Annotated in this window: 107 protein-coding genes and 1 tRNA gene (2 of these 108 cut by a window edge); 55 read left to right on the forward strand and 53 right to left on the reverse strand. The window is 65.7% G+C overall.

Features of this window, described 5'->3' with window-relative positions; genetic code table 11:
• On the reverse strand, positions 1–1,974 hold the 5' portion of the coding sequence (locus NX862_RS12080) for a hypothetical protein (RefSeq protein ID WP_264494158.1). It extends 246 nt beyond the left edge of the window; only the first 1,974 of its 2,220 coding nucleotides appear in the window; its start codon is at positions 1,972–1,974; its stop codon lies beyond the left edge, outside the window.
• Positions 1,975–2,357: 383 nt separating this feature from the next.
• On the opposite strand from NX862_RS12080, the gene NX862_RS12085 reads away from it, so the two are divergent.
• The 5 genes from NX862_RS12085 (at position 2,358) to NX862_RS12105 (ending at position 8,049) form a co-directional block, all read left to right on the forward strand.
• The gene (locus NX862_RS12085; protein WP_264494159.1) at positions 2,358–4,400 is read left to right on the forward strand and encodes an ASKHA domain-containing protein; all 2,043 of its coding nucleotides are present in this window, start codon (positions 2,358–2,360) and stop codon (positions 4,398–4,400) included.
• Positions 4,401–4,952: 552 nt separating this feature from the next.
• Complete coding sequence (locus NX862_RS12090) at positions 4,953–5,489, forward strand: sigma-70 family RNA polymerase sigma factor (RefSeq protein ID WP_264494160.1); 537 nt, start codon at positions 4,953–4,955, stop codon at positions 5,487–5,489.
• Positions 5,486–6,121 (forward strand): anti-sigma factor, encoded by a 636-nt coding sequence (locus NX862_RS12095; protein WP_264494161.1) that lies wholly within the window; start codon positions 5,486–5,488, stop codon positions 6,119–6,121. The genes NX862_RS12090 and NX862_RS12095 overlap by 4 nt, the downstream gene beginning before the upstream one ends.
• A gap of 281 nt (positions 6,122–6,402) precedes the next feature.
• Entirely contained in the window at positions 6,403–6,954 is a 552-nt protein-coding gene (locus NX862_RS12100; RefSeq protein ID WP_413694569.1) for a fasciclin domain-containing protein, read from the forward strand.
• Positions 6,955–7,263: 309 nt separating this feature from the next.
• A complete protein-coding gene (locus tag NX862_RS12105) occupies positions 7,264–8,049 on the forward strand; it encodes a hypothetical protein (RefSeq protein WP_264494163.1) in 786 nt (261 codons plus the stop codon).
• Here NX862_RS12105 and NX862_RS12110 read toward each other — a convergent pair.
• From NX862_RS12110 to NX862_RS12120, 3 genes are all read right to left on the reverse strand, one after another.
• Complete coding sequence (locus NX862_RS12110; protein WP_264494164.1) at positions 8,046–8,618, reverse strand: retropepsin-like aspartic protease family protein; 573 nt, start codon at positions 8,616–8,618, stop codon at positions 8,046–8,048. The genes NX862_RS12105 and NX862_RS12110 overlap by 4 nt on opposite strands.
• A gap of 27 nt (positions 8,619–8,645) precedes the next feature.
• Positions 8,646–9,257 (reverse strand): MarC family protein, encoded by a 612-nt coding sequence (locus NX862_RS12115; RefSeq protein WP_264494165.1) that lies wholly within the window; start codon positions 9,255–9,257, stop codon positions 8,646–8,648.
• Positions 9,258–9,449: 192 nt separating this feature from the next.
• Positions 9,450–10,130: a helix-turn-helix transcriptional regulator gene (locus tag NX862_RS12120; protein ID WP_264494166.1), complete on the reverse strand. Its 681-nt coding sequence runs from the start codon at positions 10,128–10,130 to the stop codon at positions 9,450–9,452.
• A 163-nt stretch (positions 10,131–10,293) separates the two neighbouring features.
• Here NX862_RS12120 and NX862_RS12125 point away from each other — a divergent pair, with 163 nt between their 5' ends.
• From NX862_RS12125 to NX862_RS12140, 4 genes are read left to right on the forward strand one after another with little or no spacing between them, the layout of a single operon-like run.
• Positions 10,294–10,518: a twin-arginine translocase TatA/TatE family subunit gene (locus NX862_RS12125; RefSeq protein ID WP_264494167.1), complete on the forward strand. Its 225-nt coding sequence runs from the start codon at positions 10,294–10,296 to the stop codon at positions 10,516–10,518.
• Between the two features lie 7 nt (positions 10,519–10,525).
• Positions 10,526–11,434 carry a Sec-independent protein translocase subunit TatA/TatB gene (locus NX862_RS12130; RefSeq protein WP_264494168.1) on the forward strand — a complete coding sequence of 303 codons (909 nt, stop codon included), beginning with the start codon at positions 10,526–10,528 and terminating at the stop codon, positions 11,432–11,434.
• Positions 11,431–12,276, forward strand: a complete 846-nt coding sequence (gene tatC / locus NX862_RS12135) for a twin-arginine translocase subunit TatC (protein WP_264494169.1) — start codon at positions 11,431–11,433, stop codon at positions 12,274–12,276. Before NX862_RS12130 ends, tatC begins: the two co-directional genes overlap by 4 nt.
• On the forward strand, positions 12,273–13,109 hold the full coding sequence (locus tag NX862_RS12140; RefSeq protein WP_264494170.1) for an ATP-binding protein: 837 nt from the start codon (positions 12,273–12,275) through the stop codon (positions 13,107–13,109). Before tatC ends, NX862_RS12140 begins: the two co-directional genes overlap by 4 nt.
• 281 nt (positions 13,110–13,390) lie before the next feature.
• Here the strand turns inward: NX862_RS12140 and NX862_RS12145 are convergent, their stop codons facing one another.
• The 3 genes from NX862_RS12145 to surE are packed head-to-tail and all read right to left on the reverse strand — an operon-like array spanning position 13,391 to position 16,024.
• A complete protein-coding gene (locus tag NX862_RS12145; RefSeq protein ID WP_264494171.1) occupies positions 13,391–14,542 on the reverse strand; it encodes a peptidoglycan DD-metalloendopeptidase family protein in 1,152 nt (383 codons plus the stop codon).
• 13 nt (positions 14,543–14,555) lie between these two features.
• Positions 14,556–15,209 (reverse strand): protein-L-isoaspartate(D-aspartate) O-methyltransferase, encoded by a 654-nt coding sequence (locus tag NX862_RS12150; RefSeq protein WP_264494172.1) that lies wholly within the window; start codon positions 15,207–15,209, stop codon positions 14,556–14,558.
• Positions 15,209–16,024 carry a 5'/3'-nucleotidase SurE gene (gene surE / locus NX862_RS12155; RefSeq protein WP_264494173.1) on the reverse strand — a complete coding sequence of 272 codons (816 nt, stop codon included), beginning with the start codon at positions 16,022–16,024 and terminating at the stop codon, positions 15,209–15,211. Before surE ends, NX862_RS12150 begins: the two co-directional genes overlap by 1 nt.
• Before the next feature lie 149 nt (positions 16,025–16,173).
• Here surE and dusA point away from each other — a divergent pair, with 149 nt between their 5' ends.
• On the forward strand, positions 16,174–17,187 hold the full coding sequence (dusA, locus tag NX862_RS12160; RefSeq protein WP_264494319.1) for a tRNA dihydrouridine(20/20a) synthase DusA: 1,014 nt from the start codon (positions 16,174–16,176) through the stop codon (positions 17,185–17,187).
• 88 nt (positions 17,188–17,275) lie between these two features.
• Here the strand turns inward: dusA and NX862_RS12165 are convergent, their stop codons facing one another.
• Positions 17,276–18,352, reverse strand: coding sequence for an ABC transporter ATP-binding protein (locus NX862_RS12165; RefSeq protein WP_413694562.1), 1,077 nt, complete (start codon positions 18,350–18,352; stop codon positions 17,276–17,278).
• Positions 18,353–18,526: 174 nt separating this feature from the next.
• On the reverse strand, positions 18,527–19,849 hold the full coding sequence (locus NX862_RS12170) for an ATP-binding protein (protein WP_264494175.1): 1,323 nt from the start codon (positions 19,847–19,849) through the stop codon (positions 18,527–18,529).
• A gap of 479 nt (positions 19,850–20,328) precedes the next feature.
• Here NX862_RS12170 and NX862_RS12175 point away from each other — a divergent pair, with 479 nt between their 5' ends.
• Together NX862_RS12175 and NX862_RS12180 are read left to right on the forward strand one after the other, a co-directional pair.
• Entirely contained in the window at positions 20,329–21,321 is a 993-nt protein-coding gene (locus tag NX862_RS12175) for an MBL fold metallo-hydrolase (protein WP_264494176.1), read from the forward strand.
• A 103-nt stretch (positions 21,322–21,424) separates the two neighbouring features.
• Positions 21,425–21,499: transfer RNA gene (locus NX862_RS12180), tRNA-Asn, on the forward strand.
• Between the two features lie 349 nt (positions 21,500–21,848).
• Here NX862_RS12180 and dgoD read toward each other — a convergent pair.
• Together dgoD and NX862_RS12190 are read right to left on the reverse strand one after the other, a co-directional pair.
• Positions 21,849–22,997 carry a galactonate dehydratase gene (dgoD, locus tag NX862_RS12185; RefSeq protein WP_264494177.1) on the reverse strand — a complete coding sequence of 383 codons (1,149 nt, stop codon included), beginning with the start codon at positions 22,995–22,997 and terminating at the stop codon, positions 21,849–21,851.
• The gene (locus tag NX862_RS12190; RefSeq protein ID WP_264494178.1) at positions 22,994–23,728 is read right to left on the reverse strand and encodes a FadR/GntR family transcriptional regulator; all 735 of its coding nucleotides are present in this window, start codon (positions 23,726–23,728) and stop codon (positions 22,994–22,996) included. The genes dgoD and NX862_RS12190 overlap by 4 nt, the downstream gene beginning before the upstream one ends.
• 189 nt (positions 23,729–23,917) lie before the next feature.
• On the opposite strand from NX862_RS12190, the gene NX862_RS12195 reads away from it, so the two are divergent.
• From NX862_RS12195 to NX862_RS12215, 5 genes are read left to right on the forward strand one after another with little or no spacing between them, the layout of a single operon-like run.
• Complete coding sequence (locus tag NX862_RS12195; RefSeq protein ID WP_264494179.1) at positions 23,918–24,904, forward strand: arabinose ABC transporter substrate-binding protein; 987 nt, start codon at positions 23,918–23,920, stop codon at positions 24,902–24,904.
• A gap of 58 nt (positions 24,905–24,962) precedes the next feature.
• Positions 24,963–26,447 (forward strand): L-arabinose ABC transporter ATP-binding protein AraG, encoded by a 1,485-nt coding sequence (gene araG, locus NX862_RS12200; RefSeq protein ID WP_264494180.1) that lies wholly within the window; start codon positions 24,963–24,965, stop codon positions 26,445–26,447.
• 4 nt (positions 26,448–26,451) lie between these two features.
• Positions 26,452–27,402 carry an L-arabinose ABC transporter permease AraH gene (gene araH, locus NX862_RS12205; protein WP_264494181.1) on the forward strand — a complete coding sequence of 317 codons (951 nt, stop codon included), beginning with the start codon at positions 26,452–26,454 and terminating at the stop codon, positions 27,400–27,402.
• Entirely contained in the window at positions 27,403–28,191 is a 789-nt protein-coding gene (locus NX862_RS12210; protein WP_264494182.1) for an aldose 1-epimerase, read from the forward strand.
• Between the two features lie 3 nt (positions 28,192–28,194).
• Positions 28,195–28,968 carry an SDR family oxidoreductase gene (locus NX862_RS12215; RefSeq protein WP_264494183.1) on the forward strand — a complete coding sequence of 258 codons (774 nt, stop codon included), beginning with the start codon at positions 28,195–28,197 and terminating at the stop codon, positions 28,966–28,968.
• A gap of 112 nt (positions 28,969–29,080) precedes the next feature.
• Here NX862_RS12215 and NX862_RS12220 read toward each other — a convergent pair whose 3' ends face one another.
• From NX862_RS12220 to NX862_RS12240, 5 genes are all read right to left on the reverse strand, one after another.
• Positions 29,081–30,160, reverse strand: coding sequence for an ABC transporter ATP-binding protein (locus NX862_RS12220; RefSeq protein WP_264494320.1), 1,080 nt, complete (start codon positions 30,158–30,160; stop codon positions 29,081–29,083).
• A 14-nt stretch (positions 30,161–30,174) separates the two neighbouring features.
• Positions 30,175–30,981, reverse strand: a complete 807-nt coding sequence (locus NX862_RS12225) for an ABC transporter permease (RefSeq protein WP_264494184.1) — start codon at positions 30,979–30,981, stop codon at positions 30,175–30,177.
• Entirely contained in the window at positions 30,978–31,925 is a 948-nt protein-coding gene (locus NX862_RS12230; protein WP_264494185.1) for an ABC transporter permease, read from the reverse strand. Before NX862_RS12230 ends, NX862_RS12225 begins: the two co-directional genes overlap by 4 nt.
• 155 nt (positions 31,926–32,080) lie before the next feature.
• The gene (locus NX862_RS12235) at positions 32,081–32,329 is read right to left on the reverse strand and encodes a hypothetical protein (RefSeq protein ID WP_264494186.1); all 249 of its coding nucleotides are present in this window, start codon (positions 32,327–32,329) and stop codon (positions 32,081–32,083) included.
• Positions 32,330–32,480: 151 nt separating this feature from the next.
• Entirely contained in the window at positions 32,481–33,872 is a 1,392-nt protein-coding gene (locus NX862_RS12240) for an aminotransferase-like domain-containing protein (protein ID WP_264494187.1), read from the reverse strand.
• A 90-nt stretch (positions 33,873–33,962) separates the two neighbouring features.
• Here NX862_RS12240 and NX862_RS12245 point away from each other — a divergent pair, with 90 nt between their 5' ends.
• On the forward strand, positions 33,963–34,175 hold the full coding sequence (locus NX862_RS12245) for a DUF1127 domain-containing protein (protein ID WP_264494188.1): 213 nt from the start codon (positions 33,963–33,965) through the stop codon (positions 34,173–34,175).
• A 183-nt stretch (positions 34,176–34,358) separates the two neighbouring features.
• Here the strand turns inward: NX862_RS12245 and NX862_RS12250 are convergent, their stop codons facing one another.
• The 6 genes from NX862_RS12250 to NX862_RS12275 form a co-directional block, all read right to left on the reverse strand.
• Positions 34,359–35,126 (reverse strand): glycosyltransferase family protein, encoded by a 768-nt coding sequence (locus NX862_RS12250; RefSeq protein ID WP_264494189.1) that lies wholly within the window; start codon positions 35,124–35,126, stop codon positions 34,359–34,361.
• Positions 35,127–35,220: 94 nt separating this feature from the next.
• Positions 35,221–35,703, reverse strand: coding sequence for a 30S ribosomal protein S9 (gene rpsI / locus NX862_RS12255; protein WP_264494190.1), 483 nt, complete (start codon positions 35,701–35,703; stop codon positions 35,221–35,223).
• Between the two features lie 2 nt (positions 35,704–35,705).
• Positions 35,706–36,170: a 50S ribosomal protein L13 gene (gene rplM, locus NX862_RS12260; protein WP_264494191.1), complete on the reverse strand. Its 465-nt coding sequence runs from the start codon at positions 36,168–36,170 to the stop codon at positions 35,706–35,708.
• A gap of 154 nt (positions 36,171–36,324) precedes the next feature.
• The gene (locus NX862_RS12265; RefSeq protein WP_264494192.1) at positions 36,325–37,095 is read right to left on the reverse strand and encodes an SseB family protein; all 771 of its coding nucleotides are present in this window, start codon (positions 37,093–37,095) and stop codon (positions 36,325–36,327) included.
• A gap of 81 nt (positions 37,096–37,176) precedes the next feature.
• On the reverse strand, positions 37,177–37,629 hold the full coding sequence (locus NX862_RS12270; RefSeq protein WP_264494193.1) for a hypothetical protein: 453 nt from the start codon (positions 37,627–37,629) through the stop codon (positions 37,177–37,179).
• Positions 37,626–38,471, reverse strand: coding sequence for an AAA family ATPase (locus NX862_RS12275; protein ID WP_264494194.1), 846 nt, complete (start codon positions 38,469–38,471; stop codon positions 37,626–37,628). The genes NX862_RS12270 and NX862_RS12275 overlap by 4 nt, the downstream gene beginning before the upstream one ends.
• Positions 38,472–38,624: 153 nt before the next feature.
• Between NX862_RS12275 and dksA the strand changes: the two genes are divergently transcribed.
• The 7 genes from dksA (at position 38,625) to NX862_RS12310 (ending at position 44,516) form a co-directional block, all read left to right on the forward strand.
• The gene (gene dksA, locus NX862_RS12280) at positions 38,625–39,047 is read left to right on the forward strand and encodes an RNA polymerase-binding protein DksA (RefSeq protein WP_264494195.1); all 423 of its coding nucleotides are present in this window, start codon (positions 38,625–38,627) and stop codon (positions 39,045–39,047) included.
• 423 nt (positions 39,048–39,470) lie between these two features.
• The gene (locus NX862_RS12285) at positions 39,471–40,646 is read left to right on the forward strand and encodes an FAD-dependent monooxygenase (protein ID WP_264494196.1); all 1,176 of its coding nucleotides are present in this window, start codon (positions 39,471–39,473) and stop codon (positions 40,644–40,646) included.
• Between the two features lie 91 nt (positions 40,647–40,737).
• On the forward strand, positions 40,738–42,096 hold the full coding sequence (locus NX862_RS12290) for a DUF2927 domain-containing protein (protein ID WP_264494197.1): 1,359 nt from the start codon (positions 40,738–40,740) through the stop codon (positions 42,094–42,096).
• 21 nt (positions 42,097–42,117) lie between these two features.
• Positions 42,118–42,279, forward strand: coding sequence for a hypothetical protein (locus tag NX862_RS12295; protein ID WP_264494198.1), 162 nt, complete (start codon positions 42,118–42,120; stop codon positions 42,277–42,279).
• On the forward strand, positions 42,280–43,449 hold the full coding sequence (locus tag NX862_RS12300) for a vWA domain-containing protein (RefSeq protein ID WP_264494199.1): 1,170 nt from the start codon (positions 42,280–42,282) through the stop codon (positions 43,447–43,449). It begins immediately after the preceding gene.
• Positions 43,446–43,832: a hypothetical protein gene (locus NX862_RS12305; protein WP_264494200.1), complete on the forward strand. Its 387-nt coding sequence runs from the start codon at positions 43,446–43,448 to the stop codon at positions 43,830–43,832. The genes NX862_RS12300 and NX862_RS12305 overlap by 4 nt, the downstream gene beginning before the upstream one ends.
• A 78-nt stretch (positions 43,833–43,910) precedes the next feature.
• Complete coding sequence (locus NX862_RS12310; RefSeq protein ID WP_264494201.1) at positions 43,911–44,516, forward strand: DedA family protein; 606 nt, start codon at positions 43,911–43,913, stop codon at positions 44,514–44,516.
• A gap of 103 nt (positions 44,517–44,619) precedes the next feature.
• On the opposite strand, the gene NX862_RS12315 is transcribed toward NX862_RS12310, so the two are convergent.
• The 3 genes from NX862_RS12315 to NX862_RS12325 are packed head-to-tail and all read right to left on the reverse strand — an operon-like array spanning position 44,620 to position 47,117.
• Positions 44,620–45,162, reverse strand: coding sequence for an RSP_2648 family PIN domain-containing protein (locus NX862_RS12315; RefSeq protein WP_264494202.1), 543 nt, complete (start codon positions 45,160–45,162; stop codon positions 44,620–44,622).
• A gap of 15 nt (positions 45,163–45,177) precedes the next feature.
• On the reverse strand, positions 45,178–46,419 hold the full coding sequence (locus NX862_RS12320) for an RSP_2647 family RNA methyltransferase (protein ID WP_264494203.1): 1,242 nt from the start codon (positions 46,417–46,419) through the stop codon (positions 45,178–45,180).
• Positions 46,420–46,457: 38 nt separating this feature from the next.
• Positions 46,458–47,117 (reverse strand): DUF6778 family protein, encoded by a 660-nt coding sequence (locus NX862_RS12325; protein ID WP_264494204.1) that lies wholly within the window; start codon positions 47,115–47,117, stop codon positions 46,458–46,460.
• A gap of 292 nt (positions 47,118–47,409) precedes the next feature.
• Between NX862_RS12325 and edd the strand changes: the two genes are divergently transcribed.
• Both edd and eda read left to right on the forward strand, forming a co-directional pair.
• The gene (edd, locus tag NX862_RS12330) at positions 47,410–49,215 is read left to right on the forward strand and encodes a phosphogluconate dehydratase (protein ID WP_264494205.1); all 1,806 of its coding nucleotides are present in this window, start codon (positions 47,410–47,412) and stop codon (positions 49,213–49,215) included.
• Between the two features lie 271 nt (positions 49,216–49,486).
• The gene (gene eda, locus NX862_RS12335) at positions 49,487–50,125 is read left to right on the forward strand and encodes a bifunctional 4-hydroxy-2-oxoglutarate aldolase/2-dehydro-3-deoxy-phosphogluconate aldolase (protein ID WP_264494206.1); all 639 of its coding nucleotides are present in this window, start codon (positions 49,487–49,489) and stop codon (positions 50,123–50,125) included.
• 132 nt (positions 50,126–50,257) lie between these two features.
• On the opposite strand, the gene NX862_RS12340 is transcribed toward eda, so the two are convergent.
• Together NX862_RS12340 and NX862_RS12345 are read right to left on the reverse strand one after the other, a co-directional pair.
• Positions 50,258–50,755, reverse strand: a complete 498-nt coding sequence (locus NX862_RS12340; protein WP_264494207.1) for a DNA polymerase III subunit chi — start codon at positions 50,753–50,755, stop codon at positions 50,258–50,260.
• Between the two features lie 10 nt (positions 50,756–50,765).
• Entirely contained in the window at positions 50,766–52,232 is a 1,467-nt protein-coding gene (locus NX862_RS12345; protein ID WP_264494208.1) for a leucyl aminopeptidase, read from the reverse strand.
• Between the two features lie 156 nt (positions 52,233–52,388).
• On the opposite strand from NX862_RS12345, the gene lptF reads away from it, so the two are divergent.
• The 5 genes from lptF (at position 52,389) to pdxA (ending at position 59,128) form a co-directional block, all read left to right on the forward strand.
• Entirely contained in the window at positions 52,389–53,489 is a 1,101-nt protein-coding gene (lptF, locus tag NX862_RS12350) for an LPS export ABC transporter permease LptF (protein ID WP_264494209.1), read from the forward strand.
• Positions 53,489–54,583 (forward strand): LPS export ABC transporter permease LptG, encoded by a 1,095-nt coding sequence (lptG, locus tag NX862_RS12355; protein WP_264494210.1) that lies wholly within the window; start codon positions 53,489–53,491, stop codon positions 54,581–54,583. Before lptF ends, lptG begins: the two co-directional genes overlap by 1 nt.
• Complete coding sequence (locus NX862_RS12360) at positions 54,583–56,739, forward strand: LPS-assembly protein LptD (RefSeq protein ID WP_264494211.1); 2,157 nt, start codon at positions 54,583–54,585, stop codon at positions 56,737–56,739. Before lptG ends, NX862_RS12360 begins: the two co-directional genes overlap by 1 nt.
• A gap of 2 nt (positions 56,740–56,741) precedes the next feature.
• Positions 56,742–58,079: a peptidylprolyl isomerase gene (locus tag NX862_RS12365; RefSeq protein WP_264494212.1), complete on the forward strand. Its 1,338-nt coding sequence runs from the start codon at positions 56,742–56,744 to the stop codon at positions 58,077–58,079.
• An 80-nt stretch (positions 58,080–58,159) separates the two neighbouring features.
• Positions 58,160–59,128 (forward strand): 4-hydroxythreonine-4-phosphate dehydrogenase PdxA, encoded by a 969-nt coding sequence (pdxA, locus tag NX862_RS12370; protein WP_264494213.1) that lies wholly within the window; start codon positions 58,160–58,162, stop codon positions 59,126–59,128.
• Between the two features lie 123 nt (positions 59,129–59,251).
• Here pdxA and NX862_RS12375 read toward each other — a convergent pair whose 3' ends face one another.
• From NX862_RS12375 to NX862_RS12390, 4 genes are all read right to left on the reverse strand, one after another.
• Positions 59,252–59,629, reverse strand: coding sequence for a VOC family protein (locus tag NX862_RS12375; RefSeq protein ID WP_264494214.1), 378 nt, complete (start codon positions 59,627–59,629; stop codon positions 59,252–59,254).
• Positions 59,629–60,513, reverse strand: a complete 885-nt coding sequence (locus NX862_RS12380; protein WP_264494215.1) for an arginyltransferase — start codon at positions 60,511–60,513, stop codon at positions 59,629–59,631. The genes NX862_RS12375 and NX862_RS12380 overlap by 1 nt, the downstream gene beginning before the upstream one ends.
• Positions 60,514–60,580: 67 nt before the next feature.
• On the reverse strand, positions 60,581–61,072 hold the full coding sequence (locus NX862_RS12385) for an RDD family protein (RefSeq protein WP_264494216.1): 492 nt from the start codon (positions 61,070–61,072) through the stop codon (positions 60,581–60,583).
• A 91-nt stretch (positions 61,073–61,163) separates the two neighbouring features.
• Positions 61,164–61,634 (reverse strand): DUF2852 domain-containing protein, encoded by a 471-nt coding sequence (locus tag NX862_RS12390; RefSeq protein WP_413694563.1) that lies wholly within the window; start codon positions 61,632–61,634, stop codon positions 61,164–61,166.
• A gap of 419 nt (positions 61,635–62,053) precedes the next feature.
• Between NX862_RS12390 and NX862_RS12395 the strand changes: the two genes are divergently transcribed.
• The gene (locus NX862_RS12395; RefSeq protein WP_413694570.1) at positions 62,054–63,796 is read left to right on the forward strand and encodes an acetolactate synthase 3 large subunit; all 1,743 of its coding nucleotides are present in this window, start codon (positions 62,054–62,056) and stop codon (positions 63,794–63,796) included.
• A gap of 113 nt (positions 63,797–63,909) precedes the next feature.
• Complete coding sequence (gene ilvN / locus NX862_RS12400; protein WP_168774296.1) at positions 63,910–64,470, forward strand: acetolactate synthase small subunit; 561 nt, start codon at positions 63,910–63,912, stop codon at positions 64,468–64,470.
• 110 nt (positions 64,471–64,580) lie between these two features.
• Here the strand turns inward: ilvN and NX862_RS12405 are convergent, their stop codons facing one another.
• From NX862_RS12405 to NX862_RS12415, 3 genes are all read right to left on the reverse strand, one after another.
• Positions 64,581–65,315 (reverse strand): SDR family oxidoreductase, encoded by a 735-nt coding sequence (locus NX862_RS12405; RefSeq protein WP_264494218.1) that lies wholly within the window; start codon positions 65,313–65,315, stop codon positions 64,581–64,583.
• Positions 65,312–66,409, reverse strand: coding sequence for a mandelate racemase/muconate lactonizing enzyme family protein (locus NX862_RS12410; RefSeq protein WP_264494219.1), 1,098 nt, complete (start codon positions 66,407–66,409; stop codon positions 65,312–65,314). The genes NX862_RS12405 and NX862_RS12410 overlap by 4 nt, the downstream gene beginning before the upstream one ends.
• A 145-nt stretch (positions 66,410–66,554) precedes the next feature.
• On the reverse strand, positions 66,555–67,508 hold the full coding sequence (locus NX862_RS12415) for a magnesium transporter CorA family protein (RefSeq protein WP_264494220.1): 954 nt from the start codon (positions 67,506–67,508) through the stop codon (positions 66,555–66,557).
• A gap of 102 nt (positions 67,509–67,610) precedes the next feature.
• Between NX862_RS12415 and NX862_RS12420 the strand changes: the two genes are divergently transcribed.
• The 9 genes from NX862_RS12420 to NX862_RS12460 all read left to right on the forward strand — a co-directional run bounded on the left by NX862_RS12420 (position 67,611) and on the right by NX862_RS12460 (position 76,560).
• The gene (locus tag NX862_RS12420; protein WP_264494221.1) at positions 67,611–68,312 is read left to right on the forward strand and encodes an HAD family hydrolase; all 702 of its coding nucleotides are present in this window, start codon (positions 67,611–67,613) and stop codon (positions 68,310–68,312) included.
• Positions 68,312–69,271 (forward strand): sugar-binding transcriptional regulator, encoded by a 960-nt coding sequence (locus NX862_RS12425; RefSeq protein ID WP_264494222.1) that lies wholly within the window; start codon positions 68,312–68,314, stop codon positions 69,269–69,271. Before NX862_RS12420 ends, NX862_RS12425 begins: the two co-directional genes overlap by 1 nt.
• Positions 69,272–69,376: 105 nt before the next feature.
• Entirely contained in the window at positions 69,377–70,687 is a 1,311-nt protein-coding gene (locus tag NX862_RS12430) for an ABC transporter substrate-binding protein (protein ID WP_264494223.1), read from the forward strand.
• A 145-nt stretch (positions 70,688–70,832) separates the two neighbouring features.
• Positions 70,833–71,705 carry a carbohydrate ABC transporter permease gene (locus NX862_RS12435; protein ID WP_264494224.1) on the forward strand — a complete coding sequence of 291 codons (873 nt, stop codon included), beginning with the start codon at positions 70,833–70,835 and terminating at the stop codon, positions 71,703–71,705.
• 9 nt (positions 71,706–71,714) lie between these two features.
• Positions 71,715–72,545 (forward strand): carbohydrate ABC transporter permease, encoded by an 831-nt coding sequence (locus tag NX862_RS12440; protein ID WP_264494225.1) that lies wholly within the window; start codon positions 71,715–71,717, stop codon positions 72,543–72,545.
• Between the two features lie 7 nt (positions 72,546–72,552).
• Positions 72,553–73,548: an ABC transporter ATP-binding protein gene (locus NX862_RS12445; protein WP_264494226.1), complete on the forward strand. Its 996-nt coding sequence runs from the start codon at positions 72,553–72,555 to the stop codon at positions 73,546–73,548.
• On the forward strand, positions 73,545–74,309 hold the full coding sequence (locus NX862_RS12450) for an L-iditol 2-dehydrogenase (protein ID WP_264494227.1): 765 nt from the start codon (positions 73,545–73,547) through the stop codon (positions 74,307–74,309). The genes NX862_RS12445 and NX862_RS12450 overlap by 4 nt, the downstream gene beginning before the upstream one ends.
• A complete protein-coding gene (locus NX862_RS12455; protein WP_264494228.1) occupies positions 74,309–75,736 on the forward strand; it encodes a mannitol dehydrogenase family protein in 1,428 nt (475 codons plus the stop codon). Before NX862_RS12450 ends, NX862_RS12455 begins: the two co-directional genes overlap by 1 nt.
• A gap of 182 nt (positions 75,737–75,918) precedes the next feature.
• Positions 75,919–76,560, forward strand: a complete 642-nt coding sequence (locus NX862_RS12460) for a VPLPA-CTERM sorting domain-containing protein (protein ID WP_264494229.1) — start codon at positions 75,919–75,921, stop codon at positions 76,558–76,560.
• 81 nt (positions 76,561–76,641) lie between these two features.
• Here NX862_RS12460 and NX862_RS12465 read toward each other — a convergent pair whose 3' ends face one another.
• The 4 genes from NX862_RS12465 to guaB all read right to left on the reverse strand — a co-directional run bounded on the left by NX862_RS12465 (position 76,642) and on the right by guaB (position 82,713).
• Positions 76,642–78,873, reverse strand: coding sequence for a hybrid sensor histidine kinase/response regulator (locus tag NX862_RS12465; RefSeq protein WP_264494322.1), 2,232 nt, complete (start codon positions 78,871–78,873; stop codon positions 76,642–76,644).
• A 194-nt stretch (positions 78,874–79,067) separates the two neighbouring features.
• Complete coding sequence (locus NX862_RS12470) at positions 79,068–80,201, reverse strand: RsmB/NOP family class I SAM-dependent RNA methyltransferase (RefSeq protein WP_264494230.1); 1,134 nt, start codon at positions 80,199–80,201, stop codon at positions 79,068–79,070.
• 210 nt (positions 80,202–80,411) lie between these two features.
• Entirely contained in the window at positions 80,412–81,161 is a 750-nt protein-coding gene (locus tag NX862_RS12475; protein WP_264494231.1) for an SDR family NAD(P)-dependent oxidoreductase, read from the reverse strand.
• Positions 81,162–81,264: 103 nt separating this feature from the next.
• Entirely contained in the window at positions 81,265–82,713 is a 1,449-nt protein-coding gene (gene guaB / locus NX862_RS12480) for an IMP dehydrogenase (protein WP_264494232.1), read from the reverse strand.
• A 290-nt stretch (positions 82,714–83,003) separates the two neighbouring features.
• Between guaB and NX862_RS12485 the strand changes: the two genes are divergently transcribed.
• A complete protein-coding gene (locus NX862_RS12485) occupies positions 83,004–83,708 on the forward strand; it encodes a type 1 glutamine amidotransferase (RefSeq protein ID WP_264494233.1) in 705 nt (234 codons plus the stop codon).
• 22 nt (positions 83,709–83,730) lie between these two features.
• On the opposite strand, the gene NX862_RS12490 is transcribed toward NX862_RS12485, so the two are convergent.
• The 4 genes from NX862_RS12490 to NX862_RS12505 all read right to left on the reverse strand — a co-directional run bounded on the left by NX862_RS12490 (position 83,731) and on the right by NX862_RS12505 (position 88,434).
• Positions 83,731–84,720, reverse strand: coding sequence for an SLAC1 family transporter (locus NX862_RS12490; RefSeq protein ID WP_264494234.1), 990 nt, complete (start codon positions 84,718–84,720; stop codon positions 83,731–83,733).
• A 536-nt stretch (positions 84,721–85,256) separates the two neighbouring features.
• Positions 85,257–86,219 carry a glucokinase gene (locus tag NX862_RS12495; protein ID WP_264494235.1) on the reverse strand — a complete coding sequence of 321 codons (963 nt, stop codon included), beginning with the start codon at positions 86,217–86,219 and terminating at the stop codon, positions 85,257–85,259.
• Between the two features lie 63 nt (positions 86,220–86,282).
• Positions 86,283–87,311 carry a LacI family DNA-binding transcriptional regulator gene (locus NX862_RS12500; protein ID WP_264494236.1) on the reverse strand — a complete coding sequence of 343 codons (1,029 nt, stop codon included), beginning with the start codon at positions 87,309–87,311 and terminating at the stop codon, positions 86,283–86,285.
• A 211-nt stretch (positions 87,312–87,522) separates the two neighbouring features.
• Entirely contained in the window at positions 87,523–88,434 is a 912-nt protein-coding gene (locus NX862_RS12505) for a LysR family transcriptional regulator (RefSeq protein WP_264494237.1), read from the reverse strand.
• A 107-nt stretch (positions 88,435–88,541) separates the two neighbouring features.
• On the opposite strand from NX862_RS12505, the gene NX862_RS12510 reads away from it, so the two are divergent.
• The 4 genes from NX862_RS12510 (at position 88,542) to NX862_RS12525 (ending at position 93,561) form a co-directional block, all read left to right on the forward strand.
• Positions 88,542–89,324: a phytanoyl-CoA dioxygenase family protein gene (locus NX862_RS12510; RefSeq protein WP_264494238.1), complete on the forward strand. Its 783-nt coding sequence runs from the start codon at positions 88,542–88,544 to the stop codon at positions 89,322–89,324.
• Between the two features lie 374 nt (positions 89,325–89,698).
• The gene (gene cysS, locus NX862_RS12515) at positions 89,699–91,111 is read left to right on the forward strand and encodes a cysteine--tRNA ligase (protein ID WP_413694564.1); all 1,413 of its coding nucleotides are present in this window, start codon (positions 89,699–89,701) and stop codon (positions 91,109–91,111) included.
• 109 nt (positions 91,112–91,220) lie between these two features.
• Complete coding sequence (gene cimA / locus NX862_RS12520; protein WP_264494239.1) at positions 91,221–92,828, forward strand: citramalate synthase; 1,608 nt, start codon at positions 91,221–91,223, stop codon at positions 92,826–92,828.
• Positions 92,818–93,561: a squalene/phytoene synthase family protein gene (locus tag NX862_RS12525; RefSeq protein ID WP_264494240.1), complete on the forward strand. Its 744-nt coding sequence runs from the start codon at positions 92,818–92,820 to the stop codon at positions 93,559–93,561. Before cimA ends, NX862_RS12525 begins: the two co-directional genes overlap by 11 nt.
• A 196-nt stretch (positions 93,562–93,757) precedes the next feature.
• Here the strand turns inward: NX862_RS12525 and NX862_RS12530 are convergent, their stop codons facing one another.
• Both NX862_RS12530 and NX862_RS12535 read right to left on the reverse strand, forming a co-directional pair.
• Entirely contained in the window at positions 93,758–94,216 is a 459-nt protein-coding gene (locus NX862_RS12530; protein WP_264494241.1) for a GNAT family N-acetyltransferase, read from the reverse strand.
• A gap of 161 nt (positions 94,217–94,377) precedes the next feature.
• Positions 94,378–95,568, reverse strand: coding sequence for a phosphoglycerate kinase (locus NX862_RS12535; RefSeq protein ID WP_264494242.1), 1,191 nt, complete (start codon positions 95,566–95,568; stop codon positions 94,378–94,380).
• 138 nt (positions 95,569–95,706) lie between these two features.
• On the opposite strand from NX862_RS12535, the gene NX862_RS12540 reads away from it, so the two are divergent.
• Positions 95,707–96,216 carry a peptidylprolyl isomerase gene (locus NX862_RS12540; protein WP_264494243.1) on the forward strand — a complete coding sequence of 170 codons (510 nt, stop codon included), beginning with the start codon at positions 95,707–95,709 and terminating at the stop codon, positions 96,214–96,216.
• On the forward strand, positions 96,206–96,769 hold the full coding sequence (locus NX862_RS12545) for a peptidylprolyl isomerase (protein ID WP_264494244.1): 564 nt from the start codon (positions 96,206–96,208) through the stop codon (positions 96,767–96,769). The genes NX862_RS12540 and NX862_RS12545 overlap by 11 nt, the downstream gene beginning before the upstream one ends.
• Positions 96,770–96,964: 195 nt before the next feature.
• Here the strand turns inward: NX862_RS12545 and NX862_RS12550 are convergent, their stop codons facing one another.
• The 5 genes from NX862_RS12550 to sciP all read right to left on the reverse strand — a co-directional run bounded on the left by NX862_RS12550 (position 96,965) and on the right by sciP (position 102,967).
• Positions 96,965–97,093 (reverse strand): hypothetical protein, encoded by a 129-nt coding sequence (locus NX862_RS12550; protein WP_264494245.1) that lies wholly within the window; start codon positions 97,091–97,093, stop codon positions 96,965–96,967.
• 312 nt (positions 97,094–97,405) lie between these two features.
• On the reverse strand, positions 97,406–99,484 hold the full coding sequence (gene recG / locus NX862_RS12555) for an ATP-dependent DNA helicase RecG (protein ID WP_264494246.1): 2,079 nt from the start codon (positions 99,482–99,484) through the stop codon (positions 97,406–97,408).
• Positions 99,481–101,583 carry an NAD-dependent DNA ligase LigA gene (gene ligA / locus NX862_RS12560; RefSeq protein ID WP_264494247.1) on the reverse strand — a complete coding sequence of 701 codons (2,103 nt, stop codon included), beginning with the start codon at positions 101,581–101,583 and terminating at the stop codon, positions 99,481–99,483. The genes recG and ligA overlap by 4 nt, the downstream gene beginning before the upstream one ends.
• A gap of 305 nt (positions 101,584–101,888) precedes the next feature.
• On the reverse strand, positions 101,889–102,599 hold the full coding sequence (ctrA, locus tag NX862_RS12565) for a response regulator transcription factor CtrA (RefSeq protein WP_264494248.1): 711 nt from the start codon (positions 102,597–102,599) through the stop codon (positions 101,889–101,891).
• Between the two features lie 89 nt (positions 102,600–102,688).
• Positions 102,689–102,967, reverse strand: a complete 279-nt coding sequence (sciP, locus tag NX862_RS12570) for a CtrA inhibitor SciP (protein WP_264494249.1) — start codon at positions 102,965–102,967, stop codon at positions 102,689–102,691.
• A gap of 127 nt (positions 102,968–103,094) precedes the next feature.
• On the opposite strand from sciP, the gene mnmA reads away from it, so the two are divergent.
• On the forward strand, positions 103,095–104,225 hold the full coding sequence (mnmA, locus tag NX862_RS12575; RefSeq protein ID WP_264494324.1) for a tRNA 2-thiouridine(34) synthase MnmA: 1,131 nt from the start codon (positions 103,095–103,097) through the stop codon (positions 104,223–104,225).
• 33 nt (positions 104,226–104,258) lie between these two features.
• Here mnmA and NX862_RS12580 read toward each other — a convergent pair whose 3' ends face one another.
• Positions 104,259–104,780, reverse strand: coding sequence for a VPLPA-CTERM sorting domain-containing protein (locus NX862_RS12580; protein ID WP_264494250.1), 522 nt, complete (start codon positions 104,778–104,780; stop codon positions 104,259–104,261).
• Positions 104,781–104,876: 96 nt separating this feature from the next.
• Here NX862_RS12580 and NX862_RS12585 point away from each other — a divergent pair, with 96 nt between their 5' ends.
• From NX862_RS12585 to NX862_RS12595, 3 genes are read left to right on the forward strand one after another with little or no spacing between them, the layout of a single operon-like run.
• The gene (locus NX862_RS12585) at positions 104,877–106,475 is read left to right on the forward strand and encodes a peptide chain release factor 3 (RefSeq protein ID WP_264494251.1); all 1,599 of its coding nucleotides are present in this window, start codon (positions 104,877–104,879) and stop codon (positions 106,473–106,475) included.
• Positions 106,472–106,675 (forward strand): hypothetical protein, encoded by a 204-nt coding sequence (locus NX862_RS12590; RefSeq protein ID WP_264494252.1) that lies wholly within the window; start codon positions 106,472–106,474, stop codon positions 106,673–106,675. Before NX862_RS12585 ends, NX862_RS12590 begins: the two co-directional genes overlap by 4 nt.
• Before the next feature lie 2 nt (positions 106,676–106,677).
• Entirely contained in the window at positions 106,678–106,950 is a 273-nt protein-coding gene (locus NX862_RS12595; RefSeq protein ID WP_264494253.1) for a DUF6869 domain-containing protein, read from the forward strand.
• A 207-nt stretch (positions 106,951–107,157) separates the two neighbouring features.
• Here the strand turns inward: NX862_RS12595 and NX862_RS12600 are convergent, their stop codons facing one another.
• Entirely contained in the window at positions 107,158–108,873 is a 1,716-nt protein-coding gene (locus NX862_RS12600; protein WP_264494254.1) for a DEAD/DEAH box helicase, read from the reverse strand.
• Between the two features lie 176 nt (positions 108,874–109,049).
• Here NX862_RS12600 and NX862_RS12605 point away from each other — a divergent pair, with 176 nt between their 5' ends.
• Positions 109,050–109,556: a PepSY domain-containing protein gene (locus NX862_RS12605; RefSeq protein ID WP_264494255.1), complete on the forward strand. Its 507-nt coding sequence runs from the start codon at positions 109,050–109,052 to the stop codon at positions 109,554–109,556.
• A gap of 155 nt (positions 109,557–109,711) precedes the next feature.
• Here the strand turns inward: NX862_RS12605 and NX862_RS12610 are convergent, their stop codons facing one another.
• A complete protein-coding gene (locus NX862_RS12610) occupies positions 109,712–111,397 on the reverse strand; it encodes a ribonuclease J (RefSeq protein WP_264494256.1) in 1,686 nt (561 codons plus the stop codon).
• A protein-coding gene (locus NX862_RS12615) for a type III pantothenate kinase (RefSeq protein WP_264494257.1) crosses the window boundary here: on the reverse strand, positions 111,375–112,034 show its 3' portion. It continues 135 nt past the right edge of the window; only the last 660 of its 795 coding nucleotides appear in the window; its start codon lies off the right edge, out of view; it ends in the stop codon at positions 111,375–111,377. The genes NX862_RS12610 and NX862_RS12615 overlap by 23 nt, the downstream gene beginning before the upstream one ends.

Genomic DNA, 112,034 nt, shown 5'->3' on the forward strand with positions numbered 1-112,034 from the left:
CGCCTCCCACCCCTCGGGCAGCGCAAGGCGGGGGGCGGCAATGGCGTCGCGGCTTTGGATCATCGACCAGCGCAGATGAAAAAACGCGGCCTCGTCCGCCGTCACGTCGCCCTCGTCCGACAGGCGCTGCATCAGCGCGCAGCCCGGCGCCGGGATCGACAGGTTCTGCCGCGGCATGGGCGCAAGCTCTGGCAAGGTCCGCCCCGCCAGCCGCCCGATCCAGTCCCAAAGGTCGCAGGCGACATCCCCGCCCCTTAGCGCCTGGGGGGCAAAGATGCGCAGCCGCACCGCGCCGAACCGGTCACGCAGCCGCGCCACCATCGGCGCATGGGTCAGGTTGTGCAGCGGCACCGGGCGGCCAAAAGTCTTCAGCTCTTCCTGGAAATGCGAGGGGAACAGCGCAGGGTCAGGCCGCGCATAGGCCAGCACCTGAACCCGGGCGCCCTGTTCGGCGATCAGGTCCGACAGGCGCTGGCAGCCCGTGGCGGCATTGGCAAAGGCCAGGTGTTCGTCCGACAGGATCACCACACCGTCCGGGCCGTGGTTGCGGGCCTGGGCGATGGCGGCGACCACGGCGGATTCGATCCGGGCGGGCAAGGTCTCGGCCTCCCCCAGCGCGCCCAGGCGGCGGATCAGATGGGCTTCGCTTTCGGGCCGCATCGCCGCACGCCACAGCGCCCCCAGCGCCCAATGGCCCGGGATGCGGTCGCAGATCGGATCAGGGTCCAGCGCCGGATAGATCACGCCCCCCGCCGCGAGTTGCGCCCTTTGCCGCCCAAGCCCGGCCTGAACCGAGGACGACCCGGTCTTGGGCAGGCCCGCATGCAGGATGACCAGCGGCACGCTGGCCGCAACCAAAGGCGCCGCCAAGGGCACGGGGGTGGGCACAGGTTCCGCCAGCCGACGGATCAGCGCCACAAGACCCCTGCGGCCCTGGTCCGCCGCCCAATCCTCCAGCCGCCGCAGATAAGACGGGTCAGCCCCCGAGGCCACCCAGGCCTGGATCTCGGCGGCCGTGATCTCGTCCGCCTGGATCAAGTCCGGGCCAGGCACCTCGGGATAGGTCAACCGCGCCTTGACCTCGGGCGGATGGGCGCTTTGGGCCACCACCGCGTTCCAAGCCCGGCCACCCTTGGCAATGATCCGCGCCCGCCAGCCCTGAGGCAGGGTCAGGTTTGGGGCCGCCAGGGCCGGGACGCTGTCCATCATGGCGCTGCGCAGGGTGGCAAACTCGCCCTGGGTCACTTGCCCCCCCCGGCTCAGCTCTTGCAACAGCGCGCAGCCTGCCGCCGGGATCGACTGGTTGACCCGCGCCATGGGTGCCAGCGCCGGAAGCGGCCGCCCGGCGACCTCGGCCACCCAGGCCTGGAAATCGCTCACGACATCGCCGCCCACCCAAGCCTCGCGCGCGGCGATCCGCAGCCGCAGCCGCGTGCCGAACAGGGCGCGCAGTTCGGCAACCTTGGGCGCATGGGACCGGACGCGCTGGTCCAGGGCGCGGCCGAAGACCTTCAGGTGCTGCTGGACCAAAGAGGGGAACAGCTCGACGTCCGGCCTTGCATAGGCCAGCACCTGCAGATCGGCGCCCAGCTGTTCCAGCACCGCCGCAAGGCGCCGCAGCCCCAGGCCGTCGCGGGCATTGATCAGGTTCTCATCCGACAAAAGCACAAAGCCACCTGAGCCATGCGCCTTTGCGCGCGCCACCGCCTCGGCCAGGCGCGCACGCACGACCTGTTCCAGCTGTTCGGGCGGGCCCAGGTCCGACAGGCGGCGCAGCATGGGCGCATTTTCGCCCGGGTCCATCTCGGCCCGCCACAGGATGCCAAGCGCCCAATGGCCGGGAATACGGCTGACGCCGAAATCGGGGTAAAAGACGCCATGATCGGCCAGAAGGTCCCGTTGTGCCGCAAGCCCCGCCTGGATCGAGGACGAGCCCGTCTTGCCCAGGCCCGCATGAAGGATCACCAAAACCATCTGCCATCCCCCAGGTCCAAAGGCCGCCAAACCATGCCACCGCACGCAGACCCGGTCAACCAAGCGCCCCGGATGCGGCATTGGGGCGGTCCGCTGACGGAAAGACCGCACCCCGAACACAAGGTCAACCAGACACCCGAACGCGGGATTGGGGGTCTGGGGGAAAGGGCCCGCCGGCCCTTTCCCCCAGCTTTCCTGCCCAAGCAGGGAGGGGTCAGGGGAGGGGGGCACCCCCTCCCCTGCTTGCTCCAAAGGCGGGCAAGGGGCGCAAGCCCCGCGGACCTGCCGCAGGATATGCCGCTTGCCGACGCTTGAGAGGCGGTTTCCGACCTTGCCCCCGCGCCCCTTCCGGCTAAAACCGCCTTGAAGACGAGGAGAGCGCGATGAAAGACCTGGCCGAAGCAAAGACCCAAGATGCATTGGTGATTTTCACCCCCTCGGGCAAGAGGGGCCGTTTCGCCTTGGGAACGCCGATCCTGACCGCGGCGCGTCAGCTTGGCGTCGATCTCGACTCGGTCTGTGGCGGGCGGGGGATTTGCTCCAAGTGCCAGATCCAGCCCTCCTATGGCGAATTCCCGAAATTCGGCGTCACGGTCGAGGACGGCGCGCTGACCGAATGGAACGAGGTCGAGGCGCGGTATAAGCGCATCCGCGGCATGATCGACGGGCGGCGGCTGGGCTGCCAGGCCAAGGTTCAGGGCGATGTCATCGTCGATGTGCCGCCCGAATCCCAGGTCCACAAGCAGGTGATCCGCAAGGCGGCCTCGGACCGAGTGATCGAGATGGACCCCGCCACGCGGCTTTTGTTCATCGAGGTCGATGAGCCCGACATGCACGAACCCACCGGCGACTTTGAACGTGTCGTGCGCGCGCTGGCCGACCAATGGCAGGTTCAGGGCGTGACGGCCGACCTGCATCTTCTGCGCCGCCTGCAACCCGCCTTGCGCAAGGGCGAGTGGAAGATCACCGTCGCCCTGCACAAGGGCAACCACGACAGCGACCACCGCATCCTGGACCTGTGGCCGGGGTTCCATGAGGGCCCGATCCTGGGGCTGGCCATCGACCTTGGCTCGACCACCATCGCGGCGCATCTGTGCGACCTGACCGATGGGCGGGTGCTGAACTCTGCAGGGGTGATGAACCCGCAAATCCGCTTTGGCGAAGACCTGATGAGCCGGGTGTCCTATGCGATGATGAACCCCGGCGGCGATGTCGAGATGACCGCGGCGGTGCGCGCCGCCATCGACGCGCTGGCGCGGACGATCTGCGAAGAGGCCCAGGTGGCGACCGCGTCGATCTATGAGCTGGTCTTTGTCTGCAACCCGGTCATGCATCACCTGTTGATGGGGATTGACCCGGTCGAACTGGGACAGGCGCCCTTTGCCCTGGCCACCTCGGGGTCGATGGCCTTTCCGGCGCGTGACCTGGACCTGACGCAGGTCAATGCCTCGGCCCGGGTCTATGTGCTGCCCTGCATCGCGGGCCATGTGGGCGCCGATTGCGCCGCCGTGGCCCTGGCCGAAGAGCCGCAACATTCCGACGACATGGTCCTGATCGTCGATGTCGGCACCAATGCGGAAATCCTGCTGGGCAACAAGACCAAGGTGCTGGCCTGTTCGTCACCCACGGGTCCGGCGTTCGAGGGCGCGCAGATATCCAGCGGCCAACGCGCCGCACCCGGGGCCATCGAGCGGATCACCATCGACCCCGTGACCAAGGAACCCCGCTTCCGCGTGATCGGGTCCGACCTGTGGAGCGACGAACCAGGCTTTGCCGAGGCAGTGGGCGCCACCGGCGTCACGGGCATCTGCGGGTCGGGCATCATCGAGGCCGTGGCCGAAATGCGCATCGCGGGCCTTGTGGATCAAAGCGGGCTGATCGGCGGCCCGGACCAGACCGGCACGGCAAGATGTGAGGCCGAGGGCCGGACCCATGCCTATCTGATCCATGACGGCACAGCGACCGGCGGCCCGCGCATCACCGTGACGCAAGGCGACATCCGCGCAATCCAGCTGGCCAAGGCCGCGCTTTATGCCGGCGCAAGGCTGTTGATGGACGAGATGGGCGTGACGACGGTGGACCGCGTGGTGCTGGCCGGAGCCTTCGGCGCCCATATCTCGCCGCGTCATGCGATGGTGCTGGGGATGATCCCGGATTGTGACCTGCCCAAGGTGATCTCGGCCGGCAATGCGGCAGGCACCGGGGCGCGGATCGCCCTGTGCAACCGCGCCGCCCGCGACACGATCGAAGCGGTGGTCCACGAGATCCACAAGGTCGAAACCGCCATCGAGCCGCGTTTTCAGGAACATTTCGTCAATGCCTCGGCCATCCCCAACGCGGTCGATGCCTTCCCCCATCTGGATGCCCTGCCCGATGTGAGCTTCAACACCAATTCCGGAGGCGAAGGCCGCCGCCGCCGCAGGTAATCCCCCCAAGTCGGGGGGGGCGCCGGGGTGGTGGCGTCAGGTGGTGGCCCCGCTTGTTGGCGTCCAAAAAGCCGGGCTTGGGGGCATCGAGCCCCCGCGCCCGGCTGCTGCCGCAGGTCAGACCGACAGGACCTGCGCGCAAGTCACCGGCATCAGAAGCGTCCAGTCCCTTGGGACAAAGGTCGACCTGCCACAACCGCCCCCCCCTTCACACGCGCCCAACTACGCCCGCCAGAGGCTCTGGCCTGACCGCCCACCAAGCGCAGCCCAGCCCCAATCCCCCCTTTCATACTGACCCAAATATTCCCGCCGGAGGCTCCGACAGCCCCCACGAACCCTCCCCTCCCGGCCCCAACCCGCCCTGTCAGCTTGCCCCCAATATCCCCACCTTGGGCGCAGATCCGCCCGCAGAGCCTCCGGCGGGAATATTTGGGTCAGTATGAAACTGCAAAGCCCCGCACCGGGGCAGCCTTCGGGCTTGACCTGCCGGCCGGCCACGCTACCCTCGCCCTCAGAACACCGGAGTGCGCGTGCCCAAGACCCTGATCCCCCATGGCTGATGAGCTGACCGACCTCCTTTTGCGGGTGGCAGCGCAGGACCGCACCGCCTTTCGCGCGCTTTATTCTGCTTGCGCGCCGAAACTCATGGGGGTTCTGATCCGTATGCTGGGAAACAGGTCCCAGGCGGAGGATGCCTTGCAAGAGGTCTTTACACGGGTTTGGCTGCGCGCCGGACGCTTTGACCCCGAAAGGGGCGCGGCTCTTGGCTGGATGATCGCCATTGCGCGCAACCATGCCATCGACCGCATCCGCATGCGCCATGACACGACCTCGGATGACCTTGTGATGAACGCCCTGCCCGATCCCGCCCCGCGGGCCGAACACCGGCTTCAGGCCCAGGGCGAGGCGCGGCGCATCACCGATTGCTTTGACACGCTGGAGGCCGACCGCGCCCGGGCGATCCGCGGCGCCTATCTGGACGGCCTGTCCTATCAGGACCTGGCGCAGCGCCATGATGTCCCCCTGAACACGATGCGGACCTGGCTGCGGCGCGGTCTGATGGCGCTACGGGAGTGCATGGAGCAATGAGGCCCGAGGACGATCTTCTGGCGGCGGAATATGTGCTGGGCACGCTGTCCTTGCAGGAACGCGCCACGGCCGAGGCCCGCCTGCGCGAGCCCGATTTCGCGGCCATGGTCGCGGAATGGGAGACCCGGCTTTCCGGGCTGAATGCGGCATATGACACGGCGCCGGCCCCCGACCTGATGCCCCGCATCGAGGCGCGGCTTTTCCCGGCGCCGGTCAAGGCCTCGCGCTGGCAGGGTTTGCGGCTGTGGGGCGCCTCGGCGCTGGCGGCGGTGGCGGTGGTGGCTTACCTTGGCCTGTCGCCCTTGCCGCAGCTGTCGGCGCAGATCCTGGCCGAGGGCGGCGCGCTGGAATATGACGCGGCGCTGAGTGCCGGGCGCCTGACGGTGGCCTTGCGCAGCGGGACGCTGCCGGGGCCGGATCAGGCGCATGAGCTGTGGTTGATCCAGGGCGAGGCGCCGCCGGTGTCGCTGGGGCTTTTGGGCGAAACGACGGTCGTGACGCTGGCCGCGCTGAACCTGCAGGCCGTGCAGGAAGGCGCCGTGCTGGCCGTGTCGCTGGAGCCTGCGGGCGGCTCGCCCACCGGGCAGCCGACGGGGCCGGTCCTGGCGCTGGGCAAACTGGCCAAGGGCTAGGGCGCGGCTCTGTGCCGCTTGCCCTGGCGCTGCTTCTGATCCCCTGTTTCTGCGAGTGACCGGCCCGAAGCGCGCGGCCGGCCCTGGCGTTGTGCCTGACAAACGAGCCAGACCGTCAAACATCACCTTGGCCGATCAGATTTTTTCTCTCTGTATTTCAATACATTGCAACAAATTCATCCCGTCTTTCGAAAAATTCGCCCCCGGTCTGAAACTTATCCGCCCCCTGCCCCGTTTCCCTATCAGAGCGTCGGGACAGACCCGCCGCCGATGACATGGAGATGACGATGATGAAATCCCTTCTGGCCGCTTCGATCCTGGCTCTGACCGCTTCGGGCGCTTTTGCCGAAAACCCCATGGTGGGTGGCGCTGCGATGTATGACACCAAGAACATCGTTGAAAACGCGATCAACTCGGCCGACCACACCACGCTCGTCGCCGCCGTCAAGGCCGCGGGCCTGGTCGAGACCCTGCAAGGCGCCGGCCCCTTCACCGTCTTTGCGCCGACCAATGACGCCTTCGCCAAACTGCCCGCCGGCACCGTGGAAAACCTGCTGAAGCCGGAAAACAAGGACAGCCTGATCAAGGTCCTGACCTGCCATGTCGTGGGCGCCAAGGCCATGGCCGAGACCGTTCAGGGCATGATCCAGGCCGATGGCGGCAAGCATGTCATCGAGACCCTGGGCGGCTGCAAGATCACGGCCGAGAATGACATGGGCACCATCGTGCTGACCGATGAAAACGGCGGCAAGGCTCATGTGACCATCGCCGATGTCGTGCAGTCGAACGGCGTGATCCACGTCATCGACGCGGTGATCCTGCCGAAGATGTAAGACGGCGCGGGCTCCCGGGCCCAAGCCCTCGGGCGTGATGTGACGAGTGGTCCGGGCGGGGCAAAGGCCGCCCGGATGGTCTTGGGGGTTCCGCGGCAGCGGGGTCAGGCCCCCGGGGCTTTTGCGCAGGTCGGAGTTCCCGTCCCCCGGGCTCCGGCCTGTTTGCATTGGCGGCCTGTCGGGCGCTGCGGTTTCGGTGCGGCCAGTTGCCAGGGAAACCGGTTTGCATCCGGGGGGCGTTTGCCTTGCGGCTGCGGCGGCACTAGGTTCTCATCTGACCCGTCCGAAAGACCCACCCGATAGGCCCCCATGTCCGCTGATGCCATCTTCGACCCCGGTTGGCGCAAGACCGCCTCGCCCGCCATCGCCCTTTGGGCGCGCGCCGCACTGCCCCTGGCGATCCAGGCTTTGCAGGGCCAGCCGCGGCGCCATGGCGGAACCTGGGCCGTGGGGTTGGACCTTTTGCCCAATGACGAAACCGGCGCCATCGGTGCCCCCCTGCCGTGGGAGGACCTGGGCCTTGCCCCCCAGCCCCTGCACCGCGCGCAGCTTTCGGCGGTCTATCCGGGCTATCCCGGCCGCGACCCCGACGAAACCGACGCCGCCCACCGCTTTCGCCTGACCCGGGATGCGGCGCATCTGGACGGGCTTTTGCCGCTTGGCCCCGACAAGCGCCGCTTCATGAAAGAGCCCCATGCCTGGGTCCTGGGCCTGGCCTTGACCGAGGTCACAGCCGCCCCCCTGGTGGTCTGGGAGGGCTCGCATCTGATCCTGGCCCGCGCCCTGCATCAGGCCCTGGAGCCCCATCCGCCCGAAACCTGGGGCGACATTGACCTGACCGAGGCCTATGCCGCCGCGCGGCGCGCCTGTTTCGACCAATGTCGCCGCGTGGAGATTGCCCAATCCCCCGGCGAGGCGGTGATCTTGCACCGCATGATCCTGCATGGCGTCGCCCCTTGGGCGCAAAGCGCCAGTGCCCCCTGGACGCAAAGTGGAAATACCGCCTGGGCGACCCAAGCCCCGGCCCATGGCCGGATCAACGCCTATTTCCGCCCGCTTTTGCCCTCGGTCCGCGACTGGCTGACGCTGGCCTAACGGCGCAGCTCCATCCGCTCTCCGGTGATCGAGATGTCGAACAGCCCCAGGTAACTCATGCCCAGCAAAGAGATATCCATGGCGCCCGTCGTCACCGAGGCCGCGATCCGATCATCCGAAAACGGGCCAAAGCGCACGTCCTTCAGGCTGACCCGCGCGGTCTGCACCATGCCATTCGCCGTCATCGCCTGCCCCGTAAAGACCAGGCTGCCGCCGTCGACCCCCAGACGCGCCGCATCGGCCGGCGACAAGACGACCTCGGAGGCGCCGGTGTCGGCCATGAACTGCACCGGGACCCCGCCGATCTCCAGCGTGGCATAGTAATGCCCATCCGGCCCGCGCGGCAGGACAACCGCGGCCGCGCCCTCTTCTTGGCCCGGCCTGATGCCGCGGCGGATGTCGCCCCAAAGCCCATAGACCGCGATCAGCCCCAGAAAGATCATCCCCCAGGCCAGGGCCATCTTGCCCATCCGGCCCACGCCCTTGCGCATCTCGACCAAGGCCCAACCGGCCAGGGTGGCCAGCAAGAGGCCCACGTAAAGCGCCCGCATCCACAGATCGCCATCCATCCCAAAAGCCCCTTTCCAGCAGTCCGGTTACAACAGTCCGGAGCCCTTGACCCCGTCGATGACGAATTGCACCGAAAGGGCGGCCAGCAGCATCCCCAGAAGCCGCGTCACGACGATGGTTCCGGTGCGGCCCAACATGCGCTCGACCCGCGTGGCCGACAGAAAGAACACGAAGGTCGCCGCCATCATCCCCGCCATCAACGCCAGCACCCCGATCCGCGTCGGCCAATCCCCGGCCTGGCCCATCAACAGGATCATGGTGGCAATCGCGCCAGGCCCCGCGATCAAGGGCGTGGCCAGGGGAAAGACCGAAGGGTCATGGGCGGGCTCGGCCTGCGCGCCCTCGCGGCGCTGGGTGCGGCGTTCGAACAGCATGTCCAGCGCGGTCAGGAACAACAGGATGCCCCCCGCAATCCGAAAGGCCGACAGCGAGATCCCGACAAAGCCCAAAAGCGCATGGCCCAGAAGTCCAAAGGCCAGAAGGATGCAAAAGGCGATCACCACGGACCGCCGCGCCAGCCTTTGGCGATGGTCCTGATCCATCCCCCGCGTCAGCGCGATGAACAAAGTCACGAGGCCGATGGGGTCGATGACCACGAAAAGCGTCGCAAAGGCCGAGATGAAGAAAGCCGATCCCATGGGGTCCCCTTTTCGCCCAAGCTTAAAGCCGCGCCTCGCAGGCAACCAGCCCCAAAAGCGCCGCGGCTCCGACAGCCGCGAGAGAGAACCCGGGGGTCCCTGCGGCTTAACGCGCCCCACCCCTGCGCGCCCCACCCCTGCGCTCTGCTTCCCCAGCGTAGCCCGGGGTATACCCCGGGTCCCCGCCCGCCCTCATGTCTCGCCAAGCGCCCCCGCCCGCCACTTGCGCCAATCGGCCAGCCGACGCCCCGCCTCGCGGCCAAAGGTCACGCCGCGCGGCACGACATCCAGCACCTGATCCAGCCCCAAGGCCGCAAATCCTTGCCCCTCCACCCAGGCGGCCAGCACCCATGACCCCTCCAGCAACAGCGCCAGCGGCCTGATGTCACGCTCGCGCAGCTGCCCCCCCTCCAGCACCGCCACCGTCAGAACCTCGCGCAAGCGGATCGCCTTGCGGATCACCGGCAGCTGTGGCCCCCCCCTTTGCGACCGGGACGCGGCATCGGGGCGGGTGGCAAAGATGTCCTCGCCCTCATCCCGCGGCCCCGGCGCAAGGCCCGCAAGCTTTCCCGCCAGCGACCGCGCCGCCCCCGCCAGATCGCCCCCGCCCTCGGCCACCAACGCCAACCCCTCCCGCAGGGCCAGCATCTCCGAGGCCTGCAGCATCATCGGCGGCAAGGTGATCGGCTGGCGCAGGATATAGCCCACCCCGCGCTCGCCCTCGATGGACAGCCCCGAGGCCGACAGAACGCCCATGTCGCGCCAGATCGTGCGCACCGAAACCCCAAGCGCCGCCCCAAGATCGCCCGCCCGGTGCAAACGCCCGTCGCGCAACAGCTGGATCAGGTCGAACAGCCGATCAGACCGCGGCATTTTCCGGCACTCCTCTGGCAAAATCATGCCCTACTGACATAATAATGTCAGTTGCCCCGCCAAAAGCCAAGCCCCAAGCCGCGATCCCCCCTTGCGGCCCCTGGCGCTTTGCCGCCACCCTTGACCAAAGCCCGCACCTTTGCGGCCCCCAAAAGGAACAGACATGCACACTCCCGGCCCCCTTGGTCTTCTGCTGATCGCCGTCGTCGTCCTCGTGCTTTTCGGCCGTGGCAAGGTCTCTTCGCTGATGGGCGAAGTGGGCAAAGGCATCACCGCCTTCAAAAAGGGCATCAATGACGGCCAGGCCGAGGCCGCCAAAGAGGCCGAAGTGGCGCCTCCGCCGGTCGTGGCCAAGGATGTGACCCCCGCCGACGACAAGCAGGCGTGATCTGTAAATGTTCGGATTGAACTGGCCTGAACTGCTGATCATCTCGGTCGTGGCCCTGATCGTCATCGGCCCCGAGGACTTGCCGCAGATGTTTCGGCAGTTGGGCCGGTTCACCGGCAAACTGCGCCAGATGAGCCGGGAATTCTCCCGCGCGATGGAGCAGGCCGCCAAGGATACCGGCGTATCCGACGTGGCGCGCGACCTGAAGGCCGCGACCTCGGCCAAGTCGCTGGGCCTGGATGCCGTGACCGAAGCCGCCAACAAGTTCGAGAAATGGGACCCGCTGAAGAACGCGGCCAAGCCCACGATCTCGCCGGCCCGGCCGCTGACCCCGCCGCCGATGCCCGCAACCCCGATGCCCGCTGCTCCGGTGGCCTCTTCGTTGACCTCTGTGGCCGCCCGCGATGCCGCCAAGGCGGATGCGCCGGCTGAAAAAGGGGCCGAAGACCTGTCGGAAGACGATCTCGAAGCGCTGGAAGGCCTTGAGGATCTCGCCGATCTTGAGGCGCTGGATGGGGCAAGCCCTGCTGCTGCAAACACGCATGGCCCCAACACGCAAGCGTTGTATGACAAGGCCGCTTTGCGCGCCAAGGTCTTGGCCGAACAGACCGAAAAGCTGAAGGCGATCGAGGCCGGGACCTATGTGGAACCCGCACCGCAGGACACAGCCGTCCCGGGCTTGACCCAAGAGCTTGATGCCAAGGCGGCCAAACCGGGCCCGAAGGCCGCGGCTTCCGATCCGGCAACAGCGGCGCCCAAGCCCAAGAGGACCCGCGCCAAGGCCCCCGCGCCCGTTGATGGCGCCGAGAAATCTGCCGAACGATCTGCCGCCAAGGCTGGCGCGAAACCTTTGGCCAAGGCCGCTGCGTCGAAACCCAAAAAGCCCCGCAAGACCGCGGGCGAGGAGACGGCATGAGCCAGACCGAAGACCTTGACGGCTCGGCCGCCCCCCTGATCGAACACCTGAAAGAGCTGCGCAACCGCATCCTGATCTCGATGGGGACCTTTATTGCGGCCTTCATCCTGGCTTTCCTGATCAACAAGCAGATCTGGGATTTCATCAAGGCGCCGCTTTGCACCGTGATGAACGCACGTGGCGCCGACTGCACCTTTCAGGTCCTTGCGCCGCAGGACAGCTTTTTCGTCGCGATGAAACTGGCGATGTGGGGCGGCTTTGTCATGGCCTTTCCGATCATTGCCTTCCAGATGTGGCGCTTCGTGGCGCCGGGACTTTACAAGAACGAAAAGCGCGCCTTCCTGCCCTTTCTCGTGGCTTCGCCGGTCATGTTCGTTCTGGGCGGCGCGCTGGCCTATTTCCTGGTGATCCCCTCGGCGCTGCAATTCTTCCTGAGCTTTCAGGATTCGATGGGCGGCACCGTGGCCGATGCGACCGGAGCAGCTTCGACCATTCCCAAGGGGCTGGTCTTCCAGGGCTCGATTGACAAGATGTATTCGCTGGTGATGCAGTTCCTCTTGGCCTTTGGCCTGTGCTTCCAGCTTCCGGTCCTGCTGACGCTGATGGGCAAGGCCGGGCTGATCGGGTCGAGGGGGCTGAAGGCCACGCGGAAATATGCGGTTGTGGGCATCCTGATCCTGTCATCCATGATCGCGCCGCCCGATGTGACCTCGATGATGATCCTCTTTGCCGCGATCTATCCGCTGTATGAGGCCTCGATCTGGATCATTGTCTGGTTCGAACGCCAGGCCAAGGCGCAGGCCATGGCCGACGGCACATGGGACCCGGAAGACGAGGAATGAGGGCCATCGAACGCATCGCGGCGGCGCTGGAGCGTCTGGCGCCGCCGCCCGCCCCCGCCCCTGACTTCACCGCCGAGGCCTTTGCATGGGCGGTTTCGCCCGACCGGCTTGTCCCGGTGGCGCGGGTCAGCCGTGTTGATATGGGGCTTTTGGTCGGCATCGACCGGTCGCGCGACTCGCTTTTGGCCAACACGCGGCATTTCGCGGCGGGCTTGCCTGCCAACAACGCGCTGCTTTGGGGCGCGCGGGGGATGGGGAAATCCTCGCTGGTCAAGGCGATCCATGCGCAGGTCCGGGCGGAGGGCGCGGATCTGAAGATCGTGGAGCTGTCGCGTGAGGATCTGCCCTCGGTCGCGCGGTTGCTGGACCACCTGCGGGCGGCGCCGCATCGGTTCATCCTGTTTTGCGACGACCTCAGCTTTGCCGGCGATGATCAGCATTACAAGGCGCTGAAGGCGGTGCTGGATGGTGGCATCGCGGGGCGGCCAGAGAATGTGGTGCTGTATGCCACGTCGAACCGCCGCCACTTGATGCCGCGCGACATGATCGAAAACGAAAGCGCCACAGCCATCACGCCGGGCGAGGCGGTGGAGGAGAAAGTGTCCCTCTCGGACCGCTTTGGCCTGTGGCTGGGGTTTCACCCCTGCAGTCAGGACGATTACCTGGCGATGATCGCGGGCTATTGCGCGGCACATGGGGTCAAAGTGGCGGCGGATCGCCTGCGCGCCGAGGCGATCGAATGGCAGGCCACCCGCGGCAGCCGATCAGGGCGCGTGGCCTGGCAGTTCTTTTGCGACCTGGCCGCCCGTGAAGGCGTGGCGCTGGCGGGTTGAGGTCCGTGCTTGCGGCACGCCCGGGGAGGTTTCACACCTCCCCGGACCCCTCCGTGGGATATTTATGAAAAGATGAATGAGAGGGCCGCAGCCCGTGATGGCCAGGCCGCCGGGCGTGAAGACAGCTGGGCCTGAAAACAGAGGCCGAGCCCTGTGCCTCCCCAAAGCGGCGCCCCTCGGAGCGACCCTGCAATGGACCCTTCAAGACCAAAGTCCCGGGGGAGGTCTGGAGGGGGCCCGCGGCTCCCTCCAGCTTTTTGGCCAGCCCTTGTGGCCAGCCCTTACTGCAGATAGCTCAGCGGATCGACGGCTTGCTGGCCCTGGCGGACCTCGAAGTGCAGGGTTCCGGCCCGCAGCGTCCCCAAAGAGGCGCCGCGCTTGACGCTGGCGCCCTTGGCCACGGTGGCGCCGTCCAGCCCGGCATAGACCGTCAAAAGCCCGCCCTCATGCTTCAGGATCACGATGGTCGATCCCGACCCCGCGTCCTTGGTCACGACCGCCACCGTGCCCGCAGCGGCGGCCTTGACCGAGGTCCCGGCGGCGGCAGCGATGTCGATGCCCTGGTTGCCCTTGCCGTCATAGGGTTTGATGATCTTGCCCTGGACCGGCATGGCCATGGCCGCGGCCGAAGCATTGGTGCGGCTGGACCCCAAATCCGGCGCCGCCTGCCCGGTTTGCGCGGCCTGAGCCGCCGTCACCGTGGTTTCGTTCGGCAGGGGTTCCGAGGCCGAGGGCGGCATCGGCGTGGGCGAGCCCTGGCCCGGCATCGTTTCGGCCCCGCCTCGCGCCAGATCGGCGGCGGTCGGGATGATCAGATATTGCCCCTCACGGACGGAAAGGTCCGAGGGCAGACCGTTCCAATCGGCCAGGGCCTTGGCCGAGATGTTGAATTGCCGCGCGATGGTAAAGGCGGTCTCGCCGCGTTTCACCTGATAGCGCACCGGCACGGGGCCGGACCCCGTCGTGGAAAACGGCAGCTGTTGCGCGCTTTGGGCCGAGGTCACAGGCGCGCCGGTCCGGTCGATGGCCGATGAGGCGATGGCCTCGACGTCAATCCCCCCGGCGACCCCGCCCGTCGCCGGAGCCCCAAAAGCGGCGGGGCTTGCCGCCACCCGGACCGGAAGCGCCAGAATCTCGCCCTGACGCAGGCGGTCACTGGCGCCAAGTGCGTTGAACCGCGCCAGCTGATCGGGGGCCACGCCGACCCGCGCCGCGACCGAGGCCACGGTATCGCCCTGCCGCGCCACGGCCACCTGATAGCCGGGATACGAGATCACGCCATTCTGATCCGGCATTGGCCGCGCCGAGACCGCCTGCGCCGCCCCCGCCGTGCCGCCATTGGTGCGCAAATCCCAATCCAGCGCATTGGTGTTCACGCAACCCGAAACCACCAAGACCGACAGCAAAAGCCCGGCCGATCCACCCCTGATCATCTTCCCACCCCGTTCAATCTGCCGCCATCCCCTCGACCAGCGGCACAAAGCGCACCGGGCGAAGTTCCTCGTATTCATAACCCGACTGCAGCCGCGTCACCTTGATCAGGCTTTGCACCGTATCGGATTGGCCCACCGGAAGCACCATGATACCCCCGGTCTTCAGCTGCGCCAAGAGCGGTCCCGGAGGGTCCTCGGCCGCAGCGGTCACGATGATCTTGTCGAAAGGCGCCTGATCGGGCAGGCCATGGGACCCGTCGCCGGTCTGCGCCGTGATATTGACCAGACCCAGCTCACGAAAGACCGCTTCGGCCTCGCGCACCAGGGTGCGGTGGCGGTCGATCGTATAAACGCGGCGGCACAGGACCGACAGGATCGCCGCCTGATAGCCCGATCCCGTGCCGACCTCTAGCACCTTGTCGCGCGGTTGCAGGTCCAAAGCCTGCGTCATCAGACCCACGACCGAAGGCTGGCTGATCGTCTGGCCACAGGCGATGGGCAGCGGCACATCCTCATGGGCGCGCTGCGCGAATATGCCGCGCAGGAACAGGCTGCGGTCGATGCGCTCCATCGCGTCCAGCACCCGGGGCGCGGTGATGCCCTGAGAGCGCAGCGCAAACAGAAAGCGCATCTTGCGGGTGGCGATATCTTCCGGGCCGGGCTCCATCAGGCCAGGGCCCCCGGAAGCGTTTGGGTCCCCGAAAGCGCTTGGGCCAGATCGTTCAGCCGATCATGGGCCGTCAGGTCGGCGCGCAGGGGCGTGACCGAGATATAGCCCTCGACATTGGCCGTTACATCGGTGCCGGGAAGCGTCGGTCTTGCCTGCTCGCCGCCCTTGATCCACAGGAACTGCCGACCCGAGGGCGCGGTATGGGGCTCCATGCTGAACGAGGTGTAACGGCGGAAGCCCTGGGCCGCGACCCGGGTGCCCTTGACCCCCGCGGCCGGGGTGGCCGGGAAGTTGATGTTATAGAAAATCCGGTAGTCGGTCTGATCCCAGATGCCCTTGTCCAACAGCGCACGGATCAAGCCGGGGCCATGCACGGCCGCCGCCTCGAAGGGTTGGGCCAGACCGGCATTGCCGGGGCCAAAGAACTGCGACAGGGCGATAGAGGGCACGCCCTGCAAGGCGCCCTCGATGGCCGCCCCGATCGTGCCCGAGTAAAGCACGTTCTCGCCCGCGTTGTTGCCGCGGTTGACGCCCGACAGGATCAGGTCGGGCCGCGCGTCCTTCATCACATGATAAAGCCCCGCCAGCACGCAATCGGCCGGAGAGCCCTCGGCCGCGAAACGCCGCGGGCCCAGTTCGGCGATCATGGTTGGATGGGTATAGCTGATGCAGTGCCCCACGCCCGATTGTTCGAAGGCGGGCGCCACGGTCCAGACCTCGCCGCCCGGACCCGCGATCTCGGTGGCGATGGCGTGCAGCACCTCCAGTCCCGGGGCGTTGATACCGTCGTCATTGGTGATGAGAATGCGCATGGGGGTCTCCTTGCCCCCTGATAGACGAGGGGCCGGGGACGGGCAAGCGCGTAGGGCGGGTTTCAAGCCGCCCATTGCGGCGGGCGGTGGGAGGGCACACCCCTACCCCCTCGCCAGACGAAGCGCTTGCCGTTATAGAGCCGCCCATGATGCACGCCTCCCCCTCCCTGGCCCACCGTTTGTCCGTCGCCCCAATGATGGACTGGACCGACCGCCACTGCCGGTATTTTCACCGGCTGATGACGCGGCGCGCCATGCTTTACACCGAGATGGTGACGGCCCCCGCCGTGATCCATGGCCCAAAACCGCGGCTGTTGGATTACAGCGCCCTTGAACATCCGGTGGCGCTGCAACTGGGCGGCTCTGACCCTGCCGAACTGGCGCAGGCGGTGCGGATCGCGGGCCCCTGGGCTTACGCCGAAGTGAACCTGAACTGCGGCTGCCCCTCGGACCGGGTGCAGTCGGGCTGTTTCGGCGCGGTCCTGATGAAGACCCCCGACCTGGTCGCGCAATGTGTGCAGGCGATGCAGGGCGAAACCGATGCCCCCGTCACCGTGAAATGCCGCATCGGCGTCGATGACCAAGAGCCCGCCGACATCCTGCCGCGCTTTGTCGAGACCATGGCCAAGGCCGGCGTGCGCCACATCATCATCCATGCCCGCAAGGCCTGGCTGCAGGGCCTGAGCCCCAAGGAAAACCGCGAGATCCCGCCGCTGGATTACGCGGTGGTATTGGCCATGAAGGCGCGCTTCCCCGAGCTGACAATCTGCCTGAACGGCGGCGTGACGACCCTGGCACAGGTCCGCGACCTGTTGGCGCAGGGCCTGGATGGTGTGATGGTGGGCCGGGCCGCCTATCACGATCCCGCCGCCGTGCTGATCGGCGCCGATGCGCTGTGGGCGGGGGAAACGGCAGAGGCACCAGACGCAAACTCTGTGGCCGCCTGCCTTTCGGTGGCCCGCGCGATGGAGCCCTATATCGCCGATCACCTGGCCCAGGGCGGACGCCTGCACCAGATCACCCGCCACATGCTTGGCCTTTTCACCGGCCGCCCTGGCGCCCGCGGCTTCCGCAGGGTTCTGAGCGAAGGCGCCTCCCGCCCCGGCGCCGGGCTGGATCTCTATCACGAGGCCCTGGGGCAGATTGGCCAAGACCTCGGCTGATCCCTTTCATACTGACCTAAATAATCCCGCCGGAGGCTCCAGCGGTGCCAAAAGAGCCTCCGGCGGGAATATTTACCTCAGTATGAAATCACGCCGGAAAGACGAAACAGCGGTCGCGGCGGATCATCAGCCACAGCGCCGTGCCGGGTTTGGGCAGGAAGACGCCGGGCACCGCGGCGGTCAGGGTCGATCCGTCATGATCCATGCGGAATTCCACCAGCGACTCATGGCCCAGAAAGCGCGCCCGCGCGACGCTGCCTCGCGCGGCGGAGCCATCCTGGATCGTCGGCAAAGGCCCCTTGCCCGCGCGGTCGAAGTCGATCTTCAGATGCTGCGGCCGGATCACGATATCCACCGCCGCGCCATCCGCCTGGCCCGGCGTCAAAAAGGCGCCAAAGGGCGTCTGGGTCAGCGCGCCGTTGGACACGCCCTTGATCACGTTGATATCGCTGAAAAACGCCGCCGCCGCCCGGTCCACCGGCGCGTTGTAGACATTGTAAGGCGCGCCCTTTTGCACGATCACCCCATCGCGCATCAAGGCGATCTCGTCGGCCATCCGCATCGCCTCGCCCGGCTCATGCGTGACCAGGACGACCGCTGTGCCCTCTTCCTTCAACAGGTCCAGCGTCGCATCCCTGATCCCGTCGCGCAACCGGTTGTCCAGACCCGAAAAGGGCTCATCCATCAACATGACCCGCGGCTTTGGCGCCAAGGCCCGGGCCAAGGCCACGCGCTGCTGCTCGCCGCCCGACAGTTCATGCGGATGCTTGTCCTGAAAGCCGGAGAGGTTGACCCGCTCCAGAAGTGCGTCGATCCGCCGGCCTCGCCCTTCGGACCGGCGCAAGCCAAAGCCCACATTCTGCGCCACCGTCAGATGGGGAAACAGCGCAAAGTCCTGAAACATCAGACCCACGCCCCGCGCCTCGGGAGGCACAGTGCCGCGCGGGCCAAAGACCTCGACCCCGTCGATCAGGATGCGGCCCTGGTCCGGCACCTCGACCCCCGCCACCATGCGCAAAGTCGTCGATTTGCCGCAGCCCGAGGGCCCCAGAAGGCACGTCACCTGCCCCGCCTCGACCACAAGCGACAGGTCGCTGACCACCGCCCGCCCGCCAAAAGACCGGCTCACCGATTGCACGACCAGGCGCGGCGCAGAGGACTTCATGGGAAACCTTACCATTTCGCTTTGGTCTCTCCCTAGCAGCCCGCCCCCCAAGCCGCAACCGCCCCCCCTTTCACCCTGACCCAAATATCCCGCAAGGATCGGAGCGAAGGCCGCCCCCACCAATGGATCTCTTGCGAAGCTCCGCTGGATCAAGGCCCAACCCCGGCGCCCCCCTCAGCGCGCCAGCACCAGTTCGGCCCGCAAGCCCCCCAGCGCCTCACTCCGGCCAAGTCGCAGCTCGCCGCCATGGCTGCGCGCGATGTCGGCCGCGATCGACAGGCCCAGCCCCACACCGCCGCCGTGGTTCGGATCGCGCGCCGCATCCAGCCGGGCAAAGGGCTGCATCGCCTCATCGCGCCGCGCCTCGGGGATGCCGGGGCCATCATCCTCGACCACCAGCCGCAAGAACCTTTCGCTGACCAGGGACGAGACCACGACCCGCCGCCCATGGCGCAACCCATTGCCCACCAGGTTCTCCAGCGCCCGTTCCACCGCCTGCACCCGCAGCCGCAGCGGGCCCACCGCGGCCATATCCCCCAGGCTGACCGCCTGGCCGCGCCGTTCGGCCCGGGCCACCAAGTCGCCCAGCACCGCCGCGGGATCGACCACAACCGCCTCTTCCAGCGCGTCGCCGCGAGCGAAGGCCAGGAATTCATCCACCAGCCGCTCCATCGCCACCACATCGGCCTGCAGCGCCTCGGTCTCCTCATCCTCGGGCAACAGCGACAGGCCCAGCTTCAGCCGCGTGATCGGCCCGCGCAGGTCATGGCTGACGCCGGACAACAGCAGGGTGCGCTGCTCGATCTGCCGTTCGATCCGCGCCCGCATGTCCAGAAAGGCCTTGCCCGCCGCCCGCACCTCCAGCGCGCCGCGCGGCCGGTAAGGCAGGGTCTGGCCGCGGCCAAAGGCCTCTGCCGCCCGCGCCAGCCGGTTGATCGGCACCAGTTGATTGCGCAAGAACAGATAGGCCACCCCCGTCATCAGCACCGAGGCCAGCACCGAGATCACCAAAAGCTGATGCGGGTTTGACGCCGTCACCCGCGAGCGCGCCACATCGACCCGCATCATCCCCTGCGGCGTCTGCAACCACAGCTGCACCTGGCGCGTGTTGGTCAAAAGATCGACCGCCGCCAGCGCCGGCAGGCCCTCATGCAGCACCGTGCCGACCTCGCGCCCCGACAGGTCCCACCAGCGCCGCTGATCCCCGGTCGGAGGCGTGGCCACCACCGGCAGCGTGACCGACAGCGCCAGGCCGCTGGCCACATCCAGCGCCCGCGCCTGAGCCGCCTGCAGATCGGGGGCGGCTGCGATCTCGGACAAAAGCCACTCGACCTCGATCCGCATGGTCCGGCTCATCTGCCGCGTGACGCCGTCGAAATGGCGCTGGATGATGATGACAGAGACGACAAGTTGCAGCGTGACCACCGGCAGAACCAGGATCAAGAGGGCGCGACCGATCAGGCCCCGCGGCAACCAGGATTTCAGAAAGGATGTCATGGCTCAACAGGGCGGGAGGGAGGGAGTACAGGGTGGGAGGCAGGTGGGGCGGCGGAGCAGGGCGGAACTTGCGGAGGGCGGAGTGGAGCCGGCGGAGGGCTGGCGGGGGCGGTGCGAAAGGTGCGGCGGAACGGGCGAAGCGGGCGGGCGGCAGAGCGGGCGGGGGGAGGGCAGAGCGGTGCGAAAGGCGCGGGGAAAACAACAGAGGGCGGGATGGGCCGGGGGCCGAACGGCGGAATGGGGGACGGAGCGGGGGGCGGCGGAGCGGGGGGCGGAACTTGCGGAGGGCGGAGTTTGCAAGGCAGGGGTAGAGATTCGAGACGGATGGCGGTGCGGGGGGCAGCGATCCGACGTCGTGGCACGATGCTAGCGCAAGCAGCGCCTGGGCTCCAGCCCACCCTTGCCCAGCCCACTCTTGCCCAGCCCACCCTTCCACGCCCACCCTTGCATAGCCCCGCAAGCCCCGCCATCCTTGCCCCATGGAACCGATCCTTTGCGTGACCGCCCCCAATCCCGGCCCCTTTACCGGCCAGGGCACGAATTCCTGGCTTTTGGGCGCGGATGACCTGGTCCTGATCGACCCTGGCCCCGCCCTGCCCGCGCATGAGGCGGAGCTGGTGCGCGCCATCGCCGGGCGGCGGGTGCTTGCGGTGCTTGTGACCCATGCGCACCGCGACCATTGCGACCTGGCCTTGCCTCTGGCGCGGCGGCTGGGTGCGCCGGTTCATGCCGCGGCCGATGCCTTTGGCGGCCGCCCCCCGCATGGCCCCCCCGGGACCGAGGTCGATGCCACCTTCCGCCCCGACCATGCGCTGACCGATGGACAGATGCTGGAGTTCGGCGGCCTGCGCCTGCGGGCGCTGCACACGCCCGGCCACCTTGGCGGTCATTTCTGCTTTGCCTTTGGCGATGCGCTCTTTTCGGGCGATCATGTCATGGGCTGGTCGACGACCGTGGTCTTTCCGCCCGAGGGCGACATGGCGGCCTATCGCGCCAGCCTGGCGCGGCTGGCGCGCGGGGACTGGCGGCGCATCCTGCCCGGTCATGGACCCGAGATCGCCAACCCCATGGCGCGCCTGGCCGCGCTTGCCGCCCATCGCGACGCCCGCGAGGCGCAGGTGCTGACCGCGCTGGCCCGCGGCCCGGCCACAGCGCGCGACATCGCGGCGCAGGTCTATCCGGAGCTGAACCCGGACCTGATCAGTGCGGCGACCGCCAATGTCCTGGCCCATCTGGTGCAATTGCAGGCCGAGGGCCGGATTGCGCCCTTCTCCGCGGCGCTGGGGGACTTGATTGCGCCGCCCCGGGCCGCGGCAATGACCGCAGGGCAGCCCGGCGCCCAAGCCGCCCCCGCTGCGGCTGCGGCAAAGCCCCCTGGCCCAAAGGACCCCGAATTCACCCCGCTAACCCGCTTTGCCCTGACCCTTCCAGCGCCCCCCGCCCTGAAGACCCCGCCCCAAGCCCCTGTTTAGACGCGCCTTTCCCGGGTTTTCAAAAATTTTCACACGCGCCCCGGTTTTTTCACCTGCCCCCCCTTGCCCCCCCCGAAACCCGCCGCTATACACCCCCACATGTTCCGGCGTAGCTCAGCGGTAGAGCAGCTGACTGTTAATCAGCTGGTCGTTGGTTCGATCCCAACCGCCGGAGCCAAATCCCCCTTCGGGGGTGATTTGGAGGAAACCTTGGGTTTCCAACCCGCCCGCCCGATGGCAGGCACCCCGAATGGATCTGGAACAACTTGTTGACAGGCTTTGTGCGGCCTTTGCCGTTTGCCATTCCCCACCGGTGATGCCGTTTTGAGGCGTGGGATGCGCACATCCCCATACGACCCATTCTCAGACGCCCCCCTCAGAGCCCCTGACCCCGACGCCCACCCACCAGACGCCACACCAGACGCCCGCCCACACGCCCCTCATCGCAAACATGGACGGCCCCGGGGGTCAGGCTTCCCAGGCAGCCCCCCCCAAGTCCGCCCCAAGCCGCCCCCCCACACGCGCCCTCACCACTCGGCGAAAGAGCCGTCCTTGTGGCGCCAGATCGGGTTGCGCCAGCGGTGGCCGATCTTGGCCCGCTCGCGCACGTAATCCTCGTTGACCTCGACGCCCAGACCCGGACCATCGGGGATTGCCACCATGCCATCGGCATAGGCGAAGACATCCTTGTTCAGCGCGTAGTCCATCAGGTCATTGGCGCCGTTGTAATGGATGCCCAGACTCTGCTCCTGGATGAAGGCGTTGTAGCTGACCGCGTCCAGCTGCAAACAGGCGGCCAGCGCAATCGGACCCAGCGGGCAATGTGGCGCCACGGCGACGTCAAAGGCCTCGGCCATGGTGGCGATCTTGCGACATTCGGTGATGCCGCCGGCATGGGACAGGTCGGGCTGGATGATATCCACCACCGCCTCTTGCAGCACCGACTTGAAATCCCAGCGCGAATACAGCCTTTCCCCCAGCGCAATCGGCGCCGAGGACAGCGCTGCAATCTCGCGCAGCGCCTCACGGTTTTCGCTCAGAACCGGTTCCTCGATGAACATCAGCTTGTAGGGCTCCAGTTCCTTGACCATCGCGCGGGCCATGGGGCGGTGAACGCGGCCATGGAAATCGACGGCGATCCCGACCGAGGGGCCGACGGCGGCGCGAACCAGGGCCACGCGCTCTATCGCCGCGTCGATCTTGGCGTGGCTGTCGACGATCTGCAGCTCTTCGGTGCCGTTCATCTTCAGCGCGGTGAAGCCCTGGGCCACCATGTCGCGCGCGCCATCGGCCACATCGGAGGGCCTGTCGCCGCCGATCCAGGAATAGACCCTGATCCGATCACGACATTTGCCGCCCAAAAGCTCATGCACCGGAACCCCCAAGGCGCGGCCCTTGATGTCCCACAAAGCCTGGTCGATGCCGGCCAGGGCGCTCATATGCACCGCGCCGCCGCGGTAAAAGCCGCCACGATACAGGACCTGCCACAGATCCTCGATCCGGCGCGGGTCCTGGCCCACCAGGTAATCGGCCATCTCATGCACCGCGGCCTGAACGGTCAGGGCGCGGCCCTCGACGATGGGTTCGCCCCAGCCGCTGACCCCGGCGTCGGTCTCGATCTTCAGGAACAGCCAGCGCGGCGGGACAAGGAAGGTGGACAGTTTGGTGATCTTCATGACGGCTCCGCTTGGGTCATCGCTTTGGCCAGCTCCAGGTCACGGGCGGCAAGGTCCAGGATATCTTCGGCGGCCCGTCGCGCGGCAGGACCATCGCGCAGGCGCAGCGCCTCGACCAGGGCGCGGTGGACGCGGATCGCGGCGCTGCGTTCATCCGGTGACAGGGTCGATGTCGCGTTCATGGTGAAGGTCAGCGCCGCGTCGATCAGCCCGCCGATCTGGCGGTAAACCGGGTTGTGGCTGGCGGTATAGAGCACGCGGTGAAAGGTGATGTCATGGCGGGTAAAGGCCTGAACGTCGCCCCCCGCCGCCTGCATCCCCGCCCAGGCCTCTTCGATCTGCGCCAGTTCCGTCAGGCTGGCCCGTTTGGCGGCCAGTTCGGCCACCAGCGGCTCGATCCCCAGACGGGTTTCCAGGATCGCATCGAACAGCCGCTGATCCAAGGCGCCTTGCGGATGCCATTCGATGATCTGCGGGTCCAGGATGTTCCACAGCTCGGGGTCGGCCACCATGGTCCCCACCCGCGACCGCGTCACGATCAGCCCCTTGGCGTCCAGCTTTTTCAAGGCCTCGCGGATCACGGTGCGACTGACGCCATAAGCCGCGCACAGGTCAGGCTCACGCGGGAGCATCACGCCCGGGGCAAAGCGGCCCGACAGGATATCGCCCGCCAAGGCGCGCACCACATCGGGCATCACCCTTGGCCTGCGGGCCTTGGTCTCTTCTGTCATCGCATCCTCCCTGCGCGGCCTTTGTCGCGCAATCCGCCACCAAAGGCCACCGAAAGCCATCGGGACCTTCGGCCCCTCTCCCTTCGCATATGCCATTCATCATATCAAGCCTGTTGACTGGTATGATGAATGAGTCTAGCAAACACATCATGGCGGGTTTGGAGGCCCGCCCCACCCGGAGGAAACACCATGCGATTGCTGAAGACGGCGCTGTTGACCGGCGCTTTTGCGGCCTCGATGATGATGACGGCGGCGGTTGCCCAAGACATCAAGATCGGCTTCATCGTGAAGCAGCCCGAAGAACCCTGGTTCCAGGACGAATGGAAATTCGCCCAACAGGCCGCGGACGAAAAGGGCTTTACCCTGGTCAAGATCGGCGCCGAAGATGGCGAAAAGCTGATCGCGGCCATCGACAACCTGGGGGCGCAGGGCGCGCAGGGCTTCATCGTCTGCACGCCGGATGTCAAGCTGGGGCCGGCGCTGGTCGCCAAGGCCGAGGCCAATGGGCTAAAGATGATGACGGTCGATGACCGGCTGGTCGATGCCTCGGGCGCGGCGATTGAATCGGTGCCGCATATGGGGATTTCGGCGACCAAGATCGGCGAGGCCGTGGGTCAGGCGATCCTGGACGAGGCCAAGGCGCGCGGCTGGGCTCTGGCAGAGGTCGGCGCCATCCGCGTGTCCTATGACCAGTTGCCCACCGCCGTGGACCGGGTCGAGGGCGCGATTGCCACGCTGAAGGCCGGGGGCTTCCCCGAAGCGAATATCTTTGACGCCCCCCAGGCCAAGACCGACACCGAAGCCGCGCTGAACGCCGCGACCACGGTGCTGAACGCCCATCCCGAGATCAAGCATTGGGTGGCCTTTGGTCTGAACGACGAGGCGGCTTTGGGCGCGGTGCGCGCGACCGAAAGCGTCGGCATCACGGCCGATAACGTCATCGCGGTCGGCATCGGCGGCGCGGAATCCGCGATCAACGAGTTCAAAAAGCCCGATCCGACCGGCTTTGTCGGCACGATCATCATCTCGCCCAAGCGGCACGGCTATGAAACCGCGCTGAACATGTTCGACTGGGTCGCGAACGACAAGGCGCCCGAGGCCCTGATCCTGACGGCAGGCGCCCTGGCCACGCGGTCGACCTATGAAGCGGTCCGCAAGGATCTGGGCATCGAATAACGGCATCGCGTAACGGCTTGGGGCGGCCTTGGTCGCCCCAACACCTTGGGAGGGGATGATGTTTCTGGAATTCGACGGTCTGACAAAGACTTACCCCGGCGTGACGGCGCTGTCCGGCGTCAGTTTCGGCGTCGCAAAGGGCGCGGTCCATGGGCTGATGGGGGAAAACGGCGCGGGGAAATCCACGCTGATCAAGATCCTGTCGGGCGATGTGGCGGCCAATGCGGGCGGCCTGCGCATCGACGGCACCCAGCAGACCTATGCCACCACCCGCGATGCCTTTGACGCGGGCGTCATCGTCATCCACCAGGAATTGCAGCTTGTTCCAGAGCTGAGCGTGGCCGAAAACCTGACGCTTGGCCGCTTTCCTGCACAGGCTGGCGTGATCGCGCGCCGCCGGATGCAAGAGATGGTCGCCGCCCGCCTGCAGGCCGCGGGCATCGACATCGACCCGCGGGCCAAGGTCGCCACCCTGTCGATCGGCGAACGTCAGATGGTCGAAATCGCCAAGGCCGTCATGCTGGACGCCCGCGTCATCGCGCTGGACGAGCCGACCTCGTCGCTGTCCTCACGCGAAAGCGAGGTGCTGTTCGCGCTGATCGGCAGGCTAAGGGCCGAGGGCAAGGTGATCCTGTATGTCTCGCACCGGATGGACGAGATCTTCCGGCTGTGCGACGGGCTGACCGTGCTGCGCGATGGCAAATTGGCCGCCCATCACGCGACACTGGACGGCGTGACCCGCGACCAGGTCGTCTCCGAAATGGTCGGGCGCAAGATTTCCGACATCTGGGGTTACAGGCCCCGAACCCCCGGCGCTGTGCGGCTGCAGGCCCAGGGCATCACCAGCCCCGCCCTGCCCGAACCCGCCTCTTTCCAGGTCCGCGCCGGGGAAATCCTGGGCTTCTTCGGCCTGATCGGCGCGGGCCGGTCCGAACTGATGCGGGCGCTCTTTGGCGCCGACCCGCGCCGGGGCAGCCTGCGCATCGACGGGGCCGAGATCACCGCCCAGACCCCCCGCGCCATGATCCGCGCCGGTCTGGTCCTGTGTTCCGAGGACCGCAAACACGACGGCATCCTTCAGGGCCGGTCGATCGAGGAGAACATCGCGATCTCTTCGCGCCGCCACACATCCCGGTTCGGCATCCTGAACCGCCGCGCCGAGGCCGACACCGCCGACACCTATATCTCACGCCTGCGCATCCGCACCCCTTCGCGCGCGCAAGACATCCTGAACCTGTCGGGCGGCAATCAGCAAAAGGTGATCCTGGCCCGCTGGCTGTCCGAACAGGGCGTCAAGGTGATGATCGTCGACGAGCCGACGCGCGGCATCGACGTCGGCGCCAAGGCGGAAATCTATGACCTGCTGTTTGGCCTGGCCGAACAGGGCCTGGCCGTCATCGTCGTGTCCTCTGACCTGCCCGAGGTCATGGGCATCTGCGACCGCATCCATGTCATGTGCCAAGGCCGCATCCGCACCGACCTGCATCGTGCCGATTTCACCGAACACGCCATCCTTTCCGCCGCCCTTCCAGACCGGAGCTGACCCCATGCAAAACCACCTGAAAAAGCTGCTTCTGGGCGAACAGGGGCTTGTCGTGATCTTTGCTCTGGCCTTTGCGCTGGTGTCGGTGATGGTGCCGAACTTTCTGACCGAACGGAACATGCTGGGGCTGTTGCAATCGGTGGTCACGGTGGGGATCGTGGCCTGCACCATGATGTTTTGCCTGGCCGCGCGGGATTTCGACCTGTCGGTGGGGTCCATCGTGGCCTTTGCGGGGATGGTCGCGGTCATGGCCTCCAATGCCACGGGGTCCATCATTCTGGGGATCGCGGCGGCCTTGGTCTGCGGCGCGGTCGTGGGGTTCATCAACGGGGTTGTCATCGCGAAGTTCCGCATCAACGCGCTGATCACCACGCTGGCCACGATGCAGATCGTGCGGGGCCTGGCGCTGATCGCCTCGGACGGCAGGGCGGTGGGGATCAACGACCCGGCCTTCTTCAACATCGCGCTGTCCAAGACCTTTGGCATCCCCTCGCCGATCTGGGTGCTGGTGGCCTTGTTCGCGGTCTTTGGTTTCATCCTGAACCGCACGGTCTTTGGCAAGAACACCCTGGCCATCGGTGGCAACCCCGAGGCCTCTCGGCTGGCGGGGGTCGATGTGGGGGCCACGCGGATCGCCATCTTTGCGCTGCAGGGTCTGGTTTGCGCGGTGGCGGGGGTGCTTTTGGCCTCACGCATCACATCGGGGCAACCGAATTCCGCCATCGGGCTAGAGCTGTCGGTGATCTCGGCCTGCGTGCTGGGCGGGGTGTCGCTGGCGGGGGGGCGGGCGTCGATGGCGGGGGTGATCGTGGGGGTGATGATCATGGGGATCGCAGAGAATGCGATGAATCTGCTGAACATCCCGGCCTTTTACCAGTATATCGTGCGCGGCGTGATCCTTCTGCTGGCGGTGCTGCTGGACAACCTGCGCTCGCAGGCTTTGGGGCGGCGCTGAATGGTGCTGCGCCAGGGCGCGCTTACGGTAAATGTGGACCCCCAGGGCGCGGGGATCTGTGCCACCTGGGGCGGGGTTCCGGCGATAAGCCATTGTTTCCCCATGGTTCCGCTGGGCAACCGGGTGCAGGGGAACGCCTTCACCTATGACGGCCAGACGCACCGCTTCACCCCCAACACCGACGAGCCGCTGTATCTGCATGGCGACGGTTGGCTTGGGCTTTGGCAGGCGAGGGCGACCGAAACCACAGCCCACCTGACCTTTGACCACCCCGCGCCTGCGGCCTCGCCCCACCGCTACCGCGCAACGATGGACCTGGCGCTAGGCCCCGCAAGGCTGACCGTCACCCTGTCCGTCACCAACACCGGCCCCGCCTTGCCCTTTGGCCTGGGCCTGCATCCGTTCTTTCCCCGCCACCCCAAGACCCGCGTCACAGCCCAAGCTGGCGCCTTTTGGACCGAGGGTCCGGGCCACCTTCCCGGGTCGCCCGGCCCGATCCCGGGGACGATGACCCTGAACGGCCCGCTGCCCGACCACGGCCTGAACAACGCCTATCAGGATTGGTGCGGCCGGGCCCGCATCGACCAGCCCGACCTGCGCATCGACCTGAGCGCCGAACCGCTTTTTGCACATCTGATGGTCTATGCGCCAAAGGGCGGCGACCAGTTTTGCCTTGAACCCATGACCCATCTGCCCAATGCCTTGGCGCGCGGCCTGCCCATGGCTGTCCTTGACCCGGGCGAAAGCCTGTCGGGCAAGGTCGTGTTCGACTTTACGCAACCGGAGTGACCCATGGTTGACCAACCGACCCCAGGCCGCCTGACAGGCAAACGCATCTTCCTGACCGGCGCCGCGCAGGGCATTGGCCTTGCCATCGCCAAAGCCTGCCTGGCCGAGGGCGCAAGCCTTTTGGCCGTCGACCGCGACGGGGCGACGCTGGCCGGGGCGCTACCACAATCCGACCGGCTGGCCCTGGCGACGATCGACATCACCGACCGCGCCGGGATCGAGGCGGCCATGGCCGGATCGTCCATCGGCCCGATCAATGCGGTGATCAACAACGCCGGCATCAATGTCTTTGGGCCGCCGCTGCAGACCTCTGACGCCGATTGGGACCGCGCCTTCGATGTCAACGTCAAGGGCGCCTGGAATTGCATCCGCGCGGCGCTGCCCGGCATGATCGCGGCGGGCGGCGGTGCGGTGCTGAACATCGCCTCGACCCACAGCTTCACCGTGATCCCCGGCAGTTTCCCCTATCCGGTGGCCAAACATGCGCTTTTGGGCCTGACCAAATCCCTGGCGCTGGAATTTGCGCCGCAGGGCGTCAGGGTCAATGCCCTGGCCCCGGGCTATGTCCTGACGCAAAAGACGCTGGACTGGTGGGCGACCTTCCCCGACCCGCAAGCCGCCCGCGCCGCCACCATGGCCCTGCATCCCGGCGGCCGCATCGCCACGCCCGAAGAAATTGCCAAGGCCGCCGTCTTCCTGATCTCGGATGAGGTGCCCTTCATGACCGCCGCCTGCCTCGTGGTCGATGGCGGACTTGGCACCCTGCAACACGCCTGACCCCGCCCCAATCATCTTTTCATAAATATCCCGGGGGAGGTCTGGAGGGGGCTGGCCCCCTCCAGCGCGCTTCAAATAGACCAAGCGAAAGGGGCCCGAAGACCCCTTGCTGTCAGCGGAACATCACCATGGCCCCGGGGCTCCACCCCACACGACAGCGCGTGCCGATGTCCAGCACAGGCCGGCCAAAGACATTGCGCATCGACATGCGGATCGGATCGGCGCAGCCGTCCAGCGTCACGTCGTAATAGGTCATGTCGCCGTAATAGACGACCTCGGCCACGGTCCCCATGCTTTCGCGGTCCGCCGAGCCCTGACCGTCATACAGCATCGTCACCGTTTCGGGGCGAAAGCCGATCGTGGTCTTGCCGGTCGCGGGCGCCGAGGAGATCTGCTTTTCCACATCCACCTCCAGCCGACCCAGACCCGGAGCCTCGACCTCGGCGCGGCCCCCGGCCTCGGACAGGATCGTGGCGGGCAGGAAATTCATCGTGCCGATGAAATTCGCGACCTGCCGGGTCTTGGGCAGACGATACAGCGTCTCGGGGTCGTCCAGTTGGGCGATATTGCCCTCGAACATGACCGCGATCCGGTCCGACATCACAAGGGCCTCTTCCTGGTCATGGGTGACAAGGACAAAGGTGATGCCAACTTCGCGCTGCAGCTTGATCAGCTCCAGTTGCATCTGTTCGCGGATCTTCTTGTCCAAGGCCGACAGCGGTTCATCCAGCAGCAGAACCTTGGGCTTCAGGATCAGCGCGCGGGCCAGGGCCACCCGCTGACGTTGGCCCCCCGACAGCGCATGGGCCGAGCGCGCGCCATAACCGGCCAGCCCCACCATCTCCAGCGCCTGACCCACGGCGCGGGCCTTTTCCTCGCGCGAACGCGGGTCCTTGCGCAGGCCAAAGCCGACGTTTTGTTCCACGCTCAGATGGGGAAAGATCGCATAGGACTGAAACACCATATTCGTCGGCCGCTTGTTCGGCGGCACATTGGCCATGTCCTTGCCATCGACCAACACGACGCCCGAGGAAATCCCCTCGAACCCCGCAATGGTGCGCAGCAAGGTCGTCTTGCCACAGCCCGACGGGCCCAGCAGGGAAAAGAACTCACCGGCCTTGATCGTGGCATTGATGCCGCGCAGGGCGTGGTAGTCGCCGTAGTATTTCTGGACGTTGCGGAACTCGATCATATCGGGCTTGGTGGTCACAGGAAGCCTCCGGTATCCTTGGCGCCGGTGCGGGCAAGACCGCGGCGGCGGAAAAATTCGGCCGTAGCCAGAAGGGCGATCGAGACGCAGACAAGCACCGTCCCCAAGGCCATGATATTGGGCACATTCTTCGGAAAGCGCAGCTGGCCGAAGATATAGGTCGACAACAGTTTCTCACCCGAGCCCAGGAAGTTCGCGATGATGAATTCGTCGATGGCAATGGTGAAACAGATCAGCATGGCCGAGATGATCCCCGGCGCCACCAAGGGCAGGATGACCAGGTAAAAGGTCGAAAACGGCCCCTCGCCCAGGTCTTGCGCGGCCTCTTCCAGCGACTTGTCCAGCGACTGGAAGGCCGAGGTCAGGATGGCCACCGCAAAGGGCGTGCAGATCAGCACATCGCCGAGGATGATCGTGAACAGCGACAGCGGGATGCCCAGCGACAGCAGAACCACCAAGAGCGCCATGGCCATGATCATCTCGGGCAGGACCATGGGCAGCATGATCAGCCCCGACAAGGGCGCCTGGCCCTTGAAGCTGTAGCGCGTCGTGGCCCGCGCCGCGAGGATGCCCAGCAGCGTCGAGAAAAACGCCGTCGACCCCGCCACGATCAGCGAGTTCTTCAAGGCCTCACCCAGGGCGGGATCGGTAAAGACCCGGCCGAACCACTGGGTTGTGAAGCCCTTCAGCGGAAAGGCCGCCGTGGTCGAATTGTTGAAGGCAAAGATCGGCAGGATCAGGATGGGGATATACAGGAACAGCAAATACAGCACCGTATAGGTGCGCAGGACCGGGAATTTCATTTGTTCCCCTTCAGATAGCGGCGGTTCAGGAAAAGGAACAGCAGGCTGACCGCCCCCACGACCAACATCGCCGAGACCGCGATGGCCGACCCCAAGGCGCGGTTATCCGCCTTTAGCATCTGCTTTTCGATCATATTGGCGATCATCGGGATCTTGCCGCCGCCGATCAGGTTGGGCGTGATGTAATCGCCGATGGTCGGGATAAACACGATCAGGACGGCGGCAATCACGCCGCTCATCGACAGGGGCAGGGTCACGCGCAAGAAGGTGCGGAACCGCGTTTCGCCCAGGTCCTGCCCGGCCTCCAGCAAGGAACGGTCGATCTTTTCCAGCGCCACATAGATCGGCAGGATGGCAAAGGGCGCATAGGCATGCGCCAGCGTCACAACCATGGCCTGCAGCGTAAAGGCCATCTGCAACGGCTCGTCCACGATCCCCGACCCCACCAGCGCCGAGTTGATCACCCCGGTCCGGCTGATCATCACGTTCCACATGAAGACCCGAATGACATAGGACGTCCAGAACGGGATGGTGATCAAAAACAGCCACAGCGACTTTTTCGACGGCTCGACGTTGAAGGACACGAAATAGGCGACCGGATAGGCGAACAGCACGGTCGCCGCCGTCACCAGGATCGACACATACAGCGACCGCCACATCAGCGCCCGCACCACCGGGTCAGACCAGGCGCCCAGATAGGTCTCGGTCGGGACATATTGCCCCGTGGCCGCGTCCAGCTTCATCGAGGCACATTCGCCGATATAGTTGCACAGCTGAAACCGCGGGATGATTTCCAGATACCCATCGGTAAAGACGGAATACAGCAGCGTGGTCGCCAAGGGGGCGGCCAAAAGCAGAATGGCGAAGATCGCAGTTGGCGAGATCAGGAACAGGCCCGAAGCCCCCTCTGACCGCCAAAAGCCCCGCCCTTGCGGTTCAGACATCACACCCCCCGGTTTCGTTTTTGTAGTTTGATCAAATTAAGCAGGCCACGGCCCAGCGTGCAAGAGATTTGAGCAAGCAAGGCCCTCAGCCTGACCCGCAGCCTGAATTTTCAACAAAACCTTGGCGCTTTTCAAGGCGCTGCGGCGGGATAGGGTCAGAAAAGCCCGCCCTCGACCGCAATTGCCCGCTTTTTCAACTCGTCAAACAGCCGCGGCAGGACAAAGCGCGCGCCAACGGCGGCTTGCATCGCCTCGACCAGGGCCTGATCGGGCTGATGATCCAGCCGCAAGACGCGCCTTCCGCGGGCGTTTTCATGCACGATTTCGGTATGTCCGCTGCGGTCCAAACGCCAACCCAGAAAATCCGCGCCATGGGGCGCGTGAAACGTGGTCTGCAAACCCATAATATCTACCCCTTCGGGCGGTTTCTGCTCGAATTATATGCCCGTGAACACAGGCTGAACATCCGGGGGGCTTCCGTCAATCCCTTGGGCCCTGATCGCGCTTTGGTTGCGCCCTTCCGGTCACACCCCTCATGTTCAGAGGGCCACCCGTTCAGACGGCCATATCGGCAGGCGGGGCCGCCAAAAGCCCCGCAAGGTCGCGCAACCCGCCCTCCAGCCGCTTCAGGCTGACATCCCCCGCCAAGGCCATCCGCACCGCATTGGGCGCATGACCGTTCACCATCACATAATGATCCGAGGGGCGCAGCAGCATCCCGGCCTCTTCGGCGCGCCGGGCAAAGGTCGAACTGCGCCAGCCCTGCGGCAGGTTCAACCAGACAAAGGGCAGGCCGGGTTGCCAGGCGATGTCATGCGAGCCAAGGATATTGGCGGCCATCTGGGAACGCTTGGTGAAATCCTCCAGCACCCGGGCGCGGATTTCGGCGGCGGCGCCGGATTGGAACAGGTCCAGACACAGGGCCGCCACCGGTTGCGACAGCGCGAAATAGGCCTGTTGCGCGGCCAATTGCCCCGCGGGCCCCATGCCGCTGGGACACAGCACATAGCCAAAGCGCAAAGCCGCCGAGACGGTTTTCGACAGCGACCCCACATACCAGACCCGCCCCGGCGCCATGGCGCGCAAGGTGGGGACGTCGTGATCGCGCGGCGTGTAACATTCATCCTCGATGATTTGCAGATTGTATCGCTCTGCGATGGATACAATCTGACGCCGCCGCTCTTGCCCCATGCGCCCGGTCGTCGGGTTCTGCGCATCGGGCGTCAGGCACAGGACCTGAGGCATGTGGCGCCGACAGGCGGCCTCCAGAGCGTCGGGGCGGATGCCCTGTTCGTCCAGGGCGACGCCGTGAACCTCGGCCCGAGCCAGGCGGCCGGCATAGCGGAAGCCGGGGTAACACAGGTCCTCGATCAGCATGACAGGACGGTCGCCGCGCAGCACGCATTGCAAGATCAGCGTCACCGCCGATTGCCCGCCATGGGTCAGGACGACATCATGGGCCGAAACCGGCCCCAGCACCCGCGCCCCCAGCCAGTCGACGACCTGCGCCCGCAAGGCGGCCTCGCCGGATTGTGTCACATAGCCAAGCCATTGCGCGTCGACCTTCATGGAGACCCGGCGCAAACTGTCACCCAAGGCGGCGACCTGTCCGACCTCTGGCAACGAGGGCGAGCGCAGGTCCAGCCGCCCCGCCACGGGACGAAAGTCGGCCTCGGCCTCGGTCGGCGGCGGCGGACCAAGCCGCGGCGTGCGGGCGGCGACAAAGGTGCCACGGCCCACGGTGGCCTCTAGCAGACCCTCTTGCGTCAGGATGCGATAGGCGCGGGCCACGGTGCCCGGCGTCACCTTGGCCTCCCAGGCCAGATCGCGGACCGGGGGCAGCTGTGCGCCCTCGGCCAGATCACCGCGCGCAATGCGGTCGCGCAGGCCTTGCGCCAGGGCCAGGTATTTCGGACCATCCGCCTTGTCTGACAATATTGTATCCATGACAATTGTACCTCTGGTCAGTTCCGCGCGTCGATTGTATCGTTTGCCTATCCGAATAACCGGATTGTATCAATACAAATTGAGAGCATCATGACCTCCGCTGCCATCGCCTTCCAGTCCAGCCATCCCCTGCCCGCCTTTTCGCGCGCGCTGGTTGCGGTGACTGTGACCCTGGTGACGTGGCAGCTGCGACGCCGGACCCGGGCCGATCTGCGCGCCCTGCCCGACCACATGTTGCGCGACATCGGCATGACGCCGCAGGATGCCGCGGCCGAGGCGCAAAAGCCCTTCTGGCGGCCCTGAGCCCGCGGGACCTGACGCCGCAAACCTGACACCACAGAACCGGCGCGGCCTTGGCCCCCGGTTCCGCGACCGGAGGCGCTGCCGCTCCCCGGCCCCCCCTTCGGTCGCACCCATCGGAGCCTCATTTCCCCCGAGGACTCCTGACCTGGGGCCGCAACTGCGGCCCCCTTTTTCATGACAGGCCTAGCCGCGCTCTTGACGCAGCCGCGTGCTGGCAAAGCCGCCATGGCTGACCTGCCCGGGCGAGATGCAATAGCCCCTGACCACAGCTTGCGTCAGAACCCCTTGATTGCGATGGCGGCTTTCCAGCCAATGCCCCGTCAGATCACCAAGCGCGCCAACCGGCAGACCGTAAAACAGCATCCGCCAATCAACATGCGCCCGGCAGCCGTCGCGCATCACGGCGGCCAAAAGCTTGCGCGCGCCCTCGGCATGCAGCAGATAGCCAAAGGCGCCGGGCTGGGCGCGCTCCAGGTCGGGACTGCGAAACCGCGCCCAAAGCGCGGTCAGCGGCAGAACAGACGGCGCGGCCAAGGGAGCCTCACCGCGGAACGGGTCGCCGGCGGTATTGGCAAAGACCAGTTCGGCATCCAGCGGCAGATCCAGCCCCCAAAGCCAGGCGCTGTCGGTCATCAGGAAGTCGTCCTCGACGACAAGGGCCCAATCGCCGGTCTGGGCCACCGCCTCCCAGATCGCCATATGGCCCAGAAAGACCCCCAGCGTCGCGGCATTGCCCGGCGCCTCTGGCGTGCCCCGCAGCATGGCGCGCGCCGCTTGCGGCAGGTCGGCCGCCATCACGCCGGGGATGCGCCGCATTACCAGCCCCGGCAAATCCTCCAGCAGACGCTTGGCCCGGGCCAGCCGGTCGCGGTCGTGGTCAAGGTTCAGGACAAAGGTCGTCAGCGGCGCGGCAAGGCGCTGACATCGGGCGGCACGCAGGGCATCGGGCATGGGACTGACTTATCGGGGCCGAAGAATGACGCGGGATGACATGCAAAGAAAAGGGCCCGCAAGATGCGAGCCCTTTTCTGCGATGCAAAGCGGATTAGCGCTTGGAGAACTGGAAGGAACGACGGGCTTTGCGCTTACCGTATTTCTTGCGTTCGACAACACGCGAGTCGCGGGTCAGGAAGCCAGCGGCCTTCAGCGCGGGGCGCAAGGAGGGGTCGTAAAGCTGCAGCGCCTTGGACACGCCGTGCTTGACCGCACCGGCCTGGCCCGACAGACCGCCGCCGACCACGGTGGCCATGACGTCGAATTGACCTTCGACATTGGCGACGGTGAAGGCTTGCTTCAGGATCATCTGCAGCACGGGACGGGCGAAATAGGCCGCCAGTTCCTTGCCGTTGACGGTCACTTTGCCGGAACCCGGCTTGACCCAGACGCGGGCGACCGCGTTCTTGCGCTTGCCGGTGGCATAGGCGCGGCCCAGCTTGTCACGGACCGGAACCCGCACGATGGCGGCAGGCGACATGGGCGTCGAACCAACAGCCGACTTCAGATCGTCGAGAGATTTGATATCGGCCATGTTCACGCGCTCCGGGTGTTCTTCGGGTTCATCGCCTTGACGTCGATGACCGCGGGGGCTTGGGCTTCATGCGGATGCGCGGCGCCAGCATAGACACGCAGGTTCGTCATTTGCTGACGGCCCAGCTTGTTGCGCGAGATCATGCGCTCGACAGCTTTTTCCACGATGCGCTCGGGGTGGGCGCCGTCCAGGATCTGCTGCGCGGTGCGCTGCTTGATCCCGCCCGGGTGTCCGGTGTGCCAGTAATAGACTTTGTCCTGACGCTTTTTGCCGGTCATCTGCACCTTGTCGGCGTTGATGATGATGACATTGTCGCCCATATCCATGTGCGGCGTGTAGGACGGCTTGTTCTTGCCGCGCAAGATGGTCGCCGCGATCGAAGCCAAGCGGCCCAGAACGATGCCTTCGGCATCAATCAGGACCCACTTTTTCTCGATATCCGCAGGCGTTGCGGTGAAGGTTTTCATATCGGAACCCGTGGTTGGTGAAAGCGGAACCAGGGTCCCGCCGGGGATGGGGGCTTATCACCGCAAAGGGGGGCTCGGGTCAAGGGGCCGCAACAGGTTTAATAATGCGTCTATTCAATGCATTAAGTGTGGTGGTAAAATGTTACCCCAACTTTCAACGCAGCTTTGGCGGATTTTCCGGGTCCATTCCGGGCGCTGTGCTGCTCCGGGCCTGACCCGGAGCCTCGACCGGCGCGGGACCTGCGAATCCCTGGCCCGCCTCGGCCATCCGCCGCAGGATATCGGCATCGGCGGCCACGAAGAACACATCCAGGCTGGCGGCATCGAGGCCCGAGAAGGCCAGGACCTCGGTCACGGCGCGGGCAAAGCCCTCTTCGCGAGAGGGCTCAAGCCCGGCCACGGCCAGCGCATGACCCCGCGCGCCGGTGTCATATTCGACGGCCGCCAGCGCGGCCAGGCTGCCCGGCGGCAACAGCGTGGACAGCGTCCCCGCAAGCCCCTGACCCAACCGAGGGGCGGCCAGGGCCTTGATCCGGCCTTGGGCCTGTTGGGGTGCGGCCTGCGACAGCATGTCGGCCAGCCAATCGACCGAAGCGGGCGGCAGGATGGTCTCGGAGGCCGCCCCGGTCCCCAGGTTCAACCCCAGCCCCAGCCCCTGCCCGGCCAGCTGCGCCGCGATCACCCGCCCCGGTAGCGCCGCATAAGGCACCGGGGTATCGGACAGCGTCCCCAGCCGCTCTTCGCTGTCAAAGACCAGCAGCAGCGGGCCAGAGGACAGGTCAAAGGTCCGCGGCGTGATCGTCGCCCCGATGCCTTCCTCCTCCAGCACAAGGAACAGTTCCGCATCGGCAAAGGCACGCCAGAAGGCCAGCGCCTCGGCCTCGCCGCCGTTGTCCATCGCTTGGTGGGCTGCATCCAGGGTCATGGGAGGCTCCTTCTTTGCCCCTCTATTCAGGGTCAAAGTGCCGCAGGGCAAGGGGGAGACAAAGGTTTTTCGCCGAAAACTTCAGGATGCGTCGTTCGGGTTCAGGTCATGGCACCGCGCCAGGTCGGCGCCATGAACAAAGACGCGGTGACCCAGACCCGGCGGGTGATCCACAAAGACCGCAAGGCCCCGCAACTTTACAGCAAGGGCCAGGGCCCGAGCCTCTTTCTCGCTGGACCGAGTGGCCAAGAGGCGGCCGCAAATCCAGCGGTCGGCTGCGACGATCCGGCAAACCTCTTCGACCAGATCGGCCTCGGTCTCGTGGCGCGAGATGATGCTTTCCTGCCCGCGCTCGGTAAAGATCAGGTGCCAGGAATTGCCCACCTGGGCCAAGATGAACCCCTCGGCAATCGGCTCACCCGCAAAGGAATAGGCCCCCGGATCGCAGGAGGCCGCCTCCATCCACTGCCGCAGGTCCCGACGGGTCGCGGGAGGGGGAGGCGGCGCGATGCGGGGGCGAAAGTCGGGGGTCACCGCTCGCGCCTTGCCAGAAAGGCCAGCTTCTCGAACAATTGCACATCCTGTTCGTTCTTCAACAGCGCGCCGTGCAGGCGTGGCAGGTTGGTCCGCGCATCGCGCTTCAGGTCTTCGGGCGACAGGTCCTCGGCCAAAAGCAGCTTCAGCCAGTCCAGGACCTCTGACGTCGAGGGCTTTTTCTTCAGCCCAGGCGTCTCGCGGATGTCGAAGAACTGGGTCAGGGCGGCGGTCAACAGCGCCTCTTTGATGCCGGGGTAATGCATCCGGGTGATGGCGGCCAGATCCTCAGGCCCCGGAAAGCGGATGAAGTGGAAAAAGCAGCGGCGCAGGAAGGCGTCGGGCAGTTCCTTTTCGTTGTTCGAGGTGATGATGACCATGGGGCGATGCAGCGCGCGGATCGTCTCGCCGGTCTCGTAGACATGAAACTCCATCCGGTCGAGTTCTTGCAAAAGGTCATTGGGAAACTCCAGATCGGCCTTGTCGACCTCGTCGATCAGCAGCACGACACGGGCGGGCGCGGTAAAGGCCTGCCAGAGCTTCCCCGGCCGGATATAGTTGGACACGTCCCGCGCGCGGGCCTCGCCCAACTGCCCGTCCCGCAGCCGCCCCACCGCGTCATAGTCATAAAGCCCCTGCGCCGCCTTGGTCGTGGATTTGATGTGCCATTCCACCAGATCCATCCCCAACGACTCTGCCACCTGCCGCGCCAGTTCCGTCTTGCCGGTGCCCGGTTCGCCCTTGACCAGCAGGGGTTTGCCCAAAGTCAGGGCGGCATTGACAGCCAAGGCGAGTTCAGGCGCCGCCAGATAACCTGCGGTTGAACCAAATTTTCCTGCCATATCAATCCCCTGCCCTTTTGTGGTCCCGGATAGGTTAACCACGGGTGTATTTCTGCGCAACGGCTAGTGACATTCCTTGGCGCTTGGGCTAATCGGGCGGCAATCCGGCGGCGCTTGCCCAAGACGGGGCCGCCCGGGAGAAGGAGAGACGCGATGAAAGCCGAAATCTTCCTGCCAGAGGATTACCGCCCGGCCGAGGACGAGCCCTTCATGAACGACCGGCAGCTGGAGTATTTCCGCCGCAAGCTGGTCAACTGGAAGCAGGACCTCTTGGACCAAAGCGCCGAGACGATCGACAATCTGCAGGATTCGGCGCGCTCGGTTCCCGATCTGGCCGACCGGGCCTCCGAAGAGACCGACCGCGCGCTGGAGCTGCGCACCCGCGACCGTCAGCGCAAGCTGGTCAACAAGATCGACGCGGCCTTGCGCCGGATCGAGAATGGCGAATACGGCTATTGCGAGGTTTCGGGGGAACCCATCAGCCTGAAGCGTCTGGACGCAAGGCCGATTGCGACCATGACGCTGGAGGCACAGGAAAAGCACGAACGCCGCGAGAAAGTGCACCGCGACGAGTGACATTCGGATCGAACGCCGGGCCGCAGGGTCCGGCGTTTTCGTTTGGGGCTGGTCGGGTCATGCGTGGCAGGCGGATCATGGGAGTAGGGCGGGTTTCAACCTGCAGCTTGGGGGCGAGCTGCGTGCTGGTCCTTGGCAGGCCGGCCCGAAAGGTTTCACACCCTGACCGATCTCCTGGTGGACACCCTGGGAGGGTTTCACACCCTGACCGATCTTGTTGCGGACACCCCGGGAGGGTTTCACACCCTGACCGATCTTGTTGCGGACACCCTGGGAGGGTTTCACACCCCCCCCGATCTCCTGGCGGACACCCCGGGAGGGTTTCACACCCTCCCGGACCCTCCCGTGGGATATTTTTGAAAAGATGAAATCCAAGTGCGCGGAGCGGTCTGCGCGGTGCCGGATAGGTTGGGAGTGCGGAAGATGGGTCAGATTGCGGGGCGCAGGGTGACGGTGCTGGGCGCCGGGGTTGCGGGGCTTGCGGTGGCGCGGGCGCTGGCGCTGCGTGGGGCCATTGTGACCGTGCTGGAACAGGCCGAGGCGATCCGCGAGGTGGGGGCGGGTTTGCAGGTCTCGCCCAATGGGGCGGGGGTGCTGCAGGCGCTGGGGCTGGGGGCGGCCTTGAACGCCGTGACCTGCCGGGGCGCTGCGGTGGAGTTGTGGGATGGGCTGGCGGAGAGCCGCCTTGTGCGGATGCCGGTGGGCGATCTGGACCCTGCGCGCGGCTGGCATTTCCTGCACCGGGCCGACCTGATCGAGGTCTTGCGGGCGGGCGCCGTGGCCGCGGGGGTTCAGCTGCGGCTTTGGCACCGCGCGGCCTCGGTCAGTCTTGCGGGGGCGCGGCCCATGCTGATGCTGGATCAGGGCCATCAGGAGGCCGATATCCTGATCGGCGCCGATGGGCTTCATTCGGTGACGCGGGCGGCCTTGAACGGGCCGGTGGCGCCGTTTTTCACCCGGCAGGCGGCCTGGCGGGCGGTGATCCCGAATGACCCCGCCCGCGATGGCATCGACCGGGCCGAGGTTCATCTTGGCCCCGGGCGGCATCTGGTGAGCTATCCTCTGCGCGGCGGCACTTTGCGCAACATCGTGGCCGTCGAAGAGCGTGACCACTGGGTCGAGGAAAGCTGGTCCCTGCGCGCCGATCCTTTGGAGCTGCGCTTGGCCTTTGAGGACTTCGGTCCCCGGGTGCGGGCTTGGTTGGACCGGGTGGAGGAAACCCATCTGTGGGGCCTTTTCCGTCATCCCGTCGCACAGGTCTGGGCGCGGCAGATGCCCGAGGGCGCGGTGGCGATCCTGGGCGACGCCGCCCATCCGACGCTGCCCTTTCTGGCCCAGGGCGCCTGCATGGCGTTGGAGGATGCCTGGGTTCTGGCCGAGGCGCTGGACCGGGGCGACCTGCCCGCCTATCAGACCCTGCGTGAGGCGCGCTGCCGGCGCATCGTCGAGGCCGCCAACACCAATGCCCGGCTTTGGCACCTGCGGGGGGTGTCGCGGGCCGTGGCGCATCTGGGGCTGCGCGGGATTGGCGCCTTGGCACCGGGGGCGCTTTTGGGGCGGTTTGACTGGCTGTATAAGGCCGATGTCACGGATATCTAAAGCTTGACAAAGACTTGCCTTGATCCTGCCATGGCGGGGCGCTTGACTGGGTCTCTGTTGCAACCCCAGGCGGCGCCTGGGCGGAGGGTCCATGCGGTTTGCGCTTGTGTTTTTGGTGATGCTCTCGGCCTGTGCTGGGGGGAATGGCGTCAGCAAGGGCGCCAGCGATCCGGCGGGGCTTGACCTGTCCGGTCCCGTCTTGGCCTTTGCGCCTGCGCCCGCCCTGCCCGTCCTGCGCGCCAACCAAGAGCTTGCCCGCGACTTCCTGGACCTGGAATTCCGCCTGGAATCCGGCCTTGCCCTGCCCGCGCTGACCCGCTTTGACGGGCCGATCCTTGTGGCGACCGAAGGCCCCGTCCCCCCCACCGCCCGCCCCGAGACCGAGGCGCTGATGAACCGCCTGCGGAGCGAGGCCGGGATCGACATCGGTTGGGGCCAAAGCGATGGCGGCACTCCCGCCACAATCACCCTGTCCTTCCAGCCCATGTCCACCCTGCGGCGGCTAGAGCCTTCTGCCGCCTGTTTCGTCGTCCCCAATGTCACGGGCCTGGCCGATTGGCGCGCCCGGCGCGGGTCTGCCGATCTGGATTGGGCGCGGATGACGGGGCGCCGTTCCGCCACGCTGTTCCTGCCGCAAGATGCCGCCCCGCAAGAGCTGCGCGACTGCCTGCACGAAGAGATGGCACAGGCCCTGGGTCCGGTGAATGACCTTTACCGCCTGCCCGACAGCGTCTTCAACGATGACAACTTCCAATCCGTCCTGACCGAGTTCGACATGCTGATGCTGCGGCTGCATTACGCGCCCGAACTGGCCAATGGCATGGGGGCGCAGGCCGTGGCGGCGCAGGTTCCCGCGATCCTGGCCCGTGAAAACCCCAAGGGCGCCATCCGCAGCAGCGCCGATCCCGGCCCCACGCCGCGCCTGTGGACCGAGGCCGTGGCCCGCGCCATGCAGGCGGGCCCGGGCCGCGAAACCGCCGCCGCGACGGTCTTGTCGCTGGCGCTGGAGGCCGGCTGGCAGGACAACCGCGCCGGTTTCGCCTGGTTCCTGCGCGGCCGTGTGCTGGCCCCCACGGACCCCATCGCCGCCCATGACGCCTATGCCCAGGCCGCCCGGGCCTACCGTGCCCTGCCCGATGGTGGCGTCCATCTGGCCCATGCGCTGATGCAATTGGCCGCACTTGACCTGGCCCGTGGCGATCTGGCCCAGGCCGAGGCCCAGGCGGCCGAGGGTCTGCCCCTGGCCCGGCGCGCGCAAAATGCCGCGCTGATCACCACCTTTACCCTGATCCAGGCCGAGATCCTGCAGGCCCGCGGTCAGGCCCAGGCGGCCGCGGCCTTGCGTCTCGACACTCTGCCCGCCGCGCGCTATGGCTTCGGCTCAGGCGCGAAGATCCGCGCAAGGGAGGCCGAGATCGCCGCAATCGCGAGGCTTGCCCCGACGGGATAGCGGCGGAGGAATGGGCCCATGATGTGGTTGGTGATTGTGGGTGCGGTGCTGGCCGGCGTGCTTTATGCGCGCAAAAAAGGCGGGCGCGGCCTCGATATGGCGCAATATGGGGCGGTCTGGGGGATTGCGGCAACGCTGGTCTCGGTTCTGGTCACGATCATCGTCACCCGGATGGCGGGTTGAATGTTCCAGCCCTTTTTCCTGACGCTCAGGAAGATGGGGCTGCCGGTCGGGCTGGGCGATTACCTGGGGTTTCTGGGGGTCTTGCAGGCCGGGCTTGCGAGCAATGATCCGGATGCCTTCTATCATCTGGCGCGGATGAGCCTGGTCAAGGACGAGCGCCAGTTCGACCGCTTTGACCGTGCCTTTGCCGAGGCTTTCGCCGGGCTGGAGGCGCTGCCGGATGCCGCCGTCCTGCAGGCGCTGGACATCCCCCTTGATTGGCTGGAGGCCGCAATGGCGCGGCATTTCACGGCCGAGGAACGCGCGGCGGTTCAGGCCATGGGCGGGCTGGACGCCTTGATGCAGGCCCTGCGCGACAGGCTGGCCGAACAAAAGGGGCGCCACGCGGGCGGGTCGAAATGGGTGGGCACCGGGGGGACCTCGCCTTTCGGGCATGGCGGCTATAACCCCGAGGGCGTGCGGATCGGCGGTCCCGGGGGCCAGCGCCGCGCGGTCAAGGTCTGGGAGGCGCGCGCCTTCCGCGACCTTGACGCCGATGCGGACCTGGCGCCGCGCAACCTGAAACTTGCCCTGCGCAGTCTGCGGCGTTGGGCGCGCACCGGGCCTCAGGTTCTGGACCTGAAGGCCACGGTCGAGGCGACCGCGCGCCAAGGCTGGCTGGATGTCCGCGAAACCCGCGCCCGGCAAAACGCGGTCAACCTGCTGCTGTTTCTGGATATTGGCGGGTCGATGGATGACCATATCCACGCCACAAGCGCGCTTTTCGGGGCCGCAAGGTCCGAGTTCCACCGCCTGACGGTCTTTTACTTCCACAACTGCCTGTATGAGACGCTGTGGACCGATGCCCCCCGCAGCCAGTCCCAACCCACGCAAGACGTCCTGCGCCGCTTTGGCCCGCAGACCCGCGCGATCTTTGTCGGCGATGCAGCGATGAGCCCCTATGAGGTCGCAGCCAAGGGCGGCAGCGTCGAACATTGGAACCCCGAACCCGGAGAGGTCTGGCTTCGTCGTGCGCGCGCGGCCTGGCCGAGGTCCATGTGGATCAACCCCGCCCCGGAAAGCGGCTGGCGGTTTACGCAATCGACCGGCATGATCGGCGACATCTTCGACGGAAAGATGGTCCCCCTGACGTTGAACGGCCTGACCCGTGGCCTGAAAGAGATCACATGACCCGTGCCGACCTTGCCTTGCTTTGGCGCCGCCACCGTGCGGCGAGTGTGGTTTTTCTGCTGGCGTCCGCGGTGACGCTGTTCTTTCTGGCGCGCATCCTCGTTTCGGCGGTTTACTGGGCGAGCCACCACGAAGAGCCCATCGCGCCCTGGATGACCGTGGGTTACATCGGCCATTCCTGGGGCATCCCCCCGCGTGAGATCGACGAAAGGGCAGGCCTGCCCCTGCCAGTCGAGGGCCATCCCCTGACGCTGCAAGAGATCGCCACCGCCCGCGGGGTGCCCGTGTCAGAGATCGTGGTGCTGGTGGAAAAGACCCTGACCGAGTTGGAGGCCGAGTTGGAGGCCGAGCGAAAGGCCGGCAAGGATGCGGCGCATGACTGACGCCCGGGACGGAACCCCGGGTCATGCCCCGGGCTACGCAGATGGCACCAAAGCCCTGATGCGACAAAGGGGGCACTGATGACCAGTTGGCTTTTGGCCCTCGTGCCGACCTATGGCGTCTGGCTGATGGCCGCGGCGACCTTCCTGTCCTGCCTGGCCCTGCCGGTGCCCTGTTCGATCCTGATGCTGACGGCAGGGGGCTTTGCCGCGGCCGGAGACCTGGACCTTTACGCGCTTCTCGCCGGAGCCCTTGCGGGCGCGGTGGCGGGGGATCAGACCGGCTACCGTCTTGGCGCACTTGGTGGCCATCCCTTGCTGGCGCGGATCGGCAAAAGCCCCGCCCGCGCCGCGCTGATCGCCCGCGCCGTGGCGCAGATGGAGACACGCGGCGCCCTGGGCATTTTCTTGACCCGCTGGCTTTTCGCCCCCGTCGGCCCCTATGCGAACTTCGCGGCGGGCGCCTTGGGCTGGTCCTGGGCGCGCTTCACCCTCTGGGGCGTCGCCGGTGAGGCGGTCTGGGTCGGGCTCTACTGCGGTCTGGGCTATGGCTTTGCCGGTAATATCCAGGCCGCCACCGATTATGCCGGCTCGCTTCTGGGCATCCTGGCCGGGGGTGCCGCCATGGCCGCCGCCGCCTGGTGGCTGGTCAACAGCCTGAAACAGGACAAGGGCAAAGGCGCCTGACGGCTTTCATACTGACCCAAATAATCTCTGGGGGTCCGGGGGGCGAAGCGCCCCCGGCGTTCATCCCCCAGCGCCCAACCATCCAGCCTTCAACCCCCGCCGCTCAGCCGTCCAGAGCCTTGCCCAACCGCCAAAGCTGCGCCTTTTTCAACAGCCGCTTCAGCGGGATATCCTCGCCCGCCATCTGGCAAGCCTGCGCATGGACCGCCGCCACCACCGCGCCGACCTCGGCGGGGTGATGCGACCACAGCTCCCACAAAAACCCATCCGGGTCGCGGCGTTCCAGCCCGTGATCGGCCAGCACCGGGCGGGGGAAGTCCTTGGCGTTGAAGGTCACGATCGCATCGGCATGGCCGCCGATTGCCACGGCAAGGACATGGTCATCATCGGGATCGGGCAGCGCCAAACGCGCCTCGATATTGGGCTGTTCGCGGACCACGGCGCGGGGGAAAGCCGCCTTGACCATCAGCGCCTCCGCCTCGGCCAGGGCCTGTGCCGCGGGGCCGATCTTGGCCGTGGCCAAGGTCCATTCGCGCAAGATGCGGTCGGACACCACAGGCTCATAAAGCCCCCGTGCAGCGACCCCCAAAAGGATCTCGCGCAGCACGGAAGGATACAGCACGCAGGCATCCAGAACCGCCCTCATTTTTGGGGTCTCATCCTAGTCCAGCCGGAAGAACAGCGCCTTCAGATAGGCGCTTTCGGCCAGATGCGGCAGCATCGGATGATCGGGCCCCGCAAACCCGGTGTGGATCAACTGCGACCGACGCCCGGCCCGCCCGATCCCCCGCGACGAGGCATTGCGGAAGGCCGACAGATCCGCCGCATGGGAACAGGAACACAGCCCCAGATAGCCCCCCGGCGCCACCAAAGACGCCGCCGCCCGCGCCACGCGTTCATAGGCGCGCAACCCCGCCTCCAGTGCGGGTTTGGCGGGTGCAAAGGCGGGCGGGTCGCAGATCACCAGATCGTAAACAGCCCCCTCGGCGGCCAGCTTTTCCATCACATCAAAGGCATCGCCCTGCCGCGTGGAAAACCCGGCAAAGCCCGAGGCCCGGGCGCCCTCTTCGGCCAGCGCCAAAGCCGCCGCCGACCCATCGACCGCAAGCGCCGAAACCGCGCCACCGGCCAAGGCCGCAAGCCCAAAACCGCCAACATGAGAGAACATGTCCAGCACCCGCGCGCCTGCCGCCAGCCGCGCCGCAAAGGCATGGTTCGGGCGCTGGTCATAAAACAGCCCGGTCTTCTGCCCGCCCACCAAGTCGGCCATATAGATGGCACCATTCATCGGCACGGCGATGGGCGCCGTCACGCCACCTTGCAGGGTGACGACCTCTTCGGTCAGCCCCTCCAGCACGCGGCTCCGGCCCGAGCCGTTCTTGATCACCGTCGTCACGCCCGTGACCTGCACCAAAGCCGCCACCAAAGGCTCCAGCAGGCTTTCGGCCCAGGCGGCATTGGGCTGCACCACGGCGGCCTCGCCAAAGCGGTCGATGATGATGCCGGGCAGGCCATCGGCCTCGGCATGGATCAAGCGGTAATGCGGCGTGGCGTGCAGACGTTCGCGCAAGGCCAGCGCCCGAGCGATGCGCACCGCAAACCAGGCCTGGTCAATCGTCGCCAGCGGGTCACGGTCCAGCATCCGGGCGATGATCTTGGACTTGGTGTTGACAGTCACCAGGCCCAAAGCCCGGCGCTCGCCATCCTCCAGCACGGCCAGCGCACCGGGCACCAGGCCCTGCGTGCGGCGGTCGGTCACAAGCTCGTCGGCATAGACCCAGGGGAAGCCATGACGAATGGCCCGCGCATCCCCTTTGGGACGCAAGCGGACCACCGGACGGTCGCCATAAGGGCGGGCTTCGGGCTCATCGGGGGCGGGGATATCGTCGGAAGGGGCGCTCATACGCCCCCTTTAGTCGCATATCGCCCCCCGGGAAAGCCTTATTGCAACAGCCCAAGGTCAGAGGGCTGGAAGGCGTTGCGGCTGACCACAGGCGTGGGGGCAGCTGCGGGCCGCGTCGACAGTTCCCGCGCCAAAACACCCGAGACGTGATCGACGATGACCATGCGCTGCGTCAGACCCCGGGCCTCTTCGGCCATGGCGCGTTGCCCGCCCGCGGCCGGACAATCGGCCACCACCAGGCGCGGCCCGTCAACCACAGCCCCCGTCGCCGCATCCCGCACCGTCAGCAAAAGCCGCGTCGCAAAGTTGCCGCCAAAGGTATAGCGCGCCTTGGGCGTCAGGGCGTGAAACAGCGAGACCTCGACCTGGACCGTCACCTTTTGCCCCGAAGCCATGCCCGAGGTCCCGCGCTCTGCGGCCTCGGCCATGATCGACTGGACCTGAGCGTAACGGTCGCCCGTCGCATCGCCATGCCAGACAATGTCGGCCATGGGGACAAAGGTGTTCTCCTCTGAAACCTTCAGGTTGCGCGGCACCACAACGTCGATCCGCGTCACATCATAGGCGGCCGAGACCCGCTGACCGGCGGCCACAAGCCCCGTTCCGCCCAAACCATCCGCCGCACGCCCCACCATTTGCGGCCCCGCACAGGCCCCCAAAGCCAAAGCCGCCATCAGTGCCAGTGTTGCCTTAACCATCATATCCCATGCCCCCGGCATTTGCTTTGGCCCAGGGTGACGCGGGATTATGGCCAAATTGGGCAAAATACCGCACAAATTCGCGGTGTTTTGACGGGGGAACCGGGGCTGCCACCTTGCCTGAGGCCGCTTGGACGGGCAAACTGACACAAATACCGGCACTAAAATCGGGCACCAGGATCGGGGGCCAAAGATCGGGGCCCAAAATCAGGGGCTTCGACTTTCCCCGGAATTGGGTATTGTTAGCGCTAACGGCCCTTGCTATCATGGGCGGCGTAACCAAGAGGACATCATGGCGCTGCATCCGACCCTGGCCCGCGTGACCGACCGTATCCGCAAACGCTCTGAACGGCTGCGGGGCGATTACCTTGACCGGATGGGGGCGGCGCATCAAAAGGGCGCCGTGCGCGCGCATCTGTCGTGCGGCAACCAGGCCCATGCCTATGCCGCCATGACCCAGGACAAGGCGGCGCTGGCCGAGGGGCGCGCGACCAATATCGGGATCGTGACGGCCTATAACGATATGCTGTCGGCCCATCAGCCCTATGAACATTACCCCGAACTGATCCGCGCCACTGCCCGCAGGCTTGGCGCGACGGCGCAGGTGGCCGGTGGGGTTCCCGCGATGTGCGACGGCGTGACCCAGGGCCAACCGGGGATGGAGATGTCGCTTTTCTCCCGCGATGTGATCGCCATGGCCGCCGGCATCGCCATGAGCCACAACACCTTTGACACCTCGATGTATCTGGGCGTCTGCGACAAGATCGTGCCGGGGCTGATCATTGCCGCCGCCACCTTCGGCCATATCCCGGCGGTGTTTGTGCCCGCAGGCCCGATGTCCTCCGGCCTGCCCAACGACGAAAAGTCCCGGGTGCGCAACGCCTTCGCCCAAGGCGAGGTCGGGCGTGAGGCGCTGATGGCCGCCGAAATGGCCAGCTATCACGGCATCGGCACCTGCACCTTCTATGGCACGGCCAACACGAACCAGATGCTGATGGAGTTCATGGGGCTTCACCTGCCAGGGTCGTCTTTCGTGAACCCCGGCACCCCCCTGCGTGAGGCGCTGACGATTGCCGCCGTCGAACGGGCGACCGCGATCAGCGCTTTGGGGAACGACTACCGCCCGGCAGGCGAGATCCTGGACGAGCGCGCCTATGTGAACGGCCTCGTGGGTCTGATGGCCACGGGCGGGTCGACCAACCTGGTGCTGCACCTGCCCGCCATGGCGCGGGCCTCGGGCGTGGTGCTGGACCTTGAGGACTTCGAGGATATCAGCCAAGCCGTGCCGCTTCTGGCCAAGGTCTATCCGAACGGATTGGCCGATGTGAACCATTTCCACGCGGCGGGCGGCCTTGGGTTGCTGATGCGCGAGCTGATGGATGCGGGGCTCTTGCACGAAGACGCCAAGACCGTGATCGGCGAGGGGCTGCAGGCCTACCGCAAAGAGCCCAAGCTGGTGATGGGCCGCCTGACCTGGGAAGACGGCGCGACAGAGACGTTGAACGACAAGATCGTCCGCCCCGTGGCCACGCCTTTCGCGGCAACCGGAGGCCTGAAGCAACTGTCCGGCAACCTCGGCCGCGGCGTGATCAAGGTTTCGGCCGTGGCGCCGGAACGTCACGTGATCGAGGCCCCGGCCCGGGTCTTTCACACCCAGGACGCCGTGAAAGCCGCCTTCAAGGCCGGAGAGTTCACAAGTGACACAATCGTCGTCGTCCGCTTCCAGGGCCCCCAGGCGAATGGGATGCCCGAATTGCACTCCCTGACGCCGATGCTGTCGGTCCTGCAGGACAAGGGCTTCAAAGTGGCGCTGGTGACGGATGGCCGGATGTCTGGGGCAAGCGGAAAGGTCCCCGCCGCGATCCACGTGTCCCCCGAAGCCGCCGCCGGCGGCCCGCTGGCCCGCGTGCAAGACGGCGACATCCTCCGCCTGGACGCCGTAGCCGGAACGCTCAGCGTCCTGACCGAGGGCTTCGAGGCCCGGTCCCCCGTGGTGGCCGACCTGACCGCCAACCAACACGGCCTCGGCCGCGAACTTTTCGCCACCTTCCGCGCCCGCGTGGGCAATGCGACAGAGGGGGCCAGCTCCCTGTTCTGAACCGGGAACGCCGTTTGAAATCTGCGCCTCCGGCGGGAGATATTTTAATCAGTATGAAAGGAATCAGGGTTAATCATATTGCTACGGTACAGGCGGGAGCGCCGATGACCGTTCAGTGTGAAAGTGCCCCCTGCCTCCCCCGCGCCGTCTTTTCAAAGGTGGCCGGCCCGAGGCGGGGGGCCGATCCTTTCGATTTCATACTGACCCAAATATCTCCCGCCGGAGGCTCCAACCTCTCCGCCGCGATGGCGGCACAGAACCGGAGCCTGACATGACCCCCGCCGAACAATCCCTCAAAGCTGCCGAAATCTGCCGCCTCGCCCCCGTGGTCCCGGTGATCGTGGTCGAAGACCTCGCCCATGCAGCGCCCCTCGCCCGCGCCCTGGTGGCCGGCGGCCTTCCCGCGCTGGAGGTCACGTTGCGCACCCCCGCGGCGCTGGAGGCGATCCGCGCCATGGCCGATGTCGAAGGCGGCGTCGTGGGTGCCGGCACGCTTTTGACCCCCGCCGATGTGAAGGCCGCCAAGGCCGCGGGCGCCAAGTTCGGTGTCTCGCCCGGCGCCACTGACCGCCTTTTGGATGCTTGCGCCGAATATGACCTGCCGCTTCTGCCCGGCGCTGCAACCGCTTCCGAGATCATGGCGCTTCTGGAAAAGGGCTATACCGTCCAGAAGTTCTTCCCCGCCGAACAGGCCGGCGGCGCGCCCTATCTGAAGTCCATCGGCTCGCCCATCCCCCAAGTGAAATTCTGCCCCACCGGCGGCATCAGCCTGAAAAACGCGCGCGACTATCTCGGGCTTTCCAACATCCTCTGTGTTGGCGGCTCTTGGGTCGTCCCCAAGGATGCGCTCGCCCGCGGCGACTGGGCCGAGGTCACGCGGCTCGCAGCCGAGGCCCGCGCGCTGCGCTAACCCCCACAGCTTGCACCGAAGATCCGCGCGGGCGTCAGCCCGCGCCCCCGCCTTCCAGATTGGGGCCGCCGCGCGGGCCGAGCCCGCAGGGCGAGGCCACCCCCTCCGCGCACGACCAACGCACCGTGCAGATCACCCCGCCCGGGCCGCCTTTTCGGACTTCTTCGCCCAAGAGCCGCCTTCGTCGCTCCAATATTGCGCCGCAAGGCCCCAGCCGGTGAACATCACCCAGGCCTCCCGCGCCCTTGCCACCGCGGCAGGATCGGCGCCATCGAACAGCACCCAGACCCGCTCCAGCCCCGCCATCTCGGGCTCTGACGCCCCGGCGCCCGCCAGCAGCATCAGCCCGCGTGCGCCGTTGCCGATCGCGCCCACCCCCAACAGCACCGGCTGCAGCGCGTCATGCGCCCCGCCCGCCAGACCATGCGGCAAAAAGCCATCCTCGCGGCCCAGCCACAGCTGGCGGTCCAGATGCTCCAGAAACCCCAACTCCGGCGCGCGGACCATGACCTTCCAGCCCTGGCCCACCGCGCGGGTCAGGATCATGGCCAGGGTCTCTTCCAGGCCCGCGTGGATCATGTGGTAGAACACCGCCACCGCCGGTGGTGCCGCCTCGGGCCTGTCGGTCACTCTTGCCCCCTTACCGTTCCAGCAGATCGGCCACCAGCCGGTTCAAGGACCGCACCCCCCAGCCCGTCGCCCCCTTGGGCGCAAGCCCGGTGTCGCCCTTGCCCAGCGTCACGCCGGCAATGTCCAGATGGACCCAAGCCTGGCCCTCTTTGATGAAGCGCTTGATGAACTGCGCCGCGGTGATCGCCCCGCCCTCGCGCCCGCCCACGTTCATCATGTCCGCCAGGCGCGACTTCAGCTTTTCGTCATAGGCCGGCCCCATCGGCATCCGCCAGGCGCCCTCGCTTTCCGCCGCGGCCGCCTTCAGGAAAGCCCCGCACAGCGCGTCGTCATTGGAAAACACCCCGGCATGTTCCGACCCCAGCGCCACGATGATCGCCCCGGTCAGCGTGGCCAGGTTGATGATCCCCGTCGGCTTGAAGCGTTCTTGCGCATACCACAGCACATCGGCCAGCACGAGGCGCCCTTCGGCATCGGTGTTGATCACCTCGACCGTATCGCCCTTCATCGACCGGATGATATCGCCCGGACGGGTCGCCCGCCCGTCGGGCATGTTTTCCACCAGGCCCACCAGCCCCACGACATGCGCCTTGGCCTTGCGCAGGGCCAGGGTCTTCATCACCCCGGCCACAACCCCCGCGCCGCCCATGTCCATCGTCATCTCTTCCATGCCACCCGCGGGCTTGATCGAGATCCCCCCGGTGTCAAAGCAAACCCCCTTGCCCACCAGCGCAAAGGGCTCGGCATCGGACCCTTTCCAGGTCATCACCACAACCTTCGACGGACATTCCGACCCGACGCCCACCCCCAGCAGCAGCCGCATCCCCAGCCGCTCCAGCTCTTCTTCGTCCAGAACCTCGACATGAACGCCCAGATCGCGCAGACCCGTCAGCCGTTCGGCGAATTCCATCGTGGTCAGCACATTGGCGGGCTCGTTCACCAGGTCGCGGGTGAAGATCACGCCCTCGGCCACGGCGCGCGCGGCCTCCAGCGCCGCCTCACCCTCCGGGACCGAGACATTGACCGCGCCCTTCACCGTCTGCTCGCCGGTCTTGTAGGTCGTGAAGTCATAGGCCCGCAGCATCAGGCCCAGGAACAGGTCCTCCAGCCGCGCCACACCCTCGGCCAAGACCAGGATATCGGCCTTGCCCCGCGCCCGCGTGACCGAGGCGCCTGCCTTGCGCGTCTCGTCAGAGGTGGCTTTCTTGGGCAGGCGGATCAGCTGCACCGCTTCGGCCACAAGCCCCGGCAGATGGGCCAGCTCCAGCGCCTCGCCCGGCTTGACCTTGCCCCAGGCCTCTGACCCCATCGCCTTCGACAGCATCCCCCGGCTTAGTCGATCCAGCCGCCGCGCGGCCAGCGACCGCGGCACCTCGCCTTCGACGAACAGCGCGATGCGGCCCGGAACGGTCGCCAGGGTTTCCAGATCGAACGAGATCAGCGCAGGGGTCAGGGCGGCAGTCTGGATGGCGGTCATGGCAGGGCTCCGGTGCAAGGCGAGGGTGGGTTTCGGGCGCCAAGCTAGGCCCGCCCGCGGCAAATGGCCAGACGGCGTTTTTCCCCGCGCCCCGCGTCTTGGGCGGTTTTCCTTTTCCCCGCTTGCCGCTAAGGTCCGCGCAAAGGAGAAACCGCATTGCCACGGATCGACCGCTATATCTTGGGCCAGTTCCTGCAATATTTCGGCTTCTTTGCCCTGGTCATTGCCGGGGTCTATTGGGTCAACAAGGCCGTAAGCCTGTTTGACCAGCTGATCGGCGACAATCAATCGGTCTGGGTCTTTGTCCAGTTCTCGCTTTTGACCCTGCCCCAGGTGATCAAGCTGATTCTGCCGATCGCGGCCTTTATCGCCGCGGTCTATGCCACCAACCGGCTGATGGGCGATTCAGAGATGGTCGTGATGCAGGCCACCGGCTTTTCGCCCTTTCGGCTGGCGCGGCCCGTGATCTGGTTCGGCCTGATCGTCACGCTGATGGCCTCGATCCTGACGCATGTCCTGGTGCCGCAAAGCCGCAGCGCCCTGGCCGAGGCGCGTTCGGCCCTGTCGGAAAACCTGACGGCGCAGTTTCTGGAGGCGGGGACCTTCACCCATCCCGCCGCGGGGGTGACGCTGTATATCCGCGAGATTTCCGACCTTGGCGAGTTGCGCGACATCTTCTTGCAAGACGCCCGCGACACCGGGCGGCGGGCGACTTATACCGCGCCCTCGGCCCTGTTCGTGCGCGGCGAAAACGGGCCCAAGCTGATCATGCTGGGCGGTATGGCGCAGGTGATGGACGCCACGCGCCGCCTGTCGGTCACGCGCTTTGCCGATTTCACCTATGACCTGGGCGCCATGCTGGTGGGCGATGCCGCCCATGGCCGCAGCGATGACGAGCTGTCCACGCGTGAGCTTTTGTCGCCGACCGATGCGCTGATGGCCGAGACGGGGCAATCCGGCCCGGCGCTGGTCTTTACCGGCCATCAGCGTCTGGCCGAGCCGTTTTTGGGGCTTGCGGTGGCGCTGGTGGGCTTTGCGGCGCTGTTGGTGGGCGGGTTCAACCGCTTTGGCCTGTGGAAGCAGATTGCCATGGCGGTCATGGCCTTGGTCGTGGTCCAGGGCATTGCCACGACGGCGGCGGGGGTGGGTGCGCGGCTGGACAAGGGCTGGATGCTGGCCTATGTCGCGCCGCTGGTCGGGCTGGCGCTGGGGTTCGGGCTGTTGGCCTGGGCCGGGCGCAGCCGGAGGGTGGCGTGATGGTGCTGCATCTTTACATCGCGCGCCGCTTTCTGGTGCAGGTCCTGCAGATCTTTGCGGGGTTCTTTGCCCTGATGGTCGCGCTGGACATGGTCGAGGAACTGCGCCGCTTTGCAGATCAGGACATCACCCTGATGCGGGCCTTTGTGCTGGCCTTGATGAATGTCCCCGCGACCTTTTACAAACTGCTGCCGTTGATCGTGATCCTGTCGGCCATTGCGCTGTTCGTGGGCCTTGCGCGGTCCTCGGAACTGGTCGTCATGCGCGCCTCGGGGCGGTCGGGGCTGGTCATTCTGGTGGCGCCTGCCATCACGGCGTTTCTGTTGGGCGCGGTCTGTGTCTTTGTGCTGGACCCTTTGGCGGCGGCGACCTCGCGGCGCTATGACGTTCTAAGTCAGGGCCAGTCGCGCGGCGGGTCGGTCCTGTCGGTCACGGAGGCGGGGCTTTGGTTGCGTCAGGGCAGTGACGAGGGCCAGACCGTCGTATCCGCCGCCCGCGCCAATCTGGACGGGACAGAGCTTTACGACGCGACCTTCCTGACCTTTGGCCCTGATGGAACGCCGCTGGCCCGGGTCGAGGCGCAGACCGCGACCCTGATCGAGGGGGCCTGGGCCATGCAAGGCGCCAAGCGCTGGTCGCTGTTGCAGGACAATCCCGAACGCGTGGCGCAGATGTTGCAGCCCGGGGCGCTTTTGCCCACCGAACTGACGCGCGACCGCATCCGCGCCAGTTTCGGCACGCCGGGCGCCATCGGCTTTTGGGCCCTGCCCGATTATATCGCCGACCTGCACCGCGCGGGCTTTTCGGCGCTGGGTCACGAGGTCTGGTATCAGATGGAGCTGGCGCAACCGCTGCTGTTTGCCGCCATGGTGCTGATGGCGGGGGGCTTTACCATGGGTCATGGCCGGATGCGGCGCGGGGGGCTTTTGGTGCTGGGGGCGGTGCTGGCGGGGTTCACGGTGTTCTTTTTGCGCAACTTCGGTCAGGTGTTGGGGCAGAACGGGCAAATCCCGGTGCTTTTGGCGGCCTGGGCGCCCCCGCTTGCGGCCTTGTTGATGGCGCTTGGCCTGTTGCTGCATCTGGAGGATGGCTGATGGCCGGCCCGAAACCCCTGGCGACACTCTTGGCGCTTTGGCTGTGTCTGACTCTGGCCGGCCCCATCCTGCCTGCGCTTGCGCAGGATCAGGCGACGCTTGTGGCCGACAGCCTGACGCTGCAATCGCCCGACGTCATGGTCGCTGAAGGCCATGTCGAGGTGTTTTTCAAGGGCCAGCGCATCACCGCCACCCGCGTCGTCTATGACACCCCCGCCGACCGCCTGGTGATCGAAGGCCCGATCCTGATGACCGACGGGGATGGCAACGTGATCAGCGCCGACAGCGCCGACCTGTCCGCCGACCTGACCGAGGGCCTGATCCGCACCGCCCGCATCGTCATGGGCCAACAGCTGCAACTGGCCGCAGCCGAGATGTCGCGGCGCCCCGGCGTCACCGCCATGCGCGCCGTCGCGGCCTCCAGCTGCCGGGTCTGCGGCAATGGCCCCCCCCTGTGGGAGATCCGCGCCCGCGAGGTGGTCCATGACAGCGCCGCGCAGCAGATCTGGTTTTCGGGCGCCAGTCTGCGTTTTGTTGGCGTGCCGGTGGTTTACCTGCCCATGCTGCGCGTGCCGGACCCTTCGTTGCGCCGCGCCACGGGGTTCCTGTTCCCCAAGCTGCGCTCGTCGACCGCGCTTGGCAACGGGATCAGCCTGCCCTATTTCATCACGCTTGGGCGTTCGCGGGACCTGACCCTGACGCCCTTCCTGACCGACAGCGGCGGGCGGACCCTGTCCTGGCGCTATCGCCAAGCCTTCGGCGCAGGCACGCTGGAAATCGCCGGCGCCTTCAGCCGCGACAAGCTGATGGACGACCGGAGCCGCGGCTATCTGCGGGCCAATGCGGATTTCAACCTGGGCAATGACTGGCACCTGGGCTTCGACGGCACGGTCCTGTCCGACCCGGCCTATCTGCAGGACTATGCGATTTCCGACAGCGACCGGCTGGTGTCGTCGCTGCGCCTGACGCGGGTCGGGCGCGACAGCTATACATCGGCCGAGCTGACCTCGTTGCGCACCCTGCGCACGACGGAAAGCAATGCAACCCAGCCCTCCGCCCTGATCGCGACCGAGACGCGGCAGCGCTTTGTGCCGGGCGCCTTGGGGGGGATCGCGACCTTTTATGCCCAGACCTCGACCCAGCGCCGGGCCTCGACCTCGGGGGCGGATGCCGATGCCGACGGGATCGCCGATGGCCGCGACATGGGCCGGGCAAGCCTTGGGCTGACCTGGACGCGGCGCTGGGTGGGCGGCCAGGGCCTGGTGCTGGATGGCGGTTTGCAGGGCGGGGCCGACCTTTACGACATCGCCCAGGACGACATCTATGGCGGCGAGGCGGCGCGCAGCCTGATACGAGGCGCGGTCCGCCTGTCCTGGCCCTTGCTGCGCAACGATGACCGCGGCACGACCCTGGTGGAACCCGCGCTGCAGCTTGTGACCGCGCAAAGCCGCGCCACCGGCAAGGTCCCGAACGAAGACAGCCCCCTGGTCGAATTCGACGAGGCCAATCTTTATGCGCTGGACCGCTTTCCCGGCGCCGATGCGGTGGAAACCGGAGCGCGGCTGAACTTGGGCGTGACGGTGACGCGGGCGGCGGACTGGGGCGGCTATGGGCTGACCCTGGGCCGGGTTTTGCGCGCCGACGACCCGGGGCTTTTCACCGCGGCCACGGGGCTTTCGGGCAAGGCCTCGGATTGGCTGGTGGCGGGTCAGGTCTCGATGGGGATCGACGGGGGCACCCTGTCCTTCACCGGCCGCGCCCTGGTCGAAGACGACCTGTCGCTGTCGCGCTTTGAAAGCCAGTTCGCCCTGGCCCTGAACCGCAGCAGCTTTACGGGGGGCTATGAATTCGTCCAGGCCGATGCCGCCCAGGGCAGGACCCAGGACGTGCGCGAGATGGTGATCGCGGGCACGGCCAAGCTGGCGGGCAATTGGACCCTGTCGGCCTCGGACCGCTATGACCTGTCGACGCGCACGACGCGGGCCGCCTTTGGCCTGGGGTTCCGCAACGAATGTCTGGCCGTCGATCTTTCCGTCTCGCGCCGCTTCACAAGCTCGTCTATTGTCGAGCCAAGTTCGGATGTCGGCCTGACGGTCGAGCTTTTGGGACTGGGCGGGGCCTCGGATGGCCAGCCCGCCACGACTTGCCGGAGGTGAAGATGAAGGCCCTGACGACCCCCCTGCTGCGCGCGCCCCTCCTGCTGCGCGCGCTGGCCATCCTGACGCTGGTGATGGGCCCCCAAATGGGCTTTATGGCTGGCCCGGTCGCGGCCCAGGTCACGCTTGGCGGCAGCCTGGACCCGGCCCCGGTCGAAGCTGTGCCCGAGCCGGCTCCCGAGACCGGATCAGAGGCTTTCCCCACCGGTGCCGCCGATCCGATGGTTCCTGTGGCCCCCGATCCTGTCACAAGCGTGGCCCCGGTCGTCATCGTCAACGGCGCCGCGATTTCCGATTACGAGATCGACCAGCGCGCGGCTTTCCTGGCTGCGCTGCAGCAGTCTGGCGATGTGCGCAACCTGGCCTTCGACGCCCTGGTGCTGGAGCGCGCCCAATCGGTCGCGGCGGCGCAACTGGGCGTATCCGTGACACCCGAGCAGATCCGCGCCGGGATGGAGGAATTCGCCGCCCGCGCGCAGCTGACCCCCGAAGTCTTCGTGGCAGAGCTCGCCAAGGCCGGCGTCGCCCCCGAGACCTTCCGCGATTTCGTCAAGGCCGGGCTGATCTGGCGCGGCGCAACCCGCGCCAAATTTGCCGGCCGCGTCGCCGTCAGCGAAGCCGAGGTCGACCGCGCGCTTGGCATGGGCGCCTCGGCGGGCGAGGGGCGGCGGGTGCTGTTGTCCGAATTGGTGATCCCCAAGGACGAGGCCCGCGACGTCATGGCCCTGGCGCAAAGGGTGCGGCTGGCGGTCAAGACGCAAAAGGATTTCGCCCTGATGGCGCGGCAATTCTCACGCGCGGCGACGGCTTCGGGGGGCGGGGAACTGGGCTGGCTGGACGAAGACAAACTCCCGCCCGAAATCCGTGGCGCCCTGGCCGGGCTGCAGCCGGGCGAGATGACACAGGTCCTGGCGCTTGGCAGCGGCGCGGCGCTGTATTTCCTGCGCGACGAGGGAGCCGTGGCGGGCGACGCGACCTCGGGCGCCTCGGTGGTGGATTATGCGGTGCTGGCGGGGGGGACGGGCGATCTTGCGGCCCGGCTTCTGGGCTGCGACGGGCTTTATGCGCCGGCGCGCAAGGGCGGGGCGTTGGTGCGGGCCACGGCACCGGAGGCCGGCTTGCCCGCCGATCTGCGTGCCGCCGTGTCGGGGCTGGACAGCGGCGAGGCGCGGGTTCTGGCCGATGGCCGCATCCTGGTCCTGTGTTCGCGCATCCGCGCTTCGGGCTTGCCTGCGGCGCGCGATGCCGTGCGGACCGATATCTTGAACCGCAAGGTCGGGCTTTTGGCCGAGGCCTGGGCCGAAGAGCTGCGCTTCAACGCCTATATCGAGACGCCCTGAGGCGACAAGGAGGCCCCGGGTCAAGCCCGGGGCGGCTTTGCTCCCCCGGCGAAAGGCCCCCCTTACGAAAGGCCCGCATCATGACCGCCCCCATAGCCCTGACCTGCGGCGAACCGGCCGGGATCGGCGCGGAAATCGCCCCCCTGGCCCGCAAGGCCCTGCCCGACCTGCCCTTCTTCTGGATCGGCGACCCGCGCCACCTGGCCCCGGGGACCGCTTATCAGGTCATCACCTCTCCGGCCGAGGCGCTTGCAGTGCCCCCCCACCTGCTGCCGGTCCTGGCCCATGACTTCGACGGACCCGCGACGCCCGGGCTGGCGCGGGCGGAACATGCCCGCGATGTGATCGCGGTGATCGCCCGGGCCGTCGATCTGGTGACGCGCGGCGAGGCCGGGGCCATCTGCACCCTGCCGATCCACAAAAAGGCCCTGAAGGACGGTGCGGGCTTTGGCTTTCCGGGCCATACCGAATACCTGGCGCATCTGGCGGGCGATGTGCCGGTGGTCATGATGCTGGCCTCTGACACGCTGCGCGTCGTGCCCGCCACGATCCATGTGGCCCTGTCAGAGGTGCCCCGCCTGCTGACCGCGGACCTGCTGGAAGAGGTCATCCGCCTGACCCATGCCGGGCTGATCCGCGACTTCGGCATTGCGGCGCCGCGCATCGCGGTGGCCGGCCTGAACCCCCATGCCGGCGAGGGTGGCGCGATGGGCACCGAGGAACTGACCCTGATCGCCCCCCTTGTCACCCGCCTGCGCACAGAGGGCCTGAACCTGCGCGGTCCGCTTTCGGCCGACACGATGTTTCACGCCCGCGCCCGCGAGACCTTTGACGCAGCGATCTGCATGTATCACGACCAGGCGCTGATCCCGATCAAGACGCTGGCCTTCGACGAGGGCGTGAACGTGACGCTGGGGCTTCCGTTCATCCGCACCTCGCCCGACCATGGCACGGGGTTTGACATCGCGGGCAAGGGGATTGCGCGGCCTGACAGCACGGTGGCGGCCTTGGCGATGGCGGCGCGGATGGTGGCGGCGCGGGACAAGTAGGGGCGCTGCCCCTCGGCGCTTTGCGCCTCACCCCGGAGATATTTGGGTCAGTATGAAAGAGGAAGCGGCTCTTTCGATTTCATACTGACCCAAATATCTCCCGCCGGAGGCAAGCGCGCAGCGCTACTCTGCGGGTTGGATCAGGTCCCAGCGGTGGCCGAAAGGGTCGCGCCAGACGGCGACGGTGCCGTAAGGTTCATGGCGCGGGGATTCCTCGAAGAGGCCCCCCGCCTTGGTGATGCGGGCGGCGTCGCGGGCGAAATCCTCGGTCTGCAGGAAAAGCCAGACCCGGCCGCCCATCGGGGTTTGCAGGGCGGCAAGTTGTGCGGCGCCCTCGGCGCGGGCCAGGACCACGCGCAGGCCCGGGGCGGGCGCAATCGTCACCCAGCGTTTGCGGCCCTGATCCATGTCTTCCAGCAGGGGAAAGCCCAGGCCGTCGCAATAAAACGCGATGGCCGCGTCATAATCCGGCACCAGGATGGAAAAACCGGACAGCCGCATCAGGCGGGATCGCCCGGCACCACCGGCTTGCCGTCGATCTTGGTTTCGATCCTGGCGTCAGAGCGGCTTTCGGGCAGCGCGATGCGGGCGACCTGTTCGGCGATGGGCTCGACCGACAGGGGATGCAGTTCGGCCCGGTGCAATTCCGGATCACCGATGGGCGACCACTGGCCGCCCTTGTAGATCTCAAGCGCCGAGAACTTGGCCTTGTAGCCCATCTTGCGCGAGCCGGGCACCCAATAGCCCAGATAGACGTAAGGCAAGCCGGCCTCTCGCGCGATCTCGATATGGTCGAGGATGGCGAACGTGCCCAGGGACAGCGCCGTCAGGTCGGGATCGTAAAAGGAATAGACCATGCTGAGCCCGTCATCGAAGACATCGGTCAGCGACACGGCGGCCAGGGGGCGGCCGCGCTCTCCGGCGCGGGAGGGGCGGGTATATTCGATCACCCGACTTTTGATCGGGGTTTCCTCGACCATGGCGGCGAATTCGAAGACATCCATATCGGCCATGCCGCCATCGGCGTGACGCGCATCCAGATAGCGGCGAAACAGGGTAAACTGATCCTCGGTTGCCCAAGGCGAGGTCGCATTGCGCCGCAGGTGGGCGGCGCCCTTCAGGACCTTGCGCTGCGTGCGACTTGGCACGAAATCGGCCACCCTGATGCGGGCCGACAGGCAGGCGGAACATTCCGCGCAAGACGGCCGATACAGCACATTCTGTGACCGGCGAAAGCCCTGCTTGGACAGCGTGTCATTCAGCTTTTGCGCATGTTCGCCCTGCAGCGCGGTGAACAGCTTTCGTTCCATCCGGCCGTCCAGATAGGGACAGGCCTGCGGAGCCGTCACATAGAACTGCGGCGCGATGGGAAGAGTATGACGCATGGGGCCCCGAAAGCTTGCGCAGATAACGTAGCAAGGCCCAAGCCCCGCGCCAAGCCGAATTGCACGTTCATGACAACCAAAGGGCATCTTGGTTGACGGAAGCTGTGCCCAGCAAGATATCGGACAGCGAGCGATGTTCGCGCGTCAAGAGGATCAGCCCGATCGACAAAAGCTGCGGCAGAACGAAGGCCATCGAGACGGTATAGACCAGGGTATGCACGAAGGCCGTGTTGCGCTCGACGACCGTCATGGCCACGGTGTTGCCGCGGCTTTCGTGGCGGTTGACCAGCGTCAGCCCGACCACGCGCATGCCCCAGGTGGCCGAATGGCGCGACAACCCCACCCAGCGATAAAGGAAGCCGATCCCCAACCAGACGAAGCCCAGCACGAAAACCGCAAGGAACCCAGTCAGGATCACCACAAGCCCCGTCACGGCAAAGATGGCGATGCTGTCAATCGCCCAAGCCAGGAAGCGCCGCCCCGCCACTCCGGCGAAAAGACGATCCTCGCGGATCAGCGCATTGGGATAGGGATCGAGGAGGGGGGCGGGCTCGAACATCGGGGGCTCCGGTGACAGGAAAGGGGCTTTGGGTCAGCTGCGTAGCCCAGCCGGGTTGGGGCCGCCCCTCGGGGAGAGGGGCGGCTTGGCGTCAGGCTTCGGGGGCCTCAGTGGGCTTGGTGTCACGCGGGGTCTTGGCGCGATCTTCCATGAAGGCGTCGAACTCGGTCTTGTCCTTGGCATCGCGCAGGCGCTGCAGGAAGGATTGGAAGGCCTCTTGTTCGTCCATCAGGCGGCGGATCGTTTCTTCGCGGTAGGCGTCAAAGGCGCCGTTGCCCGAAGAGCGGAAGCCGCCCCCCATATTGGCGCCCCAGCCACCATGACGGTTGCCAAAGCGGTGGGAGTGGTCGTGATTGCGGCAGGAACGGCCGAACATGCGTTTGCTCCAGATCATGTATGCGAGGATGGCGAGGCCCAAGGGCCAGACAAAGATGAAACCAAGGACCATGGCGGCGATCCAGGCGCCCTTGCCGCGCTGGTCCAACCAGCCCTCGACATTGCGCGCCATGGTGGTGATGCCGCCCTTGGCCTTGGCGGCTTCGGGATAGGACTGGGTATACATTGCGTCTCCGTTTCGATGTGAATGTCTTTCACATCACCAAGATGGGCGCGGCGGGCTTTTCGCGCAAGAGGGCATGTTACGATTATTTACATTAGGCCGATTTCCGCGCATTTGCGGCTGCAGCGCCGGGGATTTCGCGGGATATTTTGCGGAAGTTGCGCCAGCGACCCGCGCACCGCAAGAAAACAACAAAAAATCCGCATCGCGCGACATTTTTCGTGTCGTTTTGCGGTTGACGCTGCAAAGCGGCGCCCATAGTGTCGCCTCCATCGGGAAAGGGAGGCCATAATGCGTCTTCTTGTAATCATCAGGGTGGGGCGCTTGGGCCGGTAGCGGCAGCCAGATATGGCATCCATGCGCCCTCGGGATCAGATCCCCGAGGGTTTTTTGTTGGGCTGGAAGGATAAGACATGGCGACGATGACCGGTGCGAAGATGGTGGTTCAGGCGCTGAAGGAACATGGCGTCGAGGTGGTCTTTGGCTATCCCGGCGGCGCGGTGCTGCCGATCTATGACGAGATCTTCCAGCAAAACGACATCCGCCACATTTTGGTGCGCCACGAACAGGGTGCGATCCATATGGCCGAGGGCTATGCCCGGTCCACCGGCAAGGTCGGCGTCGCTTTGGTGACGTCGGGTCCGGGGGCCACCAATGCGGTCACGGGTCTGACCGATGCGCTGCTGGATTCGATCCCGATCCTGGTGATCTCGGGCCAGGTGCCCACCTTCATGATCGGCACCGACGGCTTCCAAGAGGCCGATACGGTCGGCATCACGCGGCCTTGCACCAAGATGAACTGGCTGGTCAAGGACACGGCCAACCTGGCCGCCACGATCCACGAGGCCTTTCATGTCGCCTTTTCGGGCCGTCCGGGCCCGGTGCTGATCGACATCCCCAAGGATGTGCAGTTTGCCAATGCGACCTATGTGCCCAAGGCCGAGGCGCGGCCGTCCCATTATGCCCCCCGCGTGCGGGGCGATGCGGATCAGATCACCCGTCTGGTCGAGATGATCGAACAGGCCGAACGCCCGGTGTTTTACACCGGCGGCGGCGTGGTGAACTCCGGTCCGCGGGCCTCGGCGCTGTTGCGGGAACTGGTGGCCGAGACGGATTTCCCGATCACCTCGACGCTGATGGGGTTGGGGTCTTATCCGGCATCGGGCAAGAACTGGCTGGGCATGTTGGGGATGCATGGGCTTTATGAGGCCAACCTTGCCATGCATGGCTGCGACCTGATGATCAACGTCGGTGCGCGGTTCGATGACCGGATCACCGGGCGGATCAAGGATTTCTCGCCGGGGTCGAAAAAGGTCCATATCGACATTGATCCTTCGTCGATCAACAAGGTCATCCATGTTGACGTCGGCATCGTCGGTGACATCACCCTTGTTCTGGAAGAGGTCCTGAAACAGTGGCGCGCGCGGGGGTCCAAGACCGCAAAGCCGGCCTTGAAGACCTGGTGGGCGCAGGTCAACGCCTGGCGGGCGGTGAAATGCCTGACCTACAAGGGCTCGACCAAGACGATCAAGCCGCAGCACGCCTTGGAGCGGCTGGAGGCGCTGACGAAGGGCCACGACCGCTATATCACCACCGAAGTCGGCCAGCATCAGATGTGGGCGGCGCAGTTCCTGGGCTTCGAGGACCCGAACCGCTGGATGACCTCTGGCGGTCTGGGCACCATGGGTTACGGCTTGCCCGCCAGCATCGGCGTGCAGATCGCCCATCCCGACGCTTTGGTGATCAACGTCGCTGGCGAGGCCTCGTGGTTGATGAACATGCAGGAAATGGGCACGGCGATGCAGTTCCGCGCCCCGGTCAAGCAGTTCATCTTGAACAACGAGCGTCTGGGCATGGTGCGCCAGTGGCAAGAGCTGTTGCATGGCGAGCGCTATTCTCATTCCTGGAGCGAGAGCCTGCCGGATTTCGTCAAGCTGGCCGAGGCATTCGGCTGCAAGGGCATCCGGATCGACGACCCGGCCGACCTGGACGAAGCAATCCTGGAGATGATCCGCTATCCCGGCCCGGTGATCTTCGATTGCCGCGTGGAAAAGCACGAGAACTGCTTCCCGATGATCCCGAGCGGAAAGCCGCATAACGAGATGCTTTTGGGCGATGCGGATACCCAAGGGGTGATCGGGTCGAAGGGCGCGGTGCTGGTGTGAGACGTCGCAGCGGGGGTTTCACACCCCCGCACCCCCGTGGGATATTTGTGAAAAGATGAAATGGAGGGCGGTGCTTTTGCTGCCGGGACCTTCCAAGGGATGAGGCTAAAGACATGAACGCTTTGAACATCAAAAAGGGCTCGTCGAGCCATTCGGCCTATGAGCTGCGCGACCCCAATGGCGATCTGATCGAGAGCCATACCCTGGCCGTGCTGGTGGCCAACGAAAGCGGGGTTCTGGCGCGGGTCATCGGGCTGTTTTCCGGGCGCGGCTATAACATCGAAAGCCTGACGGTCGCGGAAGTCGACCATGAGGGGCACCGGTCGCGCATCACCGTCGTCACGCGCGGCGGCCCCGCGGTCATCGCCCAGATCAAGGCGCAGCTGGAGCGGATGGTGGTGGTCCATGAGGTCCATGACCTGACCGCCGAGGGTCCTGCGGTGCAGCGGGAACTGGCGCTGTTCAAGGTGCGGGGCAAGGGCGAAACCCGGGTCGAGGCGATGCAGCTGGCCGAGATTTTCCGCGCCAAGGTGGTGGATTCGACGCTGGAATCCTTCGTGTTCGAACTGACCGGCACGCCGGAAAAGATCGACGCCTTTGCCGATCTGATGCGGCCCCTGGGCCTGGCCGAGATCGCGCGCACCGGCGTGGCGGCCCTGTCGCGCGGCGTCTGAGGCGGGCCCCGGGGGTATACGAAAGCAGCTTGACCGGCAGCAGGGCTCTGCTTCACTTGGCGTAGCCCGGGGTATACCCCGGGTTTTGCCTTGCAAGCGGTCCGATCCTGTTAGCCCCGCCCGATATAGGGCATGTCGCGGGCCATGATCGTCATGAAGGGCACGTTCACATCCAAGGGCAGGCGCGCCATGGTCAGGACCGCTTCGGCCACATGGGTGACGTCCATCGTCGGCTCGATCCTGGTCTGGCCATCGGCCTGCGGGACCCCGGTCTGGAACTGCGCCGCCATCTGGGTCAGCGCGTTGCCGATGTCGATCTGGCCCACCGCGATGTCGAACTTGCGCCCGTCCAGACCCAGCGTCTTGGTCAGACCCGTCACCGCATGTTTCGTCGCCGTATAAGGCGCCGAGCCCGGGCGCGGCACATGGGCGGAAATCGAGCCGTTCTGGATGATCCGCCCGCCCTGGGGGCTTTGCCGCCGCATCTGGCCAAAGGCCGCGCGGGCGCAAAAGAACATGCCGTTCAGGTTCACGTTCACGACGTTCAGCCAGTCGTCGATGGAGATCTCGTCAATCGGCGCCGCCTTGGCGCCCTGGCCTGCGTTGTTGAAAAGGCAATCCAGCCGCCCCCATTCCGCAGCCGCCTTGTCGAAAGCCGCTTGCACCTGGGCGGGGTCCGTCACGTCACAGGGCAATATCAGGGCGTCGCTGTCGCCAGCCGTCTCGGCCAGGGCATCCCTGCGGCGGCCGATCAGGCCCACGCGCCAGCCCGCGGCAAGAAAGGTGTGCGCCGTGGCGCGGCCGATGCCAGAGCCCGCGCCGGTGATGAGAATGGTTTGGGTCAAAGGAGGCTTTCCCTGTGGGTGGATGTGGACAGGAACTCGGGGTTGATCTCGACACCCCAGCCGGGGAGGTCGGGGACCGTCATGCAACCGTCCCGGATGGCAAAGGGGTCGCCAAGGAAAAGCCCGTCCTGCCAAGGGTAGTAATCCAGGCCCTCGATGGAAAACTCAAGATATTTCCCGGCGTTGGGGATGGCGCGCAACAGATGCGCCGTGCAGATCGTCACCAATGACAGGTTGGCCGCATGGGGGGTGATGGGCAGGCCCGCCTTGGCGCCCATTTGACAGACCATCAACGTGCGGGTCATGCCACCCATATACATCACATCGGGTTGCAGGATATCGACGGACTTGCGGTCGATCATCAGGTGCCAACTGGACAGCTCGCAATCCTGTTCTCCGCCCGCGACATCCATCGTCAGCGCCGCGCGGACCTGCGCCGTCTGGTCGTATTCCCAATAGGGACAGGGTTCCTCGAAATGGCCGATGCCGTGGTCTTGGAGCCTATGCCCGACCTCGATCGCGGCCTTGGGGGCGTAGCAGGAATTGCCGTCAACCAGCTTGTCCACATCGCCCAAAGCGCGTGAGACGACTTCGATCACCTCGGGCGTGCGGCCGGGCCATTCGTCCTGACCGCGGCCACATTCGGCGCCGACGCGCCATTTGAAGGCGGTGAATCCGTCGCGATCCCGCAGGGCGCAAAGCCGGGCAGCCTCGTCCTTGGGCGTGATGTCGCGCTTCATCGACGAGGCATAGGCGCGGACTTTTCCGGGGCTTCCGCCAAGGAGTTCGGCCACCGACTTGCCCTGAGCGCGCCCCCGGTGGTCCCAGACGGCGGTGTCAAACCCGGTCTGAGCGCGGCGCAGGTAACTTCCGGGGAACTTGTGTTCCTTTTCATAGATCCTTTGCAGCGTGTCTTCCATCGCGTCAATGTCGGTGCCCAGCACATGAGGCGCGACCTGCCGGTGGAAGATTTCCGCCGTGATATCCGCGTTATAGGTCGAAAGCTGCCCCCAACCCGTCGCGCCATCCTCGGTCGTCACCCGGGTGAAGGTCACGAAAGGATTGCCGAAGGTTTCAAGCCTGGTGATCTTCATGGATGGGTTCCTTTGAGAGGAAGGCTGGGGGACGCTCGCGCCCCGCCCAAATGCATGGCTCGAGCCCCCCGTGAGTATTTGCGTCAGTATGAAAGGGGCAAGGCGGGGTTTCTGTGACTTTCGCGACCGGGTCGTGTCGCGGGCGTTACAGCCACTTCTTCCATTTGAAGAACCCCAGCGTGATCAGCGCCGAGGCCAGCATCATGACCAAGGCCATGGGATAGCCGAACCACAGGTCCAGTTCGGGCATCAGGCGGAAGTTCATGCCATAGACCGAGGCGATCAGCGTCGGCGGCATGAACAGCACCGCCACGACCGAAACGATCCGCACCGTCGTGTTCTGCGCCAGATTGATCATCCCCAGGGTCGCATCGGTGGCCTGGGCCACGCGGGCGGTCAGGTAATCGCCATGCACCTCCAGCGCCTGAACATCGCGCGACAGGCCGATGATCGTGGATTTATAGGGCTCGGCCTGGGCGCGGTCCTCTAGCCCAAGACGAAAGAACCCCAGCGCGCGGTCAAGGGTCAACAGCGACAGGCGGCAGTTGGCGACCATGTCGGATTGGCGGCCAGCGACCTCTAGCGCGTCTTCCAGCTGGGCGGGGGAATGGGCGGTGTTGGGGGCGAAAAGGCTGCGGGTGATCTTGTCCAGCTCGCGCCCTGCCCCCTCCAGCAGGTCAGCGATGCGGCCGATGATCTCCTCGCACAGACCCAGAAAGATGCGCTCGGGTGTTTCGCAGCCAAGGCCGGTCTTGCCCGCGCGGGCCGGATAGGTCTCGAAGGGGCGCGGCGTGTGATAGCGCACCGTCACCAGCTTGCCGCGGCCCAAAAGGAAGGCCACCGGCCCGTTGATCGGCGTGATCATGTCATCGCGCGACAGGCCCGGCACCAGGATCGTCATGATGTCGAAACCGTCCTCGCGATACAGCCGGGCAGAGATCTCGATTTCCTCAAGATCGGCCAGCGTCGGCACTTCGGGGACAAAGGGGGCGACAAGGGCGGCCTCGGTCGGCTCGGGCTTGGCCAGGTCGATCCACAGCGCCTGATCGGGGGTGCAGGGTCCAAGGTTGTCGGCTGTGGGGTGGAAGGCGAAAAGCATGAGCGGTCCTTTGGCGGTCCTTTCGTGGTCCCTATCGGTCGCACAAGCCAAGGCTGGACAAAAGCCCCCAAAAGAGGGGAAACCGGTGGCATGGGGGTGGCGATGTTCGACCTGGTGATTTTCGATTGCGATGGGGTGTTGATCGACAGCGAGATCATCAGCGCCCGGATGCTGGTGGACGCGCTGGCGGGCCTTGGGGTCACGATCGACATGGACTATGTGGCGCGTCATTTCCTGGGGCGCAGTTATCCGACCGTGATGAAGGTGATCCGCGCCGAATTCGGGCTGACGCTGACGGCAGAGTTCGAAGAGCAATACCGCGCGCGCCTGCTGGCCGCCTTCGAGACCGAGTTGCGGGTGATGCCGGGGGTGCGCGCCGTGCTGGAGCGCCTGACCCCGCCTCCCGTGGTTGGGCCTCCCTCTTTTGCCCCCTCCCCCACTCCTGTCCCCTGGTGCGTGGCGACCTCGTCGTCTCCGCGCCGGGCCGAGCGCAGTTTGCAGATTGCGGGCCTGTCGGATCTGACCGCGGGACGGGTCTTTACCGCGTCAATGGTGGCGCGGGGCAAACCTGCGCCGGACCTGTTCTTGCATGTGGCCGCGCATTACGGGGCGCGGCATTGCCTGGTGATCGAGGACAGTTTGAACGGCGTGCGGGCCGGGCTTGCGGCGGGGATGGAGGTCTGGCGCTTTACCGGCGGCAGCCATCTTGTGGCGCCCCTGCCCGAGGCGCCCGAAGATGCCCGCGCCCATCTGGAATTCACTGATTTTGCGGAGTTTTCCGCCCTTTTGGCCCGGAGGGCATGATGGCTAAATCGCCGCTGATGGATGAACCTTCGCTGCATGACGAGGCGGCCCGGGCGGGCTGGCTTTACTACCTTGGCGGCATGACCCAGGACCAGATTGCGGCCGAACTTGGGGTCTCGCGGCAAAGGGCGCAACGGCTGGTCAGCCGCGCGGTGGCCGAGGGGCTGATCCAGGTCCGCCTGTCGCATCGCATCGGCGCCTGTCTGGACCTGGAGGCCGCCTTGACCGACCGCTTTGGCCTGGCCCGCGCCCGGGTTGCGCCCTTTGCGGGGCCGGGGGTCGATCCGGTGCGCGCCACCTCTCCGGCGGCGGCGGCAGAGCTGGAACGGGTGCTGCGCATGGCCGAGGGCAAGGTGATCGCGCTGGGAACGGGGCGCAGTCTGCGCGGCATGGTCGATGCCATGGACGAAATTGCCGCAGCGCAGCATCGGCTGGTTTCGCTGATCGGCAACATCGCCCCAGATGGCTCTGCCAGCTTTTTCGATGTCGTCATGCGGCTGGCCGACAAGGTCCGCGCGCCGCATTACCCGATGCCCGTGCCGGTGATCTCCACGACCGAGGCCGAAAACGACGCCTTTCACGCGCTGGCCCCGGTGCAGCGCGTGGTGGAACTTGCCCGCAAGGCCGATGTGATCTTTGTCGGCGTCGGCCAGATGTCGGATGACGCGCCGCTGTTGAAGGACGGCTTTGTCACCCGCGACGAGTTGGACGCGATGCAGGCCGCCGATGCCTGCGGCGAGGTCGCGGGCTGGGTCTATGATTCGTCGGGTCAATACCTGGATCTTGGGACGAATCGCCGCACCGGAGGGGTGCGGGTCGAGCCCAATCTCCCCCGTCCGGCCATCGGAATAGCCGCCGGCGCACAAAAGACCGCGGCCATTGCTGCAGCGCTGAAAGCCCGAATTCTCAACGGTTTGGTGACAGATGAGCCCACCGCAGAGGCACTTTTGAAACTCTGACCTTCGCAGATGCAGCATGGGATGGGGCTTGACCCGTCACACCCAGGTATGAGTAATTGCCCAACAAGCGATGAAATGCTCAGATCGCTTTTTGGGAGGACTGCTATGAACATGACTTTGCGTGCCCTATTGGGCGCGACGGCCTTGCTTGCCCTGACCGGGGTGGCCATGGCCGAAACCGAGATCACCGTGGCGACCGTGAACAACGGCGACATGGTGCGGATGCAGGGGCTGATGGACGACTTCTATGCCAAGCACCCCGACATCAAAGTCAACTGGGTGACGCTGGAAGAAAACGTCCTGCGCCAGAACGTGACCACCGATATCGCCACCGGCGGCGGCCAATATGACGTGCTGACCATCGGCACCTATGAGGTTCCGATCTGGGGCAAGCAGGGCTGGCTGGCCTCGCTGGACGACCTGCCCGCAGACTATGACGTCAACGACCTGCTGCCCGCAATCCGCGGCGGCCTGACCGTCGACGGCAAGCTGATGGCCTCGCCCTTCTATGGCGAATCCTCCATGGTCATGTATCGCAAGGACCTGATGGAGGCCGCGGGCCTGACCATGCCCGACGCGCCGACCTGGGCCGATATCGAAAAGGCCGCCGCGGCCATGACCAACCGCGACGCCGAAATCAACGGCATCTGCCTGCGCGGCAAGGCCGGCTGGGGCGAAAACATGGCCTTCCTGACCGCCATGTCGAACTCTTTCGGCGCGCGCTGGTTCGATGAGACCTGGAAGCCCCAGTTCGATCAGCCCGAGTGGAAGGCGACGCTGGACTTCTATCTGAACCTGATGACGCAATACGGTCCCGCTGGCGCCAGCAACAACGGCTTCAACGAGAACCTGACCCTGTTCCAACAGGGCAAGTGCGGCATGTGGATCGACGCGACCGTTGCGGCGTCCTTCGTGACCGGCAAGGATTCGACCGTCGCCGACAAGGTCGGTTTCGCTCTGGCGCCGGACAATGGTCTGGGCAAGCGCGGCAACTGGCTCTGGGCCTGGTCGCTGGCCATCCCGGCGTCGTCGACCAAGCAGGATGCGGCCAAGACCTTCATCAACTGGGCGACCAACAAGGACTATCTGGCGCTTGTCGCGTCGAAAGAAGGCTGGGCCAACGTTCCTCCGGGCACGCGCACCTCGCTGTATTCGAACGAAGAATACGCCAAGGTCCCCTTCGCCAAGATGACCATCGACTCGATCAACGCGGCTGACCCGAACGCTCCGACCGTCAAGCCGGTGCCTTATGTCGGCGTCCAGTTCGTCGCCATCCCCGAGTTTCAGGGTCTGGGCACCTCGGTGGGCGAGATCTTCTCGGCCGCTCTGGCGGGCCAGCAAACCTCGGATGAGGCCCTGGCTGCGGCGCAAACCGTCGTCACCGACGAAATGACCGCTGCAGGCTACATCAAGTAAGACCGAACGAGGGGGGGCGGACTCCCTCCGGTTCCCCCCTCGCCTCCCAAGCCTGCGGACGTCCGCGTCCGCAGGACCCCTTATCGCCCCCAAAGGCCCGACCCGCTGCGGTCGAAGCCCACCTGCCAGAACCCCGGAGCCGCCCATGTCGACGCAATCCACCCGGTTCGCCGCGCGCCTGATGGTCGCGCCCTCGGTCTTCGTCCTGTTCATCTGGATGATCGTGCCCCTGGCGATGACGCTGTATTTCTCGTTCCGCTTTTACCGGCTTTTGTCGCCCGAACGCGCGGGCTGGACGGGCCTGACCAATTACACCTGGTTCTTCAAGGCCCCCGATTTCTGGCTGGCCATGGGCAATACCCTGCTTTTGGTCGGCGGCGTTCTGGTGATCACGGTGGTTCTGGGCACGCTGATCGCGCTGCTGATCGACCAGCCGGTCTATGGCCAGGGCCCCTTGCGCATCCTGGTGATCGCGCCCTTCTTCGTCATGCCCCCGGTCGCCGCCTCGATCTGGGAGAACCTGTTCATGCATCCGCAGAACGGCCTTTTCGCCGCCGTGGCGCGGGGCTTGGGTGGGCAACCGATCCTGTTTCTGGAAAGCTATCCCATGGCTTCGGTCATCGGGATCGTGTCCTGGGAATGGCTGCCCTTTGCCACGCTGATCCTGCTGACCGCGCTGCAATCGCTGTCGTCCGAACAGCTGGAGGCCGCGGAAATGGACGGGGCCAGCGGGCTGAACCGGTTCCGCTATATCATCTTGCCGCATATGACCCGCGCCATCACGGTCGTCGTGCTGATCCAGACCATCTTCCTGCTGGGCATTTTCGGCGAGATCTTTACCACGACCCAGGGCGGGCCCGGGTCGGCGTCCAACACCCTGCCCTACATGATCTTCAAACAAGCCATCGTCGCCAAGGACATCGGACGCGCCGCCGCCGGTGGCATCATCGCGGTGATCCTGGCCAATATCGTCGCCTACTTCCTGATGCGCGGCATCGGCAAGAACCTGGACGCGTAAGGAGCCCCCATGGCACGTGCAACGACACCCCGCCGCAAGGCCCTGACCACATTGGCCGCCTGGTCGGTCGCCCTGATCATCTTCTTCCCGGTGCTGTGGATGATCCTGACCTCGTTCAAGACCGAGGCCTCCGCCGTGGCCTCGCCGCCCGAGTTCCTAGGAGCAAGCTGGACGCTGGAGAACTACGCCGAGGTCTGGTCGCGGTCGGACTATCCGCGGTTCTTCTGGAACTCGGTGGTGATCTCGGTCGGCTCGACCCTGTTGGGTCTGGTCATCGCCATCCCCGCCGCCTGGTCGATGGCCTTTGTGCCGGGCAAAAAGACCAAAGACCTGCTGATGTGGATGCTGTCGACCAAGATGATGCCCGCCGTAGCCGTCATGATCCCGATTTACCTGCTGTTCCAATGGCTTGGCATCTATGATAGCAAGATCGGCCTGGTCATCGCGCTGATGCTGATGAACCTGCCGATCATCGTCTGGATGCTTTACACCTATTTCAAGGAAATCCCGGGCGAAATCCTGGAGGCCGCGCGCATGGATGGCGCGGGCCTGTGGAACGAGGTCGTCTATGTGCTGGCGCCCATGGCCGTGCCCGGCATCGCCTCGACCGTGCTGTTGAACGTGATCCTGGCCTGGAACGAGGCCTTTTGGACCATCACGCTGACCACGACCAAGGCGGCACCGCTTTCGGCCTTTATCGCCAGCTTTTCGGCGCCTCAGGGCCTGTTTTACGCGAAACTCTCGGCGGCCTCGACCATGGCCATTGCGCCGATCCTGATACTCGGCTGGTTCAGCCAAAAGCAACTCGTCCGCGGCCTGACCTTTGGCGCGGTGAAGTGAGGACAAAATGGGTAAAATCGTTCTGAAATCTGTCCGCAAGAGCTTTGGCGAAGTCGATGTCATTCCGGGCATCGACCTGACCATCGAGGACGGCGAATTCGTGGTCTTTGTCGGGCCTTCGGGCTGCGGCAAATCCACCCTTCTGCGCCTGATCGCGGGGCTGGAGGATGTGACCGCCGGGACCATGGCCATCGACGGGCGCGACGTGACGGCGGCGGCGCCCTCGGAACGCGGGCTGGCGATGGTGTTTCAGAGCTATGCCTTGTATCCCCATATGACGGTGCGCAAGAACATCGCCTTTCCGCTGAAGATGGCGGGCCTGTCGCAGGCGGATCAGGACGCCAAGGTGACGGCGGCGGCCAAGGTCTTGAACCTGACCAACTACCTGGAGCGTCGCCCGGGCCAGCTTTCGGGCGGTCAGCGGCAGCGGGTGGCCATCGGTCGGGCGATTGTGCGCGAACCCTCGGCCTTTTTGTTCGACGAGCCGCTGTCGAACCTGGATGCCGCGCTTCGCGTCACCATGCGTCAGGAAATCACCGAACTGCACCAGTCGCTGAAGACCACGATGATCTATGTGACCCATGATCAGGTCGAGGCGATGACCATGGCCGACAAGATCGTGGTGCTGAACGCGGGCCATATCGAACAGGTGGGCTCTCCGCTGGAATTGTATAACACCCCGGCCAATACCTTTGTCGCGGGCTTCATCGGCTCGCCCAAGATGAACCTGATCGAGGGGCCCTTGGCCGCCGAACAGGGCGCCCATGCCATCGGCGTGCGGCCCGAACATATGGGCATCGTGTCCGAGGGCGGTTGGGAGGGCAAAGTGCTGCTTTCCGAACATCTGGGGTCGGATACGTTCCTGAAGGTGCAAACGGTGAACGCCGGCACCCTGACGGTGCGGGCGGGCGGCGAGGTGCGGCTGTCCCATGGCGACACGGTGCGGCTGGCGCCCCTGCCCGGCAAGACCCATCGCTTCGGGTCAAACGGGCTGGCGCTATGAGGCTGAAGGGCAAATCCGCGCTGATCACCGGGGCCGCCCGCGGCATCGGGCGGGCCTTTGCCGCCGCCTATGTGGCCGAGGGCGCAAGGGTGGCGGTGGCCGACATCGACAAAGCCGCGGCTGAGGCGACCGCGGCAGAGATCGGCGGCTATGCGGTGCATCTGGATGTGACCTCGCAGGCCTCCATTGACGCCGCCGTCGCGCGGGTCGTCGATGTCGCGGGCGGCATCGACATTCTGCTGAACAACGCCGCAAGCTTTGACCTGGCGCCGATTGTCGACATCACCCGCGCCAGTTACCAAAAGCTGATGGATATCAACGTCGCCGGCACGCTTTTCCCCCTGCAAGCCGTGGCGCGGCAGATGATCGCGCAGGGCCGCGGCGGGCGGATCATCAACATGGCCTCTCAGGCCGGGCGGCGCGGCGAGGCGCTTGTGGGCGTCTATTGCGCCAGCAAGGCCGCGGTGATTTCCCTGACGCAATCGGCGGGGATGGACCTGATCAAGCACGGGATCAAGGTCAACGCCATCGCCCCCGGTGTCGTCGACACGCCCATGTGGGACCAGGTCGATGCGCTGTTCGCGAAATACGAAAACCTTCCCCTTGGCGAGAAAAAGCGTCAAGTGGGTCTGGCCGTGCCCTATGGCCGCATGGGCCGCCCCGAGGATCTGACCGGGATGGCCGTCTTCCTTGCCTCTGACGAGGCCGATTACATCGTCGCCCAGACGTTCAACGTCGACGGCGGGAACTGGATGAGCTGATGACCTACGCGACCCCCGCCTATGACCGCAAAGCCCTGACGCCCGGCATCGTCCATATCGGGCTTGGCAACTTTCACCGCGCCCATATGGCGGTCTATCTGGACGACCTTTTCGCCTTGGGTGAGGGTCACGATTGGGCCATCATCGGCGCGGGCGTCCGGGCCCCCGATGCGCGGATGCGCGATGCGATGCTGGGCCAGGATTGCCTGTCCACGGTGATCGAGCTGGACCCCTCGGGCCGGCGCGCGCGGCGTGTGGGGTCGATGATCGACTTTCTGCCGGTGCAGCCCGACAATGCCGCGCTGATCACGGCGATGACGCAGCCCGAAATCCGCATCGTGTCGCTGACCGTGACCGAGGGCGGCTATTTCATGGACTCCGCCGGCCGTTTCGATGCCTCGGCGCCTGACATCGTCGCAGATGCGCCGCGTCCGCATATGACGGCCTTTGGTGCGATCATCGCGGCGCTGCGGGCGCGGCGAGAGGCTGGCGTGGCGCCCTTTACCGTCATGTCCTGCGACAACCTGCCCGGCAATGGCCATGTAACGCGGGCGACCGTCTGCGGGCTCGCGCAGGTGTCGGACCCCGATTTCGCCGCTTGGATCGAGAAAAACGTGGCCTTCCCCAACGGCATGGTCGACCGCATCACCCCCGCGACCGGTGAGCGCGAGCGCGCCATGGCGGCGGACTTTGGCCTGGGCGATGATCCGGTCCCGGTCACGTGCGAGCCCTTCCGGCAATGGGTGCTGGAGGATCACTTCCCCCTTGGCCGTCCGGCGTTTGAAAAGGTCGGCGTGACCTTCACCGATCACGTCCATGAATTCGAGACGATGAAGATCCGCATCCTGAACGGCGGCCATGCGATCATCGCCTATCCCGGCGGCCTGCGCGGCATCCATTACGTCCACGAGGCGATGGCCGATCCGACGATCCGCGGTTTCCTTGATGCGGTCGAAACCCGCGAGATCCTTCCGATCGTGCCTCCGGTGCCGGGCGTTGCTTTGGAGGACTACAAGTCCCTGATCATCCAGCGCTTTTCCAACCCCGAGGTCGCCGATACCGAACGCCGCCTCTGCCTTGACGGGTCCAACCGCCAGCCGAAGTTCATCGTCCTGTCGATCCGCGACAACCTTGCGCGCGGGGTCATGCCCCTGGGTCTGATCCTGGAATCCGCGCTGTGGTGCCGCTATTGCTTTGGCGTCGACGAGGCCGGCGCGGTGATCGAGGCCAATGATCCGAACTGGGACATGCTGCAAAAAGCGGCGCAGGCGGCGAAGTCTGACCCCGCCGCCTGGATTGCGCTGGAGTCGATCTATGGCGACCTGGCGCAAAACAAGGCCTTTGTCGCGGCCTTTGGCGACGCGCTGAACGCGGTCTGGACCAAGGGCGCCTTTGGGGCGATGCAGGATTATATCACCCGGGCCTGAGAAAAGAGGCGGCGGCAGGCTTCCTCCTCGATCCTGTCCCGCGTCTTGGCGGTGCGCTGCGGTGCACCGCCTTTTTCATGGGCGTTGTTGCGAAAACATCATGTTTGCAAAGCGGAATCCTGGTTGACGCATGGTGAATACCAGCGCACTGACAAGGGACAAGCGTTTTCATGGAGAGTGAAATGATAAAATTGATTTCTGCTGCAGCCCTGAGCTTGGGACTCGCCGTCTCGGCCCAGGCTGCCACCGTCGATTTCGAAGGCGGGGCGACGCCCGTGATCGTCGGCGGCCTGTCTACGCCCACCGAGGGCTATTCGGCCCGCGGGTTTGGCGCGACCTTTCTGCGCAGCTCCAACGCGCTGCAGCTGACGTTCGTGAATTTCGCCGCAAGCGCGGTGTCGATTGCCTTTGACCTGGCGATCATCGACTCCTGGGACGGGATCGGTGGCAGCCCTGGCCCTGACCAGCTGCATGTGTCGGTCAATGGGACCGAGGTGCTGAGCCCGGTTTTCGCCAATGCTTCGGGCATCGACCAGATCTCGGCGGCGGATGCCGGCAAGATCACCGAAACCTTCGGCGCGGCGAACATCGGTTTCAGCTTCTGGAATGACCGCTCTTTCCATGTCAACCTTGGCACGCTGAGCCATGTGGCCGGGACTGACCTGGTGATTTTCTTCTCCCTTCCGGGTGCCCAGGGGCTGACGGACGAAAGCTTTGCCGTCGACAATATCACGCTGAACGTTCCGGCCGTGCCGGTTCCGGCCAGCCTGCCGCTGCTGCTCGCCGGTTTTGGCGCGCTGGGGATGCTGCGTCGCCGCCGCTAAGGCTTTTGTCACCACGACCCTTGCTGCAAAAGGCCCCCGACCATCGTCGGGGGCCTTTTCGTATCAGTCATCGCCAAGGGTCTATTGCAACTGCAACTGGCCCTGCACCGTCGCCGTCAGATCGCCCAACGAGAAAGGTTTGGGCAAAAAGACCGAATTCGGAATGCGCGCCTGGGTTTCGGACAGCGCATCTTCGGCATAGCCGGACACAAAGATCACCTTCACATTTGGCCGCTCTTCCAAGGCCTGGCGCACCCAGCTTGGCCCGTCCATCCCCGGCATGACCACATCGGTCACAAAGATATCGACGTTCAGCGAAGGGTCCTCCAGCGTCTTCAGCGCCTCTTCGGCGTTTTCCGCCTCCAGCACGGTATAGCCGCGCATCCGCAGGGCGCGGCTGGCAAAGGCGCGCACCGGCGCCTCGTCCTCGACCAGAAGAACCACGCCTTCGCCTTGTTTCAGCACGACTTTCTTCTTTTCCTCGACCAATTCGGCCGGCCCCGAATGGATCGGGAAATACAGCGAGAAGGTCGAGCCCCGGCCCACATCGCTGTCCACAAAGATAAAGCCGCCCGACTGTTTGACGATGCCATAAGCCGTCGACAGGCCAAGCCCCGTGCCCTCGCCCACTTTTTTGGTCGTATAGAAGGGTTCGAAAATCTTCTGCAACCGATCCTCGGGGATGCCGCAGCCGGAATCCTGCACCGTGATCACCGCATACTCGCCCGCAGGCACCGTGGCGCGGTCGCGCGTCATGGGTTCGTGCAGCGAAATCGCCTCGGTATCGACCCGGATCACCCCGCCTTGCGGCATGGCATCGCGGGCATTGACGACCAGGTTCATGAGAACCTGCTCCAGCTGGCGCTTGTCGGCCCGGATCGCCCCCAGCTTCTGACCATGGTTCAGCTGCAGCCGCACCCTTTCGCCCACCAGCCGGTTCAAAAGATGCGCCAGGTCCGAAAGCACATCCTCAAGATCCAGACGTTCGGGCTTCAGGGTCTGCTTGCGGCTATAGGCCAGAAGCTGACTGACCAGCGATGCCGCGCGATTGGCGTTCTGATGGATCTGCACCAGGTCGCCGTAATCAGGGTCCTCGCGTTCGTGGCGCATCAGCAAAAGGTCGCAATGCCCCGAAATCGCGGTCAGCAAGTTGTTGAAATCATGCGCAATCCCGCCCGCAAGCTGACCGATGGCCTGCATCTTCTGGCTTTGGACGAACTGCGCCTCCAGCGTCTTGAAGGCGGTGGCGTCCTGCAGCACGGCCAGAACCTCGGGCCGGCCATGTTCGACGATGCGCCGCAGCATGACCTGCAAAAACACCTCGCCATCGACCAGCCGCGCCCGCAGCATTTCCGACCGCGCAGGCGCCCGTTCTGAGACGATGTCATCCAGCCAATCCGAGACCGGACGCCCCAAGCCCTCTAGCAGGTCATGGGCCATGATCCCCGGCTCGCCGGTCAGGTTCAAGATCGCGCGGGCCGCCGCATTGGCCACGATCAGCGCGCCGTTGGCGGCGAATTTGGCCAAGGGCACCGGCACATGTTCGAAATCGGCCATCGCCGAGGGCAAGGGCGTCCCCTCGGGCACCGGCAGAAGATAGATTTCGCGCCGCTCTCCGGGGCCCTCAAGCTCGGCCAGGATGGCGCGGGTCGGGCCATCGACGCCCTGAACCTCGACCTCTTCGCCGGAGTGAAGGATCGGCGTGTTGAAAATCCGGTCCAGACGTTTGGGCCGTCCGCCGACCAACCGCCGCATCGCCTCGTTTGAATAAAGGATCACGCCGGCCTTGTTCGAGGTCAGCATCGGCAGGGACAGCGCATCCGCCCCTCCGCGCCCACCGCCGCGATCCTGAAACTCTTCCAGCCGCCACATGAAGCGGTCATCGCCCATCTTGGCCACCGAGAGCCGGATGTGACCGCGCCGCGTCACCACGTCCTCGCGCCCCGAACCGCCATGCAAGGCCCTGTTCTGCAAGCGAAACAGCACCGACGAGGGCGAGGCGAACTGTTCAGACATGGCGGCCACCAAAGTGGCCCCCATCCTGGACTGGAACCGCGTTTCGGCGGCGGTATTCTGATAGCGGATCTCGCCCAGGCGGTCGGTCATGAAACAGGGCGTCGCGTCCTGCCCGACCAGTTCCGTCAGTTGCCGCACCCGCGCGCGTGTGGACCGACCGGCCATAAGCCCGCGCAGTTGCAGACCCACCGCAAGAAACACCAAGCTCAGTGCGACCAGCGCGCCGCCCAGCCGCATTGTCTGTGACGGCGCCATCCAGGCGGCCACCCCGGCCGCCAAGGCCGCGGCCACCGCCATAAGCGGCACGCCCTTTTTGAAATCCGTCCTGTCACCCACTGAACCCAAGCCCCCGGCCACCCGATTCCCACCCGATTCTCTCGGGGAACCCTAAAGGCTCATCGGGGGCCAGAAGGGTTAATCACCGATTAACAACCGATGCCAACAGGGCCAATGCTTGCAAAATTCTTGCACAAATACAACTGGCAGTTGCCTCAAAGCCTATTCATTCGGGCCACGAAGAAGCCATCCCCCCCCGAAAGCGGCAGGAATTGATGCTGATCCAGCAGGCGCAGCCCCAGCAGGTCGCAGGCCGCAGCCACCTGCGCGCCGTTCTCGCAACTCAGGATCGAGCAGGTCGCATAGGCCAGCACCCCGCCCGGCGCCAGCATCGCCACCGCCCGGTCCAGGATCGCGCGCTGCACCTCCAGCGTCGCGGCCAGGCGTTCGGGCGTCAGCGCCCATTTCCCCATCGGATCGCGCCGCCAGCTGCCAGAGCCCGAACAGGGCACATCGGTCAGGATCAGGTCAAAGGGCGCGAGGGCCTCGGGCGTGTCGGTCGTGGCAATCCGGGCGCCCGCGCGGGTGGCGCGCGGCCCCAGGTCCGACATGCGGCGCGGGTTGGCGTCATGGGCGGTCACTTGCGCGCCAAGCGCTGCCAAGGCGAGCGCTTTGCCACCGCCTCCCGCGCAAAGATCCAGCACTTTCAGGCCTTTGACCGGACCCAAGGCCGCAATCACCGCCTGACTGGACAGGTCTTGCAGTTCCACCAGGCCTTGCCCATAGGCCTGGGCCGCCTGGATCTTGCGCGCGCCCTGCGTGACCTCCAGCGCGGTCGGCACCTCGCGCGGGAGGGTCAGGATGCCTTCCTCTTGCAGCGAAAGTGCGGCCGCATCCCGCGTGGCCCGCGCCAGGTTGACGCGCAAAAAGACCGGGGCGCGGCTTTGCATCGCTTGCGCCACGGCGTCAAATTCCACCCCCAACGAGGCCTGCAGTTCGGGCATCAACCAGTCGGGCAGGTCCAGCGCCTCGGCCTGGGTGGCCTGACGCGGCGGGGTCTGATCCGGGCCCGGCGCATGGGGCGCGTCGGTAAAGATCGCCTCGACCACACCCGCCTCACGTGCCCAGCCCAGCATCAGGCCCCGCCCGGTCATGGCGCCCCCCAAAGCCGCCCAGGAGGACCGCCGCCGCAGGGCGTCAAAGACATGGTCGCGGATCGCATGACGGTCGCCAGAGCCCGCAAAGCGATGGCCGCGGCCCCAATTGGTCAGCGCGGGTTCGGGCGCCTCGCCGGACAGGATGCGGTCAAGGATCTCGATGGCGGCAGAGATGCGGGCGGCAGGGGTCATGGGGGCCTCGGGTCATGGGATGGCGCCGTCTAACACCAAGGACCGGGCTTGGACAGGGTGCGCCATGGGGTGCCGGCGGTGCAGTCGGCAGGGCGACGCCGATCATCGGGCGCGGCGGTGCAGTCGGCAGGGCGACGCCGATCATCGGGCGCGGCGGTGCAGTCGGCAGGGCCCGGCCCGCCAAAGCCCGGCCCCCCCAAGCGCGTCAGACTAGCCCTTCTTCTCCTGCAGCGAATTGCCGCCATCGACCACCAGCACCGCGCCATTGACATAGGACGCCGCCTCGGATGCCAGAAAGCCCACGCAGGCCGCCACTTCCTCGGGCCGCCCTGCCCGCCCCATCGGAGACCGCTTGGCCGCAGCGAACTCACCGGCTTGGGTGGCCTCGGTCCCGATCCAGCCCGGCGCCACGGCATTGACCGTCACGCCCTTTCTGGCCACCTCCAGCGCAAGCGCATGGGTCAGACCCACCATCGCCGCCTTGGCCGCCGAATAGGCCGAGGACCCGGCAATCGACACGACCGGCCCCGTCACCGAGGCCATCATCACCACCCGGCCAAAGCCCCGCGCCAGCATCCCGGGCAAAAGCGCCCGCGTCACCAGAACCGCCGTGGTCAGCGACAAATCCATCTCGCGCCGCCAGCGGGTCATGTCGTCGCGGGCAAAGGGCGTCAGCCCGCCGGGCTCGGCCTGACTGCCCATGCCGGCGTTGTTCACAAGGATATCGACCGGCCCAAGCGCCGCAAGCCGGGCCACCACATCGGGCTCGGTCAGGTCGCCTTGATGGGCCGTGACCTCGAACCCCTCGGCCAACAGCTCTGCCGCCCGCGCATGGATGCGCCCCGAAGCGCCCGCGATCACCAAGCGGTGCCCCACCGCCCCCAGCGCCCGCGCGCAGGCCATGCCGATGCCGCCAGAGGCCCCGGCGCCGGTGATCAAGGCCATGCGTCGTGATGTCATGCGGGCCTCCCGGCCTCAGTAAAGGTCAAAACCCTGGCCCCGGCAAGCGGCCCGAAGCAAAACGGCCCCGAGGTTTCCCCCGGGGCCGCATCCACGACAAGCCTTAGCCCACGCGGTAATTCGGGCTTTCGCGGGTGATCTGCACGTCATGGACATGGCTTTCCTTCAGCCCCGCCCCGGTGATGCGGACGAACTGGCAATTGGCGCGCATGTCGGCCACGGTGCGGTTGCCGGTATAGCCCATGGCCGCGCGCAGGCCCCCCACCATCTGATGCAGGACGGTCGCCACGGTGCCCTTGTAGGCCACCTGACCCTCGATCCCCTCGGGCACCAGCTTGTCCGAAGCCGCGTCCTTTTGGAAATACCGATCAGCCGAGCCGCGCGCCATCGCCCCCAAGGACCCCATGCCACGATAAGCCTTGTAGGACCGCCCGTTCCACAAGATCACCTCGCCCGGGCTCTCGTCCGTGCCTGCAATGGCCGAACCGACCATGGCGCAAGAGGCCCCCGCCGCAATCGCCTTGGCGAAATCGCCGCTGAACTTGATGCCGCCATCCGCGATCACCGGCACATCGCCAGCAGCCCGGGCCGAATCCATGATCGCCGTCAACTGAGGCACACCGACCCCCGCCACGATCCGCGTCGTGCAGATGGACCCCGGACCGATCCCCACCTTGACCGCATCGGCCCCGGCGCCGATCAGCGCGCGGGTGGCCTCACCCGTCGCCACATTGCCCGCCACGACCTGCACGGCATTGGACAGCGCCTTGATGCGTTCGACCGCGCGGGCCACCCCTTCGGAGTGCCCATGCGCCGTGTCGATCACGACCATATCCACGCCCGCCTCGATCAAAGCCATCGAGCGTTCGAACCCCGCATCCCCGACGGTCGAGGCCGCAGCGACGCGCAGGCGCCCCATCTCGTCCTTGCAGGCATGGGGGTTCAGCACGGATTTCTCGGTGTCCTTCAGGGTCAGAAGACCCGTCAGATGCCCCGCCCCATCGGTGACAAGAAGCTTTTCGATCCGGCGCTGTTTCATCAAGCCGATGGCTGCGGCGCGGTCGATGGGCTCACGCAGGACGGCCAGGTTGTCGCGCGTCATCATGGCGGAAACCGGGGTCTTGTCATCGGAGGCAAAGCGCATGTCGCGGTTGGTCACGATGCCAAGAACCCGGCCCGCCTCGTCCACGACCGGAAAGCCGGTGATGTTATAGCGCTCCATCAGTTCCTTGGCGTCGGCCATGGTCTGTTCGGGGCGCAAGGTTATGGGCGCATAGACAACGCCGGATTCAAAACGCTTGACGCGGCGAACCTCGCGGGCCTGGGCCTCGATGTCCAGGTTGCGGTGGATCACCCCGATGCCGCCGGCCTGCGCCATGGCAATCGCCATGCGGCCTTCTGTCACCGTATCCATGGCGCTGGACAAAAGCGGGATCTGCATCCGGATGGACTTGGTCACGAAAGTGGACGTGTCCGCGTCCGAGGGCAACACATTGCTGGCTGCGGGAACAAGCAGGACGTCATCGAAGGTCAAAGCCTCGCGAATCTCCATGGGTCTCTCCATCGGCATGATCGGTTGGCGATTTCCCATTGCAGGATTGGGGGGAAAGGGCAAGGGCGAAACGGTTCGCGCGCGGGGCAAGGGAAGAGCCTCCGGCGGGAATATTTGGGTCAGTATGAAAGGGGGGGGGGCGGGAGGTGCGTATGTGGGCAAGTATGAAAGACGCAAGGGCGCCTGACGGCCTGCCCTGTGGCGATCCGGGCTGCGGGGAGGCGCAGCGCCCCTGTTCTGCCTTGCCCAAAGCGCTGCAAGATGATGCAAAGGGCGCAAAGAGAGGTCCCATGCGCATCGCCATCGTCGAGAACACCGAAGTCACCCATCACGGCCAATTGGGCGTGGCGTTGCACGAGGCGGCGGCGGTGATCGACCTGTATAAGCCCTTCAGGGATGGCGGCCTGCCCCGGCCCGGGTCGTTTGATGCGCTGGTGGTCTTTGGTGGCGAACAATCGGCGCTGGATGATGCGACCCATCCGCATCTGGCGCCTTTGGCCGGGTTGATGGCCGAGACCGCGGCGCAGGGCACCGCGGTGCTGGGGATCTGCCTGGGGGCGCAGCTTTTTGCCCGCGGGCTTGGGGCGGAAAACCGGCTTGGGGTTGCGCCGGAATTCGGTTGGGTGCAGGTGGAGCGGCTGGCATCCGATCCGGTGCTGGCCCCCGATCCGGTGCTTAAGGCCGCGCCCGAGGTCTTCCCGATCTTTCAGTGGCACTCTGACACGTTTTCGCTGCCGCCGGGTGCCCTGCATCTGGCGCGGTCACAGGGCGCCGCGATCCAGGCCTTTCGCTTTGGGCGGGCGGGCTATGGCACCCAGTTCCACTTCGAGGCCTCATGCGCCGTGGCCCGCGATTGGCTGCGGCGTTTTCCCGAGGCCTGCGACGCCATGTCGCCCGGCTGGTCCGGGCAGATCGAGGCTGAGGCCGCGGCGGTTGGACGGGCTGCGGATGAACATGGCCTGGCGCTGGCCCGGGCTTGGGTCGCGCTGATCTGAGGCGGAGGGCGGAGGCGTCGCCCTAGGCTTGGGCCGCGTGGCTGCGGGCCGCAAGCTTGCCCCCCGGCCACAGCTTCAGCACTGACCAGGCAATCGTCGGGATCACGCCCAGGGCCAAAGCGGTCACGCCCATGCCTGCCCCGGGCTCGATCGCCAAAGTCGCCAGTGCCAGCGCCGCAATCGGGAAGGTCAGCGCCCCCCACAACGCCGAAAAGCCCGCAGCCAACATCCAACGCCCAGCGGCCACCAGAGCCAGGGCCAGAACCACCGCCAGCGCCAGGAACAGGCGCTGTGTCCACGCCTCTCCTAGCGCGCCAAAGGACAGCGACATCAGCGCCGCCGGGGCAAGGTGGATCGCCAAAAGCGGGCGCAGGGGCGCGGGGGGCACCTCTTGCCACAGCTGGCGGGCCGACAGCGCCCAGATCGCCACCGCGCAGGCCAGGGCCAGGGCGGTGACGCCCCAGGCCAGACCCGTCCACCCAAGCGAGGCCAGCGGCGCGGCTGCGACGATGATCCCGGTAAAGCTGAGATGCCAGGTCGGGTTGGGCACCCGACCCTCGGCCCCCTGTCCGCGCATGACGCCCAGAACCAGCCCGGCCAGAACCAGATGCGCCCCCAGCGCAACCAGGATCAGAGCCAGCGCCAGACCCGGCGCATAGGGCGCCAGGACCGCGCCCATGGCCATGGCGCTCATGCTGGCGGCCGCAAGGCCCGCACGCCCGGGCAGCGGCCGCAGATCCTCCGCCAGGACCGCGGCCCGGCGCCAAACCTTGACCAAGAGCGCCACGACCGCAAGGCCCCACAGCCCGACCACCAGGCCCAAGGCCAGCTCGGCCAGTCCCGCGCCAAAGCCCAGCACCGCAGAGGCCTGCCGCAGCGCAAGACCCAGGCCGATCAGCCCCAGGATCGGCGGAAAGATGGCCGGCGGCGTGGTGGCGAACAGCGCCACCTTGGGCGGCGGGAACTGAGGCGGGGGAAAGCGCGGCGGGCGGGGCTCGGATGGGGCTGACATGGTTCACCTCTTTCACAGGCGCCGGATTTTGTGGGGCCTGGTCTTTGTGGGGGCCGGGCTTGGTGGGGGCCGGGTTCTGGAGGCCCGGTCTTAGTGGGGCCGCCCCGGATTATATGGGGCCCGGTTTATGTGCGGCCCGGTCTATTTTGGGCCCGGTCTACGTGGGGCCCAGGCTCCAGAGGGCCGAAGCTTCAGACTGCCTAGCTTCAGGGGCCTCGGACTTGGTGCGCCCCCTGCTTCCTGAAACCCCAAGCTTCCTGAAACCCAAGCTTCCTGAAACCCAGTCTTCCCGAAACCCCAAAGCGTCCAGGGGCCCGGCCGTCAAGCATCCCAAGCATTGCCCCTAAAAAACGGCACAGCCAAGGGCCGTCACACCAAAGGCCCTGAAGCCTGCCCTGCCCCCTGCCGCCAAACCGACCCTACCCCCGCCCCCGCCCAGGACCAAGCCGCCAGAAGGTCGCACCGCCAACGGGGCCCCATCCCTCGGATGGGGAGCATCTCTTGCGCCGCAGGCGCTCCGCTGGATCAGGGACGGGTCAGCCGATGCCGCCATTGGCCAGATAGGACGCGCAGCCGGTCAGGGCGGCGAAATCGTCCTCGACCACCCAGACCGGGAAAGCCGTCAGGAAGTCATGGAACCGCCCCTTGTCGCACAACGCGGCCTTCAGCCCGAATTCCCCCATCCAGGGCGTCAGGGCCCGCGCCATGCCGCCAATCAGGAAAATCCCGCCATAGGGCAGATGGGTCAGCGCCAGATCCCCCAGCGTCGCGCCCAGGATGTGAACATAAAGCCGCGCCGCCTCGCGCGCCATGGGATCGCCCGCGCTCAGCGCCGCCATGATCTCGGCCGAGCTGCGCGCTTGCGGCGCCCCCGCCTCGGCGGTCACGAAAGCATGGACATGTTCAAAGCCGCGCCCCGCCAAGGCATCCTCGACCCCGGCAAAGCCATGGGCGTGATCGCCATAGCCGTTGATGAACTGCGCCAGGGCCAGATCCCGCGCATCGCGCACCGGCATCGAGGTATGACCACATTCCGAGGGCGGCACGACCCGGCCCCAAGGCGTGTTATGCACCGGCGCCGCATTGACCCCGGTCCCAAGCCCCACCACCAGCATCGAGGCATTGGGCACTGCCTTACCCTCGACCACCGGACGCAGGAACTCGGGCGCGATATGCCCCAGGGCCTGACCCTGAGCCTGCAGATCGTTCAGGATCGCGACCTTGCTGGCCCCGGTCGCCCGGTTCAACAGCGCGCGGTCGATCACCCAGCGCAGGTTGGTCATCTCGGCCACGCCATTCATCACCGGACCCGCCGCCGCGACACAGGCGCCCTCGACCGCGGTCAAGCCCGCCTCGGCCATATAGCGCGCCAGGATCGGCTCCAGCCCATCGAACTCGGCGTTCGAATATTTCGCGATGCTGTCGGGCCTCACCTGACGGCCATCCGCCAGCGCCACGCGGGTGTTCGTGCCACCGATATCGGCAAGGATCGCGGTCATGGGGCTTTCTCCAGTTTCTTCCGGGGCCCTGCCCCTTTCGTTTCTCATCCGTTGGCCAAAGGCCTATGCCGGCACCGGCCCGGTGGATTGGCCAAGGATCAACTCGGCCTCCAGCATCCGGTGTTGCGGCGCCATATCGGGCTGGCTGATGACATTCAACAGCATCTCTGCCGCAAGCCGCCCGGCCTCTTTGACCGAAGACCTTGTGGCGGTAAAGATCGGCACATCCTCGCCGTTCCTCAGGTAACTCAGGTCGTCGTCAAAGATGATGACGCTGACATCGCGCCCCATCTTCAGCCCCCGGCCTTCGATCGCGCGGCGCACGCCCATGCCCTGCAGCATCGAGGCGCATAGAAAGGCCGTCGCAGGCTCGGCCCGCGACAGGCCCTCTTCGGCGGCGCGGTGGCCATGGGTCTCGGACATTTCCTGCGTCGCAAACATCAGCGACAGGTCGGGCACCAGCCCCCTGGCCGCCAAGGCATCGGTCAGCCCTGCCCGGCGGCGCACGGCGAAATCCATGACCTCATTGCCATTCACCAGCGCGATGCGGCGATGGCCCAGATCCAACAGGAACTCGGCCGCGCGCTGAAAGGCGCGGCGGTTGTTCACATCGACCCAGTTGTAATCCAGCTCTGCCCCCGTAGAGCGGCCATGGACGACAAAGGGCAGCCCCATATCCTTCAGCGCCCGGATGCGCGGATCATTCACCTTGGGCGCATGGACGATCACCCCATCGACGGACCCGCGCGACATCAGATCGCGATAGGTCTGTTCCTCGGCCTCGTCGGGCACGATGGACAAGATCATGTCATAGCCGTTGCGCATATAGGTCTCACCGGACCCGGTGATGAAATCGGCAAAGATCGGGTTCATCATCTCGGACCGGTGGTTCAGCGGGATGACATGGCCCACCGCCAGCGCGCGCCCGGTGGCCAGACGGATGGCGCGGGCATTGGGGCGGTAGTTGTGGCGCCTTGCGGCCGCGATGACGCGCTCGCGGGTGGCCTCGTTGACCTCCGGATAGCCGTTCAGCGCCCGGCTGACCGTGGTGGGCGAAAGCCCCAGTTTGGCGGCGAGTTCCTTGAGGTTCATCGGTCGGGCTTCGCAGTCAGCTTTTTGCGGTCAGATTTGGGGTGGGCAGATTGGGATGGTCAGGTTTGGGCGCATTTCGGGGGCTAAGGCTTGACCGCGGGGCCAGCCAAAGCATCGCCTATGTCCGTAAACGATTTAGAAATGGATGAATAGCCGTTTTTTCATGCTGCTTTGCGGCATGAAAGCGGTTTGGAGGGGGGCAAATCGCCCCTCAAAGCGCTTTGGTCCCAATCAGCCCTCCCGAACCCGCCATCAGGGCCAAGTGATCGGTCAGGAATCGCAGCACCTCTGGCAGGTCGGTGCCGCCCGGTTCGGCGCGCATCCCCGGCGCCAGGGCCAGGACCACGGCTTCGCGCGGGGCGTCGCGGATCTCGCGCAGGACAAGGGGGCGGCCGTCATGGCTTTGGCTTGGCGCGGGCTGGGTCCACGATAGCCCCACCCCCAGCCCATTGGCGGCAAAGGACCGCATCAGGTCGAGGCTCGCGCAGCGATGGGCGATGCGCGGCGCCAGACCCGCGGCGTGAAACAGGCTTTGCACATGGGCAATCGACAGGTCCTGATCGGTCAGAACCAGGGGATGCGCCGCGATCTGGGCCAGGGTCAGGGTCAGGGTCGCGTGCCCGGCCAAGGGGTGATCCGGCGCCAGAACCGCACGCGGCGCGATCCGGGCCAGAAGGTGCCGCGGCCCCGGCGGCAGGCCCAAAGCCCAAGACAGCGCCGCGTCGATCTCGCCGCCCTCCAACGCCAGGGCCAGCGCGGCAAAGCCCATCGGCCGCGGCGCCAGATCGGGAAAGCGCGCGATCAAGGGCGCAAGGATGGCCGGCGCCAGATCCTCAAATATCCCCAGCCGCAGGGGCGCGCGGACCTCGCCCCGCATCAGGGCGCCCAAGCCCGCCACATGGGTTTGCGCCCGGGCCAGCCAGGCCGCGCCAAAGGCCGTGGGGGTCAAGGGCCCACCGGGGCGGCGCAGGAACAAAGGCTGGCCCAAACGCGCCTCCAACTGCGCCAAGGCCACCGAAAGCGCGGGCTGGCTGACATGCAGGGCCAAGGCCGCCGCCGTCAGCCCGCGATGCTCGGCCACGGCCAGGGCATATTCCAGTTGGCGCAGGGTAAGAGATAACATGGGGCTATGACCTTTATATAAAGTCATTATTGGAACGGAAGCCCCGGCTCTGGCAAGTAGGCTCTGGCAAGCAGGGTTTGGCAAGCGGGACAAAACAGGAAAGCGCGATGATAACGGATCAGATGGTCGAAGACTTCCAGCGCGATGGCGTCGTGCTGGTCAAGGGCCTGTGGAAAGACTGGGTCCCCCAACTGCAAGCGGGGATCGCGCGCAACATGGCCGAACCCGGGCCGCACGCCGCCGAAAACCTGAAGCCCGGCGAGCCCGGCCGGTTCTTCGACGACTATTGCAACTGGGAGCGCATCCCCGAGTTCCGCGACGTGATCTTCAACTCGGGCGTTGCCGAGGCGGCCGCGCGGTTGATGCAGAGCCCCCGGGTGCAGATGTTCCATGATCATGTGCTGGTCAAAGAGCCCGGGACCTCGAAGCCGACGCCCTGGCATCAGGACGGGCCCTATTACTTCGTCAAGGGCCGCCAGACCGTGTCGTTCTGGTCGCCTTTGGACCCGGTGCGCGAGGCAAGCCTGCGCTGCGTCGCCGGAAGCCATCTGTGGCCGAAAGAGGTCCTGCCGAAACGCTGGCTGGCCGATACGTCCTTTTACCCCGATCCCGAGCGCTACATGCCCGTCCCCGACCCCGACGCCGAAGGGATGCGGGTCATGGAATGGGAGATGGAGCCGGGCGACGCCGTGGCCTTTGATTACCTGACGCTGCACGGCGCGCGCGGCAACGAGGCGGCCACCCGGCGCCGGGCCTTCAGCTTGCGGCTGGTGGGCGAGGATGCCCGCGTGATCGACCGCCCCGGCCGGACCTCGCCACCCTATGAGGGGCATGGGATGCAACCGGGCGAAAGGCTGCGGGAAGACTGGTTCCCGGTGCTGAAAGGGTAATCCTTGCGGCAGGCGCTGGAGGGGTTTCACCCCCCCAACTGTTCATAAATATCCCACCTGCGCCGATCATCGCGCCATTGGTCCGAGCGATGATCGGCGCGGCGGTCCGGGAGGGTGTGAAACCCTCTCGGGGGTTGAGCAAAGCGCAAGCTTGGAGGGGCAGAGTTCTCTTTGTCCCGCTTGGCCCCGGCGGAAAACGCAAACCCGGTCAAGATTTCCCTTGGGCTTTGCGTCACGCGCTGCTAAAAGCCGCGCCATGAAGGCGATGCGCATCATCAACGGCTGCTGCATTACCGGCTGACACAAGGTCAGGCGGCCCGTCCTTCGTATCCCATCGAAACCGGACCGCCTGGAGATCAGGCATTGGAGGGATCATGGGGATCAGGCTGCACAATTCGGCGACGCGGGCGAAAGAGGATTTCGCGCCGATCGACCCTTTGAATGTCCGGATGTATGTCTGTGGCCCCACGGTCTATGACCGCGCCCATATCGGCAATGCGCGGCCTGTGGTGGTGTTTGACACGCTTTACCGCCTGCTCCGCCATGTCTATGGGCCCGATCACGTCACCTATGTCCGCAACTTTACCGATGTGGATGACAAGATCAACGCCACCGCCCAGGCCCGCAAGGCCGCAGGCGATGCGCGCCCCTTGGAGGCGCTGATCCGCGAGCGGACCGAAGAGACCATCGGCTGGTATCACGCCGATATGGACGCGCTTGGCGCCTTGCGGCCTGATGTCGAGCCGCGCGCCACGGATTACATCGGCCAGATGGTCGCGATGATTGCCGGCCTGATCGCGGGCGGCCATGCCTATGAAAAGGAAGGCCATGTGCTGTTCCGCGTGCGGTCTTATGCCGAATATGGCCGGCTTTCGGGGCGGTCGGTTGATGACATGATCGCGGGGGCGCGGGTCGAGGTCGCGCCCTTCAAGGAAGACCCGATGGATTTCGTGTTGTGGAAGCCCTCGGACGCAGATCTTCCGGGCTGGGTCTCGCCCTGGGGCCGGGGGCGGCCGGGCTGGCATATCGAATGTTCAGCCATGGCGCATGAATTGCTGGGGGCAGAGTTCGATATTCACGGCGGCGGGCTGGACCTGCAATTCCCCCATCATGAGAACGAAATCGCCCAAAGCGCCTGCTGCGGCCATGGCTTTGCGCGTTTCTGGCTGCACAACGAGATGCTGCAGGTCGAGGGCAAGAAGATGTCCAAGTCCTTGGGCAATTTCTTTACCGTGCGGGATTTGCTGGATCAAGGGGTGCCGGGGGAAGTGATCCGGATGGTCTTCCTCGGCACGCATTACGGCAAGCCGATGGACTGGACGGCGGAGAAGGCTGTTGAAGCGGAAATGAGACTCCACGGCTTCCTTGAACTGATCGGGCTTTATGGGGATCTGCAGCAGGCGAAAACCCTTGCCCCAGAACCGGCGGTGATCGACGCCTTGAGCGATGATCTCAACACCCATGCCGCGTTAATGGTCTTGCAGAAGTTGAATGGGGCCGATCAAGCCAATGCCTTGGCGCGCAACCTTGAATTCTTGGGCATCTACTCTTGGGAGACCCTAGAAACGAAGGTTGCCAATTTCCGCGGTTCACAGATACGCTTGCAGGAAATTGCGGCAGTCCTGCTCCAAGTCCGCGAGGTTGCTAAGGCCCAGAAGAACTTCACTGCCTTCGATGCTTTGAAGCAGCGGATCACCACAGCGAACATAGCGGTGATGATTGGCAAGGACGGCATCACGCTGCGCCCCGAGATCGACATGGACCTGACCAAGCTGGCGGACCTTTAAATGTGCGATCCTCTTGCGAGCCTGCTGGTTGTCGAAATCCGCGACATCTTGAATGGAAACAACTGCGGGGATTGCCTTTCCCTGCAAAACTCTGACTTTTGGGGCTAAAATGGAACGGCTCTACCTTTTCGACACCACCCTGCGCGATGGCCAGCAGACCCAGGGCGTCCAGTTCTCCACCGCCGAGAAAATCCGCATCGCGCGGGCTTTGGACGACCTGGGCGTCGATTATATCGAGGGCGGCTGGCCGGGGGCGAACCCCACCGACAGCCTCTTCTTTGCCGAAGCGCCGCAGACCCGCGCCACGATGACCGCCTTTGGCATGACCAAACGTGTCGGCCGCTCGGCCGCCAATGACGACGTTCTGGCCGCCGTGCTGGACGCGGGCACGCCTGCGGTGTGCCTGGTCGGCAAGTCCCATGAGTTCCATGTGACCACCGCGCTTGGCGTCAGCCTGGAGGAAAACCGCGCCGCCATCGCCGAGAGTTTCGCCCATGTCACCGCCAAGGGCCGCGAAGCCTTGTTTGACGCGGAACACTTCTTTGACGGCTACAAGGCCAATCCGGCCTATGCCATCAGCTGCCTGCAGGCGGCTTTGGACGCTGGCGCCCGCTGGCTGGTTCTGTGTGACACCAATGGCGGCACGCTTCCGGCCGAGGTCCACCGCATCGTGACCGAGGTCATCGCCCAAGGCATCCCCGGCGACCGTCTGGGCATCCATTGCCATGACGACACCGGGCACGCGGTGGCGAATTCGCTGGCTGCGGTCGATGCGGGGGTGCGCCAGATCCAGGGCACTCTGAACGGGTTGGGAGAGCGCTGCGGCAATGCCAACCTGACCACGATCATCCCGACGCTGCTGCTGAAGGACCCCTACCGCTCGCGCTACCTTACCGGGGTGACGGCCGAAGGCCTGCGGGGCCTCTTGCGCGACAGCCGGATGCTGGACGACATCCTGAACCGCGTGCCCGCGCGCCAGGCGGCCTATGTGGGCGCCAGCGCCTTTGCCCACAAGGCGGGGTTGCATGCCAGCGCGATCCTGAAGAACCCCACGACCTATGAACATGTCGACCCCGCCTTGGTGGGCAACGAACGTGTCATCCCGATGTCGAACCAGGCGGGCCAGTCCAACCTGCGCACAAGGCTTGCGCAAGCCGGGATCGAGGTCCCCCCGGGCGATCCGCGCCTTGGCAGCATCCTGGATCTGGTCAAAGAGCGCGAGGATCAGGGCTATGCCTATGACGGCGCCCAGGCCTCGTTTGAACTGCTGGCAAGGCGGGAACTTGGCCAACTGCCGGCGTTCTTTGAGGTGCTGCGCTACCGCGTCACCGTCGAGCGGCGCAAGTCGGCCTCCCATGGGACGGTGACGATCTCGGAGGCCGTGGTGGTGGTCAAGATCGGCGATCAGGTGATGATGTCGGTCAGCGACAGCGCCTCGGAGACCAAGGACGACAACGGCCCGGTGAACGCTTTGTCCAAGGCCCTGGCCAAGGACCTCGGCCCCTATCAGGGCGTGATCGACGACATGAACCTGGTGGATTTCAAGGTCCGCATCACCGGGGATGGCACGGATGCGGTGACGCGCGTGATCATCGACTCTGAGGACGGCGAGGGTCGGCGCTGGTCCACCGTCGGGGTCAGCGCGAATATCGTCGATGCCAGCTTTGAGGCGCTGCTGGATGCGATCACCTGGAAACTGGTGCGCGATGCTGCCTGAGATCGTGCAGCGCGGCGACCCGGACCGCTTTGCCGCGACCCTGGCCCTGCCTTCGGGCCTGCAAGGCAGGCTCTGGCCGCTTTGGGCCTTCAACCTGGAGGTGGCGCGGGCGCCTTGGGTGTCCTCGAACCCGCTGATCGCCGAGATGCGCTTGCAGTTCTGGGCCGATGTCGTCGAGGAAGCGGCGCCCCGCGCCCATGAGGTGGCAGGGCCGCTGCATGGGCTGTTGACGCAGGCCCCGGCGCTGCGGGCGGTTCTGGCGCAGCTGATCGAGGCGCGGCGGCAAGACATCGCACGAGAGCGGTTTTCCGACAGCGGGTTGGACGCCTATCTGGAGGCGACCTCGGCTGGGCTGTTATGGGCCGCGGCTTTGGCCTGTGAGGCGCCTCCCGAGGCCGAGACGGCGTTCCGGGCGCTGGGTTGGGCCTTGGGGCTGGCCAATTTCCTGCGCGCCCTGCCAGAGTTGCAGGCCCGCGGCTGGCAGGCGCTGGACACGGACCCTGCCGCCCTGCGCCTGAAGGCCGCAGAGGGGCTGAACCACCTGGCGATCGCCCGGGCGCAGAAAGGTGCGATGGGGCGGGCGGCCCCTGTGGCCGTCTATGGCTGGCAGGCGGGGGGATTGCTGCGCCTGGCCCATGACAACCCGCTGCGGGTGGGCGAGGGGAAACTCGCGCTGTCAGAATTCCGCAGACGCGGCGGGCTGATCTGGACGGCTTTCACCGGGCGGTTTTGATGCCCTGGGCGCGCTGCCCCCATGCCATTGGCTTCTTGAACAAAAGGCGAAACCAACGGCATACCCCGGGAAATTTGGGCCAAATTGAAAGCCGGAGAGGTTGGGGCCTGGATCAGAAGGGCCCATGGGCGCCAGTCTCTGGCACACAGTGCCAAGGTGGACTGGGAAAAGCAGCGCCAAGGAGAGGCCTGAGCCTTTAGACGTTCTTCAGGAACCGTCGCGCCGGGTTGGGGATCGGCGCATAGCCCCGGGATTGATAGAACTCATGGGCCACGACATTTTCGGCAGCCGTGCCGATGATGACATAAGAACAGCCCATCGCGCGGCCCATCTCCTCGCTGGCCGCAAGCAGAGCCCGACCCATGCCGCGGCCCCTAGCCGCTTCAGTCACGTAAAGGTGGTGCAGGTCAAGGCCCCGCTCGCCATGCTGCAACCGCGCCAAGGGCAAAAGTGCCGCATAGGCCAAAAGCGCGCCCGCCTCTTCGACGACCAGCACATGAAACCAGGGCACCGGCCCGAACAGATCACCGGCCAAGGTTTCAGGCGTCATCCGCGGCACGTCCCCATGATGCCGAGCCAACCCCTCGACCATGGGCAAAAGCCCCGCCAGATCGCCCGGATCGGCCCGCCGGATGCGCCATCCCTGCTCTTTCATACTGATCCAAATACTCCCTTGCGCCGCTTCCCGTCCTTGGCTTTCGATTTGGCCCAAATACGCGAACCGTTCTACGGCTTTCATACTGGCCCCAATATCCCCGCCGGAGGCTTCTCTTCGCAAAAGCAATGAGGCGGGCGCTTGCCCGCCTCTCCGCTGGATCACTGGTTCAGGGCAGCCACGCCGGGCAGGTCCTTGCCCTCCATCCATTCCAGGAAAGCGCCCCCGGCGGTCGAGATGAAGGTGAAATCCTCTGCCACGCCCGCATGATGCAAGGCCGCGACCGTATCGCCGCCACCGGCCACCGAGACAAGTTTCCCCGCCCGGGTCAGCGCCGCAGCCGCCCGCGCCGCAGCCACCGTGGCCGCATCGAAAGGCGTCAGCTCAAAAGCCCCCAGCGGCCCGTTCCAGATCAGCGTCTTGCAGGCGGCAAAGACCGCCTCGATCGCCTTCACCGTGGCAGGACCCGCATCCAGGATCATCTGATCAGCAGGGCAATCGCCAACTGCCACGACCTTGTTCGCGGCATTGGCCTTGAACTCACCCGCCACGACCACATCCACCGGCAGGTGGATCGTGCAGCCCGCGGCTTTGGCCTTGGCGATGATCTCCAGCGCGGTCGGCGCCATGTCGCGCTCGGCCAGGCTCTTGCCGACCTCGATCCCCTGGGCCACCAGGAAGGTGTTCGCCATCCCCCCGCCGATCACCAGATGATCGACCTTTGTGACCAGATTGCCCAGCAAATCCAGCTTGGTCGAGACCTTGGCCCCGCCCACAACCGCCACAACCGGACGCACCGGAGCGCCAAGGGCGGCCTCCAGCGCCTTCAACTCGGCCTCCATCAGACGGCCCGCGGCACAGGGCAGCAAGCGCGCCAGGCCCTCGGTCGAGGCATGGGCGCGGTGGGCGGCCGAGAAGGCGTCGTTCACAAACACATCGCCCAGGGCCGCGAATTCGGCGGCCAGGGCGGGGTCGTTCTTTTCCTCGCCGGGGTGAAAGCGGGTGTTTTCCAACAGGACCACATCGCCTTGGCCGGCCGCGGCAATCGCCTCACGCGCGGGCGCACCCACACTGTCGGTCCCAAAGACCACCTTGCGGCCCAAAGAAGCGGCCACGGCGGCTTGCAGACGGCCAAGGCTCATCTCGGGGACGACCTTACCCTTGGGGCGGTCGAAATGGGCCAGCAGCACCACCTTGGCGCCAAGCGCGATCAGGTCCTCGACCGTGGGCTTGATCTTGTCGATCCGGGTCGTGTCGGTGACACGGTCCCCCTCCATCGGCACGTTGATATCCACGCGGACCAGCACCGTCTTGCCCGCCAGCGCCAAGTCGTCAATCGTCTTCCAGGCCATCACGCCCTCCTGAACCGGGAATTCTGTCGCACCCTCTTTCCGCGCATATCACCCAAAGGTCAACGGTCGCCACGCGGTCCCCCTTGGAACTCGCCCCCCCATGGGCTAGTTTGCGCCCCAATCAGGAAAGGAGCCAAGATGGCCGATATCAAAGATCCCGAAAACACCATCATCATGACGCTGAAGGGCGGGGATGTGGTGATCGAACTTCTGGCCGACATCGCGCCCAAACATGCCGAGCGCATGAAGGCCCTGGCCCGCGCCGGTGCCTATGACAATGTGGCCTTCCACCGCGTGATCGAGGGCTTCATGGCCCAGACCGGCGACGTGGAAAACGGCAACATGGAAAAGGACTTCAACCTGCGCCGCGCGGGCACGGGCGGGTCGGACCTGCCGGATCTGCCGGCCGAGTTCTCGAACATTCCGCATGACCGGGGCACCTTGGGGGCGGCGCGCTCGTCCAATCCGAACTCGGCCAACAGCCAGTTCTTCATCAACTTCAGCGCCAACCACTTCCTGAACAAGCAATACACGGTCTATGGCCGGGTGATCTCGGGGATGGAACATGTCGATGCGGTGACACGTGGCGAGCCGCCGATGTCGCCCGACCGGATGATCAAGGTGCGGGTGGCTGCCGATGTTGCGTAAACTTCTCGCGCTGGCGATTCTGGCGGCCAGCCCCGCCTTTGCCGAGGGCGACGGCCCGGGCCCGAACCTGACCATCGAAGTCACCGGGGCCGCCAATGGCACGGTTGTCATCGACCTGGCCTCGGACATCGCGCCGAACCATGTCGCCCGCATTGTGGAACTCGCGAAATCCGGCGCCTATGACGGCGTGGTGTTTCACCGCGTCATCGAGGGCTTCATGGCCCAGACCGGCGACGTGAAATACGGCAAGACCGGCGGCGATCTGACCATGGCGGGGATGGGCGGGTCCGACCTGCCCGACCTCAAGGCCGAGTTCTCGGATGTGCCCTTTGAACGTGGCGTGATCGGCATGGCCCGGGCCCAGGACCCCGACAGCGCCAACAGCCAGTTCTTCATCATGTTCGCCCCGGGCGAGTTCCTGAACGGCCAATATACCGTGGTCGGCAAGGTGATTTCCGGCATGGAGATCGTCGATGCGATCAAGCTGGGCGACGGCGCCAATGGCGAAGTCACCGAGCCCGATGTGATGACCAAGGTCACTGTCGCAGAGTGATCTGGCGCATACCGGCACAAGGGGGCCCTGCCATCTGGCGGGGCTCTTTTGCTTTGGGGCGGCCGGGTCAAGAAAAAAGCCGCCCCGCCCATGACTTTGGGGGGGCGGCGAAGTGGCGTTCAGGCAGGCAAAGGCGGGACAGCCTTGTGGCGGAACGCGGGCAGAAAACGGGGGGCAGAGATCGGGGGGCAGAGATCAGACGGAACCCGACAGGGTCAGTCCGAGGAAAAGCAGGGCAAATAGGGTGACGACGCCGATGGCATCTTCCAACTCGGCCAGGGCCGGATGGGGTTTGCGGGCAAAACGGGCGATGCGAGCGATCATGTTGTCCTCCACTTGTTGCCCTATTGTTCTCATGCGATTCGCGTTCTGTAAAGAACTTTTTAAGAACTCTTAACGAACAGAGGCAGAATTTGTCGCCCTTGCGGAGGTGCCCCGCGTGACCCGCAATATGTTGTGGGGGGGCCGGTCTTCGGGCTCTTGGCGGGTCTCTGCCAGCCGCCGTTGTGCTGGGGTCAGGTCAGGCTTCGGACACCGACCCGGCACGGGGGAAGGCTGCGCCTCCCCCGGACCCCCAGCGGCCCTGCACATTTCATCTGTTCGCAAATGGCCATGGGGTTTCCAAAGGGACCCCGCCTAGCCGACCGTCAGCAACCGGATCGCCCGGTCCTGATCCAACAGCCACAGCAGCACCCGCGCGGCCTGCCCCCGGGGCGAGGTCAGGCCCGGATCATCGCCCAACAGCCTGCGGGCATCGGTCTGGGCCACGGCCATCAGCCCGGCCTGACGCTCCAGATCCGCCACCCGAAACCGCGGCAAGCCCGATTGCGCCGTGCCGATCAGATCGCCCGCGCCGCGCATCGCCATATCCTCTTCGGCGATGCGAAACCCGTCTTCGGTGTCGCGGATCACCGACAAGCGACGCTCAGAGCTGCCCTGCAACGGCGCCTGATACATCAACAGACAGGTGGACTCCGCAGCCCCCCGACCGACCCTGCCCCGCAATTGATGCAACTGCGCCAGGCCAAAGATCTCGGCCCGCTCGATCACCATGATCGAGGCCCCCGGCACATTCACTCCCACCTCGATCACCGTGGTGGCGACCAAAAGCCGCGTCTCGCCGGCGACAAAGCGCGCCATGGCGGCGTCTTTTTCGGCGGGCGGCATCTGGCCATGCACAAGCCCCACACAGTCGCCCAAAGCCGCCCGCAGCATCTGGAACCGCGCCTCGGCGCTGGCGTAATCCAGCACCTCGCTGTCCTCGACCAGGGGGCAGACCCAATAGGCCTGCCGCCCCTCCTCCATCGCGCGGGCCAGCCGGGCCACGACCTCGTCCAGACGGTTGTCCGAAATCATCACCGTCTTGATCGGCTTCCTGCCCGGGGGCTTTTCGTCCAGCACCGAGACATCCATATCGCCGTAACTCGCCAACGCCAGGCTGCGCGGAATGGGCGTCGCGGTCATCACCAGAACATCGGCAGAGGCCCCCTTGGCGCCCAGTTCCATCCGCTGCGAGACGCCGAACCTGTGCTGTTCGTCGATCACCGCCAGGCGCAGATCGGCAAACTCCACGTCCTTTTGAAAGACCGCATGGGTGCCGACCAGGATGCCGATGTCACCGCTGGCCAGCGATTCCAGCTTGGCGCGCCGCTCACGCCCCTTGTCGCGGCCCGTCAGCAGGGTCAGCCGGATGCCAGCGGCCTCGGCAAGGGGGGCAAGCCCCTCCAGATGCTGGCGCGCCAGGATCTCGGTCGGGGCCATCAAGACGCCCTGCCCGCCCGCCTCGACCGCGATAACCAGCGCGAGGAAAGCCACCAACGTCTTGCCCGACCCCACATCGCCTTGCAGCAAACGGTTCATCCGCAGCGGCGATTCCATGTCCTGCGCGATCTCACGCACGGCGCGGGTCTGGGCGCCGGTGGGCTGATAGGGCAGGCTTTTCAGGGCCTTGTCCGACAGGGCGCCGGTGCCTGCGGTCTGCCGCCCCTTGCCGCGCCGCACCAGCGCACGGGCAAGCGACAGGGTCAGCTGATGGGCGAACAGCTCGTCATAGGCCAGACGTTCGCGGGCCTTGGCCTCGGGGCGCAGGTCCAGGGCACTTTGCGGCGCGTGGGCGGCGGTCAGGGCGTCGGTCCAATCCGGCCAACCCTCCCGCGCCAGCAACGGCCCGTCGATCCATTCCGGCACCTGCGGCAGCCGCGCCAAGGCCCCTGTCACCGCCTTTTGCACCTGACGTTGCGTGATCCCGGCCACCAAAGGATAGACCGGCTCGAAGGGGGCCAGGGTCTCTGTCAGGTCCAGGATGTGATCGGGATGGACCATCTGCGCGACGCCGTCGAAAAGCTCGATCTTGCCAGAGATCAGACGGCGTTCGCCAATGGGCAGGATCTTTTCCAGATAGTCGCGGCGGGCGTGAAAGAAGACGAGGGCGAAATCAAGCTTTTCATCCCGAACGATCACTCGGTAAGGCTTGCCCTTCTGCGCGTTGGGCTGATGGGCGATGACGGTGATTTCAACGGTCAAGATGCAGGGCGGCACCACATCCCGAACGCTTGTTCGCCTTGTGCGATCGATTCCCGAATGAGGCATCAGGAACAGGAAATCCTTGGGCAAAGCGACCCCCAAAGAGGGCAGCACCTTGGCCGCCTTGGGGCCGATCCCCTCCAGGGTTTCCAGCCCGGCAAACAGCGGATTAAGGCTGGCGGGCCGCGTCACTTCAGCCCCGAAAGCGCGATCCAGTCATCCTCGCTGATGATCGTAACTCCATGTTTCTCGGCCTCTTTCGCCTTTGATCCCGCCCCGGGTCCGGCGATCAGAAGGTCGGTCTTGGCACTGACGGACCCCGCAACCTTGGCGCCCAAAGCCTCTGCCCTTGCCTTGGCCTCGGCGCGGGTCATCTTCTCCAGGGTGCCGGTGAAAACAAGGGTCTTGCCGGCGATCTGACTGTCCACTTTGGCGCGGATTTCGACGGGCTGAACCTGCAACTGGGCGACCAAGGCGTCGATGGCTGAACGTTCGTTCGGATTGGCAAAGGCCTCGACCAAAGAGCCCACCAGGACCGCCCCCACGCCATCGACCGACAGCAGGTCGTTCCAGTCCGCATTGCCCGGTTCGGCCCTTGTGATGGCGGTCTCGAAGGCCTCCCAGGTGCGGTAATGGCGTGCGATGGTGGCGGCCGCGACCTCTCCGGCGTGACGAATACCAAGGGCAAAGATCAGCCGATCCAGGGGGATCGTGCGGCGCGCCTCGATTGCGGCAAAGAGCTTTTCGGTGGATTTCTCGCCAAAGCCATCGCGGTTTTTCAGCTTTTTCAGCGGGCTTGCGGCGTCGCGACTGGCCAGGGTGAAGATATCGGCGGGGGTCCTGACGGGAAGGTCGGCGTCGTTGTAAAACATCTCGACCTGTTTGGCGCCAAGGCCTTCGATGTCGAAAGCGCCGCGGCTGACGAAATGCTTCAGCCGCTCGACACCCTGGGCCGGGCAAATCAGGCCACCGGTGCAGCGGCGGACCGAATCACCCTCCTCGCGATGCGCGGGGCTGCCACATTCGGGGCAGGTCTGGGGGAAGGCAAAGGCCTCGCCTTGGCGCTGCGACAGGTCCACATCGGCAATCTTGGGGATCACATCCCCCGCGCGGTAAACCTGCACCCAGTCGCCGATGCGAATGTCCCGGCCCTCGCGAATCACCCCGCCCTTCGAATCGCGACCCGCGATGTAATCCTCGTTGTGCAGCGTCGCATTGGAGACCACGACGCCGCCCACCGTCACAGGCGCAAGCCGCGCCACAGGCGACAGCGCCCCGGTGCGGCCCACCTGAATGTCGATGGCAAGCAGCCGCGTCCAGGCCAGCTCGGCCGGGAATTTATGCGCCAAGGCCCACCGCGGCGTGGTCGACCGAAATCCCAAGCGCGCCTGAAGCCCCAGGTCGTCAACCTTGTAGACGACGCCGTCGATGTCATAGCCCAGCGTCGCGCGGCTTTGCTCGATGGCGCGGTAATGCGCCAGCATGGCTTCGGGACCGTCGCAAAGGACGGTCAGGGGATTGGTGGGAAAGCCCATCGCGGCCAGGCGCTGGATCGCGCCCATCTGGGTGGCGGCCAACGGCTGCGACAGCGCGCCCCAAGTATAGGCGAAAAAGCGCAGGGGTCGTGCCGCGGTGATCTGCGCATCCAGCTGGCGCAAAGAGCCCGCGGCGGCGTTGCGCGGATTGGCAAAGGTCTTGTCGCCGCGGGCGACCTGCGCCGCGTTCAAGGCGGCGAAATCGGCATGCGAGAGATAGGCCTCGCCGCGGATTTCCATCACCTCGGGGGCGTCCAGCACCTGATGCGGGATGCCGGCAATGGTCAGCGCATTGGCGGTGACATCCTCTCCGGTTTCGCCATCGCCGCGGGTGGCGGCCTGCACGAGGCGGCCGTTTTCATAGCGCAGCGACAGGGAAAGCCCGTCGATCTTGGGCTCGGCGGTAAAGGCGCCGGGGGGGGCGCCAAGAAATTTCTCGACCCGATCGACGAAATCGCCCAGATCTTCCGGCGAGAAGCCGTTTTCCAGGCTGAGCATCGGCACGCTATGGGCGACCTTGCCGAAACCCTGACCCGGGGCAGCGCCCACCTGATCCGAGGGGCTATCCGCGCGCTTGAGCAGCGGGAAGCGGGCCTCGATGGCTGCATTGCGGGCCTTGAGCGCGTCGTATTCGGCGTCCGTCATCACGGGCGCATCGGCGCCATGATAGGCCGCGTTCGCCTGTTGCAGAACCGCAGCCAACCGCGCCAGCTCTGCCCGCGCCTGTTCCTCGCCCATTGCCGCCACGTCGCTCATTCTGGCCCCCCGTCTCGCGCCTGCGTGCCAGCCTATCCGCCCCGGCCGGGAGTTTCCAGAACCCCTGCCCCTGATCCACAGGCGCGGCTGTCGCGGCAAAATATGGCCTCGCCTTTGGCGCAGAAGCCCCAACCAGTCCCGGATGTCATCTGGTCCCAAGTGTCCCCGCCAAAGGCGCTTTGGACATCCTGCAGGACTTTTGAAACCCGCATGTCGCAAGGCGCGATATCCCCGGCCTGCCAAAGTGGCATGAAAAAGGGGCCAAGGGTTTCCCCCGGCCCCAAGTCAACGCGACGGGTGATGCCTCAGGCGCTGGCGGCCAGTTTCGGCTGTTCCTCGGGCGTCGGTTCGCGCAGCACATAGCCGCGGCCCCAGACCGTCTCGATATAGTTCTGGCCCCCGGTGGCCTCTGCCAGCTTCTTGCGCAGCTTGCAGATGAAGACGTCGATGATCTTCAACTCGGGCTCGTCCATGCCGCCGTAAAGATGGTTCAGGAACATTTCCTTCGTCAGGGTCGTCCCCTTGCGCAAGGACAGAAGCTCCAGCATCTGATATTCCTTGCCGGTCAGATGCACCGTGTGGTTTTCAACCTCCACGGTCTTGGCATCCAGATTGACCGAGATCTTTCCGGTGCGAATCACCGACTGCGAATGGCCTTTCGACCGCCGGATGATCGCATGGATTCGCGCCACCAGCTCTTCGCGGTGGAAAGGTTTGGTCAGATAGTCATCTGCCCCAAAGCCAAACCCCTTGATCTTGTTCTCGGTGTCATCAGAGCCCGAGAGGATCAGGATGGGGGTTTCGATCCTGGCCAGCCGCAGCTGGCGAAGGACCTCATGCCCTGACATATCAGGCAAATTCAGGTCCAGAAGGATCAGGTCATAGTCATACAGCTTCGCCAGGTCGATGCCATCTTCCCCCAAATCCGTGCAATACACGTTCAGGTTCGCATGGGTCAGCATCAATTCGATGCTGCGCGAAGTGGTAGGGTCGTCTTCAACCAGAAGGATTCGCATCTGTTGCTCCGTCGCGTCTCTTCGTTAACGACTTTGGCGATCAATGGTTAATGGAGCGTTACTCTGCCAGAACGAATACAGAAAACAACTTAAAGTTGTCGATATTTTTGGATCGAGGTGACACGAAGCGCTTTTTCCCCGTGTTTTTCGACCGCCTCGCGCCACAAGACGAATTCTTCCTCCGAAAGGCTATAGCGTTCGAGGGCCTCGGACTGGGTGACAAGCCCGTAGATCACCGCCTTGACGACGATGGCCTTGCGGCTGGCGACCCAGCGGCGGGTATCGACAGGCGGCAGATCGGCGCGGGTCAGGATGCTGCCATCGGGCAGGGTAATCTGGCGCGGGCCATCGACTTTCTTCAGATACATGAGCGGCGTTCCTTCAGCGATTGGCCTGAAAATGCCGCATCTGACTTAAGCAAGGGTGAAGCCTGCTCTTGTTACTTCCGGGTTTTTTCCTATATTCCCCCGATAAATCCTCAAGATGGCCGCAATCATGCTGGACAAATCCCTAAATTCGCTGGGTTTCGCGAAACCGCCCAGCGAAACCCGCGTCGTCGTCGCCATGTCGGGCGGCGTCGACTCGTCCGTCGTGGCCGCCATGCTGAAGGAAGAGGGCTATGACGTCGTGGGCGTCACCCTGCAACTTTACGACCACGGCGCGGCCCTGGCGAAAAAGGGCGCCTGCTGTGCGGGGCGCGACATCCACGACGCGCGGCGTGTGGCCGAAACCATGGGCTTTCCGCATTACGTGCTGGACTACGAAAACACCTTCCGCGAGGCGGTGATCGAGGATTTCGCCGAAAGCTATCTGGCCGGCGCCACGCCCGTCCCCTGCATCCGCTGCAACGAACGCGTCAAATTCAAGGACTTGCTGGCCACGGCCAAGGATCTGAACGCCGATTGCATGGCCACGGGCCACTATATCCAGCGCAAGATGGGCGCCGCGCCCGAATTGCACCGCGCGACCGATGCCAACCGCGACCAAAGCTATTTCCTGTTTTCCACCACGCCGGATCAGCTGGATTACCTGCGCTTCCCGCTGGGTCATCTGGGCTCCAAGGCCGAAACCCGCGCTTTGGCGGCCAAATACGGGCTTTCGGTGGCGGACAAACCCGACAGCCAGGACATCTGCTTTGTGCCGAATGGCTCATATGCCGATGTCATCCTGAAGCTGCGCCCCGAGGCCGCCGACCCCGGTGACATCGTCGACACCGAAGGCCGGGTTCTGGGTCATCACAACGGCGTGATCCATTACACCGTGGGCCAGCGCAAAGGCCTGGGCGTCGGTGGCCTGGCCGAGCCGCTTTATGTCCTGCGTCTTGACCCGGAGAATCGCCGCGTGATCGTCGGGCCGAAATCCGCGCTGGCCACCCGCCGCGTGCCGCTGCGCGAAATCAACTGGCTGGGCGATGCGCCTTTTGACGGGGCCGAGCACCATATCGAAGTCAAGGTCCGCTCGACCAAGCCGCCGCGCCCCGCCATCATCCGCCCCCTGTCGCCCACCGAAGCCGAGGTCGAGCTTCTGGACCCCGAAGACGGCGTTTCGGCCGGTCAGGCCTGCGTCTTTTACCAGCCCGGCACGACGCGCGTGCTGGGCGGCGGCTGGATCTGGCGCGGGCGGTAAGGCCCACGCCAAGACCCGGGCCCGTCCGAAGCCTCAGCCCCGCTTGCGCCGCATCAGGCCAAGCCCCGCCATGCCGCTGGCCAACAGCACCAGCCCCGCAGGCAAGGGCACAGAGCCCACAGGCCCGGTGACAAGGGTTCCGTATTCATACTTCAGGTTCGTGGTGGTGAAGGCCAGCGTCAGCGCGGACCAGGGGTCGATGCTGCCCCCCAAGAGCGAGAAATGCGCGTAAAAACTTTGCGGCGCGGTGAACGAAAAACCCAGGGCAAAGCCCGAATACTCTCCCGCAAACAGGTCAAGCGACCCGACGCCCAGATCGGACAGGCCAAACCCACTGCCCACCGAAACCCGCACATGCGAGGCGTTGAAGACATTCAGCCCCGAGAAATCGCATCCCGAAGGGCAAATCCCCCGGCCATTGATCAGCAGGGACCGCACCTGGTTCCCGCCCAGCTCGTCGAAGTGGTAATCCAGCTCTACCGTCGTCAGGGGGGCCGCCAGGGCCCGCAAAGGCGATAGCGCAGCAAACAAGGCAAACACAAGGGCGCGCAGCATGGGATTCTCCTGAAAGAAGGGAACCTTAGCGACATCGCGCCTCGAAACAAGCCACCACAGATTTACCCGCGCCGGAAAATCGGCTACACGGCCTCCATGCTCGACAATGCCCCCAAACTCCCGCCCGAAATTGCCCGTCGCCGGACCTTTGCGATCATCTCGCATCCTGACGCTGGCAAGACCACGCTGACGGAAAAGTTCCTGCTGTTCGGCGGTGCGATCCAGATGGCGGGCCAGGTGCGCGCCAAGGGCGAGGCGCGGCGCACGCGGTCCGACTTCATGAAGCTGGAGCAAGAGCGCGGGATCTCTGTCTCGGCCTCGGCCATGTCGTTTGACTTCCGGCATTACCGGTTCAACCTGGTCGACACCCCCGGCCACAGCGACTTTTCCGAAGACACCTACCGCACGCTGACCGCCGTGGACGCGGCAATCATGGTGATCGACGGCGCCAAGGGGGTCGAGAGCCAGACGCGGAAACTGTTCGAGGTCTGCCGGCTGCGTGACCTGCCCATCCTGACCTTCTGCAACAAGATGGACCGCGAATCCCGCGACACCTTCGAGATCATCGACGAGATCCAGCAGAACCTGGCCATCGACGTCACGCCGGCCTCGTGGCCGATCGGCGTCGGGCGCGATTTCATCGGCGCCTATGACCTGCTGCATGACCGGCTGGAGATCATGGACCGCGCCGACCGCAACAAGGTGGCCGAATCCATCGCCATCAAGGGCCTGGACGACCCGGCGCTTGCGCTTCACGTGCCCGCCGACCTTCTGGCCAAGTTCCATGAGGAAATCGAGATGGTGCGGGCGCTTTTGCCGCCCTTCAACCGGCAAAGCTTTCTTGAAGGCCATCTGACACCGATCTGGTTCGGGTCTGCGATCAACTCCTTTGGGGTCAAGGAACTGATGGACGGCATGGGCGAATATGGCCCCGAGCCCCAGCCGCAAAAGGCGGCCGAGCGTCAGATTTCCGCCGATGAGGTCCCGGTGACGGGCTTTGTCTTCAAGGTCCAAGCCAATATGGACCCCAAACACCGCGACCGCGTGGCCTTTGTCCGCCTGGCCTCGGGTCACTTTCTGCGCGGCATGAAGCTGATGCATGTGCGGTCGAAAAAGCCGATGACCGTGACCAACCCGGTCATGTTCCTCGCCGCCGACCGCGAGCTGACCGAAGAGGCCTGGGCCGGCGACATCATCGGCATCCCGAACCACGGGCAACTCCGCATCGGCGACGGGCTGACCGAGGGCGAGACCCTGCGCTTCACCGGCATCCCCTCCTTTGCGCCGGAGCTTCTGTCCACTGTCCGCGCGCTGGACCCGATGAAGGCCAAGCATCTGGAAAAGGCCCTGACCCAATTCGCCGAGGAAGGCGCCGCCAAGGTCTTCAAACCCATGATCGGCTCGGGCTATGTCGTGGGCGTCGTGGGCCAGTTGCAGTTCGAAGTCCTGGCCTCGCGGATCGAAGAGGAATACTCCCTGCCCGTCCGGTTTGAGCCCAGCCAGTTCACCTCCGCCCGCTGGGTGAATGGCGACAAAGAGGCGGTCGAGGCCTTTGTGAACGTCAACAAGGGCCATATCGCCCATGACAGCGATGGCGACCTCGTTTACCTGACGCGGCTGCGCTGGGACATCGAACGCGTCGAGCGCGACCACCCGGAGGTGAAGTTGACCGCCACCAAGGAAATGATGGCGTGACGGACCTGCCGGCCTGTTTCAACTGCCGGCACAAATCCCGCGCCTATCCCTGCCGCAGCAACGGGGCCTTCGACGTCGAAGGCCTCGCCGTGGCCTGGATCACGGACTGCGCAGAGCCCCTGGACCCTTCCCGGGACTTCCCTTGGTCCTGGACCTGCCTCGTCGAACTCTCGCATAGCGACACCGACCCCTTTGCCTGACCGTGATCGTCGCCATCCTGCGCCGGATAACGACCCAAGATCAGGCCGCACCCCTCGCGGCCGGACCGTTCTGGACGATCCTCGATGAACACGGCCCCAAGCTCCTGCCCCGGATCGAGCGCCTTGCCCGCCACTCCCCGCGCTTGCGCTATCTCCTGACCGGCTACATGCCCCAGGGCCAGGACGTCAGCCCCACCCGGGCACGCCTCCTCGCCGCAGGCCAAGGCCCCCGCTTCATCGGCGACGCTGGCCCCTTGCCGCCCATCGACGACTGACCACCCTGCAAGCCCAAGCGCGCCCGCTGCGACCAAGCCGCTTCCCCTTTCACATTGACTCAAATATCTCCGGGGGGCTCCGCAGGAGCGGGGGCGGCGCCCCCTCCCCCCAAAAACAAAGGCGCGCCAGGTTTCCCCAGCGCGCCCATCTCATTTCACATTGGCCCAAATACTCCGGGGGTTTGGGGGCAGCGCCCCCAATCGCTCTCAGGCCGCGTCGCTGTCGTCCTCGGCCTCATCGACCACGGCAGCGGCGATCTTGAAGCTGCGCAGGATGAAATCCGGGACATGGTCGCCCATGCCCACGATGCGCTCGTGCTGACCGGGATAGGACCGGTTCACCGGGCGGCCTTCGTCACGACGCTCGCCGTAGCGTTCACCCGACCTTTCGCCCGTCCGGTCCGGGCCACGTTCGCCCGAACGCTCCGCACCCCGTTCGCCGCGGCTGCCATTGCGGTCGCGGTTGCCATCGCGACGCTCGCCCGAACGCTCTGCCTCGCGGCGCGGCTCGGGACGGGCTTCGGCGCGGGGGGCCTCACGGGGGGCCTCACGGACGGCTTCCACCACTTCAGCGACGGTTTCTTCAGCTTCGACCACCGGCATCGGATCACGCGGCGCACCAGAAGCCGCGCCAGAGCGGCTGCGCGAACGCCCGCCTTCACCCCGACCCTCGCCCCGACCCTCGCCCCGACCCTCACTGCGACCCGACCGCGAAGACCCACCCCGCGTCGAGGTCCGAGCACGGTCGGAATTCTCGGAGGCGCCTTCCAGCGCACCTTCCGGCAATTCGCCCCGCGGGATCGGCTGCTTCACCAAGTTCTCGATCTGGCCCAGGTATTTGTCATCCGACGGCACGGCCAGCGTAAAGGCCTTGCCCAGACGCCCGGCCCGGCCGGTGCGGCCGATGCGGTGGACATAGTCCTCGGGATGGGTCGGCACGTCAAAGTTGAACACATGCGAAACGGCCGGAATGTCCAGACCGCGCGCCGCCACATCCGAGGCGATCAACAGCCGCAAGGACCCATCGCGGAACCCTTCCAGCGTCTTGGTCCGCTGCGACTGGTCCAGATCGCCATGGATCGGCGCCGCGTCAAAACCATGCGCCTTCAGCGACTTGGCGACCACATCGACATCCATCTTGCGGTTGCAAAAGACGATGGCATTGGTCAGGCTTTCACCTTCGGCATTGATCAGCGCGCGCAAAGCCGCCCGCTTTTCGGTAAAGCTGCGATCCTTGCGCGTCGGCGTAAAGGCGAACAACTTCTGCTCGATCGAAGTGTTGGTGGTCGCCTGGCGCGCCACTTCGATCTTGACCGGGTCTTTCAGGAAGGCCTTGGTGATGCGTTCAATTTCCGGCGCCATGGTGGCCGAGAAGAACAGCGTCTGACGAGTCGGCGGCGTCAGGGTAAAGATCCGCTCGATATCGGGGATGAACCCCATATCCAGCATCCGGTCGGCCTCGTCGATCACCATGATCTGGACGCCGTTCAGCATCAGCTTGCCGCGCTCGAAATGATCGAGCAGCCGGCCGGGGGTGGCAATCAGCACGTCGACACCGCGGTCAATCGCCTTGTCCTGGTCGCCAAAGGACACGCCGCCGATCAGCAGGGCCTTGGTCAACTTGGTATGCTTGGCATAGGTGTCGAAATTCTCGGCCACCTGGGCGGCCAGTTCCCGCGTCGGGCACAGCACCAGCGAGCGCGGCATCCGAGCGCGGGCGCGGCCCTGGCCCAGAATGGTGATCATCGGCAGCGAGAAGCTCGCCGTCTTGCCGGTGCCGGTCTGGGCGATGCCCAGGACGTCGCGCCCCTCCAGCGCAGGCGGGATGGCCTGTTCCTGGATCGGCGTCGGGGTTTCATATCCGGTCTCCACCACGGCTTGCAGCACGCGGGGATCCAGGGCGAGGTCAGCGAATTTGGTCATCAGCATCCTGAAGGCGGACAGGGCCGCCCATGCAATTGGGACGCAACTTCCGGGCGCCCCGGCGTCTGAGGCACAATGCCCCACCGGCCCTTTACCGGAATTTGTCCACAGGGTCAACCTCCGAGGGCCAGAGGGGAGGTCTTGAGGATTGTTGCGACCTCTGCCAGAACTCCCCCATGTGGCACAGGCGGATCAAGAGCTTGCATGGGACCCTGGGCCTCTTGATCTGGCCCTGGCTGGTGATGATCGCGCTGACGGGGCTTTACCAAAACCACCAAAGCGCCATCGACCCCTGGTTGCCCTCCGACATGATCACGGCCGAGGACCTGCAAGCCCTGCCCGCCTTTCCCGTCACCACGCCAAACCTGACCAACCCAGAGCCCGTTACGCTCTTTGGCCGCCCTGCCTGGGCCGAACACGACGGCTCGCGCGGCATCGACGCGGCCACGGGTGCCACTTGGGCAACGGGCACCTACCTGACCACTTGGGCTGATGCCCAAGGGGCAAGGATCGGCTGGCGGATGGATTGGCAAAAGCTGTTCTTGCGGCTGCACCGCGCGGGCTGGGCCGGCGACCAGCTCGGCACCTGGCCCGCCGATCTCGCGGCCCTGGCGCTTGTGCTTTTCGGGCTCTCGGGGCTCTGGCTTTTCCTCGCACCGCGTCTGCGGCGCTGGCGGAGATAGACCCGGGGTGTGCCCCCCGGGCTACAGGACCCGCCAGACCGCCCAAGCGCCCGCAAACGAAAAGGGCGCAAGCAAACCGCCCGCGCCCCTCATTCATCTTTTCAGAAATATCCCACGGGGGTCCGGGGGTGTGAAACCCCCGGCGCTTTCCGCCGTCACTCCGCTGAAAGCCGAGAGATAACGATGGTCACTTCCGGCTTCTTGCCGATCTCTTCCATGGCGACCTGGCGGACGACGCGCTTCAGCGCCTCTTCCAGCTTGTCGTCATCGGCCAGGATCTTGCGCCCGGCGCGGCTGACAAATTCGGCCAGATCGCCCTCCAGCGTCTCGACGAAATCACGCCCCCCCTTGCCGGTGGGCGCCAGCCCCATCATGTCGGCCCAAGGATCGCCCAGGGCGCTGCCGTCCTCGTCGACGATCATCGTGACCGTCACATGACCGTTCAAGGCCATGCGGATACGGTCGCGGATCACGCCGTCCATGGCGCCGACCAGGGCGGTGCCGTCGAGGTAAACCCGGCCCATCTGGAAATAGCCGCAGACGCCGGGCACATCGCCCGTCAGGTCCAGCATGATGCCATTGGTCGCCACAACCGACTGGATGCCCGCATCGGTGGCGATCTTGGCGTGTTCGCGCAGGTGGCGATGTTCGCCATGCATCGGGATGACCATATCGGGCAGCAGCAGACGATGCACATGCTCCAGATCCGGCCGGTTGGCATGGCCCGAGACGTGATATTTGCCGCCCGATTCGTCGATGATCTCGACGCCCTTTTCGGACAGCTGGTTCATCACCTTCAGGATTTCCCGCTCATTGCCCGGGATCGAGCGGGACGAGAACAGGAACGTATCCCCTTCGCGCAGCTCCATCCCCAGATATTTGCCACGCGCAAGCTGGGCCGAGGCCGCGCGACGCTCACCTTGCGAACCGGTCACGATCAGCATCAGATTGCCGCGCGGAATATCAACCGCCTCTTCCACCGTCACCGATTTGGGAAAGCGCGTCAGCACGCCCGATTCCTCGGCCGCGGTGATCATCTTGCGCATGGCGCGGCCCATGAAGCAGACCGACCGCCCCGCCGCCCGCCCGGCCTCGGCCAAGGTTTTAAGCCGCGCCACGTTGGACGCAAAGGTCGTGGCCACCATCATCCCCGAAGCGCCCTGGATCAGCTCGGCCAGGTTGCCCGCAATCGAGCTTTCCGACCGGCCCGGAGCCTTGGAAAACACATTGGTCGAATCGCACATCAAAGCCTTGATCGGGCGTTCCTTGACCAAGGCTTCGAACAGGGTGTCATCCCAGGGCTCGCCCACGCCGGGGTTCGGGTCCAATTTGAAGTCGCCCGAATGGATCACGCGCCCCGCGGGCGTGTCGATGCACAGGGCGGCGCTTTCCGGGATCGAATGGCTGACCGGCACATATTGCACGGTAAAGGGGCCGACCTCGATCGGCGTCATCGGGCCCACGACGCGGATGGCGTCGCGCGAAAGCCCCGCCTCCTCCATCTTGCCGCGCCCGATGGCTGCGGTGAAGGGGCGTGCATAGACCGGTTTCTTCAGCAGCGGCCAGAGATGCGGCAGGGCGCCGATATGGTCCTCATGGGCATGGGTGATAAAGATCGCATCCAGCCGGTCCAGACGGTCCATCAGCCAGGCGATATCGGGCAGGATCAGATCGACGCCGGGCGAGCTGTCCATATCCGGGAAGGCCACGCCCATATCGACCAGGATCAGGCGTTCCTTGTCCTTGGGGCCATAGCCATAGACATAGGCGTTCATCCCGATCTCGCCCGCACCTCCAAGAGGCATATAGATCAGACGGTCAAGGGATTTGCTCGGGGCCATACGGATACTCTTCGTTGTGAGCATGGATCAGGACGAGCCCATGCATGGTCAGATCATCTTCGACCGCATCAAATAGCGTCGTGCCTTGCGAGAACAAGGAGGCCAGGCCACCCGTGGCGATCACTTTCACCGGGGCGGGGCGCTCTTTGCGGACTTCGCGGACGATGCCTTCGATCAGGCCGATATAGCCCCAATAGACGCCAGATTGCATACAGGCAACCGTGTTCGTGCCAATGGCCCTTGCAGGTTTGGCGACATCGACATGCGGCAGGGCCGCCGCCGCCATATGCAGCGCCTCAAGCGAAAGGTTGGCACCCGGGGCGATGACCCCGCCGATATAGGCGCCGTCGTCGTCCACCACGTCAAAGGTCGTGGCCGTGCCGAAATCCACCACGATCAGATTGCCGCCATGACGGGCAAAGCCTGCGACCGTGTTGACCAGCCGGTCAGGGCCGACCGTGACGCCCTGGTCAACGCGGGGCGGGTGCGGCAGGCGGCAGTCCGGCTTGCCCACGACCAAGGGGCGGCAGTTGAAATAGCGGTTGCACAGGACGCGCAGGTTGAAGACCACGCGCGGCACGGTGGAAGAGATGATGGCTTGGGTGATCTCGGCCTCGGTCTTTGTCAGCGCCATGAG

Source organism: Stagnihabitans lacustris (assembly GCF_025950525.1).
In the GTDB taxonomy this organism is placed as follows: Bacteria; Pseudomonadota; Alphaproteobacteria; order Rhodobacterales; family Rhodobacteraceae; genus Stagnihabitans.

Excerpts from the sequence above, each read along its gene's own strand:
- NX862_RS12090 (WP_264494160.1), top strand. The coding sequence starts at position 4,953 with ATGGCTGATGAGCTGACCGACCTCCTTTTGCGGGTGGCAGCGCAGGAC.
- cysS (WP_413694564.1), top strand. The coding sequence starts at position 89,699 with ATGGGGATCAGGCTGCACAATTCGGCGACGCGGGCGAAAGAGGATTTC.
- rplM (WP_264494191.1), bottom strand. The coding sequence starts at position 36,170 with ATGAAAACCTTCACCGCAACGCCTGCGGATATCGAGAAAAAGTGGGTC.
- NX862_RS12610 (WP_264494256.1), bottom strand. The coding sequence starts at position 111,397 with ATGGCCCCGAGCAAATCCCTTGACCGTCTGATCTATATGCCTCTTGGA.
- NX862_RS12305 (WP_264494200.1), top strand. The coding sequence starts at position 43,446 with ATGACCCGTGCCGACCTTGCCTTGCTTTGGCGCCGCCACCGTGCGGCG.
- NX862_RS12365 (WP_264494212.1), top strand. The coding sequence starts at position 56,742 with ATGAAGGCCCTGACGACCCCCCTGCTGCGCGCGCCCCTCCTGCTGCGC.
- NX862_RS12475 (WP_264494231.1), bottom strand. The coding sequence starts at position 81,161 with ATGACATCACGACGCATGGCCTTGATCACCGGCGCCGGGGCCTCTGGC.
- NX862_RS12585 (WP_264494251.1), top strand. The coding sequence starts at position 104,877 with ATGCTCGACAATGCCCCCAAACTCCCGCCCGAAATTGCCCGTCGCCGG.
- NX862_RS12315 (WP_264494202.1), bottom strand. The coding sequence starts at position 45,162 with ATGAGGGCGGTTCTGGATGCCTGCGTGCTGTATCCTTCCGTGCTGCGC.
- NX862_RS12170 (WP_264494175.1), bottom strand. The coding sequence starts at position 19,849 with ATGACATCCTTTCTGAAATCCTGGTTGCCGCGGGGCCTGATCGGTCGC.
- NX862_RS12195 (WP_264494179.1), top strand. The coding sequence starts at position 23,918 with ATGCGATTGCTGAAGACGGCGCTGTTGACCGGCGCTTTTGCGGCCTCG.
- NX862_RS12600 (WP_264494254.1), bottom strand. The coding sequence starts at position 108,873 with ATGACCAAATTCGCTGACCTCGCCCTGGATCCCCGCGTGCTGCAAGCC.
- NX862_RS12240 (WP_264494187.1), bottom strand. The coding sequence starts at position 33,872 with ATGGATACAATATTGTCAGACAAGGCGGATGGTCCGAAATACCTGGCC.
- dusA (WP_264494319.1), top strand. The coding sequence starts at position 16,174 with ATGCACGCCTCCCCCTCCCTGGCCCACCGTTTGTCCGTCGCCCCAATG.
- edd (WP_264494205.1), top strand. The coding sequence starts at position 47,410 with ATGGCGCTGCATCCGACCCTGGCCCGCGTGACCGACCGTATCCGCAAA.
- NX862_RS12215 (WP_264494183.1), top strand. The coding sequence starts at position 28,195 with ATGGTTGACCAACCGACCCCAGGCCGCCTGACAGGCAAACGCATCTTC.
- NX862_RS12100 (WP_413694569.1), top strand. The coding sequence starts at position 6,403 with ATGACGATGATGAAATCCCTTCTGGCCGCTTCGATCCTGGCTCTGACC.
- NX862_RS12285 (WP_264494196.1), top strand. The coding sequence starts at position 39,471 with ATGGGTCAGATTGCGGGGCGCAGGGTGACGGTGCTGGGCGCCGGGGTT.
- NX862_RS12580 (WP_264494250.1), bottom strand. The coding sequence starts at position 104,780 with ATGCTGCGCGCCCTTGTGTTTGCCTTGTTTGCTGCGCTATCGCCTTTG.
- NX862_RS12460 (WP_264494229.1), top strand. The coding sequence starts at position 75,919 with ATGATAAAATTGATTTCTGCTGCAGCCCTGAGCTTGGGACTCGCCGTC.
- ilvN (WP_168774296.1), top strand. The coding sequence starts at position 63,910 with ATGAACGCTTTGAACATCAAAAAGGGCTCGTCGAGCCATTCGGCCTAT.
- NX862_RS12505 (WP_264494237.1), bottom strand. The coding sequence starts at position 88,434 with ATGTTATCTCTTACCCTGCGCCAACTGGAATATGCCCTGGCCGTGGCC.
- NX862_RS12120 (WP_264494166.1), bottom strand. The coding sequence starts at position 10,130 with ATGCCGCGGTCTGATCGGCTGTTCGACCTGATCCAGCTGTTGCGCGAC.
- cimA (WP_264494239.1), top strand. The coding sequence starts at position 91,221 with ATGGAACGGCTCTACCTTTTCGACACCACCCTGCGCGATGGCCAGCAG.
- ligA (WP_264494247.1), bottom strand. The coding sequence starts at position 101,583 with ATGAGCGACGTGGCGGCAATGGGCGAGGAACAGGCGCGGGCAGAGCTG.
- eda (WP_264494206.1), top strand. The coding sequence starts at position 49,487 with ATGACCCCCGCCGAACAATCCCTCAAAGCTGCCGAAATCTGCCGCCTC.
- NX862_RS12110 (WP_264494164.1), bottom strand. The coding sequence starts at position 8,618 with ATGGATGGCGATCTGTGGATGCGGGCGCTTTACGTGGGCCTCTTGCTG.
- NX862_RS12145 (WP_264494171.1), bottom strand. The coding sequence starts at position 14,542 with ATGATCAGGGGTGGATCGGCCGGGCTTTTGCTGTCGGTCTTGGTGGTT.
- NX862_RS12190 (WP_264494178.1), bottom strand. The coding sequence starts at position 23,728 with ATGACAGAAGAGACCAAGGCCCGCAGGCCAAGGGTGATGCCCGATGTG.
- rpsI (WP_264494190.1), bottom strand. The coding sequence starts at position 35,703 with ATGGCCGATATCAAATCTCTCGACGATCTGAAGTCGGCTGTTGGTTCG.
- NX862_RS12500 (WP_264494236.1), bottom strand. The coding sequence starts at position 87,311 with ATGAACCTCAAGGAACTCGCCGCCAAACTGGGGCTTTCGCCCACCACG.
- NX862_RS12175 (WP_264494176.1), top strand. The coding sequence starts at position 20,329 with ATGGAACCGATCCTTTGCGTGACCGCCCCCAATCCCGGCCCCTTTACC.
- NX862_RS12125 (WP_264494167.1), top strand. The coding sequence starts at position 10,294 with ATGCACACTCCCGGCCCCCTTGGTCTTCTGCTGATCGCCGTCGTCGTC.
- NX862_RS12485 (WP_264494233.1), top strand. The coding sequence starts at position 83,004 with ATGCGCATCGCCATCGTCGAGAACACCGAAGTCACCCATCACGGCCAA.
- NX862_RS12490 (WP_264494234.1), bottom strand. The coding sequence starts at position 84,720 with ATGTCAGCCCCATCCGAGCCCCGCCCGCCGCGCTTTCCCCCGCCTCAG.
- tatC (WP_264494169.1), top strand. The coding sequence starts at position 11,431 with ATGAGCCAGACCGAAGACCTTGACGGCTCGGCCGCCCCCCTGATCGAA.
- lptG (WP_264494210.1), top strand. The coding sequence starts at position 53,489 with ATGGTGCTGCATCTTTACATCGCGCGCCGCTTTCTGGTGCAGGTCCTG.
- NX862_RS12105 (WP_264494163.1), top strand. The coding sequence starts at position 7,264 with ATGTCCGCTGATGCCATCTTCGACCCCGGTTGGCGCAAGACCGCCTCG.
- NX862_RS12455 (WP_264494228.1), top strand. The coding sequence starts at position 74,309 with ATGACCTACGCGACCCCCGCCTATGACCGCAAAGCCCTGACGCCCGGC.
- NX862_RS12375 (WP_264494214.1), bottom strand. The coding sequence starts at position 59,629 with ATGCGGCTGTCCGGTTTTTCCATCCTGGTGCCGGATTATGACGCGGCC.
- NX862_RS12445 (WP_264494226.1), top strand. The coding sequence starts at position 72,553 with ATGGGTAAAATCGTTCTGAAATCTGTCCGCAAGAGCTTTGGCGAAGTC.
- NX862_RS12465 (WP_264494322.1), bottom strand. The coding sequence starts at position 78,873 with ATGGCGGTGGCCGCGGCCTTGGCGGCCGGGGTGGCCGCCTGGATGGCG.
- NX862_RS12130 (WP_264494168.1), top strand. The coding sequence starts at position 10,526 with ATGTTCGGATTGAACTGGCCTGAACTGCTGATCATCTCGGTCGTGGCC.
- NX862_RS12360 (WP_264494211.1), top strand. The coding sequence starts at position 54,583 with ATGGCCGGCCCGAAACCCCTGGCGACACTCTTGGCGCTTTGGCTGTGT.
- NX862_RS12310 (WP_264494201.1), top strand. The coding sequence starts at position 43,911 with ATGACCAGTTGGCTTTTGGCCCTCGTGCCGACCTATGGCGTCTGGCTG.
- mnmA (WP_264494324.1), top strand. The coding sequence starts at position 103,095 with ATGCTGGACAAATCCCTAAATTCGCTGGGTTTCGCGAAACCGCCCAGC.
- NX862_RS12605 (WP_264494255.1), top strand. The coding sequence starts at position 109,050 with ATGTGGCACAGGCGGATCAAGAGCTTGCATGGGACCCTGGGCCTCTTG.
- NX862_RS12325 (WP_264494204.1), bottom strand. The coding sequence starts at position 47,117 with ATGGTTAAGGCAACACTGGCACTGATGGCGGCTTTGGCTTTGGGGGCC.
- NX862_RS12320 (WP_264494203.1), bottom strand. The coding sequence starts at position 46,419 with ATGAGCGCCCCTTCCGACGATATCCCCGCCCCCGATGAGCCCGAAGCC.
- NX862_RS12140 (WP_264494170.1), top strand. The coding sequence starts at position 12,273 with ATGAGGGCCATCGAACGCATCGCGGCGGCGCTGGAGCGTCTGGCGCCG.
- dksA (WP_264494195.1), top strand. The coding sequence starts at position 38,625 with ATGAAAGCCGAAATCTTCCTGCCAGAGGATTACCGCCCGGCCGAGGAC.
- NX862_RS12430 (WP_264494223.1), top strand. The coding sequence starts at position 69,377 with ATGAACATGACTTTGCGTGCCCTATTGGGCGCGACGGCCTTGCTTGCC.
- pdxA (WP_264494213.1), top strand. The coding sequence starts at position 58,160 with ATGACCGCCCCCATAGCCCTGACCTGCGGCGAACCGGCCGGGATCGGC.
- NX862_RS12435 (WP_264494224.1), top strand. The coding sequence starts at position 70,833 with ATGTCGACGCAATCCACCCGGTTCGCCGCGCGCCTGATGGTCGCGCCC.
- NX862_RS12420 (WP_264494221.1), top strand. The coding sequence starts at position 67,611 with ATGTTCGACCTGGTGATTTTCGATTGCGATGGGGTGTTGATCGACAGC.
- NX862_RS12510 (WP_264494238.1), top strand. The coding sequence starts at position 88,542 with ATGATAACGGATCAGATGGTCGAAGACTTCCAGCGCGATGGCGTCGTG.
- NX862_RS12530 (WP_264494241.1), bottom strand. The coding sequence starts at position 94,216 with ATGAAAGAGCAGGGATGGCGCATCCGGCGGGCCGATCCGGGCGATCTG.
- NX862_RS12265 (WP_264494192.1), bottom strand. The coding sequence starts at position 37,095 with ATGACCCTGGATGCAGCCCACCAAGCGATGGACAACGGCGGCGAGGCC.
- NX862_RS12295 (WP_264494198.1), top strand. The coding sequence starts at position 42,118 with ATGTGGTTGGTGATTGTGGGTGCGGTGCTGGCCGGCGTGCTTTATGCG.
- NX862_RS12440 (WP_264494225.1), top strand. The coding sequence starts at position 71,715 with ATGGCACGTGCAACGACACCCCGCCGCAAGGCCCTGACCACATTGGCC.
- NX862_RS12235 (WP_264494186.1), bottom strand. The coding sequence starts at position 32,329 with ATGGGTTTGCAGACCACGTTTCACGCGCCCCATGGCGCGGATTTTCTG.
- NX862_RS12525 (WP_264494240.1), top strand. The coding sequence starts at position 92,818 with ATGCTGCCTGAGATCGTGCAGCGCGGCGACCCGGACCGCTTTGCCGCG.
- NX862_RS12250 (WP_264494189.1), bottom strand. The coding sequence starts at position 35,126 with ATGCCCGATGCCCTGCGTGCCGCCCGATGTCAGCGCCTTGCCGCGCCG.
- NX862_RS12115 (WP_264494165.1), bottom strand. The coding sequence starts at position 9,257 with ATGGGATCGGCTTTCTTCATCTCGGCCTTTGCGACGCTTTTCGTGGTC.
- NX862_RS12245 (WP_264494188.1), top strand. The coding sequence starts at position 33,963 with ATGACCTCCGCTGCCATCGCCTTCCAGTCCAGCCATCCCCTGCCCGCC.
- NX862_RS12165 (WP_413694562.1), bottom strand. The coding sequence starts at position 18,352 with ATGAAGTCCTCTGCGCCGCGCCTGGTCGTGCAATCGGTGAGCCGGTCT.
- NX862_RS12390 (WP_413694563.1), bottom strand. The coding sequence starts at position 61,634 with ATGTATACCCAGTCCTATCCCGAAGCCGCCAAGGCCAAGGGCGGCATC.
- NX862_RS12470 (WP_264494230.1), bottom strand. The coding sequence starts at position 80,201 with ATGACCCCTGCCGCCCGCATCTCTGCCGCCATCGAGATCCTTGACCGC.
- NX862_RS12415 (WP_264494220.1), bottom strand. The coding sequence starts at position 67,508 with ATGCTTTTCGCCTTCCACCCCACAGCCGACAACCTTGGACCCTGCACC.
- NX862_RS12230 (WP_264494185.1), bottom strand. The coding sequence starts at position 31,925 with ATGTCTGAACCGCAAGGGCGGGGCTTTTGGCGGTCAGAGGGGGCTTCG.
- NX862_RS12300 (WP_264494199.1), top strand. The coding sequence starts at position 42,280 with ATGTTCCAGCCCTTTTTCCTGACGCTCAGGAAGATGGGGCTGCCGGTC.
- NX862_RS12450 (WP_264494227.1), top strand. The coding sequence starts at position 73,545 with ATGAGGCTGAAGGGCAAATCCGCGCTGATCACCGGGGCCGCCCGCGGC.
- araG (WP_264494180.1), top strand. The coding sequence starts at position 24,963 with ATGTTTCTGGAATTCGACGGTCTGACAAAGACTTACCCCGGCGTGACG.
- sciP (WP_264494249.1), bottom strand. The coding sequence starts at position 102,967 with ATGTATCTGAAGAAAGTCGATGGCCCGCGCCAGATTACCCTGCCCGAT.
- NX862_RS12225 (WP_264494184.1), bottom strand. The coding sequence starts at position 30,981 with ATGAAATTCCCGGTCCTGCGCACCTATACGGTGCTGTATTTGCTGTTC.
- dgoD (WP_264494177.1), bottom strand. The coding sequence starts at position 22,997 with ATGAAGATCACCAAACTGTCCACCTTCCTTGTCCCGCCGCGCTGGCTG.
- NX862_RS12220 (WP_264494320.1), bottom strand. The coding sequence starts at position 30,160 with ATGATCGAGTTCCGCAACGTCCAGAAATACTACGGCGACTACCACGCC.
- NX862_RS12095 (WP_264494161.1), top strand. The coding sequence starts at position 5,486 with ATGAGGCCCGAGGACGATCTTCTGGCGGCGGAATATGTGCTGGGCACG.
- NX862_RS12395 (WP_413694570.1), top strand. The coding sequence starts at position 62,054 with ATGACCGGTGCGAAGATGGTGGTTCAGGCGCTGAAGGAACATGGCGTC.
- NX862_RS12545 (WP_264494244.1), top strand. The coding sequence starts at position 96,206 with ATGTTGCGTAAACTTCTCGCGCTGGCGATTCTGGCGGCCAGCCCCGCC.
- ctrA (WP_264494248.1), bottom strand. The coding sequence starts at position 102,599 with ATGCGAATCCTTCTGGTTGAAGACGACCCTACCACTTCGCGCAGCATC.
- surE (WP_264494173.1), bottom strand. The coding sequence starts at position 16,024 with ATGCGCATTCTCATCACCAATGACGACGGTATCAACGCCCCGGGACTG.
- NX862_RS12210 (WP_264494182.1), top strand. The coding sequence starts at position 27,403 with ATGGTGCTGCGCCAGGGCGCGCTTACGGTAAATGTGGACCCCCAGGGC.
- NX862_RS12290 (WP_264494197.1), top strand. The coding sequence starts at position 40,738 with ATGCGGTTTGCGCTTGTGTTTTTGGTGATGCTCTCGGCCTGTGCTGGG.
- araH (WP_264494181.1), top strand. The coding sequence starts at position 26,452 with ATGCAAAACCACCTGAAAAAGCTGCTTCTGGGCGAACAGGGGCTTGTC.
- NX862_RS12385 (WP_264494216.1), bottom strand. The coding sequence starts at position 61,072 with ATGTTCGAGCCCGCCCCCCTCCTCGATCCCTATCCCAATGCGCTGATC.
- NX862_RS12425 (WP_264494222.1), top strand. The coding sequence starts at position 68,312 with ATGGCTAAATCGCCGCTGATGGATGAACCTTCGCTGCATGACGAGGCG.
- NX862_RS12085 (WP_264494159.1), top strand. The coding sequence starts at position 2,358 with ATGAAAGACCTGGCCGAAGCAAAGACCCAAGATGCATTGGTGATTTTC.
- NX862_RS12535 (WP_264494242.1), bottom strand. The coding sequence starts at position 95,568 with ATGGCCTGGAAGACGATTGACGACTTGGCGCTGGCGGGCAAGACGGTG.
- NX862_RS12275 (WP_264494194.1), bottom strand. The coding sequence starts at position 38,471 with ATGGCAGGAAAATTTGGTTCAACCGCAGGTTATCTGGCGGCGCCTGAA.
- NX862_RS12540 (WP_264494243.1), top strand. The coding sequence starts at position 95,707 with ATGGCCGATATCAAAGATCCCGAAAACACCATCATCATGACGCTGAAG.
- guaB (WP_264494232.1), bottom strand. The coding sequence starts at position 82,713 with ATGGAGATTCGCGAGGCTTTGACCTTCGATGACGTCCTGCTTGTTCCC.
- NX862_RS12550 (WP_264494245.1), bottom strand. The coding sequence starts at position 97,093 with ATGATCGCTCGCATCGCCCGTTTTGCCCGCAAACCCCATCCGGCCCTG.
- NX862_RS12380 (WP_264494215.1), bottom strand. The coding sequence starts at position 60,513 with ATGCGTCATACTCTTCCCATCGCGCCGCAGTTCTATGTGACGGCTCCG.
- NX862_RS12410 (WP_264494219.1), bottom strand. The coding sequence starts at position 66,409 with ATGAAGATCACCAGGCTTGAAACCTTCGGCAATCCTTTCGTGACCTTC.
- NX862_RS12345 (WP_264494208.1), bottom strand. The coding sequence starts at position 52,232 with ATGACCGCCATCCAGACTGCCGCCCTGACCCCTGCGCTGATCTCGTTC.
- NX862_RS12495 (WP_264494235.1), bottom strand. The coding sequence starts at position 86,219 with ATGACCGCGATCCTTGCCGATATCGGTGGCACGAACACCCGCGTGGCG.
- NX862_RS12150 (WP_264494172.1), bottom strand. The coding sequence starts at position 15,209 with ATGGAGCCCGGCCCGGAAGATATCGCCACCCGCAAGATGCGCTTTCTG.